Annotated in this window: 106 protein-coding genes and 4 pseudogenes (2 of these 110 running past the window's edge); 57 read left to right on the forward strand and 53 right to left on the reverse strand. The window is 70.4% G+C overall.

Translation table 11 applies throughout. From position 1 onward, the window contains the following. The 3 genes from AB0M87_RS12965 to AB0M87_RS12975 form a co-directional block, all read right to left on the reverse strand. Positions 1-671 carry the 5' portion of an NHLP family bacteriocin export ABC transporter peptidase/permease/ATPase subunit gene (locus AB0M87_RS12965; protein ID WP_365852009.1) on the reverse strand. 1,609 nt of this gene lie to the left of the window's left edge, so the window shows 671 of its 2,280 coding nt (coding positions 1-671); the start codon lies at positions 669-671; its stop codon lies off the left edge, out of view. Next, positions 668-1,474 (reverse strand): HlyD family efflux transporter periplasmic adaptor subunit, encoded by an 807-nt coding sequence (locus AB0M87_RS12970; RefSeq protein WP_365852010.1) that lies wholly within the window; start codon positions 1,472-1,474, stop codon positions 668-670. Before AB0M87_RS12970 ends, AB0M87_RS12965 begins: the two co-directional genes overlap by 4 nt. A gap of 78 nt (positions 1,475-1,552) precedes the next feature. Beyond that, positions 1,553-1,780: a type A2 lantipeptide gene (locus AB0M87_RS12975; protein ID WP_365852011.1), complete on the reverse strand. Its 228-nt coding sequence runs from the start codon at positions 1,778-1,780 to the stop codon at positions 1,553-1,555. A 496-nt stretch (positions 1,781-2,276) separates the two neighbouring features. On the opposite strand from AB0M87_RS12975, the gene AB0M87_RS12980 reads away from it, so the two are divergent. Continuing rightward, entirely contained in the window at positions 2,277-3,320 is a 1,044-nt protein-coding gene (locus tag AB0M87_RS12980) for a lactonase family protein (RefSeq protein WP_365852012.1), read from the forward strand. 121 nt (positions 3,321-3,441) lie between these two features. On the opposite strand, the gene AB0M87_RS12985 is transcribed toward AB0M87_RS12980, so the two are convergent. The 4 genes from AB0M87_RS12985 to AB0M87_RS13000 form a co-directional block, all read right to left on the reverse strand. Then, positions 3,442-4,368, reverse strand: coding sequence for a hypothetical protein (locus AB0M87_RS12985; RefSeq protein ID WP_365852013.1), 927 nt, complete (start codon positions 4,366-4,368; stop codon positions 3,442-3,444). 95 nt (positions 4,369-4,463) lie between these two features. Further along, positions 4,464-5,441, reverse strand: coding sequence for a BadF/BadG/BcrA/BcrD ATPase family protein (locus AB0M87_RS12990; protein WP_365852014.1), 978 nt, complete (start codon positions 5,439-5,441; stop codon positions 4,464-4,466). Then, positions 5,438-6,115 (reverse strand): uracil-DNA glycosylase, encoded by a 678-nt coding sequence (locus tag AB0M87_RS12995; RefSeq protein ID WP_365852015.1) that lies wholly within the window; start codon positions 6,113-6,115, stop codon positions 5,438-5,440. The genes AB0M87_RS12990 and AB0M87_RS12995 overlap by 4 nt, the downstream gene beginning before the upstream one ends. A gap of 49 nt (positions 6,116-6,164) precedes the next feature. Continuing rightward, positions 6,165-7,250, reverse strand: coding sequence for an exo-alpha-sialidase (locus AB0M87_RS13000; protein ID WP_365852016.1), 1,086 nt, complete (start codon positions 7,248-7,250; stop codon positions 6,165-6,167). 184 nt (positions 7,251-7,434) lie between these two features. Here AB0M87_RS13000 and AB0M87_RS13005 point away from each other — a divergent pair, with 184 nt between their 5' ends. Continuing rightward, the gene (locus AB0M87_RS13005; RefSeq protein ID WP_365852017.1) at positions 7,435-8,487 is read left to right on the forward strand and encodes an NAD-dependent epimerase/dehydratase family protein; all 1,053 of its coding nucleotides are present in this window, start codon (positions 7,435-7,437) and stop codon (positions 8,485-8,487) included. Here the strand turns inward: AB0M87_RS13005 and AB0M87_RS13010 are convergent. Both AB0M87_RS13010 and AB0M87_RS13015 read right to left on the reverse strand, forming a co-directional pair. Beyond that, the gene (locus tag AB0M87_RS13010) at positions 8,462-9,574 is read right to left on the reverse strand and encodes a HAMP domain-containing sensor histidine kinase (RefSeq protein ID WP_365852018.1); all 1,113 of its coding nucleotides are present in this window, start codon (positions 9,572-9,574) and stop codon (positions 8,462-8,464) included. The genes AB0M87_RS13005 and AB0M87_RS13010 overlap by 26 nt on opposite strands. Further along, positions 9,571-10,311 (reverse strand): response regulator transcription factor, encoded by a 741-nt coding sequence (locus tag AB0M87_RS13015; RefSeq protein ID WP_365852019.1) that lies wholly within the window; start codon positions 10,309-10,311, stop codon positions 9,571-9,573. Before AB0M87_RS13015 ends, AB0M87_RS13010 begins: the two co-directional genes overlap by 4 nt. 114 nt (positions 10,312-10,425) lie before the next feature. On the opposite strand from AB0M87_RS13015, the gene AB0M87_RS13020 reads away from it, so the two are divergent. The 5 genes and pseudogenes from AB0M87_RS13020 to AB0M87_RS13040 all read left to right on the forward strand — a co-directional run. After that, positions 10,426-11,145 carry a glycosyltransferase family 2 protein gene (locus tag AB0M87_RS13020; protein ID WP_365852020.1) on the forward strand — a complete coding sequence of 240 codons (720 nt, stop codon included), beginning with the start codon at positions 10,426-10,428 and terminating at the stop codon, positions 11,143-11,145. Beyond that, complete coding sequence (locus tag AB0M87_RS13025; protein ID WP_365852021.1) at positions 11,142-11,786, forward strand: DUF2064 domain-containing protein; 645 nt, start codon at positions 11,142-11,144, stop codon at positions 11,784-11,786. The genes AB0M87_RS13020 and AB0M87_RS13025 overlap by 4 nt, the downstream gene beginning before the upstream one ends. Further along, positions 11,783-12,499, forward strand: a complete 717-nt coding sequence (locus AB0M87_RS13030; RefSeq protein ID WP_365852022.1) for a class I SAM-dependent methyltransferase — start codon at positions 11,783-11,785, stop codon at positions 12,497-12,499. Before AB0M87_RS13025 ends, AB0M87_RS13030 begins: the two co-directional genes overlap by 4 nt. A 114-nt stretch (positions 12,500-12,613) precedes the next feature. Next, complete coding sequence (locus AB0M87_RS13035) at positions 12,614-13,591, forward strand: acetylxylan esterase (protein ID WP_365852023.1); 978 nt, start codon at positions 12,614-12,616, stop codon at positions 13,589-13,591. Between the two features lie 71 nt (positions 13,592-13,662). Further along, positions 13,663-13,933 (forward strand): annotated as a pseudogene (locus AB0M87_RS13040) (ABC transporter ATP-binding protein); the annotation flags it as partial. 15 nt (positions 13,934-13,948) lie between these two features. On the opposite strand, the pseudogene AB0M87_RS13045 reads toward AB0M87_RS13040, so the two are convergent. After that, a pseudogene (locus AB0M87_RS13045) lies at positions 13,949-14,092 on the reverse strand (L-rhamnose mutarotase); the annotation flags it as partial. A 72-nt stretch (positions 14,093-14,164) separates the two neighbouring features. After that, positions 14,165-15,244, reverse strand: a complete 1,080-nt coding sequence (locus AB0M87_RS13050) for an NADH:flavin oxidoreductase/NADH oxidase (protein WP_365852024.1) — start codon at positions 15,242-15,244, stop codon at positions 14,165-14,167. Positions 15,245-15,388: 144 nt separating this feature from the next. Here AB0M87_RS13050 and AB0M87_RS13055 point away from each other — a divergent pair, with 144 nt between their 5' ends. After that, the gene (locus tag AB0M87_RS13055) at positions 15,389-15,739 is read left to right on the forward strand and encodes a transcriptional regulator (RefSeq protein WP_365852025.1); all 351 of its coding nucleotides are present in this window, start codon (positions 15,389-15,391) and stop codon (positions 15,737-15,739) included. 11 nt (positions 15,740-15,750) lie between these two features. On the opposite strand, the gene AB0M87_RS13060 is transcribed toward AB0M87_RS13055, so the two are convergent. Next, positions 15,751-16,401: a helix-turn-helix domain-containing protein gene (locus AB0M87_RS13060; protein WP_365852026.1), complete on the reverse strand. Its 651-nt coding sequence runs from the start codon at positions 16,399-16,401 to the stop codon at positions 15,751-15,753. 371 nt (positions 16,402-16,772) lie between these two features. Beyond that, positions 16,773-17,072, reverse strand: coding sequence for a hypothetical protein (locus tag AB0M87_RS13065; protein WP_365852028.1), 300 nt, complete (start codon positions 17,070-17,072; stop codon positions 16,773-16,775). 109 nt (positions 17,073-17,181) lie between these two features. On the opposite strand from AB0M87_RS13065, the gene AB0M87_RS13070 reads away from it, so the two are divergent. After that, positions 17,182-17,862, forward strand: coding sequence for a hypothetical protein (locus AB0M87_RS13070; RefSeq protein ID WP_365852030.1), 681 nt, complete (start codon positions 17,182-17,184; stop codon positions 17,860-17,862). 150 nt (positions 17,863-18,012) lie between these two features. Here AB0M87_RS13070 and AB0M87_RS13075 read toward each other — a convergent pair whose 3' ends face one another. From AB0M87_RS13075 to AB0M87_RS13085, 3 genes are all read right to left on the reverse strand, one after another. Further along, the gene (locus tag AB0M87_RS13075) at positions 18,013-18,708 is read right to left on the reverse strand and encodes an HAD-IA family hydrolase (protein ID WP_365852032.1); all 696 of its coding nucleotides are present in this window, start codon (positions 18,706-18,708) and stop codon (positions 18,013-18,015) included. 49 nt (positions 18,709-18,757) lie between these two features. Then, positions 18,758-19,693: a M56 family metallopeptidase gene (locus AB0M87_RS13080; RefSeq protein ID WP_365852034.1), complete on the reverse strand. Its 936-nt coding sequence runs from the start codon at positions 19,691-19,693 to the stop codon at positions 18,758-18,760. A gap of 83 nt (positions 19,694-19,776) precedes the next feature. Beyond that, positions 19,777-20,367: a DUF5134 domain-containing protein gene (locus tag AB0M87_RS13085; RefSeq protein ID WP_365852036.1), complete on the reverse strand. Its 591-nt coding sequence runs from the start codon at positions 20,365-20,367 to the stop codon at positions 19,777-19,779. 201 nt (positions 20,368-20,568) lie between these two features. On the opposite strand from AB0M87_RS13085, the gene AB0M87_RS13090 reads away from it, so the two are divergent. Then, positions 20,569-21,126, forward strand: coding sequence for a GNAT family N-acetyltransferase (locus AB0M87_RS13090; protein WP_365852038.1), 558 nt, complete (start codon positions 20,569-20,571; stop codon positions 21,124-21,126). Between the two features lie 56 nt (positions 21,127-21,182). Here AB0M87_RS13090 and AB0M87_RS13095 read toward each other — a convergent pair whose 3' ends face one another. Next, the gene (locus AB0M87_RS13095) at positions 21,183-21,833 is read right to left on the reverse strand and encodes a glycerophosphodiester phosphodiesterase family protein (protein ID WP_365852655.1); all 651 of its coding nucleotides are present in this window, start codon (positions 21,831-21,833) and stop codon (positions 21,183-21,185) included. 359 nt (positions 21,834-22,192) lie between these two features. Here AB0M87_RS13095 and AB0M87_RS13100 point away from each other — a divergent pair, with 359 nt between their 5' ends. From AB0M87_RS13100 to AB0M87_RS13115, 4 genes are all read left to right on the forward strand, one after another. Next, positions 22,193-23,593 carry a DUF6421 family protein gene (locus AB0M87_RS13100; RefSeq protein ID WP_365852040.1) on the forward strand — a complete coding sequence of 467 codons (1,401 nt, stop codon included), beginning with the start codon at positions 22,193-22,195 and terminating at the stop codon, positions 23,591-23,593. A 26-nt stretch (positions 23,594-23,619) separates the two neighbouring features. Further along, on the forward strand, positions 23,620-24,366 hold the full coding sequence (locus tag AB0M87_RS13105) for an SDR family NAD(P)-dependent oxidoreductase (protein WP_365852657.1): 747 nt from the start codon (positions 23,620-23,622) through the stop codon (positions 24,364-24,366). Then, a complete protein-coding gene (locus AB0M87_RS13110; RefSeq protein ID WP_365852042.1) occupies positions 24,345-25,424 on the forward strand; it encodes a low specificity L-threonine aldolase in 1,080 nt (359 codons plus the stop codon). Before AB0M87_RS13105 ends, AB0M87_RS13110 begins: the two co-directional genes overlap by 22 nt. A gap of 70 nt (positions 25,425-25,494) precedes the next feature. Then, complete coding sequence (locus AB0M87_RS13115) at positions 25,495-26,094, forward strand: transglutaminase family protein (protein ID WP_365852044.1); 600 nt, start codon at positions 25,495-25,497, stop codon at positions 26,092-26,094. Positions 26,095-26,176: 82 nt separating this feature from the next. Here the strand turns inward: AB0M87_RS13115 and AB0M87_RS13120 are convergent, their stop codons facing one another. Then, positions 26,177-26,899, reverse strand: coding sequence for a lysophospholipid acyltransferase family protein (locus AB0M87_RS13120; protein ID WP_365852046.1), 723 nt, complete (start codon positions 26,897-26,899; stop codon positions 26,177-26,179). Positions 26,900-27,271: 372 nt separating this feature from the next. On the opposite strand from AB0M87_RS13120, the gene AB0M87_RS13125 reads away from it, so the two are divergent. The 5 genes from AB0M87_RS13125 to AB0M87_RS13145 all read left to right on the forward strand — a co-directional run bounded on the left by AB0M87_RS13125 (position 27,272) and on the right by AB0M87_RS13145 (position 31,700). After that, entirely contained in the window at positions 27,272-27,598 is a 327-nt protein-coding gene (locus AB0M87_RS13125) for a thioredoxin family protein (protein ID WP_365852048.1), read from the forward strand. 72 nt (positions 27,599-27,670) lie between these two features. Beyond that, positions 27,671-28,171, forward strand: a complete 501-nt coding sequence (locus AB0M87_RS13130) for a flavin reductase family protein (RefSeq protein ID WP_365852050.1) — start codon at positions 27,671-27,673, stop codon at positions 28,169-28,171. A gap of 213 nt (positions 28,172-28,384) precedes the next feature. After that, entirely contained in the window at positions 28,385-29,170 is a 786-nt protein-coding gene (locus tag AB0M87_RS13135; protein WP_365852052.1) for an electron transfer flavoprotein subunit beta/FixA family protein, read from the forward strand. Between the two features lie 93 nt (positions 29,171-29,263). Further along, positions 29,264-30,226, forward strand: a complete 963-nt coding sequence (locus tag AB0M87_RS13140) for an electron transfer flavoprotein subunit alpha/FixB family protein (RefSeq protein WP_365852054.1) — start codon at positions 29,264-29,266, stop codon at positions 30,224-30,226. Between the two features lie 175 nt (positions 30,227-30,401). Next, positions 30,402-31,700, forward strand: a complete 1,299-nt coding sequence (locus AB0M87_RS13145; protein ID WP_365852056.1) for an aldolase/citrate lyase family protein — start codon at positions 30,402-30,404, stop codon at positions 31,698-31,700. Positions 31,701-31,773: 73 nt separating this feature from the next. Here the strand turns inward: AB0M87_RS13145 and AB0M87_RS13150 are convergent, their stop codons facing one another. Continuing rightward, the gene (locus tag AB0M87_RS13150) at positions 31,774-32,751 is read right to left on the reverse strand and encodes a LacI family DNA-binding transcriptional regulator (protein WP_365852659.1); all 978 of its coding nucleotides are present in this window, start codon (positions 32,749-32,751) and stop codon (positions 31,774-31,776) included. 248 nt (positions 32,752-32,999) lie between these two features. On the opposite strand from AB0M87_RS13150, the gene AB0M87_RS13155 reads away from it, so the two are divergent. Next, on the forward strand, positions 33,000-33,962 hold the full coding sequence (locus AB0M87_RS13155) for an ROK family protein (protein WP_365852058.1): 963 nt from the start codon (positions 33,000-33,002) through the stop codon (positions 33,960-33,962). Positions 33,963-33,964: 2 nt separating this feature from the next. On the opposite strand, the gene AB0M87_RS13160 is transcribed toward AB0M87_RS13155, so the two are convergent. After that, positions 33,965-35,992: an NPCBM/NEW2 domain-containing protein gene (locus tag AB0M87_RS13160; RefSeq protein ID WP_365852661.1), complete on the reverse strand. Its 2,028-nt coding sequence runs from the start codon at positions 35,990-35,992 to the stop codon at positions 33,965-33,967. A gap of 354 nt (positions 35,993-36,346) precedes the next feature. Between AB0M87_RS13160 and AB0M87_RS13165 the strand changes: the two genes are divergently transcribed. Next, positions 36,347-36,844, forward strand: a complete 498-nt coding sequence (locus AB0M87_RS13165; protein WP_365852060.1) for a hypothetical protein — start codon at positions 36,347-36,349, stop codon at positions 36,842-36,844. Positions 36,845-36,864: 20 nt separating this feature from the next. Here AB0M87_RS13165 and AB0M87_RS13170 read toward each other — a convergent pair whose 3' ends face one another. Next, positions 36,865-37,032 (reverse strand): hypothetical protein, encoded by a 168-nt coding sequence (locus tag AB0M87_RS13170; RefSeq protein WP_365852062.1) that lies wholly within the window; start codon positions 37,030-37,032, stop codon positions 36,865-36,867. Positions 37,033-37,276: 244 nt separating this feature from the next. Here AB0M87_RS13170 and AB0M87_RS13175 point away from each other — a divergent pair, with 244 nt between their 5' ends. Next, the gene (locus AB0M87_RS13175) at positions 37,277-38,314 is read left to right on the forward strand and encodes an NUDIX domain-containing protein (RefSeq protein ID WP_365852064.1); all 1,038 of its coding nucleotides are present in this window, start codon (positions 37,277-37,279) and stop codon (positions 38,312-38,314) included. Positions 38,315-38,409: 95 nt separating this feature from the next. Here AB0M87_RS13175 and AB0M87_RS13180 read toward each other — a convergent pair whose 3' ends face one another. After that, positions 38,410-39,774 carry a dipeptidase gene (locus AB0M87_RS13180; protein ID WP_365852067.1) on the reverse strand — a complete coding sequence of 455 codons (1,365 nt, stop codon included), beginning with the start codon at positions 39,772-39,774 and terminating at the stop codon, positions 38,410-38,412. 165 nt (positions 39,775-39,939) lie between these two features. On the opposite strand from AB0M87_RS13180, the gene AB0M87_RS13185 reads away from it, so the two are divergent. Continuing rightward, entirely contained in the window at positions 39,940-41,283 is a 1,344-nt protein-coding gene (locus tag AB0M87_RS13185; protein WP_365852069.1) for a geranylgeranyl reductase family protein, read from the forward strand. Positions 41,284-41,287: 4 nt separating this feature from the next. On the opposite strand, the gene AB0M87_RS13190 is transcribed toward AB0M87_RS13185, so the two are convergent. Continuing rightward, a complete protein-coding gene (locus AB0M87_RS13190) occupies positions 41,288-41,737 on the reverse strand; it encodes a nitroreductase family deazaflavin-dependent oxidoreductase (protein WP_365852071.1) in 450 nt (149 codons plus the stop codon). Positions 41,738-41,885: 148 nt separating this feature from the next. Between AB0M87_RS13190 and AB0M87_RS13195 the strand changes: the two genes are divergently transcribed. The 3 genes from AB0M87_RS13195 to AB0M87_RS13205 are packed head-to-tail and all read left to right on the forward strand — an operon-like array spanning position 41,886 to position 44,579. Then, positions 41,886-42,581 carry a TetR/AcrR family transcriptional regulator gene (locus AB0M87_RS13195; protein WP_365852073.1) on the forward strand — a complete coding sequence of 232 codons (696 nt, stop codon included), beginning with the start codon at positions 41,886-41,888 and terminating at the stop codon, positions 42,579-42,581. Positions 42,582-42,639: 58 nt separating this feature from the next. Beyond that, entirely contained in the window at positions 42,640-43,917 is a 1,278-nt protein-coding gene (locus AB0M87_RS13200; RefSeq protein ID WP_365852075.1) for a sensor histidine kinase, read from the forward strand. After that, a complete protein-coding gene (locus AB0M87_RS13205) occupies positions 43,914-44,579 on the forward strand; it encodes a response regulator transcription factor (protein WP_365852077.1) in 666 nt (221 codons plus the stop codon). Before AB0M87_RS13200 ends, AB0M87_RS13205 begins: the two co-directional genes overlap by 4 nt. Here the strand turns inward: AB0M87_RS13205 and AB0M87_RS13210 are convergent. From AB0M87_RS13210 to AB0M87_RS13220, 3 genes are all read right to left on the reverse strand, one after another. Then, positions 44,540-44,815: a DUF6332 family protein gene (locus AB0M87_RS13210; RefSeq protein ID WP_365852079.1), complete on the reverse strand. Its 276-nt coding sequence runs from the start codon at positions 44,813-44,815 to the stop codon at positions 44,540-44,542. The genes AB0M87_RS13205 and AB0M87_RS13210 overlap by 40 nt on opposite strands. A 65-nt stretch (positions 44,816-44,880) precedes the next feature. Further along, on the reverse strand, positions 44,881-45,627 hold the full coding sequence (locus AB0M87_RS13215; protein WP_365852663.1) for a maleylpyruvate isomerase family mycothiol-dependent enzyme: 747 nt from the start codon (positions 45,625-45,627) through the stop codon (positions 44,881-44,883). A gap of 28 nt (positions 45,628-45,655) precedes the next feature. After that, positions 45,656-46,885: an MFS transporter gene (locus AB0M87_RS13220; RefSeq protein ID WP_365852081.1), complete on the reverse strand. Its 1,230-nt coding sequence runs from the start codon at positions 46,883-46,885 to the stop codon at positions 45,656-45,658. 87 nt (positions 46,886-46,972) lie between these two features. Here AB0M87_RS13220 and AB0M87_RS13225 point away from each other — a divergent pair, with 87 nt between their 5' ends. After that, positions 46,973-48,187, forward strand: a complete 1,215-nt coding sequence (locus AB0M87_RS13225; RefSeq protein WP_365852083.1) for an ROK family protein — start codon at positions 46,973-46,975, stop codon at positions 48,185-48,187. A 199-nt stretch (positions 48,188-48,386) separates the two neighbouring features. Then, positions 48,387-48,680: an SHOCT domain-containing protein gene (locus tag AB0M87_RS13230; protein ID WP_365852085.1), complete on the forward strand. Its 294-nt coding sequence runs from the start codon at positions 48,387-48,389 to the stop codon at positions 48,678-48,680. Between the two features lie 49 nt (positions 48,681-48,729). Here the strand turns inward: AB0M87_RS13230 and AB0M87_RS13235 are convergent, their stop codons facing one another. Beyond that, positions 48,730-49,230: an ATP-binding protein gene (locus tag AB0M87_RS13235; protein WP_365852087.1), complete on the reverse strand. Its 501-nt coding sequence runs from the start codon at positions 49,228-49,230 to the stop codon at positions 48,730-48,732. 141 nt (positions 49,231-49,371) lie between these two features. After that, the gene (locus tag AB0M87_RS13240; RefSeq protein ID WP_365852089.1) at positions 49,372-49,680 is read right to left on the reverse strand and encodes a hypothetical protein; all 309 of its coding nucleotides are present in this window, start codon (positions 49,678-49,680) and stop codon (positions 49,372-49,374) included. A 220-nt stretch (positions 49,681-49,900) separates the two neighbouring features. On the opposite strand from AB0M87_RS13240, the gene AB0M87_RS13245 reads away from it, so the two are divergent. Beyond that, entirely contained in the window at positions 49,901-51,034 is a 1,134-nt protein-coding gene (locus AB0M87_RS13245) for a PLP-dependent cysteine synthase family protein (protein WP_365852091.1), read from the forward strand. Between the two features lie 58 nt (positions 51,035-51,092). Here AB0M87_RS13245 and AB0M87_RS13250 read toward each other — a convergent pair whose 3' ends face one another. Next, positions 51,093-51,917: a DeoR/GlpR family DNA-binding transcription regulator gene (locus AB0M87_RS13250; RefSeq protein ID WP_365852093.1), complete on the reverse strand. Its 825-nt coding sequence runs from the start codon at positions 51,915-51,917 to the stop codon at positions 51,093-51,095. A 189-nt stretch (positions 51,918-52,106) separates the two neighbouring features. Here AB0M87_RS13250 and AB0M87_RS13255 point away from each other — a divergent pair, with 189 nt between their 5' ends. Next, on the forward strand, positions 52,107-54,497 hold the full coding sequence (locus tag AB0M87_RS13255) for a hypothetical protein (RefSeq protein WP_365852095.1): 2,391 nt from the start codon (positions 52,107-52,109) through the stop codon (positions 54,495-54,497). Here the strand turns inward: AB0M87_RS13255 and AB0M87_RS13260 are convergent. The 4 genes from AB0M87_RS13260 to AB0M87_RS13275 all read right to left on the reverse strand — a co-directional run bounded on the left by AB0M87_RS13260 (position 54,457) and on the right by AB0M87_RS13275 (position 59,094). Further along, the gene (locus AB0M87_RS13260; RefSeq protein ID WP_365852097.1) at positions 54,457-56,904 is read right to left on the reverse strand and encodes a right-handed parallel beta-helix repeat-containing protein; all 2,448 of its coding nucleotides are present in this window, start codon (positions 56,902-56,904) and stop codon (positions 54,457-54,459) included. The genes AB0M87_RS13255 and AB0M87_RS13260 overlap by 41 nt on opposite strands. Before the next feature lie 89 nt (positions 56,905-56,993). Further along, on the reverse strand, positions 56,994-57,599 hold the full coding sequence (locus AB0M87_RS13265; protein WP_365852099.1) for a hypothetical protein: 606 nt from the start codon (positions 57,597-57,599) through the stop codon (positions 56,994-56,996). A gap of 168 nt (positions 57,600-57,767) precedes the next feature. Further along, positions 57,768-58,601 carry an MOSC N-terminal beta barrel domain-containing protein gene (locus AB0M87_RS13270; RefSeq protein WP_365852101.1) on the reverse strand — a complete coding sequence of 278 codons (834 nt, stop codon included), beginning with the start codon at positions 58,599-58,601 and terminating at the stop codon, positions 57,768-57,770. 43 nt (positions 58,602-58,644) lie between these two features. Beyond that, positions 58,645-59,094, reverse strand: coding sequence for a DUF6643 family protein (locus tag AB0M87_RS13275; protein ID WP_365852103.1), 450 nt, complete (start codon positions 59,092-59,094; stop codon positions 58,645-58,647). A 295-nt stretch (positions 59,095-59,389) separates the two neighbouring features. Here AB0M87_RS13275 and AB0M87_RS13280 point away from each other — a divergent pair, with 295 nt between their 5' ends. Continuing rightward, positions 59,390-60,709: a TerD family protein gene (locus tag AB0M87_RS13280; protein WP_365852105.1), complete on the forward strand. Its 1,320-nt coding sequence runs from the start codon at positions 59,390-59,392 to the stop codon at positions 60,707-60,709. Between the two features lie 25 nt (positions 60,710-60,734). Here AB0M87_RS13280 and AB0M87_RS13285 read toward each other — a convergent pair whose 3' ends face one another. Beyond that, complete coding sequence (locus tag AB0M87_RS13285) at positions 60,735-61,922, reverse strand: glycosyltransferase (protein WP_365852107.1); 1,188 nt, start codon at positions 61,920-61,922, stop codon at positions 60,735-60,737. Between the two features lie 57 nt (positions 61,923-61,979). Between AB0M87_RS13285 and AB0M87_RS13290 the strand changes: the two genes are divergently transcribed. The 5 genes from AB0M87_RS13290 (at position 61,980) to AB0M87_RS13310 (ending at position 67,457) form a co-directional block, all read left to right on the forward strand. Next, a complete protein-coding gene (locus AB0M87_RS13290; RefSeq protein WP_365852109.1) occupies positions 61,980-62,774 on the forward strand; it encodes an aspartate/glutamate racemase family protein in 795 nt (264 codons plus the stop codon). A 50-nt stretch (positions 62,775-62,824) separates the two neighbouring features. Then, positions 62,825-63,364, forward strand: a complete 540-nt coding sequence (locus AB0M87_RS13295) for a hypothetical protein (RefSeq protein WP_365852111.1) — start codon at positions 62,825-62,827, stop codon at positions 63,362-63,364. A 93-nt stretch (positions 63,365-63,457) separates the two neighbouring features. Beyond that, positions 63,458-65,065, forward strand: a complete 1,608-nt coding sequence (gene lnt, locus AB0M87_RS13300) for an apolipoprotein N-acyltransferase (RefSeq protein WP_365852113.1) — start codon at positions 63,458-63,460, stop codon at positions 65,063-65,065. Positions 65,066-65,075: 10 nt separating this feature from the next. Then, a complete protein-coding gene (locus tag AB0M87_RS13305) occupies positions 65,076-65,555 on the forward strand; it encodes an NUDIX domain-containing protein (protein WP_365852115.1) in 480 nt (159 codons plus the stop codon). 195 nt (positions 65,556-65,750) lie between these two features. After that, positions 65,751-67,457 carry an MFS transporter gene (locus AB0M87_RS13310; RefSeq protein WP_365852117.1) on the forward strand — a complete coding sequence of 569 codons (1,707 nt, stop codon included), beginning with the start codon at positions 65,751-65,753 and terminating at the stop codon, positions 67,455-67,457. Positions 67,458-67,508: 51 nt separating this feature from the next. On the opposite strand, the gene AB0M87_RS13315 is transcribed toward AB0M87_RS13310, so the two are convergent. Further along, on the reverse strand, positions 67,509-68,390 hold the full coding sequence (locus AB0M87_RS13315) for a PaaX family transcriptional regulator C-terminal domain-containing protein (RefSeq protein ID WP_365852665.1): 882 nt from the start codon (positions 68,388-68,390) through the stop codon (positions 67,509-67,511). Positions 68,391-68,436: 46 nt separating this feature from the next. Next, positions 68,437-69,102: a class I SAM-dependent methyltransferase gene (locus tag AB0M87_RS13320; protein ID WP_365852119.1), complete on the reverse strand. Its 666-nt coding sequence runs from the start codon at positions 69,100-69,102 to the stop codon at positions 68,437-68,439. A gap of 91 nt (positions 69,103-69,193) precedes the next feature. Here AB0M87_RS13320 and AB0M87_RS13325 point away from each other — a divergent pair, with 91 nt between their 5' ends. Then, complete coding sequence (locus AB0M87_RS13325) at positions 69,194-69,811, forward strand: helix-turn-helix transcriptional regulator (RefSeq protein ID WP_365852121.1); 618 nt, start codon at positions 69,194-69,196, stop codon at positions 69,809-69,811. A 6-nt stretch (positions 69,812-69,817) separates the two neighbouring features. Here the strand turns inward: AB0M87_RS13325 and AB0M87_RS13330 are convergent, their stop codons facing one another. Continuing rightward, complete coding sequence (locus AB0M87_RS13330; RefSeq protein WP_365852123.1) at positions 69,818-70,465, reverse strand: maleylpyruvate isomerase N-terminal domain-containing protein; 648 nt, start codon at positions 70,463-70,465, stop codon at positions 69,818-69,820. Positions 70,466-70,631: 166 nt separating this feature from the next. On the opposite strand from AB0M87_RS13330, the gene AB0M87_RS13335 reads away from it, so the two are divergent. After that, entirely contained in the window at positions 70,632-71,771 is a 1,140-nt protein-coding gene (locus tag AB0M87_RS13335; RefSeq protein WP_365852667.1) for an EfeM/EfeO family lipoprotein, read from the forward strand. A gap of 124 nt (positions 71,772-71,895) precedes the next feature. Further along, positions 71,896-73,746, forward strand: coding sequence for an alkaline phosphatase family protein (locus AB0M87_RS13340; RefSeq protein ID WP_365852125.1), 1,851 nt, complete (start codon positions 71,896-71,898; stop codon positions 73,744-73,746). A 68-nt stretch (positions 73,747-73,814) separates the two neighbouring features. On the opposite strand, the gene AB0M87_RS13345 is transcribed toward AB0M87_RS13340, so the two are convergent. The 3 genes from AB0M87_RS13345 to AB0M87_RS13355 all read right to left on the reverse strand — a co-directional run bounded on the left by AB0M87_RS13345 (position 73,815) and on the right by AB0M87_RS13355 (position 78,936). Next, the gene (locus AB0M87_RS13345) at positions 73,815-74,513 is read right to left on the reverse strand and encodes a hypothetical protein (protein ID WP_365852127.1); all 699 of its coding nucleotides are present in this window, start codon (positions 74,511-74,513) and stop codon (positions 73,815-73,817) included. Between the two features lie 237 nt (positions 74,514-74,750). Beyond that, the gene (locus tag AB0M87_RS13350; RefSeq protein WP_365852129.1) at positions 74,751-77,114 is read right to left on the reverse strand and encodes a discoidin domain-containing protein; all 2,364 of its coding nucleotides are present in this window, start codon (positions 77,112-77,114) and stop codon (positions 74,751-74,753) included. 151 nt (positions 77,115-77,265) lie between these two features. After that, entirely contained in the window at positions 77,266-78,936 is a 1,671-nt protein-coding gene (locus tag AB0M87_RS13355) for an IclR family transcriptional regulator C-terminal domain-containing protein (protein WP_365852131.1), read from the reverse strand. A 137-nt stretch (positions 78,937-79,073) separates the two neighbouring features. Here AB0M87_RS13355 and AB0M87_RS13360 point away from each other — a divergent pair, with 137 nt between their 5' ends. Genes AB0M87_RS13360 through AB0M87_RS13390 form a run of 7 tightly spaced genes read left to right on the forward strand, consistent with a single transcriptional unit; the run spans position 79,074 to position 85,249 of the window. Then, a complete protein-coding gene (locus AB0M87_RS13360) occupies positions 79,074-79,829 on the forward strand; it encodes a CoA transferase subunit A (RefSeq protein ID WP_365852133.1) in 756 nt (251 codons plus the stop codon). Next, entirely contained in the window at positions 79,829-80,455 is a 627-nt protein-coding gene (locus tag AB0M87_RS13365) for a CoA transferase subunit B (protein ID WP_365852135.1), read from the forward strand. The genes AB0M87_RS13360 and AB0M87_RS13365 overlap by 1 nt, the downstream gene beginning before the upstream one ends. Positions 80,456-80,502: 47 nt before the next feature. Next, positions 80,503-81,234 carry a protocatechuate 3,4-dioxygenase subunit beta gene (gene pcaH, locus AB0M87_RS13370; RefSeq protein ID WP_365852137.1) on the forward strand — a complete coding sequence of 244 codons (732 nt, stop codon included), beginning with the start codon at positions 80,503-80,505 and terminating at the stop codon, positions 81,232-81,234. Beyond that, positions 81,231-81,806, forward strand: coding sequence for a protocatechuate 3,4-dioxygenase subunit alpha (gene pcaG, locus AB0M87_RS13375; protein WP_365852139.1), 576 nt, complete (start codon positions 81,231-81,233; stop codon positions 81,804-81,806). The genes pcaH and pcaG overlap by 4 nt, the downstream gene beginning before the upstream one ends. Beyond that, positions 81,793-83,178 (forward strand): 3-carboxy-cis,cis-muconate cycloisomerase, encoded by a 1,386-nt coding sequence (pcaB, locus tag AB0M87_RS13380; RefSeq protein WP_365852141.1) that lies wholly within the window; start codon positions 81,793-81,795, stop codon positions 83,176-83,178. Before pcaG ends, pcaB begins: the two co-directional genes overlap by 14 nt. Next, the gene (gene pcaD / locus AB0M87_RS13385; RefSeq protein ID WP_365852143.1) at positions 83,178-83,984 is read left to right on the forward strand and encodes a 3-oxoadipate enol-lactonase; all 807 of its coding nucleotides are present in this window, start codon (positions 83,178-83,180) and stop codon (positions 83,982-83,984) included. Before pcaB ends, pcaD begins: the two co-directional genes overlap by 1 nt. Next, complete coding sequence (locus AB0M87_RS13390; protein WP_365852145.1) at positions 83,984-85,249, forward strand: 4-hydroxybenzoate 3-monooxygenase; 1,266 nt, start codon at positions 83,984-83,986, stop codon at positions 85,247-85,249. The genes pcaD and AB0M87_RS13390 overlap by 1 nt, the downstream gene beginning before the upstream one ends. A gap of 9 nt (positions 85,250-85,258) precedes the next feature. On the opposite strand, the pseudogene AB0M87_RS13395 reads toward AB0M87_RS13390, so the two are convergent. The 4 genes and pseudogenes from AB0M87_RS13395 to AB0M87_RS13410 form a co-directional block, all read right to left on the reverse strand. Next, positions 85,259-86,215, reverse strand: a pseudogene (locus AB0M87_RS13395) (PDR/VanB family oxidoreductase). Further along, on the reverse strand, positions 86,212-86,427 hold the full coding sequence (locus tag AB0M87_RS13400; protein ID WP_365852147.1) for a hypothetical protein: 216 nt from the start codon (positions 86,425-86,427) through the stop codon (positions 86,212-86,214). Before AB0M87_RS13400 ends, AB0M87_RS13395 begins: the two are co-directional and overlap by 4 nt. Beyond that, on the reverse strand, positions 86,424-87,431 hold the full coding sequence (locus AB0M87_RS13405; protein ID WP_365852149.1) for an aromatic ring-hydroxylating dioxygenase subunit alpha: 1,008 nt from the start codon (positions 87,429-87,431) through the stop codon (positions 86,424-86,426). The genes AB0M87_RS13400 and AB0M87_RS13405 overlap by 4 nt, the downstream gene beginning before the upstream one ends. Positions 87,432-87,536: 105 nt before the next feature. Beyond that, complete coding sequence (locus AB0M87_RS13410) at positions 87,537-88,322, reverse strand: IclR family transcriptional regulator (protein ID WP_365852669.1); 786 nt, start codon at positions 88,320-88,322, stop codon at positions 87,537-87,539. 133 nt (positions 88,323-88,455) lie between these two features. Between AB0M87_RS13410 and AB0M87_RS13415 the strand changes: the two genes are divergently transcribed. The 3 genes from AB0M87_RS13415 to AB0M87_RS13425 all read left to right on the forward strand — a co-directional run bounded on the left by AB0M87_RS13415 (position 88,456) and on the right by AB0M87_RS13425 (position 91,506). Next, the gene (locus tag AB0M87_RS13415) at positions 88,456-89,973 is read left to right on the forward strand and encodes an MFS transporter (RefSeq protein ID WP_365852151.1); all 1,518 of its coding nucleotides are present in this window, start codon (positions 88,456-88,458) and stop codon (positions 89,971-89,973) included. Positions 89,974-90,044: 71 nt separating this feature from the next. Beyond that, the gene (locus AB0M87_RS13420; protein WP_365852153.1) at positions 90,045-90,674 is read left to right on the forward strand and encodes a helix-turn-helix domain-containing protein; all 630 of its coding nucleotides are present in this window, start codon (positions 90,045-90,047) and stop codon (positions 90,672-90,674) included. 61 nt (positions 90,675-90,735) lie between these two features. Next, positions 90,736-91,506, forward strand: a complete 771-nt coding sequence (locus AB0M87_RS13425; protein WP_365852155.1) for a class I SAM-dependent methyltransferase — start codon at positions 90,736-90,738, stop codon at positions 91,504-91,506. Positions 91,507-91,562: 56 nt separating this feature from the next. On the opposite strand, the gene AB0M87_RS13430 is transcribed toward AB0M87_RS13425, so the two are convergent. Further along, positions 91,563-93,272, reverse strand: a complete 1,710-nt coding sequence (locus AB0M87_RS13430) for a glycoside hydrolase family 18 protein (RefSeq protein ID WP_365852157.1) — start codon at positions 93,270-93,272, stop codon at positions 91,563-91,565. A gap of 270 nt (positions 93,273-93,542) precedes the next feature. Between AB0M87_RS13430 and pgm the strand changes: the two genes are divergently transcribed. Continuing rightward, complete coding sequence (gene pgm / locus AB0M87_RS13435) at positions 93,543-95,183, forward strand: phosphoglucomutase (alpha-D-glucose-1,6-bisphosphate-dependent) (protein ID WP_365852159.1); 1,641 nt, start codon at positions 93,543-93,545, stop codon at positions 95,181-95,183. Between the two features lie 136 nt (positions 95,184-95,319). Here pgm and rho read toward each other — a convergent pair whose 3' ends face one another. Then, a complete protein-coding gene (gene rho / locus AB0M87_RS13440) occupies positions 95,320-96,468 on the reverse strand; it encodes a transcription termination factor Rho (protein ID WP_365852161.1) in 1,149 nt (382 codons plus the stop codon). A gap of 368 nt (positions 96,469-96,836) precedes the next feature. On the opposite strand from rho, the gene AB0M87_RS13445 reads away from it, so the two are divergent. The 4 genes from AB0M87_RS13445 to AB0M87_RS13460 all read left to right on the forward strand — a co-directional run bounded on the left by AB0M87_RS13445 (position 96,837) and on the right by AB0M87_RS13460 (position 101,122). Then, positions 96,837-97,304 (forward strand): DUF5709 domain-containing protein, encoded by a 468-nt coding sequence (locus tag AB0M87_RS13445; protein WP_365852671.1) that lies wholly within the window; start codon positions 96,837-96,839, stop codon positions 97,302-97,304. Positions 97,305-97,428: 124 nt separating this feature from the next. Beyond that, the gene (locus tag AB0M87_RS13450) at positions 97,429-97,926 is read left to right on the forward strand and encodes a 2Fe-2S iron-sulfur cluster-binding protein (RefSeq protein WP_365852673.1); all 498 of its coding nucleotides are present in this window, start codon (positions 97,429-97,431) and stop codon (positions 97,924-97,926) included. Beyond that, positions 97,923-98,915 (forward strand): xanthine dehydrogenase family protein subunit M, encoded by a 993-nt coding sequence (locus AB0M87_RS13455; protein ID WP_365852163.1) that lies wholly within the window; start codon positions 97,923-97,925, stop codon positions 98,913-98,915. Before AB0M87_RS13450 ends, AB0M87_RS13455 begins: the two co-directional genes overlap by 4 nt. A gap of 107 nt (positions 98,916-99,022) precedes the next feature. Then, positions 99,023-101,122 carry a xanthine dehydrogenase family protein molybdopterin-binding subunit gene (locus AB0M87_RS13460; protein WP_365852165.1) on the forward strand — a complete coding sequence of 700 codons (2,100 nt, stop codon included), beginning with the start codon at positions 99,023-99,025 and terminating at the stop codon, positions 101,120-101,122. Here the strand turns inward: AB0M87_RS13460 and AB0M87_RS13465 are convergent. Next, positions 101,116-102,231, reverse strand: coding sequence for a chemotaxis protein (locus AB0M87_RS13465; RefSeq protein WP_365852167.1), 1,116 nt, complete (start codon positions 102,229-102,231; stop codon positions 101,116-101,118). The two genes, AB0M87_RS13460 and AB0M87_RS13465, sit on opposite strands and share 7 nt — an antisense overlap. A 308-nt stretch (positions 102,232-102,539) precedes the next feature. On the opposite strand from AB0M87_RS13465, the gene proP reads away from it, so the two are divergent. Further along, entirely contained in the window at positions 102,540-104,093 is a 1,554-nt protein-coding gene (proP, locus tag AB0M87_RS13470; RefSeq protein WP_365852169.1) for a glycine betaine/L-proline transporter ProP, read from the forward strand. A 32-nt stretch (positions 104,094-104,125) separates the two neighbouring features. Here the strand turns inward: proP and AB0M87_RS13475 are convergent. From AB0M87_RS13475 to AB0M87_RS13500, 6 genes and pseudogenes are all read right to left on the reverse strand, one after another. Then, positions 104,126-104,837, reverse strand: a pseudogene (locus tag AB0M87_RS13475) (SDR family oxidoreductase). Between the two features lie 106 nt (positions 104,838-104,943). Continuing rightward, complete coding sequence (locus AB0M87_RS13480; RefSeq protein ID WP_365852171.1) at positions 104,944-105,348, reverse strand: PTS fructose transporter subunit IIA; 405 nt, start codon at positions 105,346-105,348, stop codon at positions 104,944-104,946. After that, positions 105,345-105,941, reverse strand: a complete 597-nt coding sequence (dhaL, locus tag AB0M87_RS13485) for a dihydroxyacetone kinase subunit DhaL (RefSeq protein ID WP_365852173.1) — start codon at positions 105,939-105,941, stop codon at positions 105,345-105,347. The genes AB0M87_RS13480 and dhaL overlap by 4 nt, the downstream gene beginning before the upstream one ends. Positions 105,942-105,992: 51 nt before the next feature. Next, positions 105,993-106,985: a dihydroxyacetone kinase subunit DhaK gene (gene dhaK, locus AB0M87_RS13490; protein WP_365852175.1), complete on the reverse strand. Its 993-nt coding sequence runs from the start codon at positions 106,983-106,985 to the stop codon at positions 105,993-105,995. Between the two features lie 192 nt (positions 106,986-107,177). After that, a complete protein-coding gene (locus tag AB0M87_RS13495) occupies positions 107,178-108,587 on the reverse strand; it encodes a rhamnulokinase family protein (protein WP_365852675.1) in 1,410 nt (469 codons plus the stop codon). Positions 108,588-108,730: 143 nt separating this feature from the next. Then, complete coding sequence (locus tag AB0M87_RS13500; RefSeq protein WP_365852178.1) at positions 108,731-110,770, reverse strand: bifunctional aldolase/short-chain dehydrogenase; 2,040 nt, start codon at positions 110,768-110,770, stop codon at positions 108,731-108,733. Positions 110,771-110,983: 213 nt separating this feature from the next. Here AB0M87_RS13500 and AB0M87_RS13505 point away from each other — a divergent pair, with 213 nt between their 5' ends. Together AB0M87_RS13505 and AB0M87_RS13510 are read left to right on the forward strand one after the other, a co-directional pair. Continuing rightward, positions 110,984-111,463 (forward strand): MarR family transcriptional regulator, encoded by a 480-nt coding sequence (locus AB0M87_RS13505; RefSeq protein WP_365852180.1) that lies wholly within the window; start codon positions 110,984-110,986, stop codon positions 111,461-111,463. Beyond that, positions 111,463-112,728: the 5' portion of an MFS transporter gene (locus AB0M87_RS13510; RefSeq protein WP_365852182.1), read on the forward strand. The gene runs 489 nt beyond the window's last position; the window shows 1,266 of its 1,755 coding nt (coding positions 1-1,266); it begins with the start codon at positions 111,463-111,465; its stop codon lies off the right edge, out of view. Before AB0M87_RS13505 ends, AB0M87_RS13510 begins: the two co-directional genes overlap by 1 nt.

Consider the following 112,728-nt stretch of genomic DNA (forward strand, 5'->3'; position numbering starts at 1 on the left):
ACCGCCGCGCCCACGGCGACCAGCAGCAGACTGGCCAGCATCGCGGCCAGCATGGTGCCGGTGGTGCCGCGCAGCCGGGCCGGCAGCGCCCGCATGATCCCCGGCCTGCGGCCGCCCCGGGTGAAGTCGTCACCCGGTTCGAGCACCAGGACGACTCCGGTGAAGCTGGTGTCGAAATCCTCCATGGACACGAACCGACGGCCCTTGTCGGGGTCGTTGATGTGTACGCCTCGCCGGCCGAGGCGGCGCCCCATGCCGTCGTACACGACGTAGTGATTGAACTCCCAGAACAGGATGGCGGGCGCCTGCACCTCGGCCAGTGCCGTCGGCTCCATCTGCATGCCCTTGGCCTGCAACCCGTAACTGCGCGCGGCCTTCAGCAGGTTGCTGGCCCGCGAGCCGTCCCGCGAGACACCGCAGGCGATCCGGAGTTCCTCCAGCGGCACGTGCCGTCCGTAGTGGCCGAGCACCATGGCCAGCGATGCGGCACCGCACTCCAGGGCCTCCATCTGCAGGACCGTGGGACTGCGGACGGACCTGGCCTTCTTGCCCTTCGGGGCCGGCCCGGGGCCGGAACGGCGCCTGCTGGGAGGTGCGCCGGCCGGACGGTGACGGCCATGGCCGGGGGGAGGCAACTGCTGGGCCGTAGGGGAAGGGTGTGGCGCGGTCACGGGAGCAGCCAATCGATCGGGCGCTGGTCGGCCAGGTGAATCGACCCGGTGGTCAGCGTCATGGAGTCGATCTTGTACGGCGGGCCCTGCGCCGACGACCACCGGTAGCCGGATCTGGTGGTGGCGGAACGGTCCAGGCACACCAGGACGGCAAGCGGCCTGCCGTGCTGGGAGAACTGCTCACCGAGCTGGCTGTCGCCGAGGAAGCCGCTGATCTGTTCACGCGTCTGGGGCGCCCCGCCGACCGCGGTCACCCGGCCGCGCAGCACTCCGTACTGCTGGGCCGGCACGGAACGGACCGTCAGATCCACTGGCGCCCCGACGGGCACCGCCGAACCGTTGTCGGCGGGCAGGTACAGCATCACCATCAGCGGATTGTCGGCGGCGCCGCTGCGCTCCACGCTCGCCACGTCGGCTCCGGTGGTGACCACCGCTCCGATGGTGGCCGTCAGCGCGGTCACCCGGCCCGCGGCGATGGTGCGAACCAACCGGTCGCCCTGCTGGGTACGGACCTTGAGCAGCGGTGCACCGGCTGCCATGGTCTGACCTTGCTTCGCGAGGACATCGGTGACCTGGCCCGCGACAGGGCTCTGCAGTACGTAACTGCCCTGAGCATGGGTGAGGATGCCCGGTGCGCTCAGGGTGGAGGACACCGAACCGGTCACTGCCCAGAAACACGCGGCGGCCATGACCACCACGGTGACGCACAGTACGAGCCAGCCCTGCGGGCGGGCGAACCGCACCGGCAGGTCGAGTTCCTCCGGCGACTGCAGCTTGGAAAGGGCCTGCTGGCGGAACTGCACGGGAACTCTTACCTCACCTGTCGACTGTCCGCAGTGAGCCCCGGAACCAGGAGGTTCCGGGGCTCACCTGCCGCTGTCTCAGAGACCCGCGACGAGACCGGAGGCCAGACCGGTGGCCGGACCGGCGTTCACGCCGGTGGTCGAGCCGACGAGGCCGGTGACCGAGCCCACGATGCCCGAGACCGGGAGGATGGAGTCCGCGGTGCCGGTGACGTTGCCGACGACGTTGCCGAGGAGACCACCGGACACGTTGTCCAGGTCGTTGTCGGAGATCTCGAGGGTCTCGACATTGGGGGTGGAGTTCATGAGGAGAACATCCCTTCCTGTGGATATGTAAAACCGCGAACGCCTTGGTGTGGCTCCCGCATTGCGCTGGATCAAAGCACGTTGACGCGTTGCGCAGCCAATCAAACTGCCACTGATCAGGGGCTCATGCCGATATCGGATATGCCTGCGTGCAGGAGTGTCCATTGGTTGGTGGCATCTCCTTCACATGATCCACCTTCTGTGATCCCGCAATCGGAATGGGTAGTTGCTTGAAGTAGGGCACTCCCGCACCAAAGACCCGTCCACTGGTCCGGACTATGGCGTGGACGCGCCGCGAGGTGACCCGGCTGCGCCTTCTGTGTGCAGATTTACTGAAGATGTGATCGGTGAGCTTCATGAGCGCCGCCCGAGCGGGCGGAAGCGGCCCGAGCCGGACGTCCGCGCGGGATCACCGGGCTCGCTACCAACCCCTGCTACGGTCGGCCGCAGACGGGCCGGACACGCACCCGTGGCACCGGAGGAGAGGGGTTGCACGGTGAACAGCACAGTCACCGGGCGGGCATTCATCGGGTCGTTCACCGAGAACGCTGGACGGGGCGTCATCGCGGCCTCCGTCGACGACGGCACCGGGGCGCTGACCGTGCTCGGCGCCACGGACGCCGTGCCGAACCCGTCGTTCCTCGCCGCAGCCCCCGGCGGCCCGCTGTACGCCGTCTCCGAGACGGACGACGGGGCCGTGGCGGCCTTCGACGTCACGGACACCGCACCCCGTCTCATCGGTTCACCGGTGCGGGTCGGCGCCGACGGCCCGACGCACCTGGCCCTCGCCGACGGCCATGTCGCGACCGCCAACTACACCTCGGGCAGCGTCAGCGTGCTGCCCGTCCGGGCCTCGGACGGTGGACTGGGCGCGCCCGTGGCGGTGCTCCAGCACCGGGGCGGCGGACCGGTGCAGGACCGCCAGGAGGGCCCGCACGCGCACCAGGTGAAGCGGGACCCCAGTGGCCGGTGGCTGCTGAGCGTCGACCTCGGCACGGACTCGGTATGGGTGTACGCCCTCGACCCGGCCACCGGAGCAGTGCGGGGACAGGGCGAGAGCCCGCTTCGGGCGGGCAGCGGACCGCGTCATCTGACGTTCCATCCGGCAGGCGCTCACGCCTATGTGATCAACGAGTTGGAGCCGACTCTCACGGTATGCCGCTGGAACGGGGAGTCGGGCTCGCTGGAGTCGCTCGGTGAGACCTCGCTCCTGCCCGACGGCGACCGTACGGAGACATTCGGCTCCGAGGTGGTCGTGGCGCCCGACGCGCGGTTCATCTGGGCGGCGACCCGTGGCCACGACAGTATCTCGGTCTTCACGCTCGACCGGGCAGGGGAGAAGCCCGAACTCGTCACGACCGTGGGCTGCGGCGGCCGGTGGCCGCGTGATCTTGCCCTGGACCCCACCGGGCGGCGGCTCTACGCGGCCAATGAGCGCTCGGGGGACGTGACCTGGTTCGACATCGACGCGGGGACAGGTGTCCCGCGCCGCGCGGGTTCCCTCGAGGCGCCCGCCGCCAGTTGCGTGGTGTTCACCTGACGTCGGAGCGGACGCCCGAAAAAGCCGTCCGAAAAAGCCGCCTGAAGGGGGCCGCACCCACTGTCTCGTTCGCCAGCGTTCGGTACCGGCCCCCTTCAGCAGGGCGTCACTGCTTGCCGGTTCAGCTGACCGGGGCCCCCTGCGACGGCTGCTGCGGCACGATGCCCAGCGCGCCGGTGTACTTCGACAGGACCAGCTTGCCGACCGCCGGGTACGCGCCGAGTGCCTCGGCCGAGGCGCACCCGGCCTCCTTGGCGGCGGTGTCCAGCAGCCCACCGGCGACCTCGGGACCGATCAGGTACGGCGCGAGCGCGAGCTGGGTGGAACCGGAACCGCGCAGCTGCTCCGCTACGGCGGTGACCGCTCCCTCGACATCGAGTGCGGCGGCCATCACCGGTACGGCGAGGCGCGCTGCCAGCAGCATGCCGGTGATACCGGCGGCCTGCACCGCCTCTTCGCCGCCGACCGTCACCAGGATGATGCCGTCGGCCGCCGTGGCGACGGTGAACAGCCGGGCGCGGTCGGCGCGGGACAGTCCGGCCTCCGACAGGCGGACGTGCAGACCCTCCGCGAGCAGCGGGTGCGGGCCGAGCACCTCGGTCTGCTCGGCGGCTGTGCCGCTGTCCTTGACGGCCTGCTGTATCCGCTGCTCGGCGGTGGCGTCGGGGCCGGCCAGCAGCGGCACCACGACCGCCGTGGGGCCGGTGGGCTCGGCCACCTCGCGGCCGGCTGCCTTCGCCTGCTCATAACGCGCGATGCGTTCGGCGGCGGTCTGCGCGAGGACCGTGTCCAGCGTGGGGAACTCGGCGTCCGCGCCTTCCAGGTAGCCGATGCGGGCGTCCAGGCCGGGAAGCTCGGAGCGAGCGATGGAGATGACTTCTTCCGCCAGGCTGCGCACAGCGGAAGAAGGGGTGCCGGGAACGGCGAGAACCAGCGCGGGCGCACCCTCAGGGGCCACCGCGGGTTCCGGGCGGCGGTGCCGTCCGGTCTGGCGAGGTCGCGGCATTCGTACAGGCAGGCCGGATGCGGGCCCATTGGGGGAGCTCATGGCGCCGCATGCTACTGGCTTCGGAGGCCCGACTGCTGAGGGAGGGTGCTTTCACGCGACATCTGTCCGCATTTATCCGGTGCATGGCGGGCAGATCACCTGAGCTGTTCCCCCGCCAGTCGCAGGAGACGCGGGTCCGACGGAAGTCGCAGTGTTCCGGTGGCGAGTGCGGCAGCGATCCGGACCGCTCCGGCCAGCGGGTCACCGGCCGCCGGTACCGCCCGCACGTGCGGCAGCCGTGCGGCGAACTCCTCCCGTACGGGGATCAGCAGCGGGTCCCCCAACTTGAGGAGACCACCGGTAAGTGCCATCTCCGCAGCCCCGGCCCCGGCCGGCGGGCAGACCGCCTCCGCGGCGTCGACGATCTGCCGGGCCGCCTCCCGCAGAATCCAGGCAGCCACCGGGTCGCCGGCGGAGCACCCGGCCACTTCCGGGGCGAACGAGGCGAGCAGGGCGGGTCGGTCATGGCGCGGATACAACTGCCCGGGCAGACCGGCAGCGGGGCCGAACACCGCTTCCAGACGCTCGAGCAGGGCGGGAGAGCCGCCGCGCCGGCCGTCGTGGGCGCGCATCGCCGCCTCCAGACCGGCCCGACCGATCCAGGCTCCGCCGCCGCAGTCGCCGAGCAGATGGCCCCAGCCGTCGGCCCTGCGCCACCCGGTCAGATCCGTGCCGAGCGCGATCATGCCGGTGCCCGCGGCGACCACTGCCCCCGGTTGCTGCCCGAGTGCCCCCGCATAAGCGGTCACCGCGTCCGCGGCCAGCGCCAGGCGGCGGACGCCGAGCGAACTCTCCAGCGCGGCCGGCAGCCGTTCCCGCAGATCGTCGCCGAGGGTCGCCATCCCGGCAGCGCCCACCGCCACCGCGGCCACCTCGACGCCGCCTGCTCGGCCGAGCAGTTCCCCGGCCATCGGCAGCAACTGGGCCAGCAGATGCGCCGTTTCGATGCCGGACGGGCCGGTGCGGACCGCTTCTCGGGACACCACGGACTCGCTCCGCGTGGGATCCGCCGCGTCGGCGAGTGCGACGCGCAGCCCCGATCCGCCGGAGTCCACTCCGAGGACCCAGCTCACGGCAGCCGCCAGTCGACGGGGTGCGCGCCCTGACGCACCAGCAGGTCGTTGGCACGGCTGAAAGGACGCGAGCCGAAGAAGCCGCGGTCCGCCGACATAGGGGACGGGTGCGCGGATTCGACCGCCGGGAGGCTGCCGAGCAGCGGCCGCAGATTGCGGGCGTCCCGTCCCCACAACACGGAGACCAATGGCTTCCCGCGCGCCACCAGCGCCCGGATGGCCTGCTCGGTCACCTCTTCCCAGCCCTTGCCGCGATGAGCAGCCGGCTTGCGGGGCGCCGTGGTGAGCGCCCTGTTGAGCAGCAGCACTCCCTGCCCGGCCCAAGGCGTCAGATCGCCGCTGGAAGGACGTGGCAACCCCAGGTCCGTGTGCAGCTCGCGGAAGATGTTCTCCAGGCTGCCCGGCACCGGACGGACCTCGGGTGCCACCGAGAAGCTCAGACCCACAGCGTGCCCTGGGGTGGGGTAGGGATCCTGCCCGACTATCAGGACGCGCACCTCGTCGAACGGCTGCTGAAACGCGCGCAGGACATGCGCTCCCGCCGGGAGATAGGTGCGCCCTGCGGTGATCTCGGCGCGCAGGAACTCGCCCATCGCGGTGATCCGCCCGGCGACGGGCGCGAGCGCCTGCGCCCATCCCGCCTCGACAATTTCGTTCAACGGTCGTGCTGCCACGGGGCGTCACTCTACTGGTGCGGGGCGCCGGGACACCGGCGGGTGCCGCTCAGGCGATCACCGCCGCCCGTACGCACAGGACGTCCGGCAGATGCGAGGCGAGCTGCTGCCAGCTGTCGCCGTCGTCCGCGCTGGCATACACCTCGCCGTTGCGGTTGCCGAAGTACACCCCGGCCGGGTCCGCGTCGTCAGTGCGCAGCGCGTCCCGCAGCACCGTGCCGTAGTGCTCGCCCTCGGGGAGCCCCGCCGACAGTGGCTCCCAGCTCGCACCGGCGTCGCTGGTGCGGTAGACACGGCATCTGCGGTCCGCCGGGACCCGGTCGGCGTCGGCGGTGATGGGGAAGACGTACGCCGTGCCCGGCCGGTGCGGATGAGCGGCGATCGCGAAGCCGAAGGTGGACGGCAGGCCGGCGCCGATATCGCCCCAGGTGGCCCCCGCGTCGTCACTGCGGTAGACGCCCCAGTGATTCTGCAGATAGAGCCGGTCCGCGTCCCCGGCATCCTGCGCGATCTTGTGCACGCACTGTCCGAACTCCGGATCCGGATCGGGCAGGAAGACGGCCGATACCCCCTTGTTGGACGGCTCCCAGGCCGCTCCGCGGTCCCGGGAACGGAACACTCCGGCGGTGGAGACAGCCACCGTCACCGGGTCCGCGCTCCGCCGGTCGGTGACCACGGTGTGCACGGCTTCGCCGCCGCCGCCCGGTACCCACTTGGACCGCGTCGGGTGGTCCCAGAGTGGTCGTACCAGTTCGAACGTCTCACCCCGGTCGTCGGAGCGGAACAGCGCGGCCGGCTCGGTGCCCGCATAGACCACGTCGGGCGCGGCAGGACCGGCCGGATGCAGCTGCCACACCCGCTCCAGCGAGGCCCCGGTGTCCTTGGGGAACTTCACGGCGGGTTTCTTCGGCTCGACCCAGCTCGCTCCGAGATCGTCGGAGTGGAACACCGAGGGGCCCCAGTGCGCACTGTCCCCACCGACGAGCAGCCTCGGTGTGGGGCGGCGGGTGTCGATCGCCACCGAGTACACGGCCTGGGCGTTGAAATGCGGTCCTTGGAGCTCCCAGCTCCGGCCGCGCTTACGGCCGATGAACAGCCCTTTGCGCGTTCCCACGGCCAGCAGTACTTCAGTCATGTACAGCACCTCCAGGACGTCCTTGTCACGGATGAGAACCAGTCTGCCCCGCACCACTGACAACGACGGACGGGACTCGCGATCGTGCGGGCCGCGCCCCGTTCCGGCACACCACTTCTTACGGACCGGTGACACCGGCGTGGACGGCGCCCCGGACGGCCGCCCGGCGCCGTACGGTCCGGATATGCGTGTACTCGTCACGGGAGGTGCGGGCTTCATCGGCTCGCACATCACCCGGGCCCTCACCGACCGCGGGCACTGCCCTGTCGTCATCGACGCCCTGCTGCCGTCCGCCCACCCCCGCCCCGAGCCGCCGCTGCCCGATGCCGAGTGGATTCACGCGGATGTGCGCGACGCCGATGCGGTGGCCGGTGCGCTGCGTGGCGTGGACGCGGTCTGCCACCAGGCGGCCATGGTCGGCCTCGGCAAGGACTTCGCGGACGCCCCCGACTACGTCAGCTGCAACGACCTGGGCACGGCGGTCCTGCTGGCCGCCATGACGACGGCGGGGGTCCGCGGTCTGGTGCTCGCCGGCTCGATGGTCGTCTACGGCGAGGGTCGCTACGACTGCCCGGCCCATGGCGAGGTCCGGCCCGGCCCGCGTGCGGAGGCCGACCTGGTGGCCGGGCGCTTCGAACCCCGCTGCCCGCGGTGCGGGGCCGACCTGCGCCCCGGCCTGGTCGCGGAGGACGCACCGGTCGATCCGCGCAATGTGTACGCGACCACCAAACTCGCCCAGGAACACCTGACCGCCTCCTGGGCCCGCGCCTCCGGCGGCCGGGCGGTCTCGTTGCGATACCACAATGTGTACGGCCCGGGGATGCCCAAGGACACTCCGTATGCGGGTGTGGCGTCGTTCTTCCGCTCGGCGCTCGCCCGCGGTGAGGCACCCAGGGTCTTCGAGGACGGCCGCCAGCGCCGGGACTTCGTCCATGTCCGGGATGTCGCCGCCGCTGACGTCCTGGCTCTGGAGACCCTGGCGGACCGCGAGCCGGCGGCCCTCACCGCCTACAACACCGGCAGCAACACGCCGCGCACGGTCGGCGAGATGGCGGGTGAACTGGCGCGGGCGTACGGCGGTCCGGCGCCGGTCGTCACCGGCGAGTACCGGCTGGGCGACGTCCGGCACATCACCGCCGACTCGCAGCGGCTGATGAACGACCTCGGCTGGAAGCCGGAGACGGGCTTCGCCGAGGGGATGGCCGAATTCGCTAGGAGCGGGCTGCGGGGAGAGTGACCTCGAAGCGGCAGCCACCGGTCACATTACGCACCGCGGCCCTTCCCGCGTGCGCCTCCACGATGCCCCGCACGATGGCCAGGCCGAGGCCTGCGCCCCCAGGGGGCGTGCGGGCGGCGGTGCCCCGCCAGCCGGTGTCGAAAACCCGTGGCAGATCGTCCTCGGGAATGCCACCGCAGCCATCGGTCACCGACAGCACCACCGAGTCGGCCAACTGCTCGGCAGCGACCGCAACCGTGCCGTCGGCCGGCGTCCGGTGGATGGCGTTGACCAGCAGATTGGCGAGCACTCTGGTCATCTCCTTGCCGTCCACCTCGACGGGCAGCGGCGCCACGCGGTCGCCGTCCAGCCGGACACCCAGTTCGCGAGCCAGTGGGCCGGCGCCGGCGAGAGCGTCCCCCACCAGGTCGTACACGGACATCCGGGTGGGCGTCAGCGTCAAAGCCCCGGCATGGATGCGCGACAGTTCGAACAGGTCACCGACCATGGTGTTCATCCGGTCCACCTCCGCGCGGATCTGCCGGAAGTAGCGTTCGGGTTCGTCGGCCACGCCGTCCTCCAGCGCCTCGGACATCGCCCGCAGCCCGGCCAGCGGGGTCCGCAGATCATGCGAGATCCAGGCCACCAGTTCCCGGCGCGACGTCTCGAGCGCCTGCTCCCGCCGACGGGACGCGGCGAGCTTCTCGCTGGTCGCGGCCAGCTCCCGGCCCAGCTCGGCCAGCTCGGCGGTGGGCGCGCCGCCCGGCGCGGCGAAGTCGCCACCGTCACCGAAGGTGCGCGCCGCCAGGGTGAGCGCCCTGCTTCCTGCGACGACCCACCGACCGAGCAGCAGCGCGGTCGCCAGCGACACCGCGGCGGCCATCGCGACGACCAGCGTCACCACCTTGAGGTCGTGCGGCGAAAGGAACATCGCCCAGGCAACCGCCAGCGTCCCGGCGAGCATCGCGGTCACCGCGACCGCCGAGATCACGGTGACCGACACCGCGACCGAGCGGTGCCGCAGCAGCCACAGCGCCACCGCGCCGAGCAGGCCGGCCGCGGCGGCTCCGAGGAAGGCGTACAGGGCGATCCACAGCACGTCGTTCACCGGGCGTCCGCTCCGTCCGCGGTGACGCCCGAAACCGCGTCGAACCGGTAGCCGACACCCCACACCGTCTGGATCAGCGTGGGCACCGCCGGATCGTCCTCGACCTTCCCGCGCAGCCGGCGCACATGGACCGTCACGGTCGACAGATCGCCGAACTCCCAGCCCCACACCTCGTGCATCAGCCGCTCCCGGCTGCAGGCCTGCCCCGGGTGTTCGACCAGATACGTCAGCAGGTCGAACTCCCGCAGCGTCAGCGCGAGTTCGCGGCCGTCCTTGGTAGCCCGCCGGGCCGCCGGGTCCACCGTGATGCCGGCCGCGCGCAGCTGCGGACCCGGCCGGTCATCGCTCACGGCGCTGCGGCGGAGCACCGATTCGACGCGCAGCACCAGCTCCCGGGGGCTGAACGGCTTGGTCACATAGTCGTCGGCGCCTATCTCGAGGCCCAGAATCCGGTCGTCCTCGTCGCCCCTGGCCGTCAGCATGATCACCGGCACCGGACCGGTGTCGCGCAGCGCCCTGCACACCTCCAGGCCGTCCATGCCGGGCAGCATCAGGTCGAGTACCACCAGGTCCGGCCTGCACCGTGCGGCGCACTCCAGGGCGGCGGGTCCGTCGGCCGCTCGATCGACGGCGTATCCGGCCCGGTCGAGATAGCCGGTGACGACTTCGGAGACGGTCGGGTCGTCGTCGACCACCAGTACACGGGGCGGGCGGAGGGCGGGGTGCGGGTTCTGCATGCACCCAGCCTGTCACCGAGTCGCCGCAAACGGCCCAGCGCTTCGGCACCGGGGTGCGGATGTCCGCGTTTCGTAAGGACAGGAAACCCCGCAGGCCACTTTCCGGTTCGTACGGTGAGGGACGTGACCGACCTCATCCCGACGACGGTGGACGTCGTCCTTCCCTGCCTCGACGAAGCGGCCGCGCTGCCCTGGGTGCTGGAACGCATTCCCACCGGATGGCGGGCCCTGGTGGTCGACAACGGTTCCACGGACGGCTCGGCCGCCCTCGCGGAGTCCCTCGGTGCCACCGTGGTGCGGGAGCCGCGGCGTGGCTTCGGCGCGGCCTGCCACGCGGGTCTGCTCGCCGCCACGGCGGACGTGGTGTGCTTCTGCGACTGTGACGCCTCGCTGGACCCCGGTCTGCTGCCCGCGCTGGTGCGCAGGGTGACGGACACGGAGGCCGATCTGGTGCTGGGCCGCAGGCGCCCCGCGCGACGCGGCGCCTGGCCGCTGCATGCCCGCGCCGGCAACCTCGCGCTGTCCCGGATGCTGCGGGCCCGGACCGGGCTCCGGCTGCGCGATCTCGGCCCGATGCGGGCGGCTCGCCGCACGGCGCTGCTCGGCCTCGGGCTCACCGATCGGCGCAGTGGCTATCCGCTGCAGATGGTCGTGCGGGCCGCCGATGCCGGCTGGCAGATCGTCGAACAGGACGTTCCCTACCTGCCGAGAACCGGGAAATCGAAGGTCACCGGCACCTGGCGAGGCACCTGGCAGGCCGTCGGCGACATGCGCGCGGTGCTCGCCGAAGGTGCTGTCGCCCGAGGCGCCGTCGCCGAAGGGGCGGTGCGATGACCACGCTGCTGGTGATCGCCAAGGAGCCCAGGCCCGGCCGGGTCAAAACCCGGCTCACGCCGCCCTACAGCCCGCTCGAGGCCGCCGCGCTCGCCGAGGCCGCGCTCGCCGACACCCTCGCGACGGTGGCCGGCTGCCCCGCGCAGCGCCGGATCCTGGTGCTGGACGGGGCGCCGGGGGAGTGGCTGCCGCCGGGTATCGAGGTGGCGCCGCAGTGCGCGGGAGGGCTCGACGAACGGCTCGCCGCGGCCTTCGCCCGCTGTACCGGACCGGCCCTGCTGATCGGCATGGACACCCCGCAGATCACGCCCGCCCTGCTCGCTCCGGCGCTCGGCCCGGACGCCTGGTCCGGCTGCGGCGCCTGGTTCGGACCGGCCGCGGACGGTGGGTTCTGGGCCCTCGGGCTTGCTGAGCCCAGGCCGGGACTGCTTCGCGGCGTCCCCATGTCGACACCGGTCACCGGCGCCGTGCAACGCGCCAGACTTACCGGTGCCGGACTCACCGTGCGCGATCTCCCCACCCTGCGGGACGTCGACACGGCGCACGACGTCCGGGAGGTGGCCGCGCTGATCCCGGACAGCAGATTCGCAGCCGCAGCCGCAGCCGCAGCCGCCGCTTCGCACCCTGCGGGCCGCGCATGACCGCGCCGGTACAGTCGCGCAGCTGGCAGGCCGATCCGTACACCGACGCGCTGCGCACCGGACGTGGCCCGCTCTTCCTGCGCAGGGATGACGGCTGGCTGCTGCCGCTGGACGTGGAACGCTGGTGTGCGGGCGCCGACCGCGCCGACATGTCGGTCCTCGGCCGGTGCGAGGGGACGGTGCTCGACATCGGTTGCGGACCCGGCCGGCTGGTCGCCGCCCTCGCCGCGCGCGGACACCGCGCCCTCGGCGTCGATGTGAGCCCCGCCGCCGTGGCCCGCACCGCCCGGGCCGGCGGACCCGCCCTGTGCCGTTCGGTCTTCGAACAGTTGCCGGGGGAGGGACGCTGGGGCACCGCGCTGCTCATCGACGGCAATATCGGCATCGGCGGCGATCCACCGGCCCTGCTCGCCCGCACCGCCCAACTCATCGCGCCCACCGGCCTCCTGCTGGCCGAGGCCGCCCCCGTGGAAGTAGACGAGTGCGTACGGGTCCGGGTCGACGACGGCAGGGGCGCCGCCGGAGCCGGCTTCCCGTGGGCGCGGGTGGGCGCGGGCGCCCTGATCCGCCATGCCCGCGGGGCCGGCTGGACACCGGAGCGGCAGTGGCGGGAGCAGGGCCGCTTCTTCGTCGCGCTGCGGAGGGCCGGCGTCCTGGTGCGTCAGGCGCGCGCCAACGCGGAAGCGGCTGCGGGCAGTTCACCTGCCTCGTGAACCGCACCGAGTGACGGATCGGTCCCACGGTCCGGATGCGGGCTTGCGTGGCGGGAGAAAGGCCTTACTGTGACGGTCTCGATCACTTCGCCGCATCGACGAGGAGTACCTCAGATGGCCTTGTTCGACCTTCCGCAGGATGAACTCCGCAGTTACCGGTCGCGGTCCGTGGAGCCCGAGGACTTCGACCAGTTCTGGGCGAAGACACTGGCCGAAACCCGGTCCCATGATCTTGACGCCCGGTTCGAGCCCGTCACCGGAACCGGACTGACCGCGGTGGACGTGTACGACGTGACGTTCGCCGGCTTCGGTGGTCACCCCGTCAAGGGCTGGTTCATACTCCCCGCCGGCACCGCCGAACCTCTCCCGGTCGTCGTGGAGTTCATCGGTTACGGCGGTGGGCGCGGTCTCCCGCACACCCATCTGCTCTGGCCCGCCGCCGGTTTCGCCCACTTCGTGATGGACACCCGCGGCCAGGGCAGCGGGTGGGGTGGCGGCGACACCCCGGACCCGGTCGGCAGCGGGCCTGCCTATCCGGGCTTCATGACCCGTGGCATCGAGGACCCCCACGCGTACTACTACCGCCGGGTCTTCGCCGACGCGGTGCGGGCCGTGGAGGCGGCCAGGTCGCACGAGTTGGTCGATGCCGCGCGCACCGCGGTGATCGGTGGCAGCCAGGGCGGCGGCATCACCATCGCCGTGGGCGGTCTGGTTCCCGGCCTCGCCGCGATCGCCCCCGATGTGCCGTTCCTCTGCGACTTCCCCCGGGCGACCACCCATACCAACCGCGCACCGTACCGGGAGATCGGCAGCTATCTCGGCACCCACCGGGGCAGGGACGCGGATGTGTACCGCACACTGGCCTACTTCGACGGGGTGCACTTCGCGGCCAGGGGGCGTGCCCCCGCGATGTTCTCGGTGGCGCTGGAGGATGAGACCTGCCCGCCGTCGACCGTGTTCGCCGCGTTCAACGCCTGGTCGGCCCAGGACAAGCAGATCGAGATCTACACGTTCAACGACCATGAGGGCGGTGGCCCCTTCCAGGAGGCCGCAAAGCTGCGCTGGCTGCCGGAACGGCTGACGGCAGGCTGAGCGAAGAACTCCGGCGACCCGCCTCCGGGAGGCCGGAACAGCCCCTGAAGCGGCCAAGTAGGGTCATCCGCATGACTGCCGCACACCCGGATCCCGGGACCCGGGACAGCCGGAGCGCCCTGCGGTACCTGTGGTGGCTGGTCACCCGCCAGCGTCGCAGGGGCCCTGCTCGGCAGCGGGTGCATGGTGCTGCTCACCCTGCCGCCCTACCTGCTCTCCCGCGCGATTGACGACGGCTTGCGGCCCGGTGGCTCGGGCGGGCTGCTGCGTTGGGTCGCGGCCCTCTTCGGCGTCGGCGTGCTGAACGCCTGGCTCGGCATCGTGCGGCATCGCACGATGACAAGTGGCGATGTGGCTTGCGCGCAGCCGTGCGAGAACGGGCTCCGAGACGGCCCGGTGCAGTTCCCGGTACTCGGCCAGCTTTTCCGGACGTACTCTGATCACCTGCGCGACCCGCTGCATGCGGCAGCCTCCTTGCTGATCGGATCGGTCGGCAGGCATCACATCACACACCGAGCGTGCTGGGCGGCCACGGACCGCCGCCCACCACGGACCGCCGCCCACCACGGACCGTCAGACCGAGCGGTGGTACTGCTGAGGTACCCGCACGTGACCGCCGAGTTCGCGGGCGGCGTGCCGGGCCCAGGAGGGGTCACGGAGCAGCTCGCGCCCGAGCAGCACCGCGTCCGCCTCGCCATTGGCCAGGATCTTCTCGGCCTGCTCCGTCTCGGTGATCATGCCGACCGCTGCCACCGGCAATGGCGTCTCGGCCTTGACGCGCGCGGCGAACGGCACCTGGTAGCCGGGGCCGGTCGGGATGCGTACCCGTGCCGCGTTACCTCCGGACGAGACGTCCAGCAGGTCGACGCCGTGCTCCTTGAGCAGCGGGGCGAGCCGAACCGTGTCGTCGGGTGTCCAGCCGCCGTCGTCGAGCCAGTCGGTGGCGGAGATGCGGAAGAACAGCGAAAGTTCCTCGGGCCAGACGTCCCGTACCGCGTCGACGACCTCCAAGGCGAACCGCGAGCGGTTCTCGAACGAGCCGCCGTACTCGTCGGTGCGGTGGTTGCTGTGCGGCGAGAGGAATTCGCCCACCAGGTAACCGTGCGCGCCGTGGATCTCGGCCACCCGGAAGCCCGCGTCCAGGGCCCGCCGAGCGGCATCGGCGAACTGGCCGACGATCTCCCTGATCCCGTCGGCCGTCAGTTCGTCGGGGACGTGGTGGCCCTCGTCGAAGGGAACCGCGCTGGGGGCGACCGGCTGCCAGCCGTCCTGGTCGGCGCTCACCGGACCGCCGCCGTTCCAGGGGCGGTCGGTGGACGCCTTGCGTCCGGCGTGCGCCAGTTGGATGCCCGCCACCGTGCCCTGGCCCTCGAGGAAGCCGGTGATCCGTCGGAACGCCTCGACCTGGGTGTCGTTCCAGATGCCGAGGTCCGCCGGGCTGATGCGGCCCTCCGGGCTGACGGCCGTGGCCTCGACGATGATCAGCCCGGTGCCACCGGCGGCGCGGGCCGCGTAGTGCGAGAAGTGCCAGTCGTTGGCGGCTCCCGTGTTCGGCCCCGAGGTGTCGGCCGAGTACTGGCACATGGGCGGCATCCACACCCGGTTGGGGATGGTCAGTGACCGCAGGGTGTACGGCTCGAAGAGGGCACTCACGATCGGGCTCCATTCGCAACGGTTACCGGGAACGTCTTGTACGATACGCATCGTAGTACGGGGAATGTCAAACTACGATGGTCCTCGTACAATGAGTGCTCAGTGACCGAACGACCCTCGAGGACCGTGTGAAGTGGAGCTGACGTGAGGAGCGCGACGAGCAGCCGTACCCTGGCTCACCCGAGCGGTGACGAGATCCGTCTCGCAGGGGTACTGCACGCCCTCGCCGACCCCATGCGGATGTGCGTCGTTCGTGAACTGGCCTCGGACGGGGGGGAGTTGGCGTGCTCGCGGTTCGACCTGCCGGTGACCAAGTCGACCAGTACCCACCACTTCAGGGTGTTGCGTGAGAGCGGCGTCATCCAGCAGATCTATCGGGGTACCGCGAAAATGAACAGGCTGCGCCGCGAAGATCTGGAAGCGCTGTTCCCCGGCCTGCTGGGGAGTGTGCTAGCGGCGGTCGAGCGGGAGTCCGGTCGCCTCGGCGGGAGCTGAACGGGCACGGGCTACGGCCGCGGAGGCGGACCGGCGAAGTCGTGCCGGGCGTCCCCGGGTGGTGGTCCCTCGTCCGGTGGCAGGCCCAGACCCCACTCCAGGCCGTACCGCTGGAAGAGTTCGCCGCGCAGCCGGGCCAGCGGCATCGGCGCCCCGGGCAGCAGTTGCGCGAAGACCGTGCCCATCAGCTGGGCGCGCAGCAGCAGATAGCCGGTGGCCGGATCGGGAGATCCGTAGCTCCGCACCGTCTCGTACAGCACCTGCGCGAGTCGCTGCTGCTCGGGGCACTGCACAAACCCCTGGGCCTGCAGAATCCCGGCCATATGGGTGCGCATCAGGACGGGATGGTCGGTGGCGAGCCCCAGAATCGCGTCGATCGCGCGGGCCAGCAGTTCCTGTCCGTCCTCGGTATGCGGCTCGCGCGCCAGGGCGGCGCTGAGCGTGCGGTGCATCAGCCGGTGCACCGCGGACTGCAGGAGTTGCCGTTTGCCGGGGAAGTAGTACGAGACCAGGCCTCGGGCCGAGCCGGCCCGATCGGCGATGTCCGCCAGCGTGGTTGCCTCGTAGCCGCGCTCGCCGACAAGATCCACTGTGGCCTGCAGGAGCCGCTCGCGGGAACGTCGCCGCAACTCCTCATTGACCGATGGGCTTCGCGGGGACATGCTTGACTCCTGCGTTGACTGGCTCTCAGCCAACTATACTCAGCGCATCCTGCACAGGGGGCCGTCGGGTCCGTTGTGCGGGGCTGCACCCGGACCGGGCGACGCGGGGGATCGTCCGGTTCGGGTGTTCTTCAGGTTTCCAGCGCCTGTAGGAACCGGCTCAGGAAGCACCTGCCCGGAACCGCTTTGGCTGGTGGTGACCAAGTCTGAGGGACGGCGCCTCTCATTCCGATTCGGGTGCTGCTTGAGGGATTTCGGGGAGATCTTCTTGCGCAGGGCCCCTGCGAGGGCGGGCCGGCTCGTACTCCCGACGATCCGCCACCGGCCGCATAGGTACCATCGACGGCCCCCACGACATGCCGCATGCGCCTCTACGCGGCGATCCGAGGATGCCGCAGCTCGTCGAGCCACACCTTGTGCGAGGGCCGCAGGCCATGCGGCACGAGATCCTCGAGCCCCGCGACCGCCCGAGCTGTACGCCCCCGCCGGAGGCGCCCCAGCCTGTCGACGGTCGGCGAACATCCATCGGCCATCGGCCGCCACACGTTCGTGTAGAACTGCGCCCCCGTGTCGAGCTTGCCGCCCTCCGGGGCGGCGAACCCCCACTCACGAAGCACGAGCGGGGTGAGCGCCGACACCCGCAATCGGACGGCCCGCTGAGTTGCGGTCACATCACCGGTTCGTACCGATCTCTGCGAGAAGTAAGCAAGCGTCCTGAGATGGTTGTACGTTCACCATCCCCCCACATAAGCATCACGAGAAGTCCGCGAGGGGAACCCCATGTCTCAGAACGAGCCGAACCAGCCTCAGCAGCCGCCCCAGTGGGGGCCCGAGTGGGGTCAGCCGCTGCCGAAGCCGGCCGCTGACCCGACGCGACGCCCGGGATGGGCGAGGAAGCGCATCGTCATACCCGCGGCCGCCGTGCTGTTCTTCGTCGGCGTCGGTATCGGCACCTCCGGTAGCAGCGACGACACGAAGACCGCGGCGAGCAGCAAGCCGGCCCCGGGTCCGACCGTGACAGCGACGGCCACCGTCACCGCGAAGCCCACCGAGCAGGCCGCGGCCAAGGCGAAGCCGGCGCCCACCGTGACCGTGACCGCCACGAAAACCGCCACGGCGAAGCCCAAGCCGAAGGCCAAGACCAAGCCGAAGGAGAGCTCTCCCGACGGCAAGGCCGTGTTCAAGGTATGGGGCAACGCCCCCGCCGGCGCCCTTGGGCCGATCGACATCACCTACGGCAGCGACTCCGAGAACATCCAGGGCCACGGCGTGCCGATGACGAAAACCCTGACCGTCGACGCGGACGCCATGTACTACAACGTCACCGCGCAGCTGCAGGGCAGCGGAGACATCCACTGCTCAGTCACCATCGACGGCACGACCAAGACCGGGCACGCGCAGGGCGGCTACAACATCTGCAGTGCCCAGCTGTCCGGCGGGCTGTTCGGCGGCTGGGAGTAACCACCTCCCGGAAGACCGGCCCTGCTGCGACCCCCGCGCGGCAGGGCCTGCCGATGAGAGGACCAGCCCATGCACCGCGTCCGGTACGGTGGCTCGTCTGCCCGGGCCCGCCGGTAGCCGCTGATCGGCCGCCGGCTCACCGGGCGGCACTCACCCGATCAGCGCGAGAACGGGCCGCAGCCCGTCGGGGCGTTCCGCGGCCATCAGATGGTCCACGAAGTGGACGGCGCATCCCAGATCCGCCGCGCCGCCGTCGGCGCGCCGGTCGTCCCCCACCATGAGGACATCGCCTGGGTCCTGTCCCACCGCCTCGCACGCGATACGGAAGATCCGCGCGTCGGGCTTCTGGACGCCGTGCTCGTACGAGAGGACGTAGTCGTCCACCAGGCCGTCGAGGCCATGGGCGCGGAAGACCGGCCGCAGATCCCACCCGATGTTGCTCAGCACGCACACGCCGATGCCGCGGCGGCGCAGCCCCTCCAGCACCTCCACGGCGTCCGGGTACGGGCGCCAGGCAGCCGGCGTCATGTGGCGGTCGTACAGCGCCTCGTAGAGCCCGGCGTCCGGCAGCGCCACCTGCCGCGCCAGACCGGTGTACGCCGCGCGATGCTGCTCCGCGCTCTTGTCGCGGGCTGCCCACAGGGCGGTGAGGTGGCTGGGCACCTGCTGCGGAGGCGGGCCGCCGGGGAGGGCGCCGGACCACGTCAACTCCCTTTCGCAACGCGTGAATTCGGCATCGCTCAGGGAAATGCCCGCATGGTCGACGACGGCCCGGAGCCAGGTCCCCACCGGCTCGATCCGGCAGAGTGTTCCTGAGAAGTCGAAGAGCACAGCCTTGATCGTCATACCGGCATTCTTCCTCATGTGCGCGGGCTGTCCGGGCCCTTTCCGGGCGTTATCCGAGCGCGCGCAGACCGGGTACGAACGCCACCAGCAGCGGTACCGCCGGGACCAGCGCGGCGGCCGCGGTGAGCCGTAGCCTGCGGCCGGCGGTCAGTCGCGGCGCGGCACTGAGCAGCCGGTCGACGCGCCGCGGAAGCTGGGCGTCAGGCGTCGGACAGGGGCCGAACACCCCGCGATGCTCGTTGAGTTCGACGAGCGCCAGGGCTATGGTCAGCCGCCCGAACCGACGCGATGCCACGTCGTCGGCGGCGAGCTCCACCAGCCGGTGCATCTCCTGGCGGAACGCGGCGAACACCGGGACCTGGGGGAACCCGGTCGCGAGCGCCGCTGAGCAGTGCAGCAGCCAGTCGTGTCTGGCCCGTGCATGGCCCTGCTCGTGGGCGAGCACGGCATCCAGCTGCCGTCCCTTCAGTCGCCGCAGGGCCGCCGTGGTGATCACCAGCTGAGGGTGGGTACCTCGCTGCCACCAGGCGTCGGGACGCTCGCCCTCGATCACCACGAGACGCTCACCGTCGGGTTCCTCACCGGGCAACACCGGGGAGCGCACCAGGAGTTCCTTACGGCTCTGCCGGCGCCTGGCCCTCGCCCGGTGGATCTCCCGGGTGAGCATGGCAGCCGTCCAGATGCCGCAGGCCGCGAGAACCATCGAGGTCGCCGCCGACCACTGGGCGTAGGTACCCAGGGCATAGGCCTCCACGACGGCGTGCGGCGCCGGCGCGAAGACATTGCCCCGTACCAGCTGCCAGGCCGCGGCCGCGCTGAACGTCATGGCGAGCGCGAAACACAGCAGCACGGCGGCCACGACGCACTGCCACACCCAGAGTGCCACCACCGGCTCCCGCTCCGGCCACTGGGCGCGCGCCAGAAGCCGCGGAGCCGCGACAGCGGCCACGGCTCCGAGGAGCAACAGCGCTAGGGAGACCACCATGGGCGTCAGCTTATGAGCGTGGCGGGGCCCCGGGTATGGTCCGGCTTCTCAAGTGATGTATGACACGGTCGTGATCGACGGGTTCAGAGCGTCAGCAGCATCGCGAACATCGCGATGCCCATGGAGAGCCGGCAAGCCAGCGTCAGCTCCGGCCGGGCGCCCCAGCCCGGCGCGGCGGCGCCGGCCGCCCCGCCCGTCGGTCCTGCCGTGCCTCCTGCCGCGACCGGCGTCGGCACGGGTATCAGGGTGGCGCCGGTCCGCAGCACATATCCGGCGTAGTACGCCAGCAGCACCCCGGTGATCAGCGGAACCCCGCCGGCCGCCTGTTCCATGTGGCCCGTTCGCATGCCGCCGGAGGCCATCGGGACCGCCATGTACACCATGGCCAGGGTTCCCACCAGATGGTGCAGATGGTGAGCCGCGGTGCGTGCCGACCACAGGGCGCGCAGCGCACCGCAGCCGAACACCACCGCGAGCACCGTCCACCCCCAGGCCGGGAGGGTGACCACCGCGGCGGGCAGCGCCATGACGGCCATGCCGAACCCCATCAACGCCTCACCTCCGGCCGATGTGCGGGCCGTCTCCGAGTCGCTGCGCATGCGCGCCAGGCAGTAGGCGCCGGTCGCTGTGCTCAACACCACCAGCAACCAGCCGGACATCGCGGGTCCGTGCACGGATCTTCTCCCCCGTTGGCTCCTCGACTCCGCCGGTCGGGACCGGCCCGGGCGGTACGCCGCCCCCGGGCATCGATTCCCGTACCGGCCGAAGCGCACGCAAGCGCAGAGGGGTACAGGGGGAGCGCGACCCGGCGCGTTGCTGCCGCGCGTTACTGTCTGGGGAATCTTCGGCCCACCTCCGACGGGAGACCTCACCTCATGGACACCGCCCCCGACCGGCTCACTTTCCGGGATGCCGCCGAGTCCGACGTACCGGCGCTGGTCACGCTGATCGAGTCGGCCTACCGCGGGGACGCCAGCCGCGGCGGCTGGACCACGGAGGCGGACATTCTGGAGGGCCAGCGCACCGACCCGGAAGGGGTGCGCGCCGTCATAGCCGCCTCCGGTAGCCGACTGCTCGTGGTGGAACGCGACGGCCGGCCGCTCGCCTGCTGCCAGCTGGAGCACCGGGGCACGGCTGCCTACTTCGGCATGTTCGCGGTGAGCCCCGGCTACCAGGGCGAGGGCCTCGGCAAGCAGATCATCGCCGAGGCCGAGCGCACGGTGCGCGCGGACTGGGGGGTCCACGAGATGCACATGACGGTGATCTCGGTACGGAACGATCTGATCGCCTGGTACGAGCGACGCGGCTACCGCCGCACGGGCCGGATGACACCCTTTCCGTACGGCGACGAACGCTTCGGCATACCGCTCCGTGACGATTTGCAGTTCGAATTGCTGATCAAGCGGCTCGAAACGGTCCCCGAATCGCAGTGAGCGCGCCGGATCCCCGCGGTGGCCGGTGAGCGCGGCCGCGCGGCCGTCCGTGCCGGCTACGCGGTGAACCGCCCGGTGCGGCGGATCTCCGGATAGTCGGTCGTCGCCCCGTCCAGGTCCAGCGCCCGGACCAGCCGCAGATGGTCCTGCGTGTTCACCACCCAGCCCAGGACCTTCAGCCCCTCCGCGTGCGCCCGCTCCACGGTCTCCAGGGTCAGCCTGCGGATGTTGAGTGCCACCGTCGCCGCGCCGACCGCCTTTGCGCGGTCCACCACATCGGCTCCCCACCGGCTCGCGATCAGAGCGGTCCGCACCCCCGGAACCAGTGAGGTGATCTCGGCGATCGCTTCGTCGTGGAACGACGACACCTCTACCCGGCCGACCAGATCCCGCCGCCGCATCACCTCGGCGAGTGCTCGGGCCGCTGCCGCGTCCTTGATCTCCGCCTGAAGCGGTGAGCGCACCGCATCGAGGACCTCCTCGAAGACGGGCACCCGTTGGCCCTGGCCGGCGTCGAGTTCACGTAGTTCGCCGAGTGTCTTGTCAGCGATGGCTCCCTTGCCGTCGGTCGTACGGTCCACTTCGGTGTCGTGCATGACGACCAGCGAACCGTCCTTGCTCAGATGCAGATCGAGTTCGATGGCGTCCATGCCCGACTGTTCCGCGCGCACGAAGGATCGCAGGGTGTTCTCCGGCTCGACGCCCATGACCCCGCGATGTCCGATGATGAGGAGACTCAAGGTTCTCTCGCTTCCGTCGATGGCGGCTCTCGCGGCATAGCTACCCACATGACGGGGTCGCAGCCCAGGAGTCCACCCCGACGACCGACCCCTGCTTGCGTTCCCGTGGTGCCGTATCCCGCGGTTGACGGCGGGCGGGCGACGAGAAGTGTAGTGCGTGGAGATCCCAGAAGTGGGTAGATGGCGCAGTCGATACGGTGGTTGACAGGAAGAATCGCTGCGATCAAGGGCCTTCGGCAGGATAATTTACAGAAGGGCCCCTTGAAGGGGTGATCCTGGCAGCGATACGGTGTCCCGACGCTAGGTTCTCCTGTGGAGGAAGTGACATGACGGAAATTCTTGTGCAGGACGCAGTGGGCGGCGCCATATCCGGCGCTCGGCGCGTGGTCGAGCATCCGGCTTGGCCGGTGCTCAAGAACGCCGTCGAGGAGATCCGGCCCTGGCAGTCCAAGGACGGTTCCATTGACTTCGACGCTGATGCGGCCCCTTCCCGTGCCACCGCGGAAGCCGCCGTCGGCCGGGTCGTCGACGCGGTGCGAGAACTTTCTCCGCTGCTGCCGCACGACGCCGCCTACCACCGAGCCCTGGTCACAGACCTCCGCAAGTGGGCTTCCGGGGGCTTCGGCGTGCCCGACTTCCTGGACTCCCTGCTGGCCTTCCATCCGGCGAACCAGCGAGCTGACGGCCTGCAGCACCTGGTCGTCTTCGCGATGTACACGCAGAACGGCAACCCGGACCGCAATCTCGAAGCGGTCGTGCTGCGCATGGTCTGGCCCGAGTGGCTCTCCGAGCTCGAGGCGACCCGTTACGACAACCCGCTGTTCTGCGGCATCACCTTCGAGGACTTCACCGCCGGCTACGACACCAACTCCGCGGTGCTCTTCCCGGAGACCATCGCGGTCCGTGAAGCCCCCGACCGCTTCACCTGGGGCGGCATCTTCTGTGACCGCGAGGCCGCCCGTTTCCGTACCGTCACCGAGGCGGCCGTGGACATCCTGCGGGTCGAACTCCCCGACGACATCCGGGACATGGTCGGCGACCAGGAGCGCTGCCAGCAGGCGTTCGTACTGTGGGACATGATCCATGACCGGACCCACAGCCACGGGGACCTACCGTTCGACCCGTTCATGATCAAACAGCGCCAGCCGTTCTGGATGTACGGCCTGGAGGAACTGCGCTGCGACCTCACCGCGTTCCGGGAGGCCGTTCAGCTCGAGGCCGACGGTTTCGCGCAGGGCCGCGACGTCCAGTACGCAGTGCTGTTCGACCGGATGTTCCGCTTCCCGGTGACCGGCGAGCGGGTACGCAACTACGACGGTCTCGGCGGCCAGCTGCTGTTCGCCTACCTCCACCAGCATGACGTGGTGCGCTGGACCGACAGCACATTGAAGATCGACTGGGATCTCGCCCCGCAGGTCACCAACCAGCTCTGTGCCGAGATCGAGGCGCTGTACCGGGCCGGCATCGACCGCCCCAAGCTGGTGCACTGGTTCGCGGCCTACGACCTGGTCTCCCGCTATCTCTCCCCGCACCCCGGCTCCCGCTGGGCCAAGGGCCCGGACGCCCTGGATCTCAGTCAGCCGCCGCGTAAACTGGTGGACGACGTGCTTCCGGACGAGTTTCCGCTCAGCATGTTCTACGAGGCGCTCTCCAAGAAGCTGAAGAATGTGGTTGCCTCCACCAAGGGCATCACGGCGGCGGGCGGCCCCGAGCGAGCTGCCGCGTGAGTGCGCGTACGGAGGAGGCGAAGGCGATGGGCAAGGGATCGTTGGAAGGCGCCGTGGTCGCCGTTGCCGGGGCGGCGGGCCCGGCTGGCCGGGCCACCCTGATGAAACTGGCCGAGGCGGGCGCCACCGTGGTCGGCGCCGACGCGCACGTCGCGCGGCTGGCCGAGGCGGTGGACGCGGCACGGTATGCGCACGGCGGTACCACCGTCATCGGTGAGACGGTCGATCTGCTCGACCTGGACGCGACGCGCGCCTGGGCGAACAGCATCGAGAAGGAATTCGGCCGGATCGACGGCCTGGTCCACCTGGTCGGCGGGTGGCGGGGCAGTGCCGGCTTCGCCGAGACGGATCTGCGCGACTGGGCGACCCTCGAGAAGTTGCTCATCCGTACGGTCCAGCACACTTCGCTGGCGTTCCACGAAGGGCTGCTGCGCAGTGACCACGGCCGCTATGTGCTGATCAGTGCGGCCGGCGCGTCGAAGCCCACCGCGGGAAACGCCGCATACGCGGCCTCGAAGGCGGCGGCCGAAGCGTGGACGCTGGCGCTCGGCGACGCCTTCCGCAAGGCGGGCGGCGAGGACGGGCCGCGGGCCGCGGCGACCGTGCTGGTGATCAAGGCGCTGGTGCACGACGCGATGCGTGCCGAGCGCCCCAACGCGAAGTTTGCGGGCTTCACCGACGCCGTGGAGCTGGCCGAGGCCATCGCGGGTGTCTGGGACAAGCCCGCCGGAGAAGTGAACGGAAAGCGCCTGTGGCTGACCCCCGCCCCGTGAAGACCGATGCCGTACGTCACCACGATCCGGACGTGCGCGGCTTCGCCAGTGACAACTACGCGGGCGCCCACCCGGAGATTCTCGCCGCACTCGCAGTGGCGAACGGCGGACACCAGGTGGCGTATGGGGAGGACGCCTACACCGACCATCTCCAGCGGCTGATCCACAGCCACTTCGGCCAGCACGCCGAGGCGTTCCCGGTGTTCAACGGCACCGGGGCCAACGTGGTCGCCCTGCAGGCGCTCACCGACCGCTGGGGCGCGGTCATCGCAGCCGAGAGCGCGCACATCAACGTGGACGAGGGCGGCGCGCCCGAGCGGATGGCCGGGCTGAAACTGCTGACGGTTCCGACACCGGACGGCAAACTCACGCCCGAACTCATCGACCGCCAGGCCTTCGGCTGGGACGATGAGCACCGTGCGATGCCACAGGTCGTGTCGATCACTCAGAACACCGAGCTCGGCACCGTTTACACCCCGGAGGAGATCCGCGCCATCTGTGCGCATGCGCACAGCCACGGAATGAAGGTCCATCTCGACGGATCCCGTATAGCCAACGCCGCGGCCTCGCTCGACGTGCCGATGCGGACGTTCACCAACGCCGTGGGGGTGGACATCCTGTCGTTCGGCGGCACCAAGAACGGCATGCTCTTCGGCGAAGCGGTCGTGGTGCTGAATCCGGACGCCGCGCGGCAGATGAAGCATGTGCGCAAGATGTCGATGCAGCTCGCCTCCAAGATGCGGTTCGTGTCGGTACAGCTGGAAGCGCTGCTCACCCGCGACCTCTGGCTGCGCAACGCCCGGCACGCCAACGCCATGGCTCAGCGGCTCGCCGAGGGCGTGCGCCAGATGGACGGCATCGAAATTTTGCACGCAGTCCAGGCCAACGCCGTCTTCGCGAGGTTGCCGCACGATGTCAGCGAGCGGCTGCAGAAGCGCTACCGCTTCTACTTCTGGGACGAGCCCGCCGGCGACGTCCGCTGGATGTGCGCATTCGACACCACAGAGGAAGACGTGGACGGTTTCCTGCTCGCCCTCAAGGAAGAGATGGCACGCTAGATCGCATATCTATGCGGCTGAGTGGGAAAAGATTTTGTGGCTGAGTGGTTCTTGATCATAGGCTCAGGCCATGGAACTACTCCAAGAAGTACCCGATTCCTCTGCCTATTTGGCGGCCGATGCCGCCATCGACCATGAGCATCCGCTCGTGCGAGAGACGGCGGAGCGGCTGAGTGAGGGGGCCCCGGACGCATATGCATACGCCAGGACCGCGTATGAGTTCGTCCGGGACGCTATTCCCCACTCCTTCGACTCGGGGGATCCCCGGGTCCCGTGGCGCGCTTCCGACGTGATCGAACAGGGCAACGGCATCTGCTATGCGAAGTCCCATGCGCTGGCGGCACTGCTGCGCGCCGGATCCATCCCCACCGCCCTCTGCTACCAACGGCTCGGGGAGCACGACGGATCGAGGCAGGTGATCCACGGTCTGGTGGCGGTGAAACTGCCCGGACGGGACACCTGGTCCCGGCAGGACGCGAGAGGCAACAAGCCAGCCATCAACGCGGAGTTCTCCCTGGCGGACGAGCGCCTGGCGTGGCGCGTGCGTCCGGAACTGGGCGAGGCGGACTACCCGGTGCTCTTCGCCGCGCCGCACCCGGTCGTGCTGAACACCCTGCGCGCTGCGGTCGACGCCACGCATCTGGGGCGCATCCTCCCCACTGGTCTCTGACGGCGGCACGATGGGTCGGTGGACGCCGGCGAGTGCAGCGGGAGCGCCTGCACAGATGCCAGGAGAGACGTTTCGGCTGAACTCAGCGGACCTCGCGCACCTGGGCCGCCGTCGGTGCGGTGCCTCCCAGGTGGGCGGGGACCCACCAGGTGTCCGTGGCGGTCTTCGGGCGTACCGGATAGGCGCGCTGAGCGGCCTCCAGCAGCTCCTGCACGCGCTCACGCAGCCGGCGGGTGATGGCGCCCGCGTACTCGTCGGTGGGGGCCTCCATCGGCTCGCCGACCCGGATCGTGACCGGGATGTGGCTGCGCTTGAGGTTGCGCGGCCGGCCCTTGGTCCACAGCCTCTGGGTTCCCCACAGCGCCATGGGGATCAGCGGGACGCCGGCGTCCTGGGCCAGGCGGGCCGCGCCCGACTTGAAGCTCTTGAGCGTGAACGACTCCGAGATGGTGGCTTCGGGGAACACGCCGATGATCTCGCCCGAGCGCAGCGCGGTCAGCGCGTGCCGGTAGGCACTCTCGCCTTTCTTGCGGTCCACCGGGATGTGCTTCATCCCGCGCATCAGCGGCCCGGAGATCTTGTGCCGGAAGACCGACTCCTTCGCCATGAAGCGCACCAGACGCTTCTGCGGAAGCGCGGCGAGGCCGTCGAAGATGAAGTCCAGGTAGCCGATGTGATTGCTGACGAGGACCGCCCCGCCGGAGCGTGGGATGTTCTCCGAACCCTGAGTATCGATCTTCAGGTCGAGCGCCCTGAACATCCCGCGAGCGGCGCCGATGACCGGTCGATAAACGAGTTCTGCCATCTGGAGAGGCCCTTCTGTGCCCGGGGAGGTGTCCCCGGGGGGAAGTTACGCTGCCGTAGGTTTTTTCGGCATGGGGCAGATCGTGCCCCATAGCGACAAGAGTAGCCAGCTCTGGCCGCGCGGATCCGGGAGATTCTCATCACGTCGCCGCACACCGGTCCACCCTGCTGGAGCAGCGGCTGCGCCCGGAGCTCGGGCCTCACGATGGTCGAATCCGGCCTTCCGGTGCCCGGCCGGGGGAATGCCCGCGGCTCGGTGCGTGCTGCAATGAGGCGACGAGCGGACTCTCCGTGTGCGCGGCCATACCCGCGGCGAAACCCGGCGGCACGGGGGCCCGGGCCGGCTTGCCGGTGGAGCGACGGAAGGGCGAACGTGCGTGGCAATGAGGGCGAAAGGCGGCTGAGTGCCGCCGAATTGGGCGAGCGGCTGGGGGAGCGGGCGACGTTGGTCCAGTTCTCCAGTGCTTTCTGCCGGCCCTGCTGGGCCACCCGGCGCACCCTGACCGAAGTGGCGGGCATGGTGGAGGGCGTAGCCCATGTGGAGATCGATGCCGAGGCACGGCTCGGGCTGGTACGGGAGCTGAACGTCATGAAGACGCCCACCGTCCTGGTGCTCGACGCGACCGGCCGGATCGTCCGGCGGGCATCGGGTCAACCGCGCAGAGCCGACGTGATCGCCGCACTGGGCGAAGCGGTCTGACCCGCCGTGACAGATCTCGCACCTACCGGAGCCCGCTTGACTGGGCACCCTTCGAATCGTCAATCTGACGCTATGTCGCAGCTTCTCGGCACCGACCGGCTTGCCACCCCCGAACTGCTCCGCTCGGTCTTCCGGCAGCATGCGGCAGGTGTCGCGGTGATCACCGCCGCCGGCGAGCGCCCCGTCGGTTTCACCGCCACCTCACTGAACTCCGTCGCAGCCGAACCGCCGCTGATCTCTTTCGGGGTGGGAACGGGCTCCTCGAGCTGGCCGGTCATCGCGGAGGCGGAGCACGTCGGCGTGCACATACTCGGGGAACACCAGCAGGAACTGGCTGCCACCTTCGCACGCAGCGGCGCCGACCGCTTCGCTGCGCCCACCGGCTGGCGCAGCGGACCCGAAGGAGTGCCGCTGCTGGACGGCGTACTGGCCTGGCTGGTCTGCCGGGTGTCGGCCCGGATTCCCGCGGGCGACCACCGCATCGTCATCGCCCAGGCGGTCACCGGCGATCCCACGGGGTCGGGCCGCCCGTTGCTCTATCACCAGGGACGCTTCAACACGCTGCGGGACTGACCGAAGGGCACGCCTGGAAGGGCTGAATCCCAGCTGCTCCACGTTGTTCAGGTCACAGTTCAAAGCGCTTGCTTACTGGGTACATTCTGGATGTACTGGTGAGTAATATTTTGGTGGGGTCGTCGGGAGCCCCGACCGGAAATCGCCCCATCGGGCGCCTATGCTGCGAGCAACAAGGCAGCCCGGAAAAGACGATGCAGTAGGAGAGCCGGCGTGAGCTTGAGGATCGTTGTCTGTGTGAAGTACGTGCCCGACGCCACCGGCGACCGGCACTTCGCCGATGACCTGACGCTGGACCGTGACGATGTCGACGGTCTGCTGTCGGAGCTGGACGAGTACGCGGTGGAGCAGGCGCTCCAGATCGCCGGTGAGGCCGACGACGCCGAGATCACCGTGCTCACCGTCGGCCCCGAGGACGCCAAGGACGCGCTGCGCAAGGCGCTTTCGATGGGCGCCGACAAGGCCGTCCACGTCGAGGACGACGATCTGCACGGCACCGACATCATCGGCACCTCGCTGGTACTCGCCAAGGCCATCGAGAAGACCGGCTACGACCTCGTCGTCTGCGGTATGGCGTCGACCGACGGCACCTCGGGTGTGGTCCCGGCGCTGCTGGCCGAGCGGCTCGGCGTCCCGCAGGTCACGCTGCTCTCCGAGATCAGCGTCGAGGGTGGCACGGTGAAGGGCCGCCGGGACGGCGACGCCGCGAGCGAGCAGCTCGAGGCCTCCCTGCCGGCCGTCGTGTCCGTGACGGACCAGTCGGGCGAGGCCCGCTACCCGTCCTTCAAGGGCATCATGGCCGCCAAGAAGAAGCCGGTGGAGTCCCTGGACCTGGAGGACCTGGACCTCGACGCCGAAGCAGTCGGCCTCGAGGGCGCCTGGACCAAGGTCGACTCCGCGGCGCAGCGCCCGCCCCGTACGGCCGGCACGATCGTCAAGGACGATGGTGAGGGCGGCAAGCAGCTCGCGGCCTTCCTGGCGGAGCAGAAGTTCATCTGACGCAGCTGTGAGCCGGCGGTTTTGCCGAGGCTCGCCGAGCCGGTCCCATCACCCTTCCCCCCAGATTCTTCGCATGCGCAGGAGACCATTCCCATGGCTGAAGTTCTCGTCTATGTCGACCACGTCGACGGTGCCGTCCGCAAGCCCACCCTGGAGCTGCTAACCCTGGCCCGCCGCCTCGGTGACCCGGTCGCCGTCGCGCTGGGCTCCGGCGCCGAGGCCACCGCCGCCACCCTCGCCGAGCACGGCGCGGTCAAGGTGCTCACCGCTGACGCCCCCGAGTTCGGCGACTACCTCGTCGTTCCGAAGGTCGACGCGCTCCAGGCCGCGTACGAGGCAGTCTCCCCGGCTGCGGTACTCGTCCCGACCTCCGCCGAGGGCAAGGAGATCGCGGCCCGCCTGGCGCTGCGCATCGGCTCCGGCATCATCACCGACGCCACTGACCTGGAGGCCGGCGAGGACGGCCCGGTGGCCACCCAGTCGGCGTTCGCCGCTTCCTTCACCACCAAGTCCCGGGTGTCCCGGGGTACCCCGGTCATCACGGTGAAGCCCAACTCGGCCCCCGTGGAGGCCGCTCCGGCCGCGGGCACCGTCGAGGCGCTGGCGGTCTCCTTCGGTGAGCACGCCACCGGTACCAAGGTCGTCTCGCGTACCCCCCGCGAGTCGAGTGGTCGCCCCGAGCTGACCGAGGCCGCGATCGTGGTCTCCGGCGGCCGCGGCGTCAACGGCGCCGAGAACTTCCACCTCATCGAGGCGCTCGCCGACTCGCTCGGCGCCGCTGTCGGCGCCTCGCGTGCCGCCGTCGACGCGGGCTGGTACCCGCACTCCAACCAGGTCGGCCAGACCGGCAAGTCGGTCTCGCCGCAGCTGTACATCGCCAACGGCATCTCCGGCGCCATCCAGCACCGCGCCGGTATGCAGACCTCGAAGACCATCGTGGCCGTCAACAAGGACTCCGAGGCCCCGATCTTCGACCTGGTCGACTACGGCGTGGTCGGTGACCTCTTCCAGGTCGTCCCGCAGCTGACCGAGGAAGTCACCTCCCGTAAGGGCTGACCTGCATCTCCGGTACCGCCGCCGCGGTACCGCTCAGCACGGCCGGGGCCGCGCGGTGAACGTCGCCGCGCGGCCCCGGGCCGTTTCGGGCAACCATTGACGCAGATCCACGGTGCCGATTAACTTCACTATACGGATTGTTGATTCCGCACAACGGAAAACAGGAGGGTGAAGGATGGGTCAGCAGGAGAAGGTGGCAACGAGCCTCACGGGCGCGATCAGCGAGGACATCAGCACTTCGCTCGTCGCCGTCGACGAGGAGCTCACACGCCGCTACCCGGGAGATCCCGGCACCCGCCAGCCCGTTCACACCGTGTACGTACCCGGCGACGCCTTCACCGCCGACACCATCCGGTCCTGGGGTGAGCAGACCCTGGGGTCGCTCGACGAACACGCCCCGGACGCCGCTTCGTTCGCCGCTGTGCTCGGCATTGGCAGCGACCTCGCCGGTCCGGTGTACGACCGGGTCCGGGCCAAGCTGGAACGGGAGCCCGTAGAGGATCTGCGCATCGACTTCGAGGATGGATACGGCCCGCGCCCCGACGCCGAGGAGGACGAGGCGGCCGCCCGCGCCGCCCGGTTGGTCGCCGATGCGTTCCGGGACGGGACGGCGGCTCCTTACATGGGCATCAGGATGAAATGTATGGAAGCCGCGGTCCGCGACCGGGGCATCCGGACCACCGACATCTTCCTCACCGGCCTGATGCGGTCGGGCGGCCTGCCGGACGGCCTGGTACTCACCCTCCCCAAGGTCACCTATCCCGAACAGGTCACCGCGTTCGTGCGGCTGCTGGAGGCTTTCGAGAAGGCGCACGGGCTGCCCGCCGGGCGGATCGGATTCGAGATCCAGATCGAGACCAGCCAGTCCATCCTCGCCGCCGACGGCACGGCCGCCGTCGCCCGCATGATCGACGCCGCGGATGGCCGGGCCACCGGTCTGCACTACGGGACCTTCGACTACAGCGCCTGCGTCGGCGTCAGCGCCGCCTACCAGGCGAGCGACCACCCGGCGGCCGACCACGCCAAGGCCGTCATGCAGGTCGCCGCCGCCGGTACCGGCGTGCGCGTCTGCGACGGTTCGACCAACGTCCTGCCGATCGGCTCCGCCGAGCACGTCCACGAGGCCTGGCGGCTGCACTACGGGCTGACCCGTCGTGCTCTGGCCCGGGCCTACTACCAGGGCTGGGACATGCATCCGGGCCACCTGCCGACCCGTTACGCCGCCGTCTACACGTTCTACCGGGAGGGCCTCGAGCAGGCCGCCGCCCGTCTTGCCGCGTACGTCGCCAAGGCCGGCGGCGACGTCATGGACGAACCCGCCACCGCGAAGGCACTCAGCGGCTATCTGCTGCGCGGTCTGGACTGCGGCGCCCTGGACACCGCGGAGGTCGCCGGCCTCACCGGACTGACCCGGGCGGACCTGGAGGGCTTCTCCAGTCCGCGCCGGGCCGCTCTGACGGTGACCGCTCCGTGAACCGGTAACTCCGTGCGCCGCTGACCGCGCGCTGCTGCCCCCGTACGGTGCGTGGGGGCAGTAGCGTCTGTTGTCAGGCCGGCGGGATCTCGCCCGAGCCGCGGGCGATCAGCCGGGTCGGCAGTATCTTCTGCGACGGCGCGACGTTCGACCCCTCCAGACGGCGGAACAGCGTCTCGGCCGCCGTACGGCCCAGTGCGGCCGCGTCCTGGGCGATCACCGTGATGCCCAGCAGATCAGCGAGTTCGATGTCGTCGAAACCGACCAGGGCGACCGGCCGCTCCCGCCCGGCGAGGACCCGCACCGTCGTCACCGTCACCCGGTTGTTCCCCGCGAAGAGAGCGGTGACCGGCTCCGGGGCATCAAGCAGCGTCCCGGCGGCCGCTCGGACCCGGCCCGGTTCGGTGACGCCGAGCGAGACCCAGGAGTCGTCGACGGTGAGGCCGGCGTCCGTCATCGCCGCGTGGTAACCGCGCAGACGCTCGGTGGCGGTGTGGATACGCGGCTGGTCGCCGATGAACCCGATACGTCGGTGTCCCTGTGCGATGAGATGGGCGACGCCGTCGCGGGCTCCGCCGAAGCTGTCGGAGAGGACCGTGTCGGCTGCGATCTTTCCGGCCGGCCGGTCCACGAAGACGGTGGCGACGCCCGCGGCGATCTCCGGCTCCAGATAACGGTGGTCGTCGCCGGCCGGAATCACGATCAGGCCGTCCACCCGCCGGGCGCACAGCGCAAGGACCAACTCCTGTTCGCGCTCCGGGTCCTCGGCGCTGGAACCGTTGATGAGCAGCGCGCCATGGGCCCTTGCCACCTCCTCGATCGCCCGGTTCAGCGGCCCGTAGAAAGGGTCGGCAAGGTCCTCGAGGACCAGACCGATGCTGGCGGTGCGGCCCTTGCGCAGGACCCGCGCACTGTCGTTGCGGCGGAACCCCAGGGCCTCGATGGCTTCCTGCACCCGGCGTTCGGTGTCGGGCGTGACGCCGGACTCGCCGTTGACCACCCTCGAGACGGTCTTGAGGCCGACTCCGGCACGCGAGGCGACGTCCTTCATCGTCGGCCGATTGCCGTAGCGGGGCTCGGGGCGGCTGGCAGTATGGGCCACGGTGCGCTGTCCTGTCGTCGGCGGATGGTGCGGCAAGAGCTGTGGCGTCGAGCATAGGGCCTGGACAACGTTGTCAGGTGAATGGAGACTGGTCACTACACTACCGACGACCTGCTGCCCCGCCCTCCGTTCGGCCCCTTAGCGTCACCATCCGCATGACTGCCTGCATTGCCCTGCCACCTGGAGACCCGACGCCCATGCACAACCACCTCGTAGCCGCGCTCGACATCGGCGGCACCAAGATCGCCGGCGCGTTGGTGGACGGCAGGGGACGGATCGTCGTACGCACACAGCATCCGACGCCCGCCCGGGAAAGCGGCGACACGGTGATGGGCGCTGTCACGGCCGTGCTGGCCGAACTCGCCACCGACCCGCACTGGGAGCGGGCGACGGCTGTCGGGATCGGCAGCGCCGGCCCGGTCGACGCTTCGGCGGGCACCGTCAGCCCGGTCAACGTGCCCGGCTGGCGGGACTATCCGCTGGTCGAGAAGGTGCGCGCAGCCACCGGCGGGCTGCCGGTGACGCTGGTCGGCGACGGCGTCGCCATGACCGCGGCCGAGCACTGGCAGGGCGCGGCCCGCGGCTATCGCAACGCGCTCTGCATGGTCGTCTCCACCGGGGTCGGGGGCGGCCTGGTGCTGGCCGGACGGCTGCACCCGGGGCCGTCCGGCAACGCCGGCCACATCGGCCACATCAGCGTGGACCTGGACGGTGACCCCTGCCCGTGCGGCTCGCGCGGCTGCGTCGAGCGGATCGCGAGCGGGCCGAACATCGCGCGCAGGGCCCTGCAGAACGGCTGGCGGCCCGGCCCGGACGGTGACGCCGGCGCGGCGGCCGTGGCCCTTGCGGCCGCTGCCGGGGATCCGGTCGCCATCGGCTCGTACGAGCGCGCGGCGCAAGCGCTGGCCGCGGGGATCGCGGCCACCGCGACACTCGTCGAGATCGACATCGCGGTGATCGGTGGGGGAGTGGCGGGTGCCGGCGAGGTGCTGTTCGCCCCGCTGCGCCGCGCCTTGAAGGACTACGCCACGCTGTCGTTCATCCAGCACCTGACAGTCGCTCCTGCGCTGATGGGCAACGACGCGGGACTGGTCGGGGCGGCGGCCGCCGCCGCCTCGCTCGGCGAACCGGACGAGGCGGCGGTGCCGGTCAGCAGCTGAGCTCAACAGCTGAGGGTGGCGTCCGCCCAGTCGGCGTGGTCGGAGTCGACCCCGTCCCCGCCGTCGGTGACCACCAGACGCACCGTCTGCGCCCCGTTCACGTCAGCCTTGATCGGCTGAGCGGGCATGGCGTTGGTCAGCACACCGGTCGATGTCACCTTCTTGCCGTCGGCCCAGATCTCGAAGGTCACCGTGCCGTTGGTCCCCTTCTCGTCGTCCACGCCCACCTGGGCGGTCACCGCTGAACAGGCGCCGCCGGTGTAGTACTCGACGGCGCTCGAGGCGTGCACTCCGAGGCCCTTGGTGTACACCGTGCCGCCGATGGTGAGGGGATGGCCGTCACCGGCCTGCGCCTCGCCGTTGCTGGTGTCCTTCTCGACCGGACCCCAGCCGTTGGAGGCCGAGAGCATCGGCAGATCGCTGAGCGAGGACCGTCCGGCGGGTGGTGCGACCACCACATGAGTGGTGAGCGGCAGCACGGCCCGCAGACGCTCGCCGGTGGCCGAGCGGTAGGTCGCGGTCAGCGTCAGGTCGTACGCCCCGGTGGCGGTGCCCGCGGGCGGCGTCACCTGCCACGAGGTCCGGAGCGACTCTCCGGTCGGCACCGCGGGCGCCGACGTGCCCGACACCGCCTTCACCTGCCAGCCCGCCGGGCCGGTCAGCGCGTTGCCGGCCCGCAGCGCCGGCGTGCGGCCCAGATTGGTGACCGTGGTGGTCAGCGGGGCGGCTTTGCCCGCCTCGACCAGCAGCGAGCCGTCGACCCCGACGTCGACGGCGGACGGGTGGGTGGCCCACTTCTGGTCCGCGGAGACCCGCAGCAGTACGGTGCCGTGCGCCGGGACAGTGGCCGAGAGAGAACCTGCGGTGTTGTACGTCCGGTGCTGCCAGAGGTCGCGCTCGCTGTACGCGGGAGCCTCGGGCAGGCCGACCGCGGCCGCCGTGGTCGAGATGTGCTGCGGGCTGTCCGTCTCGTTGAAGAGAGCCACGGCGCGGCTGCCGTCGGTCATCTCCTTGACGACCACCCACCGGCCGCCGTCCGAGGACAGCACGGTGCCCTGCTTGCCGAGCGGGTCCTGGTCCACCGCGATGACCTCGTCATTGGTCACGATGTCGTAGGTCGCTGCCGATGCCTTGCGCAGATCGGAGCCGATGAGCAGCGGAGAGGCCATGATCGACCACATGGAGAAGTGGGTGCGGTACTCCGTGTCGGTCATTCCGCCGTTGCCGACCTCCAGCATGTCCGGGTCGTTCCAGTGCCCCGGGCCGGCCGCCGCGGCGAGCGGCAGGTTCTGCTTGAGGATCGACAGCATCGAGCTCCAGTTGTCGCTGATGTCGCCGGTCGTGCGCCACAGGTTGCCGACATCGCCGGCCCACTCCCACGGCTTGTTGGAACCCCACTCGCAGATGCTGTAGACGATGGGGCGTCCGGTGGCCTTCAGGGCGTCACGCATCGTCGTGTAGCGCTGTTTCGCGTCGACGCCCTGGTTGTTGCAGTTGTCGTACTTCAGGTAGTCGACGCCCCAGTCGGCGAACTGCTGGGCGTCGCTGTACTCGTGGCCGAGCGCGCCGGGGAAACCCTTGCTGTTGCAGGTCTTGGTCCCCGCGCTGGTGTAGATGCCGAGCTTCAGTCCCTTCGCGTGGACATAGTCGGCCACTGCCTTGATGCCGTGCGGGAACCGCACCGGATCCGGCACCAGTTTCCCGTTGGCGTCGCGCTGCGAGAGAGCCCAGCAGTCGTCGAGATTGACGTACTGGTAGCCGGCCGTCTTGAGGCCCTTGTCGACGAAGAGGTCGGCGATGCCCTTGACCATGGTCTCGTTGAAATCGGAGCTGCATCCGGTGGAGTTCCAGTTGTTGAATCCCATCGGAGGCGTCAGCGCCAGTCCGTTACCGAGCTGCGGCGTCGGGGAACTGTCGCCGACGTCCGCGGCGGCAGGGGAGGCGAGGCCTCCGACACACAACAGAGCGGTGACCGCCGCTCCGATCAGACTGCTGATTCTTCGACGGTCGGTACGGGGCGGAAGCTGCATCGTGATGTTCCTCCAGGCGTGCCCGTGGTCGGGTATCTGCATGTACGCGTCAGTGACTGGGCTCACGTTAGACCGTGTTGGAGTCTGTTGGAAGAGTCGCGGTAACGGTTGTTCGTGGCGACTTACTGGCGGGTGAACGCGCCGGAAGTGAGCTCTGTTCACTCCTCGTGCGTTCGTTTGTGTTTGGTTTGGACGAGGGTCGCGCGCAGGCCGGCCCACCGGTCACCGCAACCATGTCGCGCTGTCGTCGGTCATGGCAGGCACAGGCATACGTCGGAGAGACGCACAGCTGTCAGAGAGACGCGCAGCCAGCAGATCGGAGTCCGCGTGCCTTCCCGAGTCCCCGGAGCCGTGGTGGCCATCGCAGTTGCAGTGGTGTCCGCGGCCGTCACCATGCCCGCAGCTCGAGCCGCCACCCCCACCGGGCGGAGCGAAAGCCCCACGCAGCAGGCCGACTTCAACGGCGACGGTTACGGCGACATCGCGGCCGGGGTGCCCGGTGAGTCCGTCGGGACCAGGTCCGGTGTGGGACAGGTGATCATATTGCGCGGTAGCGCCTCGGGGCCCATCGCCGCCGGTTCCCGGGCCTTCCATCAGGACAGCGCTGGTGTCGAGGGCGTTGCCGAGCCCAAGGACCTCTTCGGCGGTGCGCCATCGCCCCTGGACGCCGACTCCGACGGCCGAGCCGAACTCGCCCTGGGTGCACCGGGAGAGAACACCAGTGCCGATTCGGTGCGGGTGCTGCCGGGCACGAGCGGCGGAATCAGATCCACTGGTTCGATGACCTTCGGTTCCGGCACGCTCGGCACCGACCCGACGAACGCCCAGCTCGGTACGGATTTCGACCACTGAGTAACTGTGACGGCCAAGAACTACTCCGTGTTCTCGCCGCGGCGGACGACCAGGAAGGCATCCGTCTCCAGGTCCATCACGACCTCGGCCGGCTTTCCGGCGGCCCGCTGCGCCGCCGCGTACTCCTCCGCCGGCCAGCTGCCGCGCGGCCCACCGGCCGGGAACTGCCGTACCACCAGGCGATTCATCGTTCACCCTCCCTGCCCCGCTCGGCTTCCCGCTGACGGAGTTGTCAACGAGGTCCCGGACGATCGCGTCACGACGGACTCGTGAGTAACAACGCCTCGGAGCCTACGGACCACGTTCAGCCCGTCGGAAACAGGACCGCCACAGTTGAGTCCCGAAGGGGCACAGGCGGCCATGCCGCCCCATGGGGTTTTCGTGGCAGGGTGTTGCGGGCAAGCCACTGGGGGCTACCGAAGAGGGGGAACCGTGATCGTCTGGGTCAACGGTGCGTTCAGTGCGGGCAAGACGAGTACCGCGCGAGAACTGGTCGATCTGATCCCGAACAGCACCTTCTACGACCCCGAAGTGCTCGGCGGGACGCTGCGGTTCCTGCTGCCGCAGAAGAGACTGGCCGAGGTGAACGACTACCAGGACCTGCCGATCTGGCGGCGCATGGTGGTGGATACCGCTGCGGCGCTCCTCGCCGAGATGGGCGGGGTGCTCGTGGTGCCGATGACACTGCTGAGGCAGGAGTACCGCGATGAGATATTCGGCGGCCTCGCCTCCCGGCGCATTCCGGTCTGTCATGTGCTGCTGTCGACCGAGGAAACGATCCTGCGGGAGCGGATCGCCGGCCGCGAGGAACTGCCCGACGACCCGGAGGGCACCGAGCGGGCACGGCAGTGGGCCTACGAGCACATCGCGCCGTACACCGCGTCGCTCAGCTGGCTAGCCGCCGACGCCCATGTGGTCGACAACAGCGGCCTCACTCCGGCCGGCACCGCCCAGCGGATCGCCGACGCGCTGCGGACCGGGGAGGCCGGGGTGTGCGAGATCGTCCAGACCCCGGCGCCGACCGGGGAGACCCTGGCGGCGGGTGTGCTGCTCTTCGACGAGCACGACCGGGTGCTGCTCGTCGACCCGACCTACAAGCCGGGATGGGAGTTCCCCGGCGGGATAGTGGAGAACGGCGAGGCGCCGGCGCGCGCGGGCATCCGCGAGGTGGCCGAGGAGACGGGCATACAACTCGGCCATGTACCGCGGCTGCTGGTGGTCGACTGGGAGCCACCGCGGCCGCCGGGCTACGGCGGGCTGCGGCTGCTCTTCGACGGCGGCCGGCTGGGGAGCGCGGAGACCGAACGGCTGCTGCTCCCCGGATCGGAACTACGTGGCTGGCGTTTCGTCAGCGAGCGGGAGGCGGCGGAGCTGCTGCCGCCGAACCGTTACGAACGGCTGCGCTGGGCGCTGCGCGCCCGCGAGAACTCGGCCGTGTTCAACCTGGAGGCAGGCGTCCCGGTCGGCTGACCGGACCTGCGGTGTGCCCGGGAGAACGTCCCGGGCACACCCCCGCTCGAGCCTGCCGGACCTGGCGAGACGTGTGGATCAAGCCTTTCGGCCGCTCAAGCCTTCTTGGATCGTGCGTAGTTGACGAGGAAGTGTGCCTCGGCGACCGACAGCCGTTCCAGCTCCTCCGGGGAGACGCTCTCGTTGACCGCGTGGATACGGGCGTCCGGCTCGCTGAGCCCGATCAGCAGGATCTCCGCCTCCGGGTAGAGCGACGCCAGCGTGTTGCACAGCGGGATCGAGCCGCCCATGCCCGATGCCTGCATCTCCTCGCCGGGGTAGGCGACCCGCATCGCCTCCGCCATCGCGGTGTACGCCGGGCTGCCGGTGTCGGCCCGGAACGGCTGGCCCTGGCCGATCTGTTCCACCGAGATCCGCGCACCCCACGGGGTGTGCGCCCGCAGGTGGGCAGTGAGCAGCTTGGTCGCCTCGTCGGCGTCGGCGCCCGGCGGTACCCGCAGGCTGATCTGGGCGCGCGCGCTCGCCTGCACGGACGGGGTGGCGCCCACGACCGGCGGGCAGTCGATGCCGATGACCGTGACGGCCGGGCGCGCCCAGATGCGGTCGGCGACGGTTCCGGTGCCGATCAGCGCGACACCGTCGATGACCCTCGCGTCCTGCCGGAACTCGTCCTCCGCGTACTGCAGGCCGTCCCAGACGGCATCGGCGGGCAGACCGTCGACGGTCGTCGAACCGTCCTCGGCGCGCAGCGAGTCCAGCAGGCGGATCATCGCGGCGAGTGCGTCGGGAGCGGCCCCGCCGAACTGGCCGGAGTGCAGATTGCCCTCGAGGGTGTCCAGCTGCACCCGGAGCATCGTCATACCGCGCAGCGTCGCCGTGACGGTCGGCAGGCCGACCCGGAAATTACCGGTGTCCCCGATGACGACGGCGTCCGCCGTCAGCAGATCGGGGTGTGCCTCGGCGTACCGTTCCAGACCGCCCGTGCCCTGCTCCTCCGAGCCCTCGGCGATCACCTTGACGGACACCGGGATGCCTTCGGTGGCCTTCAGGGCGCGCAGCGCGAGCAGATGCATGATGAATCCGCCCTTGCAGTCCGCGGCGCCCCGTCCGTACCAACGGCCGTCGCGCTCGGTCAGCTCGAAGGGTGGGGAGAGCCAGGCGGACTCGTCCAGTGGCGGCTGCACGTCGTAATGCGCGTAGAGCAGTACGGTCGGCGCGCCCACGGGGCCCGGCAGGAAACCGTAGACCGACTGGGTGCCGTCCGGAGTGTCCAGAAGGGCGACGTCCTGGAAGCCCTCGGTGCGCAGGGCGTCGGCGACCCAGTTCGCCGCGCCCTCGCACTCGCTCTTCGGGAAGACCGCCGGATCCGCCACCGACTGGAAGGCCACCAGCTCGGTCAGCTCCGCGCGGGCGCCGGGCATCAGTGAGGCGATGGTCTCGGCAATCGGATTCGCGGTCATGGGCACGCTCCTCGTGGGTGCGACGTTGGAATACCTGTGCGTGTGTGTACGCCTGAGTACGATTTCGGGCTGACCGATCCTCCCACAGGGTGATCGGTCGACATCGCGCCGTAGGATGCCGTCGACAGCACGGGCCACCGGTCGGATCGGGAGCAGCAGCACATCGTGAGCAGCGAGAACGCAGACGCGGGCACGGAACATGACCAGCCGGTGTGGGACGTGGTGGTGGTCGGCGCGGGCCCGGCCGGGGCCTCGGCGGCCTACGCCTCGGCGGTGACGGGGCGGCGGGTGCTCCTCCTGGAGAAGGCCGAGCTGCCCCGTTACAAGACCTGCGGGGGCGGCATCATCGGCCCGTCGCGCGACTGCCTGCCGCCCGGCTTCGAACTGCCGCTGCGCGACCGGGTGTACGCGGTGACGTTCTCGATGAACGGAAAGCTGACCCGGACCCGTCGCTCCAAGCAGATGCTCTTCGGGCTCATCAACCGCCCGGAATTCGACTTGCAACTGGTGGAGCACGCGCAGAAGGCGGGCGCCGAGCTGCGCACCGGGGTGGCGGTCTCCCGGGTGGAGCAGCACGGCTCAGCGGTGCCCGACCGGCGCACGGTCGCGGTCGTCCTCTCCAGTGGCGAGACGGTGCTGGCACGTGCGGTCGTCGGCGCCGACGGCAGCGCCGGCCGCATAGGAGCCCATGTCGGGGTGAAGATGGACCAGGTGGACCTCGGTCTCGAAGCGGAGATCCCGGTGCCGCCGACGGTCGCCGACGACTGGGCCGGGCGGGTGCTCATCGACTGGGGCCCCATCCCGGGCAGTTACGCCTGGGTGTTCCCCAAGGGCAATACCCTCACGGTCGGCGTGATCTCGGCCCGAGGTGAGGGCGCGGCGACCAAGCGTTATCTCGAGGTCTTCATCGCCCGCCAGGGACTCGCCGGTTTCGAACCGTCCATCTCCTCGGGACACCTGACGCGCTGTCGCAGCGAGGACTCGCCGCTCTCCCGTGGTCGGGTGCTGGTCTGCGGCGACGCGGCCGGGCTGCTGGAACCGTGGACGCGTGAGGGTATCTCCTTCGCGCTGCGCTCGGGCCGGCTCGCGGGTGAGTGGGCGGTCCGGGTCTCCGAGGCGCACGACGCGGTGGATGCCCGCCGGCAGGCGTTGAACTACGCGTTCGCCATCAAGGCCGGGCTCGGCGTGGAGATGGCGGTGGGGCGCCGGATGCTCAAGCTCTTCGAGCGTCGCCCGATGGTGCTGCACGCGGTGATCACCGGATTCCGTCCGGCCTGGAAGGCCTTCGCCGGGATCACCCGTGGCTCGACCTCGCTGGGTGAGCTGGTGCGCACCCATCCGCTGGCCCAGCGTGCGCTGACCGCGATGGACCGCAAGGAGCTCGGCAAGGGCGGTCCGGCGGGGGGCACGGCCGAGGATGCCACGGCTGAGGGCGCCACTGAAGCGGCGGCTGACCTGGCCGAGGGCTCCGGCCAGGACACCGGCAAGGCGGCGACCGGGGCCGAGTGAGCGGTCAGCTCGTCCCGGTGATGCGGAAGACGGGGTGCTTGGGCGCGATCCGGAGCAGTTCCTCGGTGCTCGACTCCGGGCCCACGCCATCGAAGAAGGCGCCTACCTCGGCCTTCCACCGCTTGAGGTAGGCGCGCAGGATTTCCGGCTTCTCGCCGTCGGGGATCTCGGTGGCGGTGAAGGGTTCGGTGTTCCTGCCGAGGAGGAGTTCGCCGCCGCCGGCGGCCCGCATGTTGTGCGTCCACTGGACATGGCCGCGAGGGGCGATCAGATAGCGGCCGTCGTCCAGGGTGAGCACGTTGACCGGGGTGCGGCGCCACTCACCGCTCTTGCGGCCACGCACCGCCAGGACGCGCGATCCCCAGACGCTGACGCCGCGCCGGGTCAGCCAGGCGACGAGACGGTTGAGGACATGGACGGTGAACCAGCCAGGCTTCTTGACGTACGTGGTCATGTGGGTGCCTCTTCGCTGAGTGTGAGCACTGCTCTCTCTGTGGAGCAGTCTGCACGCAGGGGTGAACCATTGCAAGAGCAGTGCTCTTTTTTGTGTATGGCGCTCACGTCCGTGGTCGGTGCTCCGCTTATCTGGCAGACTGCTCACCATGAGTGCTGTCCGAGGAGCCAGGGAACGAGCCCGCGCCGAAGTCACCGCGGCCATCAAGGACGAGGCACGCAGACAACTCGCCGACCAGGGCGCCGCAAAGCTTTCGCTGCGCGCCGTGGCCCGTGAACTGGGCATGGTCTCCTCCGGTCTCTACCGCTACTTCCCCAGTCGCGACGACCTGCTCACCGCCCTCATCGTCGACGCCTATGACGCGATCGGAGAGGCCGCCGAATCCGCACTCGCCGCCGCGGGCCAGGTCAGGGCCGCTGCGCGCTGGGCCGCGGTCTGCGCCGCGGTCCGCCGCTGGGCCATCGGCCACCCCCATGAGTACGCCCTGATCTACGGCTCGCCCGTGCCCGGCTACACCGCACCTCAGGCGACCATCGGCCCGGCGTCCCGGACCGGTCAGGTCCTGATCACCATCGTCCGTGACGCGCACCGCGCCGACGGTCTGGGCCTCCCCGTCATCGCCGGTGAGCTGCGCCCCGAGGCAGAGCGGCTCGCCGCCGCCATCGCGCCGGACCTCCCGCCCCCGGTAGCCGTGGCACTCACAGCCGCCTGGGCGCAGCTCTTCGGCCTCATCTCTTTCGAGATTTTCGGACAGTTCAACCGGTTGGTCGAGGACCGGGACGCGTTCTTCGCACGGGCCGCAGGGCAGCTCGCCGACTCCGTCGGTCTACTCCGGCGGGAGTAGACGCGGTCACCGCGCCGGTCTGACGCCCGGAGAGCATCGCCGGTCTAGCGTTGCCTGTATGGACGAGCCCGGCACGGACGAGCAGCGAGTGCGCAGACGCGGCGGCCGGTCCTGGGCGCAGGGCGGACCGGACGCTTGGAAGCCGTTCTGGGCGGCTTCGTCCAGGGACCGGCTGCCCTGGCGCTCGACCCTCGTGCTGACCGTGATCGTGCTGGGCGGGACGGCTTTCGCCCAGCACGGCCAACTCGGCCAACGTGTCCCGCTCGACGCCTTCGGCCGGTCGCTGCTCCTGCTCGGCCAGGCCTTCCTGCTGCTGCGCCTCAGGCACCCGGTCCTCGTCGCCTGGGCCACCGCCGCTTCCACCCTGGTTTACGTGGGCGCCGGATTTCCGTACGGCCCGGTCTTCCTCACCGTCGCTGTCGGCTGCTTCGCCGCCATCGTGGCGGGGCACCGTCACGCCGCGTGGTCGGCCATCGGCATGCTCTGGGCCGGACATGTAGTGATCGCTCACTGGCTCTACCCCTGGCTGCCGCCATCCGGCGATCACCCGGCGTCCTGGAGCCAGGAACTGGCCGTCGCGGCCTGGGTGCTGGCGGTTCTCGCCGCCTCGGAGCTCGCCCGGGTGCGACGCGAGCAGTGGGCCAGGGAGCGCGCCGAACGGAAGGCGGCCGAGAAACGGCGCAGCGACGAGGAACGGATGCGCATCGCGCGCGAACTCCACGACGTGCTCGCCCACAGCATCTCGGTCATCAATGTGCAGGCCGGGGTGGGTCTCGCGCTCCTTGACGCAGATCCGGAGCAGGCGCGTACCGCACTGACCACCATCAAGGCCGCCAGCAAGGAGGCACTGGGTGAGGTGCGCCAGGTCCTCGACACCCTCCGGGCGCCGGGCGAAGCGCCCAGGGCTCCGGCCCCCGGGCTCGATCGGCTCTCCGAACTCGTCGAGCAAGCACGGTCGGCGGGCCTGACGGTGGACACCGTGACGGAGGGCGTCCCCGTACCGCTCCCGCCAGGTGTCGATCTCGCCGCCTTCCGGATCATCCAGGAGGCGCTCACGAATGTGGTGCGCCACTCCGAGTCCCGGACCGCGCGCGTTGTCCTCGGCTACCCGCCGCGGCGGCTGGTCCTGCGGATCGACGACGCCGGGCCCGCCACCGGAGCCGATGCGGGCGGCAGCGGCAACGGGCTGGTGGGCATGCGAGAGCGGACGGCGGCGCTCGGTGGCACCATCGAAGCGGGCCCGCGACCGGGCGGCGGCTTCCGGGTCGAAGCCGTCATCCCGCTCTCCGGTGAACCGGGCACCGGACCGGCCGGCGCCCCGAAGGAGTCGCTGTGATCCGCGTACTGCTCGCCGACGACCAGTCCTTGGTCAGGGCCGGATTCCGGGCGCTGCTCGGTGCCCAGCCCGACATCGAGGTGGTGGCAGAAGCCGCGGATGGTGTACAGGCGCTGTCCTCGGCTCGCCAACTGCGGCCTGACGTCGTGCTGATGGACATCCGGATGCCGGTGCTCGACGGCCTGGCAGCCACCCGCCGCATCACCGAGGACCGCCACCTCCATGAGGTCAAGGTGGTCATGCTCACCACGTTCGAGCTCGACGAGTACGTGTTCGAGGCGATCCGCTCCGGTGCCTCCGGGTTTCTGGTCAAGGACACCGAGCCGGAGGAACTGGTGCGTGCGGTACGTGCGGTGGTGGAAGGCGACGCTCTGCTGTCGCCGGGGGTGACGCGCCGGCTCATCGCCGAGTTCGCCGCCCGCTCCAAGGAGCCCACGGCCGCCGCGGATCTCGGCGAACTCACGGAACGTGAAAGAGAGGTCATGGCGCTGGTCGGCATCGGGCTCTCCAACGACGACATCGCGCGCAGGCTCGTCGTCAGCCCACTCACCGCCAAGACGCACGTCAGCCGTGCCATGGTGAAACTGGGCGCCCGAGACCGGGCTCAACTGGTGGTGCTCGCCTATGAGTCCGGCCTGGTACGCCCGGGCTGGCTCTGCTGAGGCGGCCTACCACCGAAGCGCCACAGGACGAGCACCACCCGCGCCAGAAAGACGATCACCGCCAGGCCGCCGCCGACCGCGACGAGCAGATGTGCGGTCCTGCTCGGAAGATCGAAGAAGAACAGGGGGCAGACGATGCCGCCGAAGGTGACCGCGGCCACGAACGCCGCGCTCACCCACGCGAAGCCGATCTCCACGGTGATGGCATCCCGCTCCGCCTGCGTCCTTCGCCCCATCCGGCGAGTGTCACAGGACTTCCGACGGCGGGCAAGCAGCTTCCGCGGGAACCAGTACGGTCGGTCTAGGACCAGGTGATTCCGGAATTGTCCCGCCAGAGCCGGGCGAGGGTGCCGTCGCCCGCCACGGACACCGAGGAGAGCGGCCGCCGGTTCCACAGCGTCGAGTAGAGCAGCCCGGCGCTCCCGCTCACCTCACAGTCGGCGCTCCCGATGTCCGTACGGTCCGTCCGCATCGGCTCGGCGGACAGCCGGGCCGTCCACACGTCTCCGGTGTCCGTGGCCCGCACCCGCAGGGTCTTCGGTTCGTTCGTCCGCACCCGGCTCTTGGGCCGCGTGTGGAACATGCGAAGCAGCTCGTCGATGCCGTCCACCGCGAACTCGGGGTCCACCGTGCCGGGCTCCCGCTCCGGCAGGGCGGATTCCGCGTCCAGCCGGTGCACTGCGGTCTCGTGTGCCTGGCGCCGCGCCCAGAAGTCCAGGGGTGACGGCACGGGGACGAAGGTCCAGCACGTCAGGTCGGCCGGCGCCGCTATCAGCGCGCCGACCAGCGAGGCGTGCCCTTCCCCGAACCAGTCGACGAGCGCGTCGCCGTCGAGGTCCGGCTCGCCGCCGTCGGGGTGAAACGTGGTGTACCCCTCCACCACGAATGCCGTCGCCCAGCGGTGCACCATGCCGGTGTGACGCAGCAGATCGCGCACTCGCCAGCCGGGACAGGTGGGTACCTCGGCGTCCGGACCGGCCTCCGCGGCCGCTCGGGCGAGCAACCGCCCGTTCGCTTCCAGGGACTTGATCAGTTCGGCCGTCTTCATCACCATGGGCTCGATTGTGCCAGGGCCTTCATCCTGCCGATGAGGACGCATGACGGGTGGCACAGCCGATGAGGGCGGCCGTCGCGGCGAGCAGCGCCACCGTGGTGAGCGCGACGGGCAGCGAGAGCCGGTCCGCGAGAATGCCGATGACCGGCGGGCCCAGCAGCATCCCGCCGTAACCCAGCGTGGAGGCCGTGGCGACGCCGTTCGGCCCGGCCAGCGCGCCGGCCCTGGCGACCGCCACCGGGAAGCTGTTGGCCAGCCCGAGACCGGCCACCGCGAAACCGAGCAGCGCGGACCAGGTGTTCGTGGCCAGCGCACCGAGCAGCATCCCGGCGGCCGCGAGCGCCGCGCCGGCCACCAGGGTGCGGGTCTGGCCGAGGCGCTCCAGCAGTGCGGTGCCGGTGAGCCGGCCGATGGTCATCGCCAGCGCGAAGACGGAGTACGCGGCGGCAGCTACGCCCGGCTGCGCATGCAGGTCCTGCTTCAGATGCAGGGCGCTCCAGTCGGCCATGGCGCCCTCCCCGTAGGTCGTACAGAGAGCGATCAGCCCGAAGACCAGCATCAGTCGGCGACTCCGGGGGCTCAGCCGCTTCGATCCGGGCGTCCTGACAGCCCCACGGGACGGGACGGCGCCGGACGGCGGCCGGTGGCGCAGCAGTTCGCGGCCGGCCACCGCGGTGACCACCAGTCCGATGACTGTCAGCCCCGTCAGATGCGCCGCGGCCGAAACACGGTCCGCCACCAGTCCGCCGGCACCGGCTCCCACCATGCCGCCCAGGCTGAAGGCGGCGTGGAAGCTCGGCATCACCGGCCGGCGCAGTGCCGTCACCAGATCGACCGCCGCGCTGTTCATCGCGACGTTGACCCCGCCGTAGCCGGCGCCGAAAACCAGCAGGACCAGACCGAGGGCGAGTGCCGAGTGGGTCTGCGCCGGCAGGGCGATGCTCAGCGAGAGCAGCACCCCGCAGGCCACGGTGACCGGATGATTGCCGAACCTCCTGCACAGCCTGCCGGTGAGCACCATGGTGATCACGGCCCCGGCGGAAACTCCGAGCAGCGCCAGACCCAGTGCGCTCGCCGATGCGCCGGTCTGCTGCTTGACGGCGGGGATACGGACCACCCAGCCCGCGAAGAGAAAGCCGTCCAGGGCGAAGAACACGGTGATGGCGATGCGCAGGCGGAGCAGGGAAGGAGGGGCGCCGTCAGCCCTCGGGCCCCCGGACACTGCCGCCCGTCGTTTGTTTAGGTTCGGCACAAAAGAAGGATAGGGGTGGCAGGATGCGCCGACAAGGGCGCTACCGGATCGTCTTCGCCCGCTCAGGATCATGGGAGACTCGCCGTCATGAACGGCAAGGTGACGACGAACCGGACCAAGCTGGAGCGTGGCCGCAGCGCCCTGGGGCCGGCGCTGGAACTGGTCCACACCGGGCGCGCGCCCACCCGTGCGGTGCTCACGGCCGAGTTGGGCGTCACCCGCGCCACCGCTGGCGCCGTCGCCGCCGAACTGGAAGCGCTCGGGCTGATCCAGGTCGACTCCCGCCCGGGAGCTGCGGCCGGATCTCAGGGACGCCCGTCGCATCGGCTCTCGGTCAACGACCAGGGACCCGTCGTGCTCGCGGCCCAGGTGCACGCGGATGGTTTCCGGGCCGCGCTGATCGGGCTCGGTGGCCGGGCGGTGGCGACCTCGCCCGGCTGTGTCACGGTCTCCGCCGATCCGGCGCAAGTGCTCGGGGCCGTGGTCGACGAGGGTGCCGCGCTGCTGCGCGACACCGGTCTGCGCTGCGTCGGGGCGGGGCTGGCCGTTCCGTCTGCGGTGGCCGAACCGGAGGGCACCGCACTCAATCCACTGCATCTCGCCTGGCCCGCAGGTGCTCCGGTCCGCGACATCTTCGCCGACCGGGTCCGCGCGGCGGGCATCCTGGGCCCGGTCTTCACCGGCAACGACGTGAACCTGGCGGCCCTGGCCGAACATCGTCACGGAGCGGGCCGCGGCGCGCAGCATCTGCTCTGCGTGGCCACCGGGCACCGCGGTGTGGGAGGCGCCCTGGTGCTCGACGGCCGCCTGCACACCGGAAGTTCGGGCCTCGCCTTGGAGGTCGGCCATCTCACCGTCAACCCCGAGGGCCGGCCGTGCTACTGCGGCAGCCGCGGCTGCCTGGACGTCGAGACCGACCCGCTCGCCTTCCTCACGGCCGCCGGGCGTACCCCGGGCCCCGAGGTCTCGCTGCTCCAGCAGTCCCGTGACATCCTCCGTACGGAGTACGACGACCCGGGGGTACGGATCGCCGCCCAGGAGATCGTCGACCGGCTCGGCCTGGGCCTCGCCGGGCTGGTGAACATCCTCAACCCCGACCGGATCATCCTCGGCGGACTGCACCGTGCGCTGCTGGACGCCGATCCGGAGCGGCTGCGCGCCGTCGTCGCCGACCGGAGTCTGTGGGGACGCAGCGGCGGCGTGCCCATCCTGCCCTGCACGCTGGACCACAACAGCCTGGTAGGTGCGGCCGAGTTGGCCTGGCAGCCGGTACTCGACGACCCCCTGTCCCTGGTGGGCTGACGCCGGCCGGTCCACCTGCGGCGTGAGTTCAGGAGAAAGCAGTCCCGTCGGGAGCAGTGCCCGGGGCAGCAGTCCCGGCCCGTCATGTACTCCCGCGGTGGTACCCGAGGAGCCGCCGGCCGGACGACGACCAGGGCCCCCTCGCGGGGGGAGGCTCGACATCAGTAAGGAGCCATCCCCAGCGAGGAGATGAACCGATATGAACACCCTGGCTTTTTCCGGCGGCCCGGGCCCGTGGATCCTGCTCTTCCCGCTCTTCTGGGCGGCGGTCGTCTTCACCGTCGTCACCCTGGTGCGCCGCACCGTGGGGCGTGGCCGCAGCGGGCCGTGGCAGGGGCCGGCGCGGGTAGGGGCCGGGCACGGTGAGCAGTCGCCCATCGCGATCCTCGGCCGCCGTTTCGCCACCGGTGAGATCGACGAGGACGAGTACTGGCGCCGGTTGTCGGTCCTGGACGAGCAGTTCGGCCCGGCGTCCAAGGGCGGCGCGGCATGACCAGCGCCACGCTCCCGGCGGGGCGGGGCGACGGCCGCCGGCCGCCCGGTCAGCTCACCAGAGCCGACTGGGCGGCAGCGGCGGCAGGGGCCACGGCGAACGGGCCGGGCGTCGTCGCCCCGTAGAGCGTCTCCACGGCCGCGAGGGTGCCGGAGGCCGAGGCCGGCAGGGTGAACCAGACGACCTTCCCGGCGTCGCCCTGCGGGCGAATGCCCCAGCTCTCGCTGACCGCGGCGATCATCGAGAGCCCACGCCCGCAGGTGGCGAGCTGGTCCGCCGTACTCACCGTAGGAATCCGGGGATCGTGATCGCGGACCGATACCGTCAGCCGGTCGAGCAGCAGATCCATCTCGACGGTGCACAGTTTGTCCGGCTCGGCATGGCGGTGGACGTTGGTGAGCAACTCGGTGACGCCGAGGGCGGCTTGGTCGATGAGCGGGTCGAGATGCCAGTAACGCAATTGGGCCGACACGATTCTACGGACTTGTCCTATGCGCGAGGGCAGAGCCTGGAGCTCCACTGCGCAATGCCTGGCTGGCTGGGTGATCACGGCTGCGACTCCCCGAATGAGGTCCGGAAGAAGACGAAGTGGCCCGGCGGGGGGGTTGTTCTCAGCGTGACCGCCGGTAAACCCTTAGTGATGTGTGTCCAGGGTCGCCCAGGGGGTGCGGCTCCGCAACTCGCGGTCTCCTCAGTGCCGCGCTCCGCGTACCGCCTCCATGAATCGGCCCACCGCTTTCGCGCTGTCCAGCCGCACGTTCCGCTGTCCCATGGTCAGCCGGTAGCGGGTGCCGTTCACGGTCGCGACCATGCGGCCGACCCCGGCGAACCATGGCTTCGCGGCGCTGACGGCGCCGAGCGGCGCGCTGTCGATCTCACGGCCGTTGCTGGTGAGCAGGGCCAGTCGGCCGTCCTTGATCAACACTTGGCCGGCCCGGGTGAGCGAGCGGGGCCACCGTTCGATCCGTACACCCGTCGCGGTGAATTCTGCTTCTGCCATGACTCTTCCTGCCCCCTTCGGATGGGTCTCTCCAGGCAGTCTGACGGGGTGAAGCGCCATGCACCAGTACGCAAAGGCCGCCCGGCCGCATTGGCATGTGCTGGTTCGAGCCGTTATCGCCCAAGCATGTCCTATGGAGCGTCCAAGTCATCGTTTGTGCTGGTGAGGGGAATATTGTGGCGTGTGGCGAGCAGAGTTGACCGGGCGAGGAGAGACACGCGTGAGCACAGCCGAAAAGGGACCGGACGCCGTGGCCGCGGCAACGGCGGACATCGATCGCAGTGATCCGGAGTACCGGGCCTGGCTGAAAGAGGCCGTCCGCAAGGTGCAGGCCGACGCCAACCGTTCGGCCGACACCCATCTGCTGCGCTTCCCGCTTCCCGAGGGGTGGGGCATCGATCTCTACCTCAAGGACGAATCGACGCACCCGACAGGCAGCCTCAAACACCGGCTGGCCCGTTCGCTTTTCCTCTACGGACTGTGCAACGGCTGGATCCGGCCCGGCAAGCCGGTGATCGAGGCTTCCAGTGGCTCCACCGCCGTCTCCGAGGCGTACTTCGCCAAGCTCATCGGTATCCCGTTCATCACGGTGATGCCGCGCACCACCAGCCGGGAGAAGTGCCGTCTGATCGAGTTCCATGGCGGGCAGTGCCATTTCGTGGACGACTCCCGGCGGCTGTACGAGGAGGCGGCCTCCCTCGCCGACGTCACCGGCGGTCACTACGTCGACCAGTTCACCTACGCGGAGCGCGCCACCGACTGGCGAGGCAACAACAACATCGCCGAGTCCATCTACCAGCAGCTGCGGCTGGAGCGGTATCCGGAGCCCGCCTGGATCGTCGCCACCGCCGGAACCGGCGGCACCTCGGCGACGATCGCCCGCTATGTGCACTACATGCAGTACGACACCCGGATCTGTGTCCCCGACCCGGAGAACTCGTGCTTCTTCGACGGCTGGACCCGGGGCGATCCCCTGGCGACCAGTGACTGCGGGTCGCGGATCGAGGGGATCGGCAGGCCCCGTATGGAGCCGAGCTTCGTGCCCGGCGCCATCGACCGGATGATGAAGGTCCCGGACGCGGCCAGCGTCGCCGCGGTCCGCGCGCTGGACCGGGCCATCGGCCGCAAGGCGGGCGGTTCGACCGGTACCGGACTGTGGGGAGCGCTGAAGATCATCGCCGAGATGGTGGCCGAGGGGCGGACGGGCAGCGTGGTGACGCTGCTCTGCGACCCGGGCGACCGCTATCTCGACAAGTACTACTCGGACAGTTGGCTCGAGGAGCAGGGTCTCGACATCGCTCCGTACGCCGCGGCCATCGAGCAGCTCCTGACCACCGGCCGCTGGACGCAGTGAGGCTGCGGCCGGTGGGCCACGGGAGTGAGCCGCACGGCCATGCTGAGCGGATCTCCCCTCAATCCGTCTCGCCCGCCACCACCAGGCCGGGCAGCGACTCGGTGATCTCTTCGCGCGCCCCGGCGGACAATCCGGCATCGGTGACGAAGGTGTCCACGTCCTCCAGCGTCGCGAAGGAACTCAGCCCGACCGTGCCCCACTTGGTGTGGTCGGCCACCACGACCACCCGCCGCGCCGACTGGACGAAACGGCGGTTGGTCTCGGCCTCCGCGAGGTTCGGCGTGGACAGGCCGGCCTCGGCGGATATGCCGTGCACCCCCAGGAAAAGCACATCGAAGTGCAGCGACCGGATCGCCTGGTCGGCGACCGGCCCCACCAGCGAGTCCGACGGCGTACGCACCCCACCGGTCAGCACCACGGTCGCGGCCCCCGGCCGGTGTCCCGTACCGCCGAGCACCTGCTGTGCGGAATGGAACACATCGGCGACCCGCACAGAATTGGTGACGACGGTCAGATCGGGCACATCGAGCAACTGATGAGCAAGAGCGAAGGTCGTGGTCCCGCCCGAGAGAGCGATCGCGCTGCCCGGTACGGCCATGGCCGCGGCGGCCCGCGCGATGTCCTCCTTGGCGCTCAGCTCCAAGCCCGACTTGGCCTCGAACCCCGGTTCGTGCGTCGATGCCTCGACCACCGGCACCGCGCCGCCGTGCACCTTCTCGATGACGCCCTGACGCGCCAGCGCGTCGAGATCCCGGCGGACCGTCATGTCCGAGACCTTCAGCTTGCGGGTGAGTTCATTGACACGAACTCCACCACGCCGCCGGACCTCGTCGATGATCAGGGCACGACGCTGCTCCGCGAGCAGATTCTGATTCTCGCTCACCGACAGGCCCGGTCCTTCCGTTGTCCGGCAGATCCCTCATCCTCGCACGCACAGTTCCCGAATGTGCCACTGGTTGCCAGGGTTGCTCCGCGGGGAGATTCATGAGGAGTCGTAGGGTGGGCCGCCGTCCTACCGGATGGTGGACGCCAGCCGCCGCGACCGTCACCTCGACGAGAGGGAGCCACCGCAGTGTCATCAGCCCCGTCCGCCCGGGAAAGCGCAGGACCTGCGCTCGAACTGCTCGTCCACGGCGTCGGCGGGACCACCCCGCAGGAGATGCTCGGCGATCCGCGTACGGTCCGGGTCAGCGGCGACGAGACGGCGGCGGTCTACCGCTGCGCCGATGACGTGGACGCCGCACAGCACCCCGAGCGGTACCGGGACCGGCCGGTCCCGGAGGCCTATGTCTGGTGCAACCTCACATCGGGCAACGGCTCGCGCGCCCTGTGGCTGCTGCTGCTCCCCTTCATGGTGGTCAACCTCGCCCACTGGATGCTGCCCGCCAGTCACCGGATGCCCAAGTCCGCCCGGCTGTACGGCTTACTGGTGCGGCTCGTCGCGCTCAGCCTCACCGTGCTGCTGGTGGCCGCTGTCTGCGAGGTGGCGCTGGACCTGACGGCCTGGCAGTGCGCGGGCTCGACGGGCTGCTCGAAGGGCAGGTCCTGGCTCGGCTTTCTGTCCGTCGCCCACGGTGGCTGGTGGTCCCAGCCCGGCCGTCGGCTGGCCGTGGCCGCGCTGGCGCCCACCGCCCTGACCGCGCTGCTGTGGTACCTCTCCAACCGCACCTGGAGCGCGTACGAGTCGCAGCAGCCGCTGAGCGGGGAGTTCCACGCCGAGGACGTCGACCCGTCCCACCGTCCCGCACTCGGCCGGCCCGGATTCTGGTACGGACGCCGGCTCGTCGCACGGCTGCGTGCCGCGCACACGGCCGCCGGGTTCCTCACCGTCGCCGCCGCGCTCACGCTCGCCGCCGCCGGATTCGACCGGCGCGCCTCGGGCACGCTCCTGGAGGCCTTCGGCCGGCTGCTCGAGGTGACCCTGCTGATCGCGGCGGCCGTGGTGGTGTGGGTGGTGTGCCGCAGGGGGCGGACCGAGACACGGCTGGACGAGGAACTCGACCGCGCGGTCGTCACCCTGCTGCCGGGGCTCTCGCTCGCCCTGCTCGTGCTCTCCGCCGGGTACGCCGCCTGGTCCAGGCCGGGTTGGGCGTCCCACGGCACACTCCCCGGCGACCGCACGTTCGGGGTCATCACCGTCGCTCAGCTGGCGCTCGTGGTCGTGCTCGGCGCCGTCGCGGTGGTACGCCGCCGCCGGGCCCCCGGCGGCGGCGCCGTGCTCAGGGGTCTCGGCGGACCGGCCGTCGCCCTGCTGGCCTGTGCGCTGGCCGGGGTGATGACGGGCGGGGTCGCCCAGCGGATGGCCGACTGGCTCGACGGGCCCGGCACGCCGGGTATGGGCAGTGCCGGCTCCATCCCCGGACCACCGGTGCTGCTCAGCTGGCAGGCTTCGGTGATCCCGGTCCTGCTGCTGGTCCTGCTGATCCCCGCTGCCGTCTGTGCGGTACGCACCCGGCGCAGCCGCAACCGCATCGCCGAGAAGGTCATGCAGGACTACCCGGGGGAGAGCCCCGACACCGTACGCACCCGGCAGATCGCCGGCGTCCGGGCCCGAGCGCGGCTCACCGACGCCGCGCCGTGGTTCCTCGGGATCATCGCAGTGGTCACCCTGCTGCTCGGGGCGGGCGCGGTGGCCGGCGCCGGGTTGAGCGGGGAGGTGCCGGGCCGGGCGGCCCGGTCGGCACCCGCTCTGATCGCCTCGGCGGCCCAGTCCGTCCAGGCGCTGGGCTCCTGGCTGGTCGGCCTCGGCTTCATACTCTTCGTGACGTGCGGCAGGCGCGCCTACCGTGACGCATCGGCCCGCCGCACCATCGGCATTCTCTGGGACGTCGGCACCTTCTGGCCGCGCGCCGCTCATCCCTTCGCGCCGCCCTGCTACGCCGAGCGCGCCGTTCCCGACCTGACCTGGCGGATGTTCACCTGGACCGATCTCACCGGCGGGCGCCTTGTCATCTCCGGGCACTCCCAGGGGAGCGTCCTGGCGGCGGCCGCGGTCTGGCAACTGCCTGCTCGTACCCGCCGCCGGGTCGCCCTGCTCACCTACGGATCCCCTCTGGAGCGGCTCTACGGGCGGTGGTTCCCGGCGTACTTCGGACCGGTGTGTCTCGATGGCCTGCACCGGGAAGTGCACTGCTGGCGCAACCTGTGGCGCTCCACGGATCCCATCGGCGGCGAGGTGATGCCGGGTGGGGACGTGGACCGGGGGCCACTGCTCGATCCGCTCGCCTATGGCAGAACACGCGACCATCCGCTGCCCGCCCCGATTCTGGGGCACTCCGACTACCAGGCCGACCCGGTCTTCACCGGGGAACGCGCGGCGCTGCTCGCCCGGCTCGCGGTGGCGGTGCCGCACCAGCCCGGCGCGGCGGGCGAGCCCGTGCCGGGCCGGCCCACCACCGTGGACGGCCGGCGCGCAGCGGAGGTCAGGGCAGTTCCGGCAGATCCTCCGGAAAGAGCAGACTGAGATCGTCGGTGGACATCTCGGAGAACTGGGCGACCCGGCCCGCATGCCGTTCCACCATGGACTCAAAGGTCTGGCGGGCGGTGCGGCCGTTGCCGAAGCCGGGTCCCTTGGGGAGCGCCGTGAAGTACTTCAGCAGCGCTTCCGAGGCGCCGTCGCCCAGCCGGTACTCGTGCTCGTCGGCCTGCTGCTCCACGATGCGCAGCAGCTCGTCGGGGGCGTAGTCACCGAAGGTGATGGTCCGTGAGAAGCGGGACGCCACACCGGGGTTGACGCCCAGGAAACGCTCCATCTCCGCGGTGTAGCCGGCGACGATCACCACCACCGCCTCCCGGTGGTCCTCCATCAGCTTCACCAGCGTGTCGATGGCTTCCTTGCCGAAGTCGCGTCCCGAGTCCTCGGGGGAGAGCGCGTACGCCTCGTCGATGAACAGCACGCCGCCGCGTGCCCGGTCGAAGGCCTCCTGGGTGCGGATGGCCGTCGAGCCGATGTGCTCACCGACCAGGTCGACCCGGGACACCTCGACGAGATGCCCACGCTCCAGCACGCCGAGCGAGGCCAGGATCTCGCCGTACAGCCGGGCCACCGTGGTCTTGCCGGTGCCGGGGGAGCCCGTGAACACCAGATGGCGGCGGGCGGACGCGGCCTTGAGGCCCGCTGCCCGGCGCCGCCGACCGATCTCGATCATGTCGGTGAGGGCCCGGACCTCCCGCTTGACGCTCTCCAGCCCGACCAGGGTGTCCAGTTCGCCGAGCACATCCGACGACGACCGTATGGGTTCACCGGCGGCAGCCTTCGCCGGTGCGGCGGGCGCCGTCGGCTCCGCGAGGTGCTGCTCGGGTACCGCGCCGAGCAGTCCGGTGGTCCGGGTCGCCGTCGCCACCACGGGGACCTCCCGCGGCTCGGTCAGCACACCGCTCTCGTCACTGCTGCAGTCCTCCACCACCGGGCCACCGGTCGGCCCTTCGCCCTGCCCGGCGCCGCCGTCGGCGAACTCGTAACCGCCGCGGGCGCACCGCTCGGTGCGGCAGCGGGTCAGGGTGGTGCGGCAGCCGTCTATGACGTGGAAGCCGTATCCGCTGCTGCCGGTCACCCGGCAGTTGTGGAAGGCGCCGCGGCCCTCGGCCGATACGTAGAAGCCGGCCTCGGCGGGCGCGGTGACGGTGCAGCGCTCGATCCTCGGATCGGCGCCCTTGGTGACGATGACTCCGGTCTGGGCGGCATCGATCGTGCAGCCGCTCAGTGTGCCGCCGCTGCCGTGGTCGCGGAACCAGGCACCGGTGGAGACCTCCCGGATACGGCAGTCGTCGAGCTGCGCGGTGGCCCCGTCGCTCACCGACACCGCGGTGTTGCGCACCTGGACGAGATCGCTGTCGACGACGTCCGCGCGGGAGCCGCGGTCGAGTACGAAGAGGGCGTCCGGCACGTCGTGCACCCGGCACGAGTCCAGCACGACGGTCGCACCGTCGCTGACCCAGACAGCCGGGTAGTCGCCCGTACTGTCATGGATCTCGCACTGGTTGGCGTCCACCCGGGTCCCCGGGTCCCAGACCGACAGGCCGTTCCGGCCGAAGCGGCGCACGGTCGACCGGGTCAGTGTCAGCACCGAACGGGACCGCAGATCGACCGCGTTCTCCGGAATGTCATGGATATCGCAATCGGACAGCGTGAGTACGGCGTCGGTGTCGAGGGTGATCCCGTCGGCCGAAGTGCGGTGCACGGTGCAGTCGGTGAGGTGCGCGGCGCCCCGCGAGGCGATTTGGACCCCGGCGCCCTTGATCTCGTACACCTCGCAACCGAACGCCTCGAGACCGCTGCCGTCGCCGGTGACGCTGAGACCCGCGCCGGAGGAGTGGTGGACTCGGCACCGCTCCAGCCGGGGATGTGCTCCGCCGTGCACCGCGATGCCGGACTGACCGGCCGCGACCACTTCGCAGTCCTCGAACAGCCCGCCGGCGCCGTCGAGTACCCCGATGCCGACCCCCGCCGGGTTGTCGACGGTGCAGCGGCGCATGGTCGGCCTGGCCGCCCCGCGCACCTCGATGCCCACGGCCGAGCGGGTGACGATCCGCAGCGTGAGCAGCTCCGGCGTGCCTTCCTCGACGAGCAGCGCGGGTGCCGCCGTGTCCTGGCCCTCGATCTGCAGATCCTGCACGACGGCGGACGCACGTACGGTGAGCGGGATGCCGTCGGCGGGGGCGATCCGAACCGACCCGGTGGCGCCCTCGCTGCCACGCAGTGTGACGGCGTGCCGGACGACGAGATTCTCGCGGTAGGTGCCGGGGGCGACCGTCAGCACATCGCCGTCGCCGGCGGCCTCCAGGGCTGCGGAGAGTGAGGCGTACTCGCCTGTGCGGCGCCGCCACCGCGATGTGCCGGTGTACGTCACCTGGACCGTGCCCTGTGCCATGGCGCTGTTGTGCCCCCACCTCGTGTACGCGACGGATCTCGTCCCACCGTAGCGCGCGCGGGACGCGGGAGTTGACGCAAGCACCGGTCTCAGCTGCCGGTTCCGGTCCGTCCCCAGTCGGGACCGGCTTCGGCCCAGTCCCGGTCGATCTGTACGTAGCGTCGCCGCACGAGCCGCCACACGACCAGTCGCCGGCCTGCCACGATGACTCCCGCCGTCGCCGCGGCGGCACCGAATCCGGCGAGTACCGCGTGAGCCCGTGCCGTGGACGGTGTCATGGGCCGCGTGACGATCTCCCCGTGATCGTCGGTCCATATCCGCAGTCGGTTACCGGGGGAGTCATGACGCTTGACGGTGGAGAGCGCGCCGGTGTGCCGGCTTCCGTCCACGCCCGTCCAGTGTGCGGCGGCCCGGCCGCGCGGAATGGCGTCGGCGATCCCGTCGGGGTTCGGCACCGCGGAGCGGGTGGGCAGCGCACGGATCACCGTGGCGGTCGTCGGATGGCGATGGAGGTGCTGAACCCGCGCAACGTCACCCAGCGCGCGGTCCACGAACGCGCCGCAGAACCAGCCCACGAGCGGACCCGCCAGCACGATCATCACCAAGGCGGCAAGTGCCACCCAGGCCTCGGCCAGGTCGGTCCCGCGGCGCAGCGGGTTGTGCCGCCAGCGCCACACGCCGGAAGCTGTTCGCACGGTCCCTGCACCCCTTCCACGTCCGTCTCGGCCCCACGGGACGACGGCCTGCGCGCGGATGGAGCGGAGAGAGAGAACCTCGCCCCTTCCAACGTGCCCCTACTCCCTGTGAGTTCCCTGGGAGAGGGATCTCATTCGAGATGGATCTCACTCACGGCCGGGTCCATGTCATTCCAAGATGTGCACCGGATCGCCGACCCGGATGACACCCGTCAGCTCGGGGATGAGGTTTTGGCCGAACAGCAGGTCACTGTCCACGCGGCGGTGGCGGGCGAGAGTGCGCAGCGGCTCCTTGCCCCGCTCAGCGGTGAGCTGGTCGGTGGTGGTCACGACACAGCGCCCGCACGGTTTGACCACGCGGAACGGGATGCCGCCGACGGCGATGCGCAGCCAGTCGTCCTCCGCCCAGGGCTCCGCACCGGCCACGACCAGACTCGGCCGGAAACGATCCATCGGCAGCGGGCCCTCGTCGGGGTGATCACCCTGCGCGATGAGCGAGTTGAGCGCGTCCAGCGAAGCAGTCGTGGTGACCAGCAGCGGATAGCCGTCGGCGAGACTGACCGTCTCACCGGGCCGCGCGAACCGCGGATCGATCGCGCGACGGCGCGCGGGGTCGTCGAGGTGGACGAGCCGCACATCAGTGCCGAGATAGGTGCTGAACCACTCATGTGCGCAGGCGGACGCCGGGACAACCTCGATCTTGTCACCGAAAAGCCGCACACCGATGGTGTCTGCCGGCCCCGGCACAGGAAGGCTCAGGGGCTCGCAGCCGGGCGCGGACAGCCGTATTCCCCCGTCGGACAGCGCCTCCGCACCGGCCAACGCCAGGCGTGGCTGCTGGCGTTGGGTGACGACCGTACCTGCTGCGTCCACCAGCATCCACCGGCGATCTCCGGCCGGCCCCCAGGGCTCGACGACTACCGAGTCCGGCGCCTGCCCCGCGAGGGACTTGACCGGATACACGTGGATGCTCTGCAGGACTGCGCGACCGGGTTCAGGCATGTCACGCATCCTGCCACCCGGCGCCGAGTTGCTCAGCGGCGGCTCAGTATCCGCGCCCCGGATACGGGCGGTTGTACGGATCCTCGTACGGCGCGGGCGCTGGACGCTGCGTCACCGGGCGCATCGCCTCGTAACCGGCACCGCCCGCCGGACGCTGCTGCTGGGGGTACTGCTGAGGTCCCGGATAACCGCGGGGGGCCGAGGCCTGCTGCGGGATGTACGGGGCCTGCGCGTGCTGCATCGGCACCGGCTGTGCCATGGCCTGCGGATAACCGTAGGCGGGGGCGTGCTGGGAGGGGCCGGCGGGCAGCGCGGGCAATGCGGACGGCAGAGCCGGCAGATAACTGTTGCCGGTGTCGTAAGCGGACGGGACTCGGATCGGAGCGATCTGAGGGGTGCCCCGCTCTGCGACGAGAGAATCGTAGATAGGGGTGTCCGGGAAAGACGGCGCGGAGTAGTAACCGCCGCCGTAGGTCGCACGGGGGGACGTCATGGCACATAAGTAAAGCCCACGATGTGCTGATTGGGGAGACCGATAAGAGGGTTGTTTCGCGTGTTGCGAGTGACTGTGGATCCCCAATGCGAGCGAACTTGGCAAAAACGGTCGTCCTCGTGGGATCGAATCAGGTAGTGGCCTGCTCGCGGCGGGTTACCGACGGGTTGCGGGTGCGCCGACCGACGATCTTCCCGGATCGCTCGGCAGCGCTAGGAGCAGCGCACCCGGGACACCTGCGATTAGGTTGGTGGTGCGCAAGATTTCGGCTTCACGGCGCCAGTTGGGGGCGAGCATGTCAATGCTTAAGGGAACCAACGTTCCTGTGTCGGCTCAGGCCGTGCGGGTCGAATTGGGTTGGAGGCCGGGCCCGGGAGTCCCGGACGTCGATGCGTCGGCACTCCTGCTGGTGTCGGGGAAGGTGCGTACCGACGCCGACTTCGTGTTCTACAACCAGCCGGCGCACGCTTCCGGCTCGGTCCGTCACGAAGGAAAGAGGCCGGTCGACGATCTGATGACCGATACCCTCGCCGTCGACCTCACCCGGGTGGAGGGCGCCGTGGACCGTGTGGTCCTCGCCGCATCGGCCGACGGCGGTACCTTCGGACAAGTCCCCGGTCTCTGCATCCGGCTGCTCGACGCCGCGAGCGGCGCGGAGATCGCACGGTTCGACAGCCAGGACGCCACGGTCGAGACGGCCTTCCTGCTCGGTGAGCTCTACCGGCGCCAGGGTGCCTGGAAGTTCCGCGCGGTCGGGCAGGGATACGGCAGCGGGCTCGAAGGGCTGGCCACGGACTTCGGGATCAGCGTGGACGAGGGCCGGCAGCCCGCTCCAGCCGCCCCGACGATGCCCGCCCCCATGACGCCGCCCGCCCCGCCCCCGCCCGCTCCACCCGCACCCCCGACGCCTCCACCCGTGACACCGCAAGCGGCTCCCGCACCGCCGCCGCCCGCGACCGCGCCGACGCCGTCGCCGGTACGGCTCAGCAAGGTCACCCTCACGAAGGAGGCACCCAGAGTCTCCCTCGCCAAACAGGGCGGCACCTCGGGCTCCATGCGGATCAATCTGAACTGGGAGGTGCGCAAGCAGTTCAAGAGCTGGGGTGCCAAGCTCGGCAGGGCGGTAGCCATGCATGCCGACCTCGACCTCGACCTCTGCGCGCTGTACGAGCTGACCGACGGCCGGAAAGGCGTCGTCCAGGCGCTGGGTAACGCCTTCGGGTCGCTGAGCCGGCCGCCGTACATCCACCTCGACGGTGACGACCGCACCGGTTCCGTGTCCACCGGCGAGAACATCACGATCAACCTCGACCGGATGGACCAACTCCGCCGGATTCTCGTCTTCGTGACGATTTACGAGGGGGCCAGGAGCTTCGCCGACCTGCATGCGACGGTCACCCTCCAGCCGCAGCACGGCGCGGCGATCGACTTCTCGCTCGACGAGTGCACCGTGCCGTCCACGGTCTGCGCGCTCGCCCTGATCACCAACAACGGCGGCGACCTCGTCGTCCAGCGCGAGGCCCGGTACCTGGTGCCCGACCGCCGGGTCAGCCCGCAGCGTACGGTCGACCAGGCTTACGGCTGGGGAATGAACTGGACTCCCGGGAGGAAGTAGAGCCGTCCGGCGAATGGGGGCCGCGTCAGTGGTCTCGAGCCGCCTCGGGGCCGGCATTCCGCTCGGGCCGGGCGTAGGTCCTGCCCTTCCAGGCGGCGCCCCGCCCACGGTAGTGCTGAACCGCCGAATCCACCGTCATCAGGAGATACAGCAGCGCGGTGAACGGCAGCAGCGGCGCCGGCCACAGCGACTGCCGGTAGTAACGCAGCATCGGCAGATAGGTGCCCGCCATCACCAGCCAGGCGAGTCCCCCCGCCCAGGCGGCCGGCGCGTCGTGCGACCGCAGCCCGGCCACCAGGGTGACGGGCGGCGCCAGATAGATCAGCGCAAGGCCGAGGACGGTGCCCAGGAGCAGCAGAACGTTGTGCCGGAGCTGCGCATAGGCACTCCGCGAGATCATCCGCCACAGATCGCCGAGGCCGGGATACGGGCGCACGCTGTCCACTCGTTCGGCGAGGCCGAGCCAGATGCGGCCGCCACTGCGCTGCACAGCCCTGGCGAGTGACACATCGTCGATCACGGCCTGCCTGATGGAGTCGGGGATGCGCGCCCGTTCGGCGGCCGCGGTGCGCAGCAGCACGCAGCCGCCGGCCGCGGCAGCGGTGGCGCCCGGCCTGTTGACCCACCGGAAGGGGTAGAGCTGGGCGAAGAAGTACACGAAGGCGGGCACCACCAGGCGCTCCCAGAGGCTCGCCACGCGCAACCGCGCCATCTGCGAGACCAGATCGAGGTCGCACGACACGGCGGCCGACACCAACTCGCGGAGGCTGTCCGGTTCATGCGCGATATCGGCGTCCGTCAGCAGCAGGTACTCCGGCTCGTGCGCCCGGGCCAGCTCGATTCCGTACCGGAGCGCCCACAGCTTCCCGGTCCAGCCGGCAGGGGGTTCGCCGGGGGAGACCACGGTGAGCGGCAAACCGCGGCCCCGTGCCGCCAGGGCTCCGGCCAGCTCGCCGGTCCCGTCGGTGCTGCCGTCGTCGACCAGGAAGATCTCGGCGTCGCCCGGGTAGTCCTGTGCCAGGAGCGAGGGCAGACTCATCGGGAGGACCGCCGCCTCGTCCCTCGCCGGCACCACCACGGCCACGGAGGGCCAGTCGGCCGGATCGGTACGCGGCGGCAGCCGCTGGTCCGTACGCCAGAACAGGCCCTGCCCCAGCAGCAGCCACATCCATACGGCCAGCGATCCGACGGCGATCCAGGCAACGACGCTCATCCGCGCAGTCTGCCCCACCGAGGCCGGTGCACGCGGGCCGTCGACTAAGGTGACCGGGTGAAGATCGCACTGATGGATTCAGGAATCGGACTGCTCGCGGCGGCCGCCGTGGTGCGGGAGCTGCGGCCCGACGCCGATCTGGTGCTCTCCTGCGATCCCGACGGAATGCCCTGGGGCCCCCGCGCCCCGCATGACATCACGGCTCACGCGCTGGCCGTGGCGAGGACCGCCGCCGAACACCGGCCCGACGCACTGATCGTCGCCTGCAACACCGCGTCCGTCCACGCACTGTCCGCGCTGCGCGCCGAACTGGAGCCCGACATTCCGGTCATCGGCACGGTGCCCGCCATCAAGCCGGCCGCCGCGGACGGCGGATCGGTGGCCATCTGGGCGACCCCGGCGACCACCGGCAGCCCCTATCAGCGTGACCTGATCCGCCGGTTCGCGACCGGCGCCGAAGTCACCGAAGTGCCCTGCCCGGGACTGGCCGACGCGGTCGAGCACGCCGACGAGGACGCCATCGGCCGCGCCGTCGCCGCCGCGGCCGCCCTCACTCCATCGGGTGTACGGGCCGTCGTCCTCGGCTGCACCCACTTCGAGCTGGTGGCCGAGCGGATCCGCACGGCCGTCCGGCGCCCGGAAGGGCCGGACGTCGACCTGTACGGGTCGGCCGGCGCCGTGACCGCGCAGGCGTTGCGCCGTATCGGCGCCGGACCCGCTCCCCAGGCCGCGCCCAGCGGCGTCCTCACCGTGCTGCTCAGCGGACGCCCGGCGGAGCTGCCGGCCGAGGCGCTGCGGTACCCGGAAGGCCTGCTGCTGCGGGCGGTCGGCGCGGCGGTCCGAACCGGATAGCCCCCGACGCGTCACAGCCGGGTCCCCGGATGATGGGTACGCTGCAACGCATGACGGACCCCATCGAGCCCCCTCCCCGGGTCTGGACCGGCCGTGCGACCAACCGTGCGCAGTGGCTGCTCTCGGCCGCCGGCGCGGCGTGCCTGGCCCTCGGTATCGAACTGGCGGTGGACTCCGCCTGGACCTCGGGCAACGTGCCGCTGGCGATGGCCGTGGTCGGCTGTGTCGCCGCCGGCCTGCTGATGCTCTACGGCACGCTCGCCTTCGTCCATGTGGCGGTGCACATCGACGAGGACTGCTTCGAGGTGCGCTGCGGATACATGGGCGTGCCGCGCAGGCGCATCCTGCTCGCCCATGTGGTCGGCGCGGAGTTCGCCCCGAGAGTGACCCCCCGTCAGTGGGGCGGATGGGGATACCGCTGGCACCCGGAGAACGGCATGGCCGTGGTGGTGCGCCGCGGGGAAGGACTCGTTCTCACCCTCGGTGACGGGCGGAGTTTCACCGTCACGGTCGACGACGCGGAGGCCGGCGTCCGCATCCTCCGTGACCGGCTCCGCCTGTCGCCCGGCGGAAGGCCCTCCGGGGCCTGAGAGTGGTGCCGGCGGACCGGGCGGACCCCGCCCTCCGTCCGTCGTGCGGACCGGACTCCCGCCCGAGCGGTGCGCCACCGTAGACTCCGCCTGGTGAGCGCCCCCATCACCCCTCTCGACGAGCCGGACCAGCTCGCCCCGCAGCCCTCCAGCACATCGCGCGGCCGCCGGCCGGCCCGCGCTCTGGTCCGGCCGGCCGCAGCAGCCCTGTCAGGGCTGCTGCTGTACGCGAGTTTCCCGCCGCGGCCGCTGTGGTGGCTGGCGCCGTTCGCCTTCACGGTCCTCGGCCTCGCGCTGTACGGCAGGCGGGCCTGGGCCGGTCTGGGGCTCGGTTACCTCGCCGGGCTCGGCTACCTGCTGCCGCTGCTGGTGTGGACCGGGGTGGAGGTCGGCCCGGGCCCCTGGCTGGGGCTCGCAGCGGTCGAGGCGCTGTTCATCGCCGCGGCGGGAGCGGGGATCGCCTATGTCTCCCGGCTTCCGCTGGCACCACTGTGGGCGGCCGGGGTGTGGATCGCCGTCGAGGCGGCCCGGGCCCGGGCGCCGTTCGGCGGTTTCCCGTGGGGCAAGGTCGCCTTCGGGCAGCCCGAAGGGGTGTTCCTGCCGCTGGCCGCCGTCGGCGGTACTCCGCTGCTGGGCTTCGCCGTCGTCCTCTGCGGTTTCGGTCTGGCCGATGCCGTACGGCACTGGGCCGCCCTGCGGCAGCTGCTCGACCGCAGAGTCCTCACCGCCGCGGTGCTGGCCGTCATGCCGGTCGTGGCGGGGTTCGCCGCGCTGCCGTTGGTCGACAACAGCGCGGAGGACGGCACCGCCACCGTCGCGCTCATCCAGGGCAACGTGCCCCGGATGGGGCTCGACTTCGCGTCCCAGCGCCGGGCGGTGCTCGACTACCACGTACGGGAGACGCTGAAGCTCGCCGCCGACATCAAGGCGGGCCGTGCCGAGCAGCCCGATCTGGTGCTGTGGCCGGAGAACTCCTCCGACATCGACCCGTACCTGAATGCCGACGCCTACGACGAGATCGACCGGGCGGCCAAGGCGATCAAAGCGCCGATCTCGGTCGGCGCCGTGGTCACCCCGGAGAACGGCACGGGCTCGCCACTCAACCAGCAGATCCTCTGGGACCCGGTGAGGGGCCCCGTCGACACCTACAACAAGCGGCAGCTCCAGCCGTTCGGCGAGTACATGCCCTACCGGTCCTTCTTCCGGATCTTCAGCTCCGACGTCGACCTGGTCCGCAAGGACTTCGTACCCGGTCACAAGCCGGCCGATTTCGAGATGGCAGGGACCAGGGTCGGTCCCGTCACCTGCTACGAGGCCGCATTCGACTGGGCGGTCCGGGACCAGGTGAAGGCGGGCGCCCAGATCATCTCCGTACCGAGCAACAACGCCACGTTCGACCGCAGCGAGATGACCTACCAGCAGCTCGCCATGTCGCGGGTACGGGCCGTCGAGCACAGCCGGGCCGTGATGGTCCCCGTCACCACCGGGGTGAGCGCGGTCATCAGGCCGGACGGTTCGATCGCCCGGAAGACCAAGATGTTCACCGCCGCCGCCCTGGTCGCCGAAGTCCCCAAGCGCTCCTCGCAGACCCCCGCGACCCGGCTCGGCACCCTGCCGGAGTGGCTGCTGGTGGCGGTCGCCGCCGGCGGACTCGGCTGGGCGGCGACGCGCACGGTGAGGTCCCGCCGCAGCCGCCCGTAGGGTTCCGGACATGGCTACTCCCGACTTCATCCGAGAAATCCGTGCCACCGCAGGCCAACAGCTGCTTCTGCTGCCCGGGGTGAGCGCCGTCGTCCTCGATGACGAGGGCCGGGTGCTGCTCGGCCGGCGCGCCGACACCGGAAAGTGGTCGATCATCGGTGGCATCCCCGAGCCGGGAGAGCAGCCCGCGGACGCCGCCGTCCGGGAGGTCTACGAGGAGACGGCCGTCCGGTGCGTACCGGAGCGGGTGATCCTGGTCCAGGCGCTCAAGGAGATTCAGTACCCCAACGGTGACCGGTGCCAGTTCATGGACATCAGCCTGCTCTGCCGGGCGACCGGCGGCCGCGCCCGCGTCAACGACGACGAGTCACTGGACGTCGGCTGGTTCACCGTGGACGCCCTCCCCGAGCTCGGAGATTTCGCGCTGACCAGGATCAAGCGGGCCCTCGCCGACGAACCCACCTGGTTCGAACCGCCCACCGTGGAATAGCACGGGCGGGAGCCCCGTAGCCGGACCCACGGCATCTTCCCCCTCTGCGACCGTGCTCGGGGGAAAGCTCTGCCGCGACCCTATGCGTACCGACCAGTCGGTACTACTCTCTGGCCACACTCTCGGCGCCGGGCCGCACTGCGTTCTCGTCGCACCGATGCAGCGCACCCGGTTTCGTGATCCCCAGGAGGTCGTATGTCCGCCGTTCCGACGCCGTTCGACGCCGACAGAGCCGCGCCCGATGTTCCGGTGGGCGGTCCGCGCGGCCCGTTCGCCCGGTTGTACCGCCGTGACCTGGCGGAGTATCCGCCGACCGGTCCGCGCATGGTCTATCTGGCGATCGTGGTCGTCACCACCGTCGTGCTCTATTACATGCTGTACATCCAGTACGCGGTGGCCACCTCGATCATCACGCACTTCCACATGACCTACCGGTACTTCATCTGGGTGTCGGTGATCGGCAACGCGATCGGGGCCTTCGCCTCCCTGCTGGCGGGTCTCGCGGACCGCTGGGGCCGGGCCAACCTGGTCGTCTACGGCTTGCTGGTGGCCGCTCTGCTGGTCCTCTTCGGATTGCCGAACGCCTCGGACAAGAGCGTCTACCTGGTGCTCTTCGCGCTGGTCAGCTTTATCGAGGGCATCGTGCTGGTGGCCACCCCCGCGCTGATCAGAGACTTCTCACCGCAGCTGGGGCGGGCCACCGCGATGGGGTACTGGACGATGGGCCCGGTGGTGGGCAGCCTGGTGGTCACCACGGTCACCAGCAACACCCTCGCCACGTCCAGCTGGCAGGAGGAGCTGCGGTACTCGGCGATCGCCGGCCTCGTCGTGTTCGCCGTGGCACTCTTCGCCCTCCGTGAGCTGTCACCGGGGCTGCGTGACCAGATCATGGTGAGCCTGCGGGACCGTGTCCTGGTCGAGGCGCGCGCCAAGGGGCTCGACACGGAGACACTACGCCGCGGGGAGTGGCGGCAGATGCTCCGCCCGGACATCCTGGGATCCGCCTTCGCGATCTCCGCCTTCCTGCTGCTGTACTTCGCGGCGGTCGGTAACTTCGTGGTCTACTTCGCCACCAACTACGGCTTCAGTGAGCAGCGCACCAATGGGCTGGCCAACTGGTACTGGGGGGCCAACGCCATCGCGCTGGTTCTGGTGGGCCTGCTGTCGGACCGGCTGAAGGTCCGTAAACCTTTCATGATCGTCGGAGCCGTCGGCACGGTGGTGGCCACTGCGGTCTTCGCGACCCGGGCCACCCACCCGGGGACCGGCTACTACACCTTCGCCTGGCTCTTCATCGGGATCGGGATCTTCAGCGGGATCGCCTACGCACCGTGGATGGCGAGCTTCACCGAGACAGTGGAGAAGCGCAATCCGGCGGCGACCGCGGCCGGTCTCGCGGTATGGGGCTGGACCATCCGCATCGTCGTCGCGGTGTCCTCCGCCTGCATTCCGGTGGTCGTCACCTCGGTCACTCCGCTGGTGGAGCACGGCGCCCAGGTGACGGCCGCCCAGGCGCAGGCCGGACCCGCCCTCGAGGTGGTCGAAGCACATCCGCAGCTCTTCGCCGAGATGGGCAAATACACCCCTGCCACCCTGCCGGCCGACCTCGGGGCCCGCGCGGTCAAGGAGGTCGGGCCGGCGGATCTCGCCCTGGTGCAGAAGGCGCAGCCGCAGCTCAAGGTGTTGCAGGAGTACGGCCCACGGGTGCAGAAGGCGGCGAAGGAGGGCCCCGGCGAATGGCGCACCTGGTGGTGGATCTGCGTCGGTGGTCAGATCCTCTTCCTGCCGTTCGTCTTCGTGATGGCCGGCCGGTGGAGCCCGAAGAAGGCCCGCCAGGACGCCGAGGAACACCAGGCGGTGGTGGACCGCGAGCTGGCCGCACTGGCCTCGGCGAAGGCCTGACCGCGGACCGGGCCGTGCACCTGGTGCGCGGCCCGGCCCGCTCGCCGGCGGTCAGCGGGCAAGCGCCGCCGTCACATAGTTGCGGGCGCTCGTCTCCAGTCGCGTCTGCAGTGTGAAGAACAGGTCCGCCGCCCGGATGCCGGCCCAGTCGGCCGGCAGCAGTTCCCGGGGAAGCCCCGGGTCGAGATACGGCAACTGCCGCCAGTCCGTCAGTACCCGTACGTAGTCGACGAAGGCAGCCCGCTCGTCCGGAGCGGGTGAACGCTCCGCCCCAACACATGGCCTTGAGTTGGCTACACGGTCCAGCACGGTGGCGTACTGCTGGACGAACTCGTGCGACAGCCGCTCCAGTCGACCCAGGTCCCACCACTGCCGGACCTTGTCGTCGAGGTTGTCGAAAGCCAGGTGGTCGGCACGGAAGAGATCCGCGTAACCGTCCAGCTCGAGACGCCGCAGCATCTCCGCGGTCGTGTCGTACAGATGAGCGGGCGCGATGTACACCCCCGACGCGGCCGTGCCGAATCCCAGTCGGGTCAGCCGGGAGCGCAGCAGATGCCGTTTGCTGCGCTCCGACTCCGGTACGGAGAACATGGCCAGCAACCAGCCGTCGGCGAGCGTCGCGCGCTGCCGCCGGAAGATCCGGTGGTCGCCCTCCCGCAGCACCGAGAGACCCTCGCCCGAGAGCGCGTAGCCGGCTGTACCGCCACGTCGCTCGGCCTGGAGGATGCCTCGCCGTTTGAGGCGGGAGATGGAGGACCGTACGGCGGGCGCGTCGATGCCCAGGTCCGCAAGCAGGCTGATCAGGGACGCCACCGAGAGCCAGCCGCCGTCGGTTCGGGAGTACAGGCCGTACACCGTCACGATGAACTGTCGAGGCTGTGCCGAGACGGCGGTTGATTCTCCCTCACCGGGGTCTTCTGCTGCTGCGGCGATCGTCACATGAACAGGATATCTGCCGTGCCGGTTCCTCTCGCCCGGCTCATCCCGCCGAACGCCGGAGCTTGAGGGTGTTGTCCGTGCGGGTGGTGGGCCGTCCTTCCGGGTCGTTCTGGATGCGCTCGTGCTCCCCGCTGACCAGCACCTCCCACTGCCCGTCCGGGAGTCGCAGAGAGCTCAGGACCTCCTCGGGCGTGGGGAAATGCACGTCGTGATCCGGTGCGCTCTCCCAGGCGGGCCAGCCGGCATGCCCGACGATCAGCAGCACGCCGCCGGGAGCCACCGCTCCCGCGGCCGTCCGGAGGATCTGCTCGCGTGGCAGATCACCGTGCGAGTGCAGGAAGTGTGCGGAGACGAGATCGAAGACACCCGCCGGGAAGCTGCTGCCGAGGTCGTGCTGCTGCCAGTCGACCCGCTCGGCGACACCGGCTGCCGTGGCGTGCCGGGCAGCACGGTCGAGGGCGACGCCGGAGATGTCGGTGGCGGTCACGCTCCAGCCCTGCTGCGCGAGCCAGATCGCGTCGGCCCCTTCGCCGCAGCCAAGGTCCAGTGCGTTGCCCGCTCGCAGACCGGCGGTCTCGCGGACCAGCGTGGTGTTCGGGTTGCCACTCCAGATCCGGTCGCTCTCGCGGTAGCGCGCATCCCAGAATTCCGCCTCTGACGGAGCGATGTCGTCCTCGGTGGGGCGCTCGGTGCGGTACTCGTTCATCTGCGTTTCCCTCTCTGCTGTTCCTGGATCGGATAGTCGGTCAGAGCCCTACCGCTTGACAAAGGTTCTTGCCAAGTCGGCAAATGGGGGCATGGCAGAGAACGACCTCGCAAGCGTCCTGAGCGCGGTGGGCCCCCGTCTGCGGGCGCTGCGCCGACAGCGTGACACCACCCTGGCCCAGCTCAGCGCGGCCACCGGGATCTCGCTCAGTACGCTCTCCCGCCTGGAGTCCGGGCAGCGCAAACCGACCCTGGAGTTGCTGTTGCCGCTGGCCAAGGCACACGGTGTACCTCTGGGTGAACTGGTGGACGCGCCGCAGACCGGCGATCCCCGGGTGCACCCCCGCCCCTATACCCGCCAGGGCATGACCTTCATTCCGCTGACCCGGCACCTGGGCGGACTGAACGCCTACAAGCAGGTGCTCCCCCCGGGACCGAAGTGCACCGGGGAGCTGGAGCAGCGCGTGCACGAGGGCTACGACTGGCTCTACGTGCTGTCCGGCAAGCTCCGGCTGGTCCTGGGCGAACACGACATGGTCCTCACCGCCGGCGAAGTGGCCGAGTTCGACACCCGCACTCCGCACGCCTTCGCCAACGCGGGGCCGGAACCGGTCGAGTTCCTCAGCCTGTTCGGGAAGCAGGGCGAGCGGATGCACGTACGCGCCCGTCCCGCGGGCAAAAGGGCCGCCGACAGCGAGGACGCGAGCTGAGGGCGGTCACCGGGGCCTGGGCGCCCCGTACCAGCGCCAGCTGGTGAGGCGGGGGCGGCCGGGCAGTTCTGTGCGCCCGGTGGCCCACAGCAGGGTGCCCCAGCGGTCGGTGGACTCCGGCGCGTCCGGGAACAGCCGCGCCAGGACGCGCGCACACAGATCGTCGGGTGCGCGGAACGCGAGCCCGAGCCCTTCGGCCAGATCGTGGGTATGGACGAGAGTCTCCACCACGCCCATCGCCGCGAACCCCTCCGGGTCCGAGACCCCGAAACCGTGGTAGGAGCGGACCGTCGGCGCCGTCGTACGCACCATGGCGACGAGCAGCGCGCCGCTGGCCTCCAGCACCTGCAGCAGGCCATCGGGGCCCGCGGCGCGGTCCGCGTGAATCGCGTTCGCCGGGCCGCCGGGCCGCCGACTCTTCCAGACGAAGGGGACTTCTCCGTCCAAGGCTGGTATTTCCGGACCGAGTTGGGCCGCATAGGCGAAGAGGTCGTCGCTGAGGTGCTCCACGGTTTCCCAGCAGTCCCACTCCAGAGAACCGGCGTTGCGGTCCCACGCCGACGGGGGTGCGTCCCGCAGCGTGGTGACGGCGAGCCGGACGGCGCTCCGGAGGTCATCTGCGGTCACCGGTGCGGGATCGATTGTTCGAGGCATGCAGGGAACGGTAGCGTCCACCCGTCTACCATGGCGTTCGCCCATTGCGCCGCTGCGTCAGGAGGCCGGTGTGCCGGATCGGAGCGTCCCCCGCCCTTCGAGGCGTGCGCTGGTGGCGGGCGGCGGGGCGCTGGTGGCCGCTCTGGTCCTGCTCGCGGCGGTGGGGATGGGGTTGGCACACCATCCGAAGCACCCTGCCGTCAGATCGGTGGACGGTTTGCGGCATACCCGCGTCGAGGCCTCGGCGGGCGGCTGCGGAGCCGGTTGGCAGGACCCGCACGCGGGCAACCAGGTCTTCGACGTGCACAACACCTCGGGCACACCCGTCGAGGTGTACCTGAAGCAAGCGCACGGCGGCGCGGTGTACGGCGAGATCGAGGGACTGGGACCCGGCACCACGCGTCCGTTGTGGGCGGACATCGCGGGAGGGTCCTACGCCTTCGCCTGTTATCCCGACGACGGTTCGCCGGTCACCGGACCGACGGTCCGGGTCCCTGCCGGGCCGCGCGGAAGCGCTTCGGAAGACGACGCCGGCGGCCCCGCTGCCGTTCCGGTGAGCGAGCACGACCTGATCCCACCGACCCTGAGCTACCAGACCTGGGTGACCGGCCGGATGGACGATCTCGTGCGCTGCACCGAGCAACTCCGCAGTGCCGTCAGGGCCGGTGATCTGGCACAGGCCCGCACGGCGTGGTTGCCTGCCCATCTCGTGTACGAGCGGATGGGCGCCGCCTACGGCACCTTCGGTGACGCCGACGCGACGATCAACGGCAGCACGGCAGGCCTGGCCGGCGGCGTGCACGACCGTGACTTCACCGGCTTCCACCGCATCGAGTACGGCCTGTGGCACGGCGAGTCGGCGGCCGCCCTGCGCCCGTTCGCGGACCGGCTGGTCAAGGACGTACGGACACTGCGCAAGGACTGGAGCCGGTCGCGGATGGACCCGATCGACCTGGGCGTGCGCGCGCACGAGATCCTGGAGAACACCGTGCAGTTCGAGCTGACCGGCCGCACCGACTACGGCAGCGGCAGCAACCTCGCGACCGCCCGCGCCAATCTCGACGGAACCCGGGCCGTGCTCTCCCGGCTGCGCCCCCTGCTCACCAGCCGCTACCCGGAACTCACGGCACTCGACAGCGAACTTGACCGTACGCAGCAGGTGCTGGACGGACACCGCCACCAAGGCCGGTGGACACCGCTCGACAAGCTCGGCCGAGGGGAGCGCGAAAAGGTGAACGCCGCCGTCGGCGGACTCGTGGAGCGACTGGCGGATGTCGCCGCCCTCTGCGACGTACGGAGGTCGTGACGGGGTGTCAGTCGATCACGATCGACTTTCGTGCCCATCGTGGTGTGGCGGGTGTGGTCGGTGGTACACAGGCTTCACAGGCGCGTCGCAGGCGCATCCGGTCAGCACTGGAAGGCGGAACCGTATGGGCAACACGGGCAGAAGAACAGCCGCACGCCGCTGGGCGGCCCTGGCGGGAGCCGCCGCGCTCACCGTGCTCGGTGGGGCCGCTCCGACCTGGGCCGCACCACCCGGTGCCCACCATCCGGGACATCCCACGGCCACACCCATCAAGCATCTGGTGGTGATCTTCGACGAGAACATCTCGTTCGACCACTACTTCGCGACCTACCCCGAGGCCGCGAACACCGACGGCACGTCCTTCACCGCGTCCGGGCGCACTCCCCGCGACATCGACAACCTGCGCACCGCGGGGCTCCTCGACAAGAACCCCAACCAGTACCTGCCCAAGCGGCTCACCCCCGAACAGGCCATGACCTGCGACCAGAACCACGCGTACAGCCCCGAGCAGTACGCGTACAACGGCGGCAAGGCCGACAGGTTCGTGGAGAACACCGACTCCGGCAAGTGCTCGGGGAACCTCTTCGGCGAGCCCGGTCTTGCGATGGACTACTACGACGGCAACACCGTCACCGCACTGTGGAACTACGCCCAGCACTACAGCCTCAACGACAACTCCTTCGGCTCCGCGTACGGCCCTTCGACGCCGGGCGCGGTCGAACTGGTCTCGGGTCAGACACACGGGGTGGTCTCCACCGATCCGAAATCGTCCACCGAGCACCCGGTGCAGACCGACAAACCCGATCCCGCGGCGGTCTCGTCCCCCGACGCGCACGGTGTCGGCACCATGATCAACGACCCCGACCCCGCCTACGACGACTGCTCCGGGAGCGACCACACCAGCCAGTCCTCGCTCGCCGAGCTCGGTGGCAAGAACATCGGTGACCGGCTGAACGAGAAGAAGGTGAGCTGGGGCTGGTTCCAGGGCGGCTTCCGCCCCAGCACGCCGTGGGACGGCAAGCAGGGCGACCTGGCCAAGTGCGGTGGCACCACCCACGCCAATGTCGGCGGTGCGCAGGTGGTGGACTACAGCCCGCACCACAACCCCTTCGCCTACTACGCATCCACGTCGAACCCGCACCACCTGCCTCCGAAGTCCGTCGCCGAGATCGGACACGCGGGCCGGGCCAACCACAACTACGATCTGACGGACTTCGACGCGGCGCTCACGTCCGGCAAGCTGCCGTCGGTGAGCTTCCTGAAGGCGTCCGCCTACCAGGACGGCCACGCCGGTTACTCGGATCCGCTCGATGAGCAGGACTTCCTGGTCGGACAGATCAACAGGATCCAGCAGTCCCCGCAGTGGAAGGACACCGCGGTCGTCGTCGCCTACGACGACTCGGACGGCTGGTACGACCACGTCTACGCGAAGCCGCTCAACGGCTCCGACGACACGACCGTGCAGTCGAACGGCAGGACCGTCGACTCGCCGGCCTGCCGACAGGGCCCGAAGGCGGTCGGCGGATACGCCGACCGCTGCGGACCCGGCGCGCGGCAGCCGATGATGGTGATCTCCCCGTACGCCAAGGTCAACAGCATCGACCACACGCGGACCGAGCAGACCTCCATCATCAAGTTCGTCGAGGAGAACTGGCACACCCGTCGCATCGGTGACCACTCCTTCGACACCCGGGCCCGATCGCTCACCGGGATGCTCGACTTCAGGCATCCCAACAACAGACAGGTACTCCTCAACAAGGACGGGTCCGTCAAATCGGTCGGCCCGATCCGCCGGGTCGCGCCGGTCGCGGCCAGGATCACCAACCCGCAGACCACCGCCCCCATGGAAGAGCTTGCCGGGAGCGGACTGTCTCAGCACGGCCTGCTGTACGGCGGCACGCTCGGGGCGGTCGTGCTCGCCGGGGCCGGGATCTTCCTGGGTGTCCGGCGGCGCGCCGGTTCGGGCACCGGCTGACATTCCGCTGCCCGGTGAGCTTCGGCCCACCGGGCAGCGCAGTACCGTCCGTCACCCGGTACCGTCCGTCACGCCGCGCCGACCGGGCCCGTCTGTCGCCCCGCGGTCGAGAGATCAATGGTGAGGTTCGCCGGTGGCGTCTTGGACGGGACCGGCTTGTTGAAGTCGGCGAAGCGGATCGTTGCCTCCGCGGCATGATCCCGGACCGAGAGCTGCACCGGGTACGGCTTCCCGTGTGTGGCGACGTACAGCGTCTCGGTGCGGTCTCCGACCACTCCGCGCACCGGTATCACGGAGATCCCGTGCACCGTCGTCTCCTTGCCCTTGGTGAGCTTGGCGGGCGAGGGGTCGGGGCTGTCACCCGTCGCCTTCAGGAAGGCGTCCAGATCGCAGACCTGCGACATGTCCTTGAGGGGCTGCTGCTTCGCGGAGCCCTTGAGATAGTGCCCGCCGAAGAGCTTGGCCGCAGCGCTGCCGCGGGGGGCCCGGTGCTCCCAGAACGCCCGGTCGGGCTTGATCCAGACCGTGTCGCCCCGTTTGATGATCTCGACGGATCCCTGCTTCCCCAGGCTCACCGATCCCCGGCAGTTCGCGGCGCGGTCCAGCGTGAGGTCCATCGAAGTCGGTGTGCCCGGTGCCCCGAGGCTGCCCCGGGTGCTCAGATGCAGGGAGGTCACTCCGAACAGGGCATCGTGCGCCCGACGGGTGATCTGCTGCGCCGAGAGAGAGCCGATCCCGTCGTCCGCCGAGGCCGAACCTGCTGCCACGAGCGGTCCGGCTGTCGCGATCGTCAGAACGAATGCGGCCGCGCATGCGGCCGAAGGTGCTGCCCTGCGCTGTCCGGTCACCGTCGCCTCCCTTGAGAAGTGCCAGGTCAAGGTGAGAAGTGCCAGGTCAAGGTGTGCGCGCGTTCGTACAGGCCTCGTACACGAAGAGACTACGCCCGCCGCCGCAGGGGTGCACGGCGCGCCGCGGTGCTTCACGACGCGCCGTGCAGCCGTCGGCTAGCCGGTATAGGCCTCGAGCTCGGAGAGCTGCCCGGCCGGCCAGCCGGTGTTGGCGGTGACGGTCACCCGCAGGTAGCGGGTCGCAGTGCCGGGCAGAGCCACCGTGGCGGTGTTCCCACCGGACGGGTCGAAGGTGTAGTCCGCCGATGCCTTGAGCGTGCTGAACGACGAGTTGTCGGTGCTGCCCGACACACTCAGCGTCTGCGTACGGGTGGCCCAGGCGGTCGCCGGTGGGAGCTTCAGGACCAGCCGTTTGACGGCCTTCGCCGCGCCGAGGTCCACCGTGATGGACTGCGGGAAAGCGTGGTTGGTGCTCTCCCAGTAGGTGTCGGCGTTGCCGTCGACCGCCTTGGCCGCGTTGTAGACGTCGGTGTGGCCGGTGTCGGTGACCGGGCGGTCCTTGGCGAGGTTGCCCGGGTCGGTGGGCGGAGTGGTCGGCGGGTCGCTGGGGCCGGTGGGGGGATCGGTCGGCGTGGTGCCGCCGCCGGGCACCCCGCCGTTGGTCCACACCGGAGTCGGCCAGGTGCCGGTGCAGACCGGCGGATCGGCGTACCAGCCCGAGTTGCCGGCACCCTGTGTGATCACGAAGCCGGACCCGATGCAGTTGTGTATCGGGTTGGCCTGTGCGATGTGCGTGGCGGTGACGTTGGTGAACGACGCCGTGCCGGGTGCCTGGATCTGCAGCGCGTAGGTGCCCGCGCCGTCGATCCTGACGTTCTTGAAGTGCAGTCCGTTGGTGGCTCCTTCGATCAGCATGATCGCGGCGTACGAACTGTCCAGGATTTCACTGTCGGTGATGTTGATGTCGCCGTTGATCGGTTCGTTGAGGCCACTGAACCAGACCGCGCCCACGCCGAACTGCCAGTTGAAGTCGTTGTTCCCGGTACGGATCAGGGTGTTGCGTGCGGCGGTGGTGGTGCCGGAGACCGCCGTGCCCTGGCCGGAGTTGACCCCCGGATAACGGTTGGCGATGTGCAGTCCGCCCCCGTTGGTGATGGTGTCCGCCATCACGTTGTCCGAGATGGTGATGTCCTTGCCGCCATAGGTGACGATGTTGTTCGCCAGGATCGGCAGGACCACCGTGTCGAACGTGAAGCTGTTGTTGACGTTCGGTACGTTCTCTGCCCACATGGCCAGACCGTCGTCACCGGTGTTGCGCACAAAGGTGTTGGTGACCGTGGAGTTGGTGACGCCCATGTGGAAGTTGACGCCGTCGGCCGTCTGATCGAGGATGCGGCTGTTCTTGATGGTGAAGTTGTTCATGGGGCCGTCCATCCAGGCCCCGACCTTGGTGTGCTGCATCCACACGTCGTCGACGGTGGAGTCGGACAGCGCGCCTCCGATGGCGTTGACCTGGTCGTTGTCCACGCGCTCGCGGATGTCGCCCATGATGGCGAAGTCTTTGAGAGTGACACCACTGCTGCCGCCGGCATCGGCGTACTTGCCGTAGACACCGACCGCCTTGCTGCGGTCGGTGGGGTCCCGGCCGGTCAGCACGGTGTACCAGGGGCCGGCACCGGCCAGGGTCACCTGGTCGACGATGATGTGACTGCGCACCTGGAAGGTGCCCCGCGGGATGTAGACCACCTTGTGCTCATTCTTACCCGCGTCGACGGCGGCCTGGATCCTGGCCGTCGAGTCGGTGGCACCGGTGGGGTCGGCACCGAAATCGCTCACCGCGTTCAGCGCGCCGGCCGGCTCGGCGATCGGTGCGGCCACCTGCTCGAAGTCGGCCAGGTCGATGGTGTAGGTCGGTGACGTGGACGTCGACGAGACCTGCAGGCGGATTTTGGTGCCTTTGGGCAGAGTCGAGCCGAACATCGTTCGTGTCTCGTCGTAGAAGTGGTGCGGGTTGCTGTCGCCCGGATTGTTGTTGAAGGGGTAACCCCCGTAGTACCAGCTGTACTTGGACGTCACCGGGACGCTCTTGAGCTGGTTGCCGTTGATCTTGAGGTCGATGGAGGCGTCGCGTCCTGTGCCGTCCGGTGTGTCCGGTAGCGAGTAGCGGAACGACATGGCGTCGGCCGGGGCGGAGAGGGTGAATTCGACGTATTCGCCGGTCGCGTCGAGTGTCACCGCCTGGCGTCCGGACGCCTCCGAAGGGAGATGTCCGTAGAGGCGGTCGGGGCCTATCAGGGTGCCGTTGGTGGCAGCGTATTCGGCCTCCTGTTCCTGGAACGGCACGGTCGCCCCCCGGCCGGAGATGCCGACCGGGGACGGAGCGGGTACTCCGCCGGCTTGGGCGGCCGGGGCACTGGAGGCGGTCGACAGCACCAGGGCGGCGGCCGTACCGGCGAGGGCGAGGGAGAGGGATGCGGACAGACCGCGGCGGAGCGAGCGGCGTCCGGGTGGAGGGATCACAGGCATACGTCCTTGCGGCTCGTAGGGCTCTGCGGACGCGAGAAGGCTAGAAGCACGGCCGCAGGAAGTCTATTGCTCTGCGCAAAATCCCACGATGAAGCTGCAAAAAAACGACGATTGATGGGCTCTGCTGGTGAACCTCAGTCCGTGGTCAACCGACCCTGACCTGCGTCCGCTCGGAGACCAGGGCGACGTCGGCCGTGATGGCGGCGGCGCACTCCCGCAGGGCGGGCAGGATGGTGGCGCGCGCCTCGGCGGCCGAAGTGCGGCCCGCGTGCAGCGAGACATTGACGGCGGCGATCACCGATCCGCTTCGATCCCGCACGGGGACGGCCACGGACCGCAGGCCCTCCTCCAGTTCCTCGTTGACCATGGCGTATCCGGCCTCCGCCGTGCGGTCGAGGACCGCGCGGAGCTCCGCGCGGTCGGTCAGTGTGTGGCCGGTCAGCGGGCGCGGTGCGATGCGCCCGAGCCGGGCAGTACGTTCGCCGCCGGGCAGTCCGGCCAGCAGGACCCGGCCCATCGAGGTGGCGTACGCGGGGAAGCGGGTGCCGACCGTGATGTTCACGCTCATGATCCGTCCGGCGGCGACCCGGGCCACGTAGCGGATGTCGTCGCCGTCCAGGACGGCGACGGACGCCGACTCGTGGACCCGGCCCACCAGCGCGGCCAGGTGCGGCTGGGCGAGCTCACCCAGGGTCAGTCGCGACAGCACGGAGTAGCCCAGTTCCAGCACGCGGGGGCGGGGCACGAAAAGCCCCTCGTCCGCTGCGGCATACCCCACCTGCTGCAGCGTCAGCAGTGCGCGCCGGGCCGTGGCACGAGGAAGAGCGGCGGTCCGTGCCACCTCGGCCAGGGTCATTCCGCCTCCTGCGCTGCCCAGTGCCGCGAGCACCGAGAGGCCCCTGGCCAGTGACTGAAGGTACGCGGGCCCCAACTCGGCCTTCGGGTCCCGCGAGGTGTCGCGCTGCTGCGCAGGCGCCGGATCGCGGGAGGCCCAGGGGGCCCCGGCAGCGAGTGCGGGCGCCATCTGCTGCGCCGCCCGCCGCATCCTGGCCAGCACGGTATCGCGCAGCGAAGCGGCGGAGTGGCGGCTGGTGTGGGACACCACGCTCAGCGCGCACACGGCGCGGCCGGCGGCGTCCCGGACCGGTACGGCGACCGCGACGAGGCCGGGTTCGATGAACTGATCGTCCACCGACCACCCCTGCTCCCGGGCTACGGCCGCCCGCCGGGCCAACGCCGCCTCCTCGGCCGGCAGCTCGGCGGCGGGTGGCGGCGGCGCCGCGAAAACCGACCCGACCGGGTCCCATCGCCGCTGGCGCCACACGGCGTACTCCTCCGGGCCCCACTCCGCGGCGAAGAGCGCTCCCGGGGCGCAGACCTCGGCGGGCAGCGCGTCACCGGCGCTGAACGTCACGGAGAGGGTGCGGCGGCGCGCGGCCTGGGCGATGAAGCGGACGGCGTCCACGTCGGGGACGGCAAGGGAGACCGACTCGTCGAGTTCGTCGGCGAGTGCCTCCGCCGACGGGGCGAGGAGGTCCACCAGCGCTACCGCGCGCAGATAGGCACCGCTCAGTTCCATCGAACGGGGCGCGAGGACCAGGTCGCGGTCCTCGGCGCGCAGATGCCCCAGGTGCACCAGTGTGGTGGCGATCCGGTCGACGGGTGAGCGGGCGAGGCCGGTGGCGCGGGCCAGTTCGCTGGCGCGCAACCGGCCACCCGGCGCCGAGGCGAGCGTCCGCAGCACGGTGAGACCGCGCTCCAGCGGACTCCCGGCGGTGGCCTCGGCGGAAGCGTCGACGGTGCTGCTCTGCGGCATCTGGGCCCTCCTCGTGATGGAACGGTACCTGCCGTGCCGAGTGCGCCCAGCGCCGTTGACAAGCGGCGATGGCAGGCGGAGACTCTGCGCAGTAATTGAACTATAGTTCACTGGGCGAACGCAGATCGGACGAACGGATGGACAAGACGGTTCCCACCGCAGCTGAGGCGGTCGCCGACATCGGCGACGGAGCTTCGCTGGCCGTGGGGGGCTTCGGACTCAGCGGAGTGCCCGATGTGCTCATCGACGCCCTTCACCGGCAGGGCGCGAGCCGGCTGAGTGTCGTCTCCAACAACTGCGGAGTGGACGGAGGCGGCCTGGGCATCCTGTTGGCGGCCGGGCGGATCACCCGGGTCACCGGCAGCTATGTCGGCAACAACAAGGAGTTCGCCCGCCGCTACCTGGGCGGGGAACTCGAGCTGGAACTCACCCCGCAGGGCACCCTGTCCGAGCGGCTCCGCGCCGGTGGCGCGGGCATCCCTGCCTTCTTCACGCCCGCCGGCGTCGGCACCCAGGTCGCCGAGGGCGGACTGCCCTGGCGCTACGGCCCGGACGGCTCGGTCGCCGTGGGCTCGCCGCCGAAGCAGGTACGCGAGTTCGACGGTGCCGAGTACGTCATGGAACGCGCCATCACCACCGACTTCGCTCTGGTCCGTGCCGCGGTGGGCGACCGTCACGGAAACCTGGTCTTCCACCGGGCGGCACGCAATTTCAATCCACTGGCGGCGATGGCCGGCCGGGTCACCCTCGCCGAGGTGGAGCAACTGGTCGAACCGGGCGAACTCGACCCCGACAGCATCCATGTCTCCGGCGTGTTCGTGCAGCGCGTGGTCGAACTGACTCCGCAGCAGGCCGCGGCCAAGAAGATCGAGAAGAGGACGGTGCGCGACTGATGGCCTGGTCCAGGGATGACATGGCAGCCCGGGCGGCCCTCGAGCTGGAAGACGGCACGTATGCCAACCTCGGCATAGGCCTGCCGACGCTGATCCCCGGTTTCCTGCCGGCCGGCGTGGACGTGGTCCTCCAGTCCGAGAACGGCATCCTCGGCGTGGGTCCCTATCCCACTGCGGACGAAGTGGACCCCGACCTGGTCAACGCGGGCAAGGAAACGGTTACCGTGCGGCCCGGCGCCTCCTTCTTCGACTCCGCGCTCTCCTTCGGCATGATCCGCGGCGGACACATAGACGTCGCGGTGCTCGGCGCCATGCAGGTCTCGGCTCGCGGAGATCTCGCCAACTGGATGATCCCGGGAAAGATGGTCAAGGGCATGGGGGGCGCGATGGACCTGGTCCATGGTGCCCGCAGGGTGATCGTCCTGATGGAGCACAACGCGAAGGACGGCGGCGCCAAGATCCTCGAGGACTGCACCCTGCCGCTCACCGGAAAAGCCTGCGTGCACCGGATCATCACGGACCTGGGCGTGCTGGACGTCACCGAGGACGGTCTGCTGCTGGTGGAAACCGCGCCCGGGGTGAGCGCTCAGGAACTGCGCGACCGCACCGCGGCGAAAGTCCGCTGACGACCCCAGGTACGGCACCCCACGACGTTCCCATGAGGAGAACCCGCATGACAGAACAGGCAGCCATCGACGCGGAGATAGCGGCGGCCGAGCCCAACGGGCAGCCGCACCCCGCCCGCGACTACCGGCCGTATCGCAGTACCGCGCTGCGCCACCCCGAGCAGTCCCTGGTGGTGGTGAAGGACCCCGAGGCCGTCGAGCTGACCGGCCCCGTCTTCGGCGTCACCGATGTCACCGACCTCGACGCCGACCTCACTCGCCAGCACTCCGGTGAGCCGCTCGGCGAACGCATCACCGTCACGGGCCGAGTGACCGACCGCCACAATCAGCCGGTACGCGGGCAGTTGGTCGAGATCTGGCAGGCCAACGCCTCCGGCCGCTATGCCCACCTGCGCGACCAGCACCCCGCCCCCATCGACGCCAACTTCACCGGCGCGGGGCGGTGCCTGACGGACGACCTGGGCAACTACACGTTCACCACCATCAGGCCCGGTGCCTATCCCTGGCGCAACCACCACAACGCCTGGCGGCCCGCACACATCCACTTCTCGCTGTTCGGTACCGCCTTCACCGAGCGGCTGATCACCCAGATGTATTTTCCCGGCGACCCGCTGTTCCGGTACGACCCCATCCTCCAGTCCGTGACCGACCCGGCGGCCCGTGAGCGCCTGGTCGCCGCGTACGACCACGACTTGTCCCGCCCGGAATGGTCGCTCGGATATCGCTTCGACATCGTGCTGGACGGCCCGCAGGCGACCCGGACGGAGGACGCACAGTGATTACCCCCAATACCCCGGGCCCCACCCCCTCGCAGACCGTGGGCCCCTTCTACGGTTACGCCCTGCCCTTCACTGGCGGCGGGCAGATCGCACCGACCGGTCACCCCGACACGCTCACCCTGCACGGCCGGGTGTTCGACGGTGAGGGCCGGCCGGTCCCGGACGCGCTGCTCGAGTTCTGGCAGTGCGCCCCCGACGGTTCGCGGGCCGGCGCACCGGGATCGCTGCGCCGCGACCCGGTGAACGCCGCGGTGCTGGGCCGCCACGGGGTGGACTTCACCGCATTCGGCCGCGTCGCCACCGACGCGGACGGACACTGGGCCGTCCGCACACTGCCGCCGCACGGATCAGCACCGTACCTCTCCATCTGCGTCTTCGCCCGCGGCCTGCTGCACCACCTCTACACCCGGGCCTACCTGCCGGACCACGAACCGGACGCGCTGCTGACCTCGCTTCCGGTGGAACGACGCGCCACCCTGCTGGCCCACGAGGAGCGCACCGGCGTCTACGGTTTCGACATCAGGCTCCAGGGGGGAACCACCGAGGAGACGGTCTTCCTTGACTTCCACTGATCCCGGGCCGGCCCCGGACACCGCGGACATCGGACTGCTCGGCCCGGGCTGGGCCGGCTCGCCGGTGGAGGAAGCGACCGGTGACCGGGCCTTCCTGCAGGCCATGCTGGACGCCGAGGCCGCGTTGACCCGCGCCCAGGCCGCACTCGGCCTGGCGCCCGCCGAGGCCGCGGCGGCCGTCGACCGCGCCGCGCGTGCCGCCGATTTCGACCTGCGGACGCTGGCCCTGCGCGCCCGCACCGGCGGCAATCCGGTGATCCCTCTGGTCGCCGCCCTCACCCGGGCGGTGCCCGAGCAGTATGCCGGCCACGTCCACCGCGGGGCCACCAGCCAGGACATCCTGGACACCGCCGCCATGCTGGTGGCCCGCAGAGCGGTCCGGCTGATCACAACGGATCTGGACGACGCGGCCGGGGCCCTCGCCCGGCTGGCCGCTGAGCACCGTGGTACGCCCATGCCCGGCCGTACCCTGACCCAGCAGGCAGTGCCGGTCACCTTCGGTCTGAAGGCGGCGGGCTGGCGTCATCTGGTGCTCGATGCCCGCGACCGGCTCGGTGCCGTGGTGGTGCCGGCCCAACTGGGCGGCGCGGCGGGGACGCTCGCCGCCTTCGGGGAACACGCTCTGCCGCTCGCCGCTCGATTCGCCGCCGAAACCGGACTCGCCGAACCACTGCTGCCCTGGCACGTGCTGCGGACCCCGGTGGCCGAGTTGGGTGCCGCCCTGGCCCTCACCGGCGGCGGACTCGGCAAGATCGCCGCCGACGTGCTGGTGCTCTCCCGTACCGAGATCGCCGAAGTGGCCGAGGGCTCGGGTGGCGGATCGTCCGCCATGCCGCACAAGGCCAACCCGGTCCGTGCCACGCTGATCGCCGCGGCGGCCCGCCAACTGCCCGCGCTCGCAGCGGTGCTGTTCGGCTCGATGGCCGCGGAGGACGAACGCCCGGCCGGTGCGTGGCACGCCGAGTGGCAGCCGCTGCGCCAGGCGCTGCGGCTGGCCGGCGGAGCGGCCCGGGACACCGCTGAACTCGTCGGCGGTCTGCGGGTCCGGCAGCGCCCGATGCGCGACCATCTCGACCTGACGGGCGGTCTGATCGTCTCCGAGCGGCTCGTCGCCGTCCTGGAGCCGCTGGTGGGACGGGCGGCGGGGCGCGACCTGCTCTCCCGCGCCTCCCGGCGGGCCGCCGAGACGGCCGTCCCGCTGGCGGACGCGCTGGCCGACGAGCCGGGCATCGCCGGAGCGTTCACCCCTCGGCAGCTGACCGAACTGCTCGATCCGACCGCCTATCCCGGTGCCGCCGAGGCGCTGACCGACCGTGCTCTGTCGCGCGGGAGGCCCGCAGCCGCCGAAGCCACCCCGGAGGACACCCACTGATGACCACTGTGCTGCACCATCGATGCGACGGTCCCGCCGGGGCGCCGCCTCTTCTCCTCGGACCGTCGCTGGGCACGTCCCTGGCCGTGTGGGACGCACAGGCGCCCGCCCTGGCCGAACGGCATCGCGTGGTCCGCTGGGATCTGCCCGGCCACGGTGGCACCCCGGCCGGCATCCTGCGTGCACGCGGCACCGACCCCGCCGCCACGGTTGCCGGTCTGGCCGGTCTGGTCATCACCCTGGCCGACTCTCTCGGTATCGACCGCTTCGCCTATGCGGGAGTCTCGCTGGGCGGCGCGGTCGGCGCCTGGCTCGCCGTGCACCATCCCGAGCGGGTGACGACGCTCGCCATGGTCTGCTCATCGGCCCGCTTCGGAGACCCCGAAAACTGGCATGAACGGGCCGCTCTGGTGCGCGAACAAGGCACCGGAGCCCTCGCCCCCGGCGCCCCGGGCCGCTGGTTCACCCCCGCATTCGCGCATACCCCGGCCGCGGCCGCGATGGTCGGCGACCTGCTGGCGACGTCACCGGCCGGGTACGCGGACTGCTGTGACGCCCTGGCGGGCTTCGATCTCCGCGCCGACCTGCGACGCATCACCGCACCGACCCTGGTCGTCGCCGGGCGACAGGACCCGGCCACCCCGCTCGACCACGCCAGGGAACTGGCCGGCGGAATCCGGGGCGCCGTACTCGTGGAGATACCTGCGGCGTCCCATCTGGCCCCCGTCGAGCAGCCCGGCCCGGTGCTCTCGGCGCTGACCGGGCATCTGGCCGGACATCCGACTCACTGCCAGGAGGGCCACTGATGGCCGGCACCACGCCCCACGGCACTACGCCCGACGGCACCACCGCGCACCGCACCGACCGGCGCGGCACCGCCCCCCGTACGAATCCCCGCCGCACCACCGTCGGCATCGTCGGAGGCGGGCCGGCCGGACTGCTGCTCGCCCGGCTGCTGCACCGGGCCGGCGTGGACTGCGTGGTGCTGGAGAGCCGCGAACGCGCGTACGTGGAACAGCGTCAGCGGGCCGGAATCCTGGAACAGGGCACGGTCGACGCGCTGCGCGAAAGCGGCGCGGCCGGCCGGCTGGACCGTGAGGGCATCGTCCATGAGGGAATCGAACTGCGCTGGGAACGGCGCGGCCACCGTATCGACTTCCCCGAGCTGACCGGCGGCCGCAAGGTCTGGGTCTATGCCCAGACCGAAGTGGTCAGGGACCTCATCGCCCTGCAACTCGCCGACGGCCCCCCGCTCCTGTTCGGAGCCACCGTTCGCGAGATCACCGGCGCCGATACGGACCGGCCCGTGGTCCACTACACGCACGAGGGGCGCGAACGGACGCTGGAGTGCGACTACGTGGCCGGCTGCGACGGATTCCACGGAGTGACCCGCGCCGCGATACCGGAGCAGCACCGGGTCAGTCACGAGCGGGTGTACCCGTACTCCTGGCTCGGGATTCTCGCCGATGTCGCGCCCTCCTGCGACGAGCTGATCTACGCCCATTCACGGCGTGGGTTCGCGCTGCACAGCATGCGTTCCGCCACGGTCAGCCGGCTCTACCTGCAAGTACCCAACGGCACCGACCCCGCCGAATGGTCCGACGAACGGATCTGGGACGAGCTGGACGCCCGGTTCGCGGTCGACGGCGACTGGAAACTGCGGCGTGGCCCGATCACCTCCAAGTCCGTGCTCCCCATGCGCAGTCATGTGACCGAGCCGATGCGCTGGGGGCGGGTGCTCCTGGCGGGCGACGCGGCGCACATCGTGCCGCCGACCGGAGCGAAGGGACTCAACCTGGCCGCCTCGGACGTGATCGTCCTCGCCCGGGCACTGGCCCACCTGCACCGCACCGGCGACGCGGACCTGCTCGCCGCGTACTCGGACACCTGTCTGCGCCGGGTCTGGCGGGCCGAGCACTTCTCCTGGTTCATGACGACCACCTTGCACACCGACCCGCAGCAGAGTGAATTCCAGACCCGGCTGCAGTTGTCGCAGCTCGGCCGGATCGCCTCCTCGCCGCACGCCGCGGCCGAGCTCGCGGAGAACTACGCGGGTCTGCCCATCGGTTGAGCCCTCCTGCTACAGGTCGAGCACCAGGCGGGAGCCCAGACAGCGGGACACACAGATCATCATGGTCTCGTTCGCCTGCTGCTCCGCCGCGGTGAGCACGGAGTCGCGGTGGTCCGCGGCGCCCTCCAGGAGGTCCGTCTCGCAGGTGCCGCAGGTGCCTTCCGTGCAGGAGTAGAGGACGTCGATCCCGGCCTCCCGCACCGTGTCCAGCACGCTGCGGTCCGGCGTCACCGTCAGCACCCGGCCCGAGCGCCGGAGCTCCAGCTCGAACGCGTGGGTACCCGTCCCGGATTGGGCCGGCAGCTCCTTCGGACTGAAGCGCTCCACGTGCAGCGTGCCCGGGTCCCAGGACGAACAGCTCCGCTCGGCGGCCGTCAGCAGCGGGCCAGGACCGCAGCAGTACACCAGGGTGTCCGCTTGCGGCGTGCCCAGCAGGGCGTCCAGATCGAGTAGCCCCGTCTCGTCCTGGGGCGCCACGTCGACCCGGTCGCCGTAGCGGGTCACCAGGTCGTCGGCGAACGCCATCGAGCTGCGGCTGCGGCCTCCGTAGAGAAGGGTCCACTCGGCGCCCGCCGCATCAGCCGCGGCGATCATCGGCAGGATCGGGGTGATGCCGATTCCGCCGGCGACGAAGCGGTAGCGCGGCGCCGGGAGCAAGGGGAAGTGATTACGTGGTCCCCGTACCCGGATCGTCGTCCCTTCGGTCAGGGCTTCGTGGACGGTCGCAGAACCGCCACGCCCGCATTCCTCGCGCAGTACCGCTATCCGCCAGCAGGTGCGTTCGTCGGGGTCACCGCAGAGCGAGTACTGCCGTTCCTGCCCGCCCGGCAGCAACAGGTCGACATGGGCGCCCGGCTCTCAAGGGGGCAATGCGGCGCCTTGGGGATGCCGCAGCGTCAGGGACACCACGCCCGAGGCCTCGACGGTGCGCCGGGAAACGGTCAGCTCCGCTTCGTGGTCGTTCATTCGGTCGTCCTTTCGTGCCTCACCGGGTCGTGCCCCTCCGGGTCGTGCCTCACCGGGTCGTGCCCCTCCGGGTGGGACAGCATCCACTCCCAGAGCACCACGGGGTCATCGGCGGACTGCTCGGCCCCGCAGTGGCAGACGCCGGAGAGCAGGTCGGTACCGGGTACCCAGGAGATCCGGTACACCTCGCCCGGGTCGTCCGCGCCGCTCACCGGTCGGCCAGCCGGGCCAGGATGCGGCGGGCGGCGAGTCCGCCGGTGTCGATATTGATGCTGAGTTCCTGATAGGGGCCCGGCTCGGCGTCGAGGGCGGTCTGCAGCAGGTTGAGCGCGTCCACGTCCTGCATCACCACGGTGTGGTTGAAGTCCCGCAGGAACGAGCTGAGTTCGGCGTCGTCCACGGCGAAATCGCGGGAGACGGCCCAGAAGTCGTAGACCTTGCCCTCCGCGGACGGGGTGATGGCGTAGGTGATCTCGGTGAGGAAGGCGGGGGAGTCCTGGCCGACCGGCGTGATGCGGCTGTGCAGAAGATAGAGGCAGGGGGCGTGGTACTCGATGTCCTGTTTCCGGGAGATCCTGCCCTCGATGCCGGTGGAGCGTGCGTAGAACGGCGGGCACTCGGCGTCGTCCATGTGCCGGCCCACCCGGACCACGCCGGCTGCTTCGTCCACCTCCGTGGTGATGTGCGTCTCGGCGACCTCGGGCGTGCCGATGTATCCGCCGTGCAGGTAGGTCTCGTGGGAGAGATCCAGCAGGTTGTCGACGAGCAGCCCGTAGTCGGCGTCGATCGGCTCCATGCCGCGGACCGTGGTCCACCCGGGCCGGACCAGGTGCTCGGCGCGGGGGATGGTGAGCGGGTCTGCGAGAGCGGGATCGCCGATCCATATCCAGACGAAGGAGTCCTGTTCGACCGTCGGATAGGAGCTGACCCTGGCTGTCCGCGGGACGCGTTTCTGCCCCGGCACCTGCACGCAGGTGCCGGTGGTGTCGTAGGTGAAGCCGTGATAGCCGCAGACCACCCGGTCGCCGTCCAGTCTGCTCTCCGAGAGCGGGAAGCGGCGGTGGACACAGCGGTCGGCCAGCGCGACCACGGTGTCGGAGTCCTCGGTGCGGTAGAGGGCGATGGGCTCGCCGAGAACGGTGCGGGCCAGCAGCTCGCGGCCGACCTCGGAGCCGTAGGCGGCGACGTACCACTGATTGCGTGCGAATGGAGTCATGGCTCTTCCGTCCCTGAAGAGGCTGCGCGGTGTGCGAACAGATTCCTGACGGACCCCGGAGGACGGCAACGCCACTTCCGCCTGGCGGAAGGTGCTCGGCGGACCTCAGCGCACGGGTTGCGGCGGCTGCCAGCCGAGCGCCCGGGAGATGCTCCGGCCCGCCACCCGCACGGCGGGGGCCAACGCAGGGGTTCTGGCACCGGCGGCCGGTACGACCACGGAGACCGCGGCCACCACATCACCACGCGGACCGAGCACCGGCGCGGCCACCGACACCGCGTCCTCGGTGACCTGGCGCTCACTCACCGCGCACCCGGTCCGCCGTACTTCGGCCAGGACGCGCCGCAGCCGGGCCGGGTCGGTGACGGTGTACGGAGTGAACGCGGGCAGCGGGCGGCTGCAGAAGTGCTGCTGCAGCGCGATGTCCGCGTAGGCCAGCAGTACCAGGCCGACACCGGTCGCGTGCAGCGGCCAGCGGGCGCCGACCTGGATGCGCACGCCCACCGCGGAATGCCCCGACAGCCACTCGGTGTAGACGACCTCCATGCCGTCCCGGACCGCAAGCTGGACGTTCTCGTGGGTGGCCTCGTAGAGGTCCTCCAGAAACGGCAGCGCCGCCTGGCGCAGACCGAGCCCCCGCGGCGCCAGCGCGGCGACCTCCCACAGCCGGAGCCCGACGTGGTACAGCCCGTCCTGGTCCCGCTCCAGGGCTCCCCAAGCCGTGAGCGTGGCCAGCAGTCGGTGCGCGGTGGGGACCGGGAGATCCGCCCGGCGGCTGAGCTCCGTCAGCGACAGAGCCGGGTGGTCCAGGCTGAAGGCACCCAGAATGTCGAGCAGCCGGTCTGCCGCGGATCTCGCGGGGGAGCGGGGCGGGTGTTCGGGGGCGGGGATCGCGGACTCCGGCGGTCGGTGGCGAAGGGGACGCAGGCCAGCATGGCACGGTGGTCAACCGGGGCCCAGCACATGTCATCATCTGTGGACACCGTCTGTGGACGGCACGTGATGACAAAGAGCGACAAAGAGCGTGAAGACAACGAGGTGGTACTTCGTCGTGCAGGCAGTCAACAAGCAGCCCACCGTGCGGGAGCGGGCACTGGTTCCGGTGCTGGTCTCCCTTGGCATGCTGGTCGCCGTGGTCAGCAGCCTCGGCGCCCCGCTGATCCCGACCATCGCCGAGGTGGAGCACGTCTCGCTGACCGATGCCCAGTGGTCGCTGACCGTCACCCTGCTGGTCGGTGCGGTCGCCACCCCGACGATGGGGCGGCTCGGCGACGGGCCGCGCCGTCGCCAGGTGATCCTCGGCGCGCTGGCAGCGGTACTCGTGGGCTGCGTGCTGGCCGCGTTGCCCCTGGGCTTCGCCTGCCTGGTCACCGGCCGGGCACTGCAGGGCGTCGGCCTCGGCCTCACCCCGCTGGCCATAGCGACCGCGCGGGACGCGCTGCCCGCCGAGCGGTCCCGGCCGGCCGTCGCGCTGCTGTCGATCACCACCGTCGCGGGCGTCGGCCTGGGCTATCCGCTGACCGGACTCATCGCGCAGTCCTTCGACGTGTACGCCGGCTTCTGGTTCGGGGCGGTGGTCAGCGCAGCGGCGCTGGTGGCCGCCGTGGTCGTGCTGCCTTCGACCGCACACCGCCCCTCGCGACCGCTGGACGTGCTCGGCGCCCTGCTGCTCGGTGCCGCGCTGGCCGGACTGCTCTTCGTACTGAGCGAGGCCGAGCTGTGGGGATGGACCTCGGCGCGGTTGCTGGCGCTGGCTGCCGGATCGGTCCTGCTGCTGGTCTGGTGGGTCGCCCACGAACTGCGCACCCCCCATCCCCTGGTGGACCTCCGGCTGGCCCGTGACCGGGTGGTGCTGACCGCCGACGTGACCGCGCTGATCGCGGGGGTGGCGATGTATCTGCTCATGACGGTGGTGACCCGCTTCGTCCAGACACCGACGAGCGCCGGGTACGGCTTCGGCTCCTCCGTCGTCGTCACCGGTCTGGTGCTGCTGCCGTTCTCGGTGGCCAGTGTGGCAGCCGGCCGCCTGGTGCCGCTGCTGACCCGCCGGATACCGCTGGCCCGGGTACTGCCGGTCGGCTGCCTGATTTCGCTGGCCGCCATGCTGATCTTCGTGTTCGCCCGGGGCAGCCTCTGGGAGATGTTCGCCGTCATGGGGGTGGCCGGACTTGGTGTCGGCTGCACCTTTGCCGTGATGCCCGGCCTCATCGTGCGGGCTGTGCCCGCGCACGAGACCGGCAGCGCGATAAGTTTCAACCAGGTGCTGCGCTACGTCGGTTACTCGACCGGCAGCGCCCTGAGTGCGACCGTACTGCAGGCGCACACCGCCGCCGGACACACCCTGCCGTCGGGCGACGGCTATCTCACCGCCGCGCTGCTCGGCGCCGGTGTGTGGGTGGCCACCGGCGTGGTGTGCCTGGTCCTGCTCCGCAACCGCTCGGCGGCAGCGGACACGGCGCCGCTCATGACGCGCCCGGTCATTGCCGAGGTCCCGGAACAGGGCGAAGGGCAGACGGCGCAGGCCCTCGCGGCCGAGCGGTGAGCACGGCGGAAACCCGGCAGGGGGAACGCAGAGGGAACACGGTGGCAGGCACCCGGAGCGAAGGCGGACGGATGAGCAGTGAGCGGCAGACCGGTGGCGAGCCCCCGGCGGCCGCCGGTCCGGGCCCGTCGCGGGATCAGAGGCCGGTACGCAAGCGGGACGCCGCACGCAGCCGCGAACTGCTCCTCCAGGCGGCCGCCGCGCTCTTCGCCGACCGCGGCTTCGAGCGGACCACCGTCCGGGAGATCGGCGAGCGTGCGGGCGTCGACCCCGCGCTCATCGCCCGTTACTTCGGGGGCAAGACCCAGCTGTACATCGCCGCGCTGCAGGCCGAGACCGGCGGCGCCGTCCCGGCCGACCTGCTCGACCGCGACCGGCTGCTCGGCCTGCTGGACCGGGTGGGCCGCCGGGGCCCCGGCCCCGCCTTTCAGGCCGCCGTGCGGCCGCACGAGGACCCGGCAGCCCAGGCAGCGGCCCGTGCCGAACTGCACCGCAGACTGGTCGAGCCACTGGCCGGGCGATTCACCCGCGACGGCCTCGACCGCCCGCAGTTGCGCGCCGAGATCGCGGTGGCGGCGTTCATCGGGGTCCTGCTGGGACGTGGGTCGGGGACGTTCGACGAACTCTCCCGGACCGACGACGCCGAGTTGGCCGTACTGGTGCGTGAGGTCCTCGCAGGCGAACGGCCGGGTACCGCATAGCCTGTACGGGGCGGTGTTCAACCCGGCGCCGGCCCGATACCCGTAGCGGAGGCGGTGGCTGATGTTCTCGCAGGCCAAGGCGGCGATGTCAGGTGCGTGGGCGCCGTTCGCCCCCGACGGTCCCACCTTCCGCGAGCTGACCGTCCAGGCGCTCTCCTCCATCGAACGCGGCTACGACCTGCTGGCCCCCAAGTTCGACCGGACTCCCTTCCGTACACCCGACCGCGTCCTGGATGCCGTCGCCGGCGCGCTGCGGCCGCTGGGCCCCTTCGGCGCCGGACTGGATGTGTGCTGCGGCACCGGCGCGGGGGTCGGGGCGCTGCGGTCGCTCTGCGAGGGACACGTCACCGGAGTGGACTTCAGCGCCGGGATGCTGGCCGCCGCCCGGCAGGCCGACGCGGTGGCTGACCGGACGCCCGCGGTGGAGTGGGTACGGGCCGATGCCCGCGCCCTGCCGTTCCGCGGCGCCTTCGATCTGGCGGTGAGTTTCGGCGCGTTCGGCCATTTCCTGCCGGCCGAGCGGCCCGGCCTCTTCGCCGGGGTGCACCGTGCGCTGCGGCCGGGCGGGGTGTTCGCCTTCCCGATCGGCGCTCCGCAGCCTCCGGGCTCACCGCTGTACTGGACGCTGCTCGGCTTCGATGTGGCGATGCGGGTCCGCAATCTGCTGTGGCGACCGCAGTTCGTCATGTACTACCGCACCTTCCCGCTGAAGGAAGTGCGCGACGATCTCGTCCGGGCCGGCTTCTCGGTGGAGTTGTGGCCCCTGGAGGAATTCGGCCGCCGCACCGATGGGAGCCCTCACTGGCGCCTTGTGGTGGCCCGCCGACGGTGACGGTGCAGCACGCCGCCGGGAGGCGGGGTGCTGCACCGTGGGCGGAACCGCCGGCCCTACGGCAGGGCGTGCACGTGCGGACCGACCGCGTTCGACCAGGCGTTGCCCGACAGGGCGTCCCAGTTGGTCGACCAGGTCATCGCGCCGCGCAGACCCGGGTAGGTCTTGGCCGGCTTGAAGGAGCCGCAGCCGGTGCCCTTGGTGAGGCAGTCCAGTGCGTTGTTGATGACGCTCGGCGATACGTAGCCGCTGCCCGCCCCCCTGGTCGACGCGGGCACCCCGAGACCGACCTGGGACGGGTCGAGTCCGCCCTCCAGCTGGATGCAGGCCAGGGCGGTGAGGAAGTCCACCGAACCCTGGGAGTAGACCTTGCCGTCGCAGCCCAGCATGGAACCGCTGTTGTAGTACTGCATGTTGACGACGGTGAGGATGTTCTTGATGTTCAGCGCCGTCTGGAAGTACCCGTTCGACGTCGACTGCATGTCGATCGTCTGCGGCGCCATGGTGATCACCAGGCCCGAACCCGCCTTGGCCGAAAGCGATTTCAGCGCCTGCGACATGTAAGTGGAGTTGATGCCGTTCTCCAGGTCGATGTCGACTCCGTCGAAGCCGTACTCCTGCATCAGTGAGTAGACGGAGTTGGCGAAGTTGTTCGCTGAGGTGGTGTCGGTGACCGAGATCGTGCCGTTCTGGCCGCCGATGGAGATGATGACCGACTTGCCCGCTGCCTGCTTGGCCTTGATGTCGGCCTTGAACTGGTCGACGGTGTAGCCGTTCAGCCCGGAGGTGTCGAGGGTGAAGGAGACAGCCCCCGATGTCGTCGTCGCATCGGCGAACGCGACCGCGATGATGTCGTAATTCGCCGGTACATCACTGATCTTCTGCACGGTCGCGCCGTTGTTGAAATTCTGCCAGTAGCCGGTCACCGCGTGTTCGGGTACGGAACCGCCGCCCGTTCCGCCACCGGTGTCGGCGGAGGTGCGGGCCGTGACGGCACCGGACCTGGGCGACTCGCCCGCCGCGTTGGTCGCCGTCACCTGGAACTGGTACGAGGTGTCGGGCGACAGTCCCGTCACCGTCGCCGAAGCACCGGTCGCGGACTGGACCCTGGCGCCGTCACGGTAGACCTGGTAACCGGTCGCGCCGGACGAAGGGTTCCAGGACAGGTCCACCGAACTCTTGGTGATCGAACCGGCCTTGAGCCCGCCGGGCGCTGCGGGGACGGTCGGCCCCGGATCGCTGCCGCCGCCCCCGTCCGGGCCGATCACCGAGAAGTCGTCGGCATAGTAGGCGGGCTGCCCGTACCAGCCGTGGACGTAGACCGTGACGGACGTGGTGGACGCCCCGGTCTTGAAGCTGGTGGACAACTGGGACCAGCCGGAGGAGCCGGGCGTCCAAGTGGACACGTCGGTGGTGCCGGTGCCGCTCGCCCCGAGGTACACATAGCTGCCCTGCACCCAACTGCTCAGTTTGTACGTTGAGTTGGGGAGTACCGCCACGGTCTGCGTGCACTGGGCGTTGTCCTGTCCGGACGGAGTGGCCTTCAACGCCGCGCTGCCGCTGTGCGCGGGGGTGGCGACGGTGGCTCCGCTGCTTGCGGTACAGGTCCAGTTGGACAGTCCCGACTCGAATCCGGCGTTCTTGGCGACGTTGATGTCCGCGGCCTGGGCGGTGCCGGTCAGGCCGGCTGCCGAGAGGGCCGCCGCTGCGATGACGGCGAGCGCGCCGCCGAGCCAGGATCTTCGGGCGAACGGTGCACGGTCCACGGGATGCCTCCGGGGGTGTACTGGGGCGGAGTGTTGGGAGGAACTGCTGGGACGGTGGCCACCGCTGGTACTGAAAGGTGGTCCAGACCAATGGGATTGTCAAGACCTGAAGCACCTTCCGGTGCAGTGACGAGCTGCCGGCCCCGGGCCCGCGGCAGGACCGGCGCCGTCGCGCATCGCGACGCGGCGAGGCGCCCGCGCAACACATCCCGGACCCGGGAGTATGAGCTGACAAACTGATCTCAACGACCGACCTGGAGGAGTGGGCAGATGCCGCATGAACGAGCGGGACAGCAGGCGCGGCCGGAGGACCTGACCGATGTCGCCCGGCTGGTGACCTCGTACTACGCCCTGCACCCGGATCCCGGCGAGCCGGCCCAGCAGGTGGCGTTCGGGACATCGGGGCACCGCGGCTCGTCCTTCGCCACCGCGTTCAACGAGGATCACATCGCCGCGACCAGCCAGGCGATCTGTGAGTACCGGGCCCGGCAGGGCACCGACGGGCCGCTCTTCCTCGGCGCCGACACGCACGCGTTGTCGGAGCCTGCCCGGGTCACCGCCCTCGAGGTGTTCGCCGCCAACGACGTGAGCGTGCTCATCGACACCGCCGACGGCTATACACCGACACCGGCCGTGTCCCATGCGATCCTCACCCACAACCGGGGCCGTACTGCGGCGCTCGCGGACGGCGTGGTGGTCACCCCGTCCCACAATCCGCCCGCCGACGGCGGGTTCAAGTACAACCCGCCCAGCGGTGGTCCGGCCGGCTCCGACGCGACCCGGTGGATCCAGGACCGGGCCAACGAGATCATCGCGGGCGGGCTGAAGGACGTGCGCAGGCTGCCGTACTCCCGCGCGCTGGCCGCGTCGACGACCGGACGGTACGACTTCCTCGACAGCTACGTGAGGGATCTGCCGGCCGTCCTCGACCTGGAGGCGGTACGCGACGCGGGGGTGCGGATCGGAGCGGATCCCCTGGGCGGTGCCTCCGTCGCGTACTGGGGACGCATCGCCGAACAGCACAGGATCGATCTCACGGTGGTCAACCCGCTCGCCGACCCGACCTGGCGGTTCATGACGCTGGACTGGGACGGAAAGATCCGGATGGACTGTTCGTCGCCGCACGCGATGGCCTCGTTGATCGAGCGGCGGGACCGGTATCAGATCGCGACGGGCAATGACGCCGACGCCGACCGGCACGGCATCGTCACCCCGGACGCCGGGCTGATGAACCCGAACCACTATCTTGCCGCGGCCATCGCCTACCTCTTCACTCACCGTGACCGGTGGCCCCAGGACGCGGGCATCGGCAAGACGCTGGTGTCGTCCGGGATGATCGACCGGGTGGCTGCCGACCTCGGACGCCGGCTGGTCGAGGTGCCGGTCGGGTTCAAGTGGTTCGTGGACGGACTGGTCGACGGGTCGCTGGGCTTCGGCGGCGAGGAGTCGGCGGGCGCCTCCTTCCTGCGTCACGACGGCTCGGTGTGGACCACCGACAAGGACGGCATCATCCTGGCGCTGCTGGCGTCCGAGATCCTCGCGGTCACCGGCAAGACCCCTTCCGAGCACTACGCCGAGCTCACCGAGCGGTTCGGCTCACCTGCCTACGCCCGCATCGACGCTCCGGCCACCAGGCAGGAGAAGGCGATCCTGGCCAGGCTCTCTACCGAGCAGGTCACCGCGGACACCTTGGCCGGGGAGCCTGTCACCGAAGTGCTGACCGAGGCGCCGGGCAACGGGGCATCGATCGGCGGGATCAAGGTCATGACGGAGAACGCCTGGTTCGCCGCGCGGCCGTCGGGCACCGAGGACGTGTACAAGATCTACGGTGAGTCCTTCCTGGGAGCCGACCATCTGAGCCGGGTGCAGGAGGAGGCCAGGGCAGTGGTCTCCGCGGCCCTGGCCGGCTGAACCGCTTCCCTGACGGCGGGGGCGGTTGTCGGAGGCGCACCGGCAACCGCCCTTCCGGCTGCGGACCGGCGAGCTCTTGGGGGGCCTCGCCGTGGGGAACGGGCCGTGAACTGTGCGGGTGCCGGTGGGCGGGGTCTCACGCGCGGGGCACGGTCCGACGGATCTGCTGGAGGAAGGCCGCGTTGTCCGGGGTGCGCCGGATCCTGTCCAGCAGGGCCTCCAGGGTGGCTTGGCCGTCCCTGGACCGCAGCGCGCGGCGCAGATCTCGTACGGCGGTCAACTCGCTGCCGGAAAACAGGAGGTCCTCTCGGCGGGTGCCGGAGGGCGGGATGTCGACAGCAGGGAAGATCCTTCTGTCCGCCAGTGCGCGGTCCAGCCTGAGCTCCATGTTGCCGGTGCTCTTGAGTTCTTCGAAGAAGTAGTCGTCCGCGCGGGAGCCGGTGTCCACCAGTGCCGTTGCCAGGATGGTCAGCGATCCCCCTTCCTCCGCGCGCCGTGCGGCCCCGAAGAGCCGCTTCGGTCCCTGCACGGCGCCGGCGTCGACGCCGCCGCTGAGGGTGCGGCCGCCGGATGCGGCGGTGTTGTTGTGGGCGCGGCAGAGCCGGGTGAGGGAGTCGAGCAGGATGACGACGTCCTGGCCCTGTTCGACGAGGCGCTTGGCCCGTTCCACCGCGAGTTCGGCGAGCGCGATGTGTTCCTTCGCCGCTCTGTCGAAAGTCGACGCGAGTACGTCGCCCCGTACGGAGCGGCGCATGTCGGTGACCTCCTCGGGGCGCTCGTCGAGGAGCACCACCATCAGGTGGCACTCGGGGTGGTTCTCGGCGATGGCTGCCGCGAGCTGCTGCAGCAGTACGGTCTTGCCGGTCCTGGGGGGCGCGACGATCAGCCCGCGCTGCCCCTTGCCGATCGGCGCGATCAGGTCGATGAGCCGGGTCGCCGCGCTGCCGCCGGGAGTTTCCAGCCGCAGTCGTTCGCCGGGGTGCAGTGGGGTCAGCTCACGGAAATGGGGCCGGTCGCGCAGGGCCTCCGGCGAGCGGCCGTTGACCCGATCGACGTGAAGGGGACCCCCGGGGCCTTCGCGCGACGCTTCAACGAAGTCACCTGTCCGCAGGTCATGTTGGCGGATCAGGGCGGCCGGAACCTGTACGTTGTCGGGGGCGGGGCCCGGGCCGTGCGCGTCAAGGGTGCGCAGCAGGCCGTGACCGCGGTGGGTGAGGTCGAGGACACCGGCGGCCGGTGCCGCGAGGTGCTGTCGGACGGGTGGGCGTTCGAGGGTGCGGGGCATGCGGGGTCCTTTCGCGGACATGCGAAATGAGAAGCCCGGCGGAGGCGGTGTGGTCACGCCCCGTTACGGAGGGCAAAGAGGCCCGGGCCGGGAAATGAGGAGTGGTGCTGGAGCGCTGGATCGCCGATCATGAAGGAGAAGGCTTCACAGCGAGAGGGGGAAAGCGAGAGAACGAACTGGCACCGGCGCCTACTGATGGGCGTACACAAGTGCTGACCGGACAGTACCACACACTCGGCCGGGGCATTCCGGCCCACTCGCCGCCCCCCGCAGGCCGGGAAGCGTGGTGTGGCCCAGTCTGGACAGGGAGCGGCTGCAGCACCAGTGGGACGAAGGAGCACACCGTGGCGATCGGACAGGACAACGCTATGGGTGACGACGTTTACCAGCCGGACGGGAGCGAGGTCACCGACGACTCGGGGATCCTCGACCCCGAGGACACCCTCAACGACCGGGGGGCGGATCCCTACGACGAGGGCTGGTCCCCGCCCGAGCGGCCCCTGGGCGTCGAGCACGTGGGCACCACCGCGCGGGAACAGCACGACGGAGAGACGCTGGACGAGCGTCTCTCCGAAGAGGTGGCCGAACCGACACCGTTGTCGGACGCTGAGGGCGACGGCATCGGTGACTCGTCCGACAGTGACGGCGAACCCCTGGACGACGAGGTGGGCGACGTCCGATCGGGCCGTCTGGTCGGGCCCGACCAAGGAGCACACGAAGAAGCCGAGAAGGACATGCTGGCCGAGGACGTCGGCATCGATGGCGCGGCAGCCTCCGCCGAAGAGGCCGCCGTGCATGTCGTCGCCGACGACGACAGTGGCGGCGAGACCCGCTGATCCGAAGCTGGCCGGAAGCCGGCAGAAGCGCAGAAAGGCTGCAGCAGTGGAGCCCCACAACACACCCGACGAGGCCGTCGAGTACGCGGCCCAGCATCACGACCGCACTCATTCGCACGTCACGCTGAAGGTCAATGGTGAGCCGCGCCCCCTGGTGGTCGATCGCCGCGCGACGCTTCTCGACGTGCTGCGCGAACAGCTCGATCTCACCGGTGCCAAAAAGGGGTGTGACCACGGACAGTGCGGCGCCTGCACCGTCCTGGTCGACGGCAGACGCGCCAACGGATGTCTGCTGCTGGCCGTGGCTCAGGACGGAGCGGAGGTGACCACGGTGGAAGGGCTCGCCCCCGACGACGAGGGGATGCACCCGCTGCAGCGGGCTTTTCTCGAGCGTGACGCCTTCCAGTGCGGTTATTGCACCCCGGGCCAGCTCTGTTCCGCGGTCGGCGTCATCGCCGAGGCGGCGGCGGGCCATCCCTCCCACGTCACGGATCCCGGTCAGCCGGCAGCGGGCCCGGTAGCACTCACGGCTGCGGAGATCCGCGAGCGGCTCAGCGGGAATCTCTGCCGCTGCGGCGCTTATCCGAACATTGTCGATGCCGTTCAGGACGTGACGCGGTGAAGCCCTTCGCCTATGTACGAGCCCACAGCATCGAGGAGGCGTCCGCCGCCCACGCGGCGCATCCCGGCGCCCGATATCTCGGCGGCGGCACCAATCTGGTCGATCTGATGAAGCTGGGTGTGGAGCGCCCGGACACGCTCATCGACATCAGCAGACTGCCGCTGGACGCCGTCGAGGAGTTGCCGCGGGGAGCGTTGCGGATCGGAGCGACCGTCCGCAACAGCGACCTGGCCGCACATCCACTGGTCCGGGCCCGTTATCCCGCGCTCTCGCAGGCCCTGCTCGCTGGAGCGTCCGGCCAGCTGCGCAATGTCGCCACTACCGGTGGCAATCTGCTCCAGCGAACTCGCTGCCCCGTATTCCAGGACACCGCGAAGCCCTGCAACAAGCGGGAGCCGGGCAGCGGCTGCGGCGCACGGGAGTCGGCATCGGACCGCGATTTCGCGGTGCTCGGCTACTCGGAGCAGTGCATCGCCACCCACCCCTCGGACATGGCGGTGGCGCTCGCCGCCCTCGATGCCACGGTCGAACTGCTCGGCGCGGACGGCCCACGCACTGTCCCGGTGACCGAATTCCATCGTCTTCCCGGTGACCGACCCGATCAGGACACGGTGATCCGCCCGGGCGAGATCATCGAGGCGGTGGTGCTGCCGCCCGTCCCGGCAGGAGTGCCCTCGGCCTACCGCAAGACCCGCGACCGGGCGTCGTACGCCTTCGCGCTGGTCTCCGTTGCCGCAGTGGCCGCGCTGAGCGGCGGGGGCCAGGTACGGCACATCGGACTCGCCTTCGGCGGGCTCGCCCATCGGCCGTGGCGGGCGAGGACGGCGGAGGCCGAACTCCTCGGCACTGCGCCGACCCAGGAGAACATCGAACGCGCCATGGACGCGGAGCTCGCGGCGGCCGAGCCGCTCCGCGACAACGCCTTCAAGCTGGTGCTGGCCCGCAATCTCGCGTGCGCCGTACTGGAAGGGCTGGTGGGACAGGGCTGAGGCGTGACCGCACGAAAGCAAGCCGGATCGGACGCCGCAAGCCATCAGCCGCCGCAAGTCTCCAGCCGCTTCGGACAACCGAGCAAGTCGCAGTGAGAGGATCCCGCATGCGCCCCACAGCCGCCGCACTCGGCACCCCCGCGGAACGCAGCGAAGGCCGGGAGAAGATCACCGGCGTCGCCCGGTACGCCGCCGAGCACACCCCTGCGGACTGTGCCTATGCCTGGCCGGTGGCCGCCACTGTGGCCCGCGGCCGGGTCGTCGCCGTGGACGATAGCGCCGCCCTGGCGCTGCCCGGCGTGCTGGCCGTGCTCAGCCCCGACTCGAGCCCCCGGCTCGGTGACGCCGGTGACCCCACCCTCGCCGTGCTGCAGGACCGGGAAGTACCGCACCGCGGCTGGTACGTGGCGCTGGCGGTGGCGGAGACGCTGGAGACGGCGCGGGCCGCAGCCGAGGCGGTACGCATCGAGTACGCGGCGGAACCTCACGACGTCACCCTCACCGCCGATCACCCCGGCGCCTACACGCCGGAGGTGGCCAACGGCGGCTACCCGGCCCTCCGGGAGCGCGGCGACGTGGACGCGGCCTTCGCCGCATCACCCGTTCAGGTCGACGTGTCCTACCGGGTACCGCCGCTGCACAACCACCCGATGGAGCCGCACGCGGCCACCGCGTACTGGGACAGCGGACGGCTGCGGGTGCACGACTCCAGCCAGGGATCCAGTTATGTGCGGACAGCGCTGGCCGCGCTCTTCGGCATTCCGGCCGACCGGATCACCGTGAGCTGTGAACACGTGGGCGGCGGATTCGGCTCCAAGGGCACCCCTCGCCCCCATGTGGTGCTCGCCGTCATGGCCGCCCTGCACACCGGTCGCCCCGTCAAACTGTCTCTGCCGCGCAAGGAAATGCCGGCCAACGTCGGCCACCGTGCGCCTACCCTGCACAGGCTGCGGCTCGGTGCGGACGCCGAGGGAACGCTGGTGTCGCTCAGTCACGAGGTCACCACCCACACCTCCCGCGTCAAGGAGTTCGTGGAGCAGGCCGCGGTCCCCACCAGGGTCATGTACGCATCACCGCACAGCCGCACCCTGCACCGGGTGGTGGCACTGGACGTGCCCACCCCTTCCTGGATGCGCGCCCCGGGAGAGACTCCGGGCATGTACGCCCTGGAGTCGGCGATGGACGAACTCGCCGAAGCCGTCGGCCTCGACCCGGTCGAACTGCGCGTGCGCAACGAGCCGGACACCGAGCCGGACAGCGGCCGGCCCTTCAGCAGCCGCCACCTCGTGGAATGCCTGCGGGAAGGAGCCCGCCGCTTCGGCTGGGCGGACCGGGACCCGCGGCCGGCCTCGCGCCGGGAGGGCGCCCTGCTGATCGGCACGGGAGTCGCCGCAGCCACCTACCCGGTCCTCATCATGCCGAGCGCGGCCACCGCACGGGTATCGGCCGACGGCCGCTACCTGGTGCGTGTCAACGCCACGGACATCGGAACAGGCGCACGCACCGTGCTGGGCCAGATCGCCGCCGACGCGCTCGGCGTCCCGTCGGGCTCGGTGCACATCGAGATCGGCAACAGCGACCTCCCGCAGGCCTCGGTGGCCGGCGGATCGTCCGGCACCGCGTCCTGGGGATGGGCGGTACACGAGGCCTGCACGGAGCTCGCCGCCCGAGTCGCGGCCCACCGGGGTTCGCTGCCGGCCGGAGGTCTCTCGGCCGACGCGGACATCACCGAACAGGCGCAACGCGAATCGCCTTACGCCCGGCACGCCTTCGGTGCGAACTTCGCCGAAGTACAGGTGGACACCGTCAGCGGGGAGGTACGGGTCCGCAGGATGCTCGGCGTGTACGCGGCCGGACGCATCCTCAACCCGCGCACCGCACGGTCGCAGTTCATCGGTGGAATGATCATGGGCATCGGGATGGCGCTGATGGAGGGCAGCACCATGGACCCGGCCTTCGGAGACTTCACCGAGAGCGACCTCGCGGCCTACCACGTGCCCTGCCATGCGGATGTCACCGATATCCAGGCGCACTGGATCGAGGAGGACGACAGGCACCTCAACCCGATGGGCAGCAAGGGCATCGGGGAGATCGGCGTGGTCGGCACGGCCGCCGCCATCGGCAACGCCGTGCACCACGCCACCGGTGTACGTCAACGGGAACTGCCGCTCACCCCGGACCGGGTACTCGCTCCGCCGCGTCAGTAGCGGAGGTCGGCCGCGATACGACTGTGACCGGCCAGCATGTCGTCGGGGACGAAGACGACTTCCGCGCCGCCGTCCAGGGCCAGCTCCACCAACTCGTCGACGATGTCCTCGCGGATGCCGTTCCCGGACGGGTGCGGCAGCGCCGGATCCAGCGGCACGAGATGACCCTCCTCGACCCGGACGGTCTGCTGGAAATGCTCCTCCACGGCCACCAGGGCGACGCGCCCCTCACGTACCGACTCCCACACCTCGTCGAGCCCGGCGGCGAACTTCCGTTTGCCGCGCGCCGCATTGAGGCGGTCCGCGGTGCGTTCCGCGGCCCGCCGCTGGAAATCCGCCAGACTCGGTTCGAGCTGTCGGTAGAGCTCGGACGCGGGTCCGTCCACCAGTCCGCCGCTGAGCACCTTGCCCACGGCGTCACGGGTGGCGGTGCCCACGTCCTCCAGCAGACTCAGCGCGGGGGGCAGGCCCACCACGTAGAGCGGGCGTGGCTCGGCGGCGAGGACGGCGGCCAGCGTGCTGTCCACCGTGCGCAGATACCGACGGGTTTCCTCGTCCCGGAACGTGCCGGCCACGTCACCCACCCGCTGCTCGCGCTGCACGTCGTCGTCCAGTTCCTCCGGAGTGACCGGGAAACCGTTGCCCCGGTGCTCGCTCAGTCGCTCTCCGGAGCCGTGCCAGAGCGTGCTGCGGTCGGCGGCGATCACCAGTACCCAGAAGGGGGTGGCCTGCGCCTTGGCAGCGACCAGATTCCTGGTCAGGAAGCTGTCGCTCACCACCACCCGTTCGGGCACCGGCCGGGGCAGGACCCACACCTGGTGTTCGTCCGTACCGGCGAAGATGACCAGTCCGTCCAGCGAGCGGCGCAGATCGACATCGGTCAGCGCCCGTTCGAGCTGGGCTTTCAGCTCGGCTCGCGACTGCCGGGACACCGACTCGTCCGCATCGATCCGGCGCCCGGCCTCCGCGAGGAGGTTGCGCAGGCGCACGGCGTCCTGGGCGTTGTCGGGCTCACGCCGGTGCGTGGGCATGGACACGGACACCACCGGGTGGGGCTGGTGCCTGCGCAGGGTCTGCAGGAGCGCAGGCGTCAGAGCGTTGGTTTCCATGACTCCCTCTCTGGTACTCGTCCCCCACACGATCCAACAGCCGCCGCGCGGCTGCATCCGGACGCCTGGCGGTCGACGTGTCAACCGCAGGAGCAGCGGGTGGCATTGCGGGTTCGCCCAGCTCTGCCCCGTCACTCCTACGGCCGCGCCGAACAGGCGCCCGCGAGGGATCAGGCCCCAGAATCGGGGGTCGGACGGCTGATGACCGATACGGCAGGGAGGAGGGCATCGTGGCGGACCCGTTCCGACGGTCCCGTAGCCCTCAGGGAAGCCGGCCAGGCAGCAAGCGAAACGCTGCGACGGACCGAATGGTCCGTACTCTGCTGCGCCGCCGCAAGAAGTCGCTGAACGCCGAGGACGTCTCGGTGGCCGACCGGCCCAAGGTACGCAGAGCGGTGGCCGCGGCCGCACTCGGCAACACCATGGAGTGGTTCGACTTCGGCGTCTACGCCTATCTGGCAGGCACGCTGGGGAAGGTCTTCTTCCCGTCGAGTTCGCCCGGTGCCCAGGTGGTGGCCACCTTCGCGACGTTCGCGGCGGCCTTCCTGGTGCGTCCGCTCGGCGGCCTCGTCTTCGGTCCGTTGGGTGACCGCATCGGCCGGCAGAAAGTCCTCGCCACCACCATGATCATGATGGCGATCAGTACCTTCGCGGTGGGTTTCCTGCCGAGCTACGGCGCGGTCGGCTTCGTGGCGCCGGTGCTGCTCCTGATCTGCCGGCTGGTCCAGGGCTTCTCGACCGGCGGCGAGTACGCGGGCGCGACCACCTACATCGCCGAGTACGCCCCTGACAGGCGTCGTGGGTTCCTCGGCAGCTGGCTGGACTTCGGTACCTTCATCGGCTATTCACTGGGCTCCGGCATGGTCACCGTGCTGACGCTGGCCGTTGGACAGGACGGTCTCGTCGACTGGGCGTGGCGCGTCCCCTTCCTGGTGGCAGGTCCGCTGGGCGCGATCGGACTTTATATGCGCCTCAAGCTGGAGGAGACCCCGGCCTTCAAGAAGGAAGCGGCGTACGTCCATGAGCAGGCTGTGGCGCGGGGCGAACCGGAGGAGGACCCCGTCGAGGAGGCCAGGCAGTCCGGCAAGGGCCGGCTCAAGGAGATCTTCACCCAGCACTGGGAAGCCGTACTCATCTGTATGGGGCTGGTCCTGTTGTACAACGTCACCAACTACATGGTGACGTCCTATCTGCCGACCTACATGACGTCCACGCTCGGCCAGAACGAGACCACCGCTCAACTGCTGGTGCTCGCCACCATGCTGCTGGTCGTGCTGACGATCACCACAGTGGGCCGGACCTCCGACCGGTGGGGGCGCAGGCCCGTCTTCATGGCGGGCAGCGTCGCGCTGATCGCGCTGTCGTACCCTTCGTTCGTCATGATCCGGCAAGGCGGCATCCTCTGGCCGGCCGTGGGCTGCGGGATTCTCGGACTGCTGCTGGTCTGCTTCGCCGGTACGTCGGCATCGACGCTCCCGGCCCTCTTCCCGACCAGGTTGCGGTACGGAGCCCTGTCGATCGCCTTCAACGTCTCGGTCTCGCTCTTCGGCGGGACCACTCCGCTGTTCGCCTCCGGCCTCGTCGAGGCCTCCGGGAACAAGATGGTGCCAGCCTATTACCTGATGGTCGCCGGAGTGATCGGGCTCATTTCGACGCTGTTCCTGCACGAAACGGCCGGCAAGCCCTTGCGCGGCTCGGGCCCCATGGTCGAAACACCCGCCCAGGCCCGCCGCGCGGTGGCACACAGCCGAACGGCCGCCGGGCGGGAGGCCAGAGACATCTGGATCCGGCTGCGCCACCCCTGGGCCCGGAGGCACGGCCAGGACGACGATCGCGGGGGTGGGCCGGGGATGACGGGCTGACATCGATGCACGGCGGGGGGCCACCGAGGTTGCTACCGGCCCAGCGCGGCGCCGCCGTTGATGTGCAGGATCTGCCCGGTGAGGTAACCGGCCTCGGGCGCTGCCACATAGCGGATCGCGGCGGCGATCTCGCTGGGCACCCCGCCCCGACCGGTCAGTGTCTGCGCCACTCGGGAGGCGATGAACTCCGGGTTGACGCGGCCTCCGAAGAACTCGGTGTCCGCCACGAAGCCCGGGGCCACGGCGTTGACGGTGATGCCGTCCGCGCCGAGCCGCTGGGCCAGTTCAAAGGTGTACGTGTTGACCGCGGCTTTGGCGCCGCCGTACGACCCGGGCCCGCGAAGCGCCGCGATCGAGGACAGATGGACGATACGGCCGCCCGGCGCAGGTGCGGAACCAGTCCCTCGGTGAGCAGCACCGCGGTCAGCACGTTGGCGGCGAAGTTGCGCAGATAGCCGTCGGCGACGGATTCCAGGGTGCCGTCGTGGGCGGGTGCCGCGTTTCCGCCCGCACTGGTGACAAGTACGTCCACCGGCTCGGGGTCGGCGGTGATGAACTCCACCGCGTCACGGACCTGTTGCGGCACACTGAGGTCGGCAGTCGTCCAGGTCACGGCGGACTCACCGTATCTGGCGTTGAGTTCGTCGGCGGCCTTGCGCAGCACCGCCTCTCGACGAAGGCCTCGGCGGCGGCCAGGCCGATCCCCGTTCCGCCGCCGGACACCACTACGCGTCGCTGATCCACGACCCACCCCGTCCTCGTATGTGAACCCCGGTCATGTCGAAGAACAAGACGCTAGGGTGCGCATGATCTCGAAGTCAAGGCTCCGGCCCGGGGGTGCCGGACCCCCTCAGACCTTGCGGTAGTCGTACGCCTCGGCGGCCGCCGCCTCCACCGCGTCCAGGTCACCACCCGCCGAAGCCGTGACCAGGGCCGCCACCGCTCCCTCCACGAACGGCGCATCCACCAGCCGGGTGCCTTCCGGGAGTTCGTCGCCCTCGGCCAGCAGCGCCTTGACCGTAAGCACCGCACTGCCGAGATCGACGAGCACCGCGACCCCCGCGCCACGGTCGACCGCGGCGGCCGCCGCGACGATCAGCTCCGAGCTGGTGCCGAGTCCGCCGTCAGGAGTGCCTCCCGCGGCCGCGACCGGCGCGGTCGTCGACCCGCCGGTGAGCCCGGTGGCCAGTTCGGCGACGGCGGCGGCGACAGGTGCGCTGTGCGACACCAGCACGATTCCCACGAGCCGGCTCATGCGGCCACCTCCGCGAGTGCCTGGAGCAGCAGGGCCGACGACGTCGCCCCGGGATCCTGGTGCCCGATACTGCGTTCGCCCAGATAACTGGCACGGCCCTTTCGGGCCCTCAGCGGCACGGTCCCCTGCGCTCCGGCGTCGGCCGCGGTGGCGGCTGCCGCAAAGGACTCGGACAGCGCTTCGGCGCCGGGCAGGAGCGCGTCGAGCATCGTCTTGTCACCGGCCGCGGCCCCGCCGAGCCGGCCCACGGCGGCGACCCCGCCGGCCAGGGCTTCGGCCAGCTGCTCCCGGCTGACCTCGGCCGTGTCCCCGAGCGCCTTGCCGGTGGTGCGCAGCAGCGTTCCGTAGAGCGGCCCCGAAGCACCGCCCACCGTGGAGATCAACTGTCGTCCGGCGAGAACGAGCACCGCCCCCGGCGTGTCGGGCGCGTCCTTCTCCAGCGCGGCCGTCACGGCGGCGAACCCGCGCCGCAGGTTGCTGCCGTGATCGGCGTCGCCGATGGCCGAATCCAGTTCGGTCAGCCGATTCGCCTCTCTGTCGACGGTCCCGGCCGTCGTGGTCATCCAGCGACGGAAGAATTCGGCGTCGAGCACAGGGCCTCCCTGATGAGTCGGGCGGGGAACGAGTCGGTGACCGGCGGCGAGTCAGCAACCCCAGCGGAGAGCCGGGGTCTTCACCGGCGCGTCCCACAACCGCAGCAGTTCCTCGTCGACCTGGCAGAGCGTCACCGAGCAGCCTGCCATGTCGAGCGACGTCACGTAGTTCCCCACGAGGGTACGAGCGACCGCCACGCCACGCTCGGACAGCACCCGCTGAACCTCGGCGTTGAAACCGTACAACTCCAGCAGCGGAGTCGCACCCATGCCGTTCACCAGGGCGAGCACCGGCCCGGTCGGCCGCAGGTCCTCCAGCACGGCGTCCACCGCGAAGTCGGCGATCTCCCGCGACGTCATCATGGCCCGTCGCTCCCGCCCCGGCTCACCGTGAATACCGACGCCCAACTCGAGTTCCCCGGAGGGCAGATCGAAGGTGGGGCTGCCCTTGGCCGGGGTCGTGCAGGCGGCCAGCGCGACGCCGAAGGACCGGGCGCCCTCATTCACCTGCCGGGCGATGGCCTCCACCCGCTCCAGCGGCGCGCCCTCCTCGGCCGCCGCCCCCGCCAGCTTCTCCACGAAGAGCGTCGCGCCGGTCCCGCGCCGGCCCGCCGTGTACAGGCTGTCGGTCACCGCCACGTCGTCATTGACCAGCACCTTGGCGATCCGCACCCCCTCGTCCTCGGCGAGCTCGGCTGCCATCTCGAAGTTCAGCACATCGCCCGTGTAGTTCTTGACGATGAACAGCACCCCCTCGCCGCTGTCGACGGCGGCCGCCGCGCGCACCATCTGGTCGGGCACCGGAGAGGTGAACACCTCGCCCGGACAGGCAGCGGCGAGCATGCCGGGCCCGACGAAACCACCGTGCAGCGGTTCGTGCCCCGAACCCCCGCCGGACACCAGGCCCACCTTTCCCGCCACCGGCGCGTCACGTCGCACCACCACCCGGTTGTCCACATCGACGGCGAGGTCGGGGTGGGCAGCGGCCATGCCGCGCAGGGCGTCCGCGACCACGGTTTCCGGGACGTTGATGAGCATGCGCATGGTTACTCCCTTGAGAGGGCGGTCAGCTCCCGAGCTAGATTTTCGCAGCTCAGGAGAGATGCGGCCAGTTCTTGATCGTGGCGGTCGGGGATCGGAGGTTCCGGTGTCCGACAGCACCAGTATCCTGCGAACGTTCCGGAGTCGTCCGGAAGATGCCTCCGACGGATTCCCGCGCCGCCGACTGCCACCAGCTCAGTCGAGCCCAATCCGTGCGGCCGCCGCGGCCCAGGCCCGCTCGTCACCGCCGGGCCGGTAACGGCGCAGCGGTTGGGTATCGGCCACCAGAGCCCGCAGGGCGCTATGGTCGCCCACCAGGCCGTGTGCGCGTGCCTGGACGAGAACGTTTCCGAGTGCCGTCGCCTCCGCGGGGCCCGCGACCACGGGCAACCCGGTGGCGTCGGCGGTGAGCCGGCAGAGCAGGTCGTTGCGACTCCCGCCGCCGACCAGATGCACGGTCCGGATGTCCCGGTCGGCGAGCTCGGCGGCCCTGCGCAGGGTGGAGCGGTGGGCCAGCGCCAGGCTCTCCAGGATGCAGCGGACCATGGCGCTCTGATCGGCGGGCACCCCCTGACCGGTTCGCGCGCAGTAATCGGCTATCCGGGCCGGCATGTCACCGGGAGCGAGGAAGCCGGGGTCGTCCGGGTCGATCAGCGCGGCGAACGGGCGCGAGCGAGCCGCTTGCGCGAGCAGGGGCGCCGGATCGGCGGGCAGACCGTCCGCCGCCCAGGTGCGCAGGCATTCGGAGAGGAGCCACATCCCCATGATGTTCCGGAGGAATCTGAAGGTGCCGTCGATGCCCCGCTCATTGGTGAAGTTCGCCGCCCTGGACGCCTCGGTGATCACCGGCCCATCGAGCTCCAGCCCGGCCAGCGACCACGTGCCGCAGGAGATGTACGCGAAGCCGGGGCCGGTGGCCGGGACCGCGGCGACCGCGGAGGCCGTGTCGTGCGAAGCCACCACGGTGACCGGCGTACTCGGCGGAAGACCGGTGCGGGCCGCCACCTCCGACCGCAGGGTGCCGGCGGTGTCCCCGGCGTGGCGGATCGGCGGGAGCAGCCCGCGGTCGATGCCCAGCCGCTCCACGACGGTGCTGGACCAGGTGCCCGCGCGGGCATCGAACAGCGCGGTGGTGGAGGCGTTGGTGGCCTCCGCACCGATACTCCCGGTGAGCCAGTGGATGAGCAGATCGGGAATCAGCAGCAGCGTCTTCGCGGCCGCGAGTGAGGCGCTGCCGTTCGCGGCCGCCAGCTGGAAGACGGTGTTGAACGGCAGATGCTGAAGTCCGGTGATCCGGTACAGCTCCTCGGCCGGCAGGGCCGCCCCGAGCCGGTCGACAACGCCCGCCGTGCGGGTGTCGCGGTAGTGAAACGGATTGCCCAGCAACTCGCCGGCCGCGTCGAGCAGACCGTAGTCCACCGCCCAGCTGTCGATACCGATGGTCGCGATCGCGCCCGCTCGGGCCGCCTCACCCAGGCCGTCGAGGACCCCCTGATAGAGGCTGAGTACGTCCCAGTGCAGGCCGCCGGGGAGACGCACCGGTCTGTTGGGGAATCGGTGGAGCTCGCTCAGCTCCAAGTGGGCGGGCCCCACCCGGCCGACCATCACCCGCCCGCTGGTGGCACCCAGATCGGCGGCGGCGAAGGCGGACGGGACGGTGGAGGACGGCGTGCGGGACACGAGACCACCCTTCGGCGGTGCGGGCGGGTCGGACGGGGGCGGCGGAGGAACCGGGGAGTCGTGCGGGTTCAGCGCAGGAAAGCGGCGGCGACGCCGGCATCGACCGGGATGTGCAACCCGGTGGTGTGGGTGAGATCGCCTCCGGTCAGCGCGAAGACCGCGTTGGCGACATGCTCCGGCAGCACCTCACGCTTGAGCAGCGTGCGCTGGGCATAGAACTCGCCCAGCTTCTCCTCCTCGACGCCATAGACGGCGGCGCGCTGTGCTCCCCAGCCCGCGGCGAAGATGCCGGAGCCGCGTACCACCCCGTCCGGGTTGACCCCGTTGACCCGGATGCCGTGCTCGCCCAACTCGGCTGCCAACAGCCTGACCTGGTGCGCCTGGTCCGCCTTGGTAGCGGAGTAGGCGATGTTGTTGGGCCCCGCGAACACCGCGTTCTTCGACGCGATGTAGACGATGTCCCCGCCCATGCCCTGTTCGGTCATGACCCGGGCGGCCTCGCGGGAGACCAGGAAGGAACCGCGGGCCATGATGTCGTGCTGCAGGTCCCAGTCGTGGGCGCTGGTCTCGAGCAGTGGCTTCGAGATGGAGATCCCCGCGTTGTTGACCACCAGATCCACGCCGCCGAAGGCGAGTACGGCCTGCCGGAACGCGCCGGCGATCTGCTCCTCGTCGGCCACATCCACGGTGACCGCGACCGCACGGTCCGGCCCGCCGAGTTCCTCGGCGACCTCGGCGGCGCGCTCGCCGTGCAGATCGGCGACGACCACACAGGCGCCCTCGGTCACCAGCCGGTGCGCGATCGCCTTGCCGATGCCCGAGCCGGCACCGGTGACCAGGGCGACCCGGGCCGAAAGTGGCTTGGGGGCGGGCATCCGGCGCAGCTTCGCTTCCTCGAGATTCCAGTACTCGATACGGAACTTCTCCGACTCCTCGATCGGCGCGTAGCGGGAGACGGCTTCGGCGCCACGCATCACGTTCACGGCGTTGAGGTAGAACTCGCCGGCGACCCGGGCGGTCTGCTTGTCCTTGCCGAAGGAGAACATGCCCACCCCGGGTACCAGCACGACGGCCGGGTCGGCGCCGCGCATCGGGGGCGAGCCGGGCACCGCGTGCCGCTCGTAGTACGCGGCGTACCCGCCCCGGTACTCCCCATGGAGCTGCCGGAGGCGGGCGGCTGCCTCGGCGACCGGGACGGACGCCGGCAGGTCAAGCACCATCGGCCGCACCTTGGTGCGCAGGAAGTGGTCGGGGCAGGAGGTGCCGAGTGCGGCGAGCCGGGGGTGTTCGGCCCGCGCGAGGAAGTCCAGCACCGGCGGTGCGTCGGTGAAGTGGCCGACCTGGGCGTGGTCCGTCGACGCCAGACCTCGCAGCAGCGGTGCGAGCTCTGCTGCCCGGGTCCGTCGCTCCGCTTCGGGCAGAGCCGCGTAGCCGTCGAGCACCGGGCCGAAGGGCTCGGGCTTGCCACGCTCGGTCAGGAAGCGTTCGGCGTCCCGGATGATGCGCAGTGAATTGTGCTCGCACTCCTCGGAGGTAGCGCCCCACGCGGTGATGCCGTGGCCGCCGAGGACGCAGCCGATCGCCTGCGGATTGGCCTCCTTGACCGCGGCGATGTCGAGGCCCAGCTGAAAGCCGGGACGCCGCCAGGGAACCCAGACGACCAGATCGCCGAAGCATTCCTCGGTCAGTGCCGCACCGTCGGCGGCGCAGGCCAGGGCGATCCCGGAGTCGGGGTGCAGATGATCGACGTGCGCAGCGTCCACCAGTCCGTGCATGGCGGTGTCGATGGAAGGAGCGGCGCCGCCCCGCCCATGCAGACAGAAGTCGAACGCGGCGACCATCTCGTCTTCTCGGGCCACACCCGGGTAGACGCCGGCCAGCGCTCGGAGGCGGTCAAGCCGGAGCACGGCCAGGCCGGAAGCGGCGAGCGTGCCCAGATCGCCGCCGGAGCCCTTCACCCACATCAGTTCGATGTTGCCGCCGCTCACCGGGTCGGGGGCCGTGCCCTTGGCCGAGGTGTTGCCGCCCGCGTAATTCGTGTTGCGCGGATCGGCGCCCAGACGGTGGGAGCGCGCGAGCAGGGCCGCGGCCGCAGAGGAGAGCGTCATGACGTGGGTTCCCTCAGTCAATGAATCGATTCACCCGGAAGGTAGGACGCCACCATCCGACCTGTCAAGAGATCGGCGCCCGAGGTGGGGAAGGGTCTGAATCATTTCAGTGCACTCGAGAGCCGGCCTCGAGAGATGTGGTCCCGGCCGACCCGCCGCTCCGTTGGTTACGACTCATTGATAAGCCTATTGTTAGTACTTATGGATGGTGACATGGCCGGTGACGACGTGGCCGACGACAACGGGGCCGCTGACAACGTGACGGATGACGACGCAGCCCGGACCGGAGCGGCGATCCGGCTGGCGGTGGCTCGCATCGCGCGAAGACTGCGCCAGACCCACAGCGTGGGCGACGTAACTCTCTCCGAGGTGTCCGTACTGGCCCGGCTGAGCCGCGACGGCGCGGATTCGCCCGGCTCGCTCGCCGAACTCGAGCGGGTCCGGCCGCAGGCCATGGCCACCACTCTTGCCGCTCTCGAGCAGCGTGGCCTGGTGCGCCGCGCTCCGGACGCCGCCGACGGCCGGCGCGCGGTCATGACGGTCACCGACGCCGGCCGCAAGGTACTGATCGACCGCCGGTCCGAGTCCGTCCAGCGCCTGACCGATGTGCTGGACGAGGAGTTCACGCCCGTCGAGCGGCGTGAATTGCTGGCCGTTCTGCCCCTGCTCGACCGGCTCGCGGAGCGGCTGTGATGGCCACCCGGGCGCAGACCGAGGGCCCCGTGGGGGACCGCTACAAATGGGTCGCGCTCTCCAACACCACCCTCGGCGTGCTGATCGCGACCATCGACGGCTCCATCGTCATCATCTCGCTGCCGGCCATCTTCCGCGGTATCGGCCTCGATCCGCTCGCCCCCGGGAACATCGGCTATCTGCTCTGGATGATCCTGGGCTACCTGCTGGTCTCCGCGGTCCTGGTGGTGGCGCTGGGCCGTCTCGGTGACATGTTCGGGCGGGTCCGGATGTACAACATGGGCTTCGCCATCTTCGCCGGTGCCTCACTCGCCCTGTCCCTCGACCCGTTCAGGGGCTCCGCCGGTGCTCTGTGGCTGATCGGCTTCAGAGTGGTGCAGGCGGTCGGCGGGTCCATGCTGACCGCCAACTCCGCCGCCATCCTCACCGATGCCTTCCCCGCCAGACAGCGCGGTATGGCTCTCGGCATCAATCAGATCACCGCGCTGGCAGGCCAGTTCCTCGGGCTGCTGGCAGGCGGGCTGCTCGCCGCCATCGACTGGCGGGCGGTGTTCTGGGTCAGCGTCCCGATCGGAGCGATCGGCACCTTCTGGTCGTACCGCAGCCTGCGGGAGACCGGCTCCCGCAAACCGGGCCGGATCGACTGGGTCGGCAACACCACCTTCGCTGTCGGCGCCGGCGTCCTGCTGGCCGCCATCACCTACGGCATCCAGCCCTACGGCGGCCACCCGACCGGGTGGACCAGCCCCTGGGTCCTGGGCGGCCTCGGCGCCGGGGTACTGCTGCTCACTGCGTTCTGCGTGGTCGAGACCCGCATCGCGGAACCGATGTTCCACCTCGGACTCTTCCGTATCCGCGCCTTCGCCGCTGGCAATCTCGCAGCGCTGCTCACCGCGATCGCCCGCGGCGGACTTCAGTTCATGCTGATCATCTGGCTGCAGGGCATCTGGCTGCCGTTGCGCGGTTACGACTTCGAACGCACACCGCTCTGGGCGGGCATCTTCATGCTGCCGCTGACCGTGGGCTTCCTCATCGCCGGGCCGCTTTCCGGCTTCCTCTCCGACCGCTACGGGGCCCGGCTGTTCTCCACCGCGGGGCTGGTTCTGGTGGCCGCGGCATTCGTCGGCCTCCTGGCCCTGCCGGTGAACTTCTCCTATCCGGAATTCGCCGCGCTGCTCATGCTCAGCGGCTTCGGCCAGGGGATGTTCTCGGCGCCCAACACCTCGTCGATCATGGGGAGCGTGCCGCCGGAACAGCGCGGAGTG

Origin of the sequence: Streptomyces sp. NPDC051320 (assembly GCF_040682175.1) — a bacterium.
Classification (GTDB): domain Bacteria; phylum Actinomycetota; class Actinomycetes; order Streptomycetales; family Streptomycetaceae; genus Streptomyces.

Excerpts from the sequence above, each read along its gene's own strand:
- AB0M87_RS12975 (WP_365852011.1), bottom strand. The coding sequence starts at position 1,780 with ATGAACTCCACCCCCAATGTCGAGACCCTCGAGATCTCCGACAACGAC.
- AB0M87_RS12985 (WP_365852013.1), bottom strand. The coding sequence starts at position 4,368 with ATGAGCTCCCCCAATGGGCCCGCATCCGGCCTGCCTGTACGAATGCCG.
- AB0M87_RS13000 (WP_365852016.1), bottom strand. The coding sequence starts at position 7,250 with ATGACTGAAGTACTGCTGGCCGTGGGAACGCGCAAAGGGCTGTTCATC.
- AB0M87_RS13005 (WP_365852017.1), top strand. The coding sequence starts at position 7,435 with ATGCGTGTACTCGTCACGGGAGGTGCGGGCTTCATCGGCTCGCACATC.
- AB0M87_RS13015 (WP_365852019.1), bottom strand. The coding sequence starts at position 10,311 with ATGCAGAACCCGCACCCCGCCCTCCGCCCGCCCCGTGTACTGGTGGTC.
- AB0M87_RS13025 (WP_365852021.1), top strand. The coding sequence starts at position 11,142 with ATGACCACGCTGCTGGTGATCGCCAAGGAGCCCAGGCCCGGCCGGGTC.
- AB0M87_RS13030 (WP_365852022.1), top strand. The coding sequence starts at position 11,783 with ATGACCGCGCCGGTACAGTCGCGCAGCTGGCAGGCCGATCCGTACACC.
- AB0M87_RS13035 (WP_365852023.1), top strand. The coding sequence starts at position 12,614 with ATGGCCTTGTTCGACCTTCCGCAGGATGAACTCCGCAGTTACCGGTCG.
- AB0M87_RS13060 (WP_365852026.1), bottom strand. The coding sequence starts at position 16,401 with ATGTCCCCGCGAAGCCCATCGGTCAATGAGGAGTTGCGGCGACGTTCC.
- AB0M87_RS13070 (WP_365852030.1), top strand. The coding sequence starts at position 17,182 with ATGTCTCAGAACGAGCCGAACCAGCCTCAGCAGCCGCCCCAGTGGGGG.
- AB0M87_RS13075 (WP_365852032.1), bottom strand. The coding sequence starts at position 18,708 with ATGACGATCAAGGCTGTGCTCTTCGACTTCTCAGGAACACTCTGCCGG.
- AB0M87_RS13080 (WP_365852034.1), bottom strand. The coding sequence starts at position 19,693 with ATGGTGGTCTCCCTAGCGCTGTTGCTCCTCGGAGCCGTGGCCGCTGTC.
- AB0M87_RS13090 (WP_365852038.1), top strand. The coding sequence starts at position 20,569 with ATGGACACCGCCCCCGACCGGCTCACTTTCCGGGATGCCGCCGAGTCC.
- AB0M87_RS13095 (WP_365852655.1), bottom strand. The coding sequence starts at position 21,833 with ATGGGCGTCGAGCCGGAGAACACCCTGCGATCCTTCGTGCGCGCGGAA.
- AB0M87_RS13100 (WP_365852040.1), top strand. The coding sequence starts at position 22,193 with ATGACGGAAATTCTTGTGCAGGACGCAGTGGGCGGCGCCATATCCGGC.
- AB0M87_RS13105 (WP_365852657.1), top strand. The coding sequence starts at position 23,620 with ATGGGCAAGGGATCGTTGGAAGGCGCCGTGGTCGCCGTTGCCGGGGCG.
- AB0M87_RS13115 (WP_365852044.1), top strand. The coding sequence starts at position 25,495 with ATGGAACTACTCCAAGAAGTACCCGATTCCTCTGCCTATTTGGCGGCC.
- AB0M87_RS13120 (WP_365852046.1), bottom strand. The coding sequence starts at position 26,899 with ATGGCAGAACTCGTTTATCGACCGGTCATCGGCGCCGCTCGCGGGATG.
- AB0M87_RS13130 (WP_365852050.1), top strand. The coding sequence starts at position 27,671 with ATGTCGCAGCTTCTCGGCACCGACCGGCTTGCCACCCCCGAACTGCTC.
- AB0M87_RS13140 (WP_365852054.1), top strand. The coding sequence starts at position 29,264 with ATGGCTGAAGTTCTCGTCTATGTCGACCACGTCGACGGTGCCGTCCGC.
- AB0M87_RS13145 (WP_365852056.1), top strand. The coding sequence starts at position 30,402 with ATGGGTCAGCAGGAGAAGGTGGCAACGAGCCTCACGGGCGCGATCAGC.
- AB0M87_RS13150 (WP_365852659.1), bottom strand. The coding sequence starts at position 32,751 with ATGAAGGACGTCGCCTCGCGTGCCGGAGTCGGCCTCAAGACCGTCTCG.
- AB0M87_RS13155 (WP_365852058.1), top strand. The coding sequence starts at position 33,000 with ATGCACAACCACCTCGTAGCCGCGCTCGACATCGGCGGCACCAAGATC.
- AB0M87_RS13160 (WP_365852661.1), bottom strand. The coding sequence starts at position 35,992 with ATGCAGCTTCCGCCCCGTACCGACCGTCGAAGAATCAGCAGTCTGATC.
- AB0M87_RS13170 (WP_365852062.1), bottom strand. The coding sequence starts at position 37,032 with ATGAATCGCCTGGTGGTACGGCAGTTCCCGGCCGGTGGGCCGCGCGGC.
- AB0M87_RS13180 (WP_365852067.1), bottom strand. The coding sequence starts at position 39,774 with ATGACCGCGAATCCGATTGCCGAGACCATCGCCTCACTGATGCCCGGC.
- AB0M87_RS13190 (WP_365852071.1), bottom strand. The coding sequence starts at position 41,737 with ATGACCACGTACGTCAAGAAGCCTGGCTGGTTCACCGTCCATGTCCTC.
- AB0M87_RS13195 (WP_365852073.1), top strand. The coding sequence starts at position 41,886 with ATGAGTGCTGTCCGAGGAGCCAGGGAACGAGCCCGCGCCGAAGTCACC.
- AB0M87_RS13200 (WP_365852075.1), top strand. The coding sequence starts at position 42,640 with ATGGACGAGCCCGGCACGGACGAGCAGCGAGTGCGCAGACGCGGCGGC.
- AB0M87_RS13210 (WP_365852079.1), bottom strand. The coding sequence starts at position 44,815 with ATGGGGCGAAGGACGCAGGCGGAGCGGGATGCCATCACCGTGGAGATC.
- AB0M87_RS13215 (WP_365852663.1), bottom strand. The coding sequence starts at position 45,627 with ATGAAGACGGCCGAACTGATCAAGTCCCTGGAAGCGAACGGGCGGTTG.
- AB0M87_RS13225 (WP_365852083.1), top strand. The coding sequence starts at position 46,973 with ATGAACGGCAAGGTGACGACGAACCGGACCAAGCTGGAGCGTGGCCGC.
- AB0M87_RS13230 (WP_365852085.1), top strand. The coding sequence starts at position 48,387 with ATGAACACCCTGGCTTTTTCCGGCGGCCCGGGCCCGTGGATCCTGCTC.
- AB0M87_RS13240 (WP_365852089.1), bottom strand. The coding sequence starts at position 49,680 with ATGGCAGAAGCAGAATTCACCGCGACGGGTGTACGGATCGAACGGTGG.
- AB0M87_RS13260 (WP_365852097.1), bottom strand. The coding sequence starts at position 56,904 with ATGGCACAGGGCACGGTCCAGGTGACGTACACCGGCACATCGCGGTGG.
- AB0M87_RS13270 (WP_365852101.1), bottom strand. The coding sequence starts at position 58,601 with ATGCCTGAACCCGGTCGCGCAGTCCTGCAGAGCATCCACGTGTATCCG.
- AB0M87_RS13275 (WP_365852103.1), bottom strand. The coding sequence starts at position 59,094 with ATGACGTCCCCCCGTGCGACCTACGGCGGCGGTTACTACTCCGCGCCG.
- AB0M87_RS13280 (WP_365852105.1), top strand. The coding sequence starts at position 59,390 with ATGTCAATGCTTAAGGGAACCAACGTTCCTGTGTCGGCTCAGGCCGTG.
- AB0M87_RS13285 (WP_365852107.1), bottom strand. The coding sequence starts at position 61,922 with ATGAGCGTCGTTGCCTGGATCGCCGTCGGATCGCTGGCCGTATGGATG.
- AB0M87_RS13295 (WP_365852111.1), top strand. The coding sequence starts at position 62,825 with ATGACGGACCCCATCGAGCCCCCTCCCCGGGTCTGGACCGGCCGTGCG.
- AB0M87_RS13305 (WP_365852115.1), top strand. The coding sequence starts at position 65,076 with ATGGCTACTCCCGACTTCATCCGAGAAATCCGTGCCACCGCAGGCCAA.
- AB0M87_RS13310 (WP_365852117.1), top strand. The coding sequence starts at position 65,751 with ATGTCCGCCGTTCCGACGCCGTTCGACGCCGACAGAGCCGCGCCCGAT.
- AB0M87_RS13320 (WP_365852119.1), bottom strand. The coding sequence starts at position 69,102 with ATGAACGAGTACCGCACCGAGCGCCCCACCGAGGACGACATCGCTCCG.
- AB0M87_RS13325 (WP_365852121.1), top strand. The coding sequence starts at position 69,194 with ATGGCAGAGAACGACCTCGCAAGCGTCCTGAGCGCGGTGGGCCCCCGT.
- AB0M87_RS13330 (WP_365852123.1), bottom strand. The coding sequence starts at position 70,465 with ATGCCTCGAACAATCGATCCCGCACCGGTGACCGCAGATGACCTCCGG.
- AB0M87_RS13335 (WP_365852667.1), top strand. The coding sequence starts at position 70,632 with ATGGGGTTGGCACACCATCCGAAGCACCCTGCCGTCAGATCGGTGGAC.
- AB0M87_RS13340 (WP_365852125.1), top strand. The coding sequence starts at position 71,896 with ATGGGCAACACGGGCAGAAGAACAGCCGCACGCCGCTGGGCGGCCCTG.
- AB0M87_RS13355 (WP_365852131.1), bottom strand. The coding sequence starts at position 78,936 with ATGCCGCAGAGCAGCACCGTCGACGCTTCCGCCGAGGCCACCGCCGGG.
- AB0M87_RS13360 (WP_365852133.1), top strand. The coding sequence starts at position 79,074 with ATGGACAAGACGGTTCCCACCGCAGCTGAGGCGGTCGCCGACATCGGC.
- AB0M87_RS13365 (WP_365852135.1), top strand. The coding sequence starts at position 79,829 with ATGGCCTGGTCCAGGGATGACATGGCAGCCCGGGCGGCCCTCGAGCTG.
- pcaH (WP_365852137.1), top strand. The coding sequence starts at position 80,503 with ATGACAGAACAGGCAGCCATCGACGCGGAGATAGCGGCGGCCGAGCCC.
- pcaD (WP_365852143.1), top strand. The coding sequence starts at position 83,178 with ATGACCACTGTGCTGCACCATCGATGCGACGGTCCCGCCGGGGCGCCG.
- AB0M87_RS13390 (WP_365852145.1), top strand. The coding sequence starts at position 83,984 with ATGGCCGGCACCACGCCCCACGGCACTACGCCCGACGGCACCACCGCG.
- AB0M87_RS13405 (WP_365852149.1), bottom strand. The coding sequence starts at position 87,431 with ATGACTCCATTCGCACGCAATCAGTGGTACGTCGCCGCCTACGGCTCC.
- AB0M87_RS13420 (WP_365852153.1), top strand. The coding sequence starts at position 90,045 with ATGAGCAGTGAGCGGCAGACCGGTGGCGAGCCCCCGGCGGCCGCCGGT.
- AB0M87_RS13425 (WP_365852155.1), top strand. The coding sequence starts at position 90,736 with ATGTTCTCGCAGGCCAAGGCGGCGATGTCAGGTGCGTGGGCGCCGTTC.
- pgm (WP_365852159.1), top strand. The coding sequence starts at position 93,543 with ATGCCGCATGAACGAGCGGGACAGCAGGCGCGGCCGGAGGACCTGACC.
- rho (WP_365852161.1), bottom strand. The coding sequence starts at position 96,468 with ATGCCCCGCACCCTCGAACGCCCACCCGTCCGACAGCACCTCGCGGCA.
- AB0M87_RS13445 (WP_365852671.1), top strand. The coding sequence starts at position 96,837 with ATGGGTGACGACGTTTACCAGCCGGACGGGAGCGAGGTCACCGACGAC.
- AB0M87_RS13460 (WP_365852165.1), top strand. The coding sequence starts at position 99,023 with ATGCGCCCCACAGCCGCCGCACTCGGCACCCCCGCGGAACGCAGCGAA.
- AB0M87_RS13465 (WP_365852167.1), bottom strand. The coding sequence starts at position 102,231 with ATGGAAACCAACGCTCTGACGCCTGCGCTCCTGCAGACCCTGCGCAGG.
- proP (WP_365852169.1), top strand. The coding sequence starts at position 102,540 with ATGGTCCGTACTCTGCTGCGCCGCCGCAAGAAGTCGCTGAACGCCGAG.
- AB0M87_RS13480 (WP_365852171.1), bottom strand. The coding sequence starts at position 105,348 with ATGAGCCGGCTCGTGGGAATCGTGCTGGTGTCGCACAGCGCACCTGTC.
- dhaK (WP_365852175.1), bottom strand. The coding sequence starts at position 106,985 with ATGCGCATGCTCATCAACGTCCCGGAAACCGTGGTCGCGGACGCCCTG.
- AB0M87_RS13495 (WP_365852675.1), bottom strand. The coding sequence starts at position 108,587 with ATGGTCGGCCGGGTGGGGCCCGCCCACTTGGAGCTGAGCGAGCTCCAC.
- AB0M87_RS13500 (WP_365852178.1), bottom strand. The coding sequence starts at position 110,770 with ATGACGCTCTCCTCTGCGGCCGCGGCCCTGCTCGCGCGCTCCCACCGT.
- AB0M87_RS13505 (WP_365852180.1), top strand. The coding sequence starts at position 110,984 with ATGGCCGGTGACGACGTGGCCGACGACAACGGGGCCGCTGACAACGTG.